Annotated in this window: 96 protein-coding genes (2 of these 96 running past the window's edge); 40 read left to right on the top strand and 56 right to left on the bottom strand. The window is 61.1% G+C overall.

Annotation, left to right across the window (positions count from 1 at the left end; translation table 11 throughout):
- From B348_RS0124575 to B348_RS0124555, 5 genes are all read right to left on the bottom strand, one after another.
- On the bottom strand, nucleotides 1-114 hold the 5' portion of the coding sequence (locus tag B348_RS0124575) for an OprD family porin (protein WP_017738688.1). 1209 nt of this gene lie to the left of the window's left edge; 114 of the gene's 1323 nt are visible here — the first part of the coding sequence; the start codon lies at nucleotides 112-114; the stop codon falls past the left edge of the window.
- Between the two features lie 394 nt (nucleotides 115-508).
- On the bottom strand, nucleotides 509-1873 hold the full coding sequence (locus tag B348_RS0124570; RefSeq protein ID WP_017738687.1) for a heavy metal sensor histidine kinase: 1365 nt from the start codon (nucleotides 1871-1873) through the stop codon (nucleotides 509-511).
- Nucleotides 1863-2540 (bottom strand): heavy metal response regulator transcription factor, encoded by a 678-nt coding sequence (locus B348_RS0124565; protein ID WP_017738686.1) that lies wholly within the window; start codon nucleotides 2538-2540, stop codon nucleotides 1863-1865. Before B348_RS0124565 ends, B348_RS0124570 begins: the two co-directional genes overlap by 11 nt.
- A 30-nt stretch (nucleotides 2541-2570) precedes the next feature.
- Entirely contained in the window at nucleotides 2571-5666 is a 3096-nt protein-coding gene (locus B348_RS0124560) for a multidrug efflux RND transporter permease subunit (RefSeq protein ID WP_017738685.1), read from the bottom strand.
- Entirely contained in the window at nucleotides 5663-6832 is a 1170-nt protein-coding gene (locus tag B348_RS0124555; RefSeq protein ID WP_032865169.1) for an efflux RND transporter periplasmic adaptor subunit, read from the bottom strand. The genes B348_RS0124560 and B348_RS0124555 overlap by 4 nt, the downstream gene beginning before the upstream one ends.
- 214 nt (nucleotides 6833-7046) lie before the next feature.
- Here B348_RS0124555 and B348_RS0124550 point away from each other — a divergent pair, with 214 nt between their 5' ends.
- The 3 genes from B348_RS0124550 (at nucleotide 7047) to B348_RS0124540 (ending at nucleotide 9924) form a co-directional block, all read left to right on the top strand.
- Complete coding sequence (locus B348_RS0124550) at nucleotides 7047-7280, top strand: hypothetical protein (RefSeq protein ID WP_017738683.1); 234 nt, start codon at nucleotides 7047-7049, stop codon at nucleotides 7278-7280.
- A 169-nt stretch (nucleotides 7281-7449) separates the two neighbouring features.
- Complete coding sequence (locus B348_RS0124545; protein ID WP_017738682.1) at nucleotides 7450-8241, top strand: transporter substrate-binding domain-containing protein; 792 nt, start codon at nucleotides 7450-7452, stop codon at nucleotides 8239-8241.
- Nucleotides 8242-8349: 108 nt separating this feature from the next.
- The gene (locus B348_RS0124540; protein WP_017738681.1) at nucleotides 8350-9924 is read left to right on the top strand and encodes a PAS domain-containing methyl-accepting chemotaxis protein; all 1575 of its coding nucleotides are present in this window, start codon (nucleotides 8350-8352) and stop codon (nucleotides 9922-9924) included.
- 108 nt (nucleotides 9925-10032) lie between these two features.
- Here B348_RS0124540 and B348_RS0124535 read toward each other — a convergent pair whose 3' ends face one another.
- From B348_RS0124535 to B348_RS0124515, 5 genes are all read right to left on the bottom strand, one after another.
- Nucleotides 10033-10776, bottom strand: a complete 744-nt coding sequence (locus tag B348_RS0124535; protein WP_017738680.1) for a YkgJ family cysteine cluster protein — start codon at nucleotides 10774-10776, stop codon at nucleotides 10033-10035.
- A gap of 108 nt (nucleotides 10777-10884) precedes the next feature.
- On the bottom strand, nucleotides 10885-11367 hold the full coding sequence (locus B348_RS0124530; protein ID WP_017738679.1) for an N-acetyltransferase: 483 nt from the start codon (nucleotides 11365-11367) through the stop codon (nucleotides 10885-10887).
- Complete coding sequence (locus tag B348_RS0124525; RefSeq protein WP_017738678.1) at nucleotides 11364-12266, bottom strand: chemotaxis protein CheV; 903 nt, start codon at nucleotides 12264-12266, stop codon at nucleotides 11364-11366. The genes B348_RS0124530 and B348_RS0124525 overlap by 4 nt, the downstream gene beginning before the upstream one ends.
- Before the next feature lie 208 nt (nucleotides 12267-12474).
- Complete coding sequence (locus B348_RS0124520; RefSeq protein ID WP_017738677.1) at nucleotides 12475-13449, bottom strand: D-glycerate dehydrogenase; 975 nt, start codon at nucleotides 13447-13449, stop codon at nucleotides 12475-12477.
- A gap of 195 nt (nucleotides 13450-13644) precedes the next feature.
- Nucleotides 13645-14613, bottom strand: coding sequence for a LysR family transcriptional regulator (locus tag B348_RS0124515; protein WP_017738676.1), 969 nt, complete (start codon nucleotides 14611-14613; stop codon nucleotides 13645-13647).
- 182 nt (nucleotides 14614-14795) lie between these two features.
- Between B348_RS0124515 and B348_RS0124510 the strand changes: the two genes are divergently transcribed.
- From B348_RS0124510 to B348_RS0124495, 4 genes are read left to right on the top strand one after another with little or no spacing between them, the layout of a single operon-like run.
- Nucleotides 14796-16307 (top strand): efflux transporter outer membrane subunit, encoded by a 1512-nt coding sequence (locus B348_RS0124510; RefSeq protein ID WP_017738675.1) that lies wholly within the window; start codon nucleotides 14796-14798, stop codon nucleotides 16305-16307.
- A 10-nt stretch (nucleotides 16308-16317) separates the two neighbouring features.
- On the top strand, nucleotides 16318-18495 hold the full coding sequence (locus B348_RS0124505) for an FUSC family protein (protein WP_026137036.1): 2178 nt from the start codon (nucleotides 16318-16320) through the stop codon (nucleotides 18493-18495).
- Entirely contained in the window at nucleotides 18485-18685 is a 201-nt protein-coding gene (locus B348_RS0124500) for a DUF1656 domain-containing protein (RefSeq protein ID WP_017738673.1), read from the top strand. Before B348_RS0124505 ends, B348_RS0124500 begins: the two co-directional genes overlap by 11 nt.
- A gap of 10 nt (nucleotides 18686-18695) precedes the next feature.
- Nucleotides 18696-19556, top strand: a complete 861-nt coding sequence (locus tag B348_RS0124495) for an HlyD family secretion protein (protein WP_017738672.1) — start codon at nucleotides 18696-18698, stop codon at nucleotides 19554-19556.
- 126 nt (nucleotides 19557-19682) lie between these two features.
- Here the strand turns inward: B348_RS0124495 and B348_RS0124490 are convergent, their stop codons facing one another.
- The 4 genes from B348_RS0124490 to B348_RS0124475 form a co-directional block, all read right to left on the bottom strand.
- On the bottom strand, nucleotides 19683-20144 hold the full coding sequence (locus B348_RS0124490) for a hypothetical protein (RefSeq protein WP_157356554.1): 462 nt from the start codon (nucleotides 20142-20144) through the stop codon (nucleotides 19683-19685).
- A complete protein-coding gene (locus B348_RS0124485; RefSeq protein WP_017738670.1) occupies nucleotides 20128-21060 on the bottom strand; it encodes a hypothetical protein in 933 nt (310 codons plus the stop codon). The genes B348_RS0124490 and B348_RS0124485 overlap by 17 nt, the downstream gene beginning before the upstream one ends.
- Before the next feature lie 220 nt (nucleotides 21061-21280).
- Nucleotides 21281-21682 (bottom strand): hypothetical protein, encoded by a 402-nt coding sequence (locus tag B348_RS0124480; RefSeq protein WP_017738669.1) that lies wholly within the window; start codon nucleotides 21680-21682, stop codon nucleotides 21281-21283.
- On the bottom strand, nucleotides 21682-22494 hold the full coding sequence (locus tag B348_RS0124475) for an SDR family oxidoreductase (protein ID WP_017738668.1): 813 nt from the start codon (nucleotides 22492-22494) through the stop codon (nucleotides 21682-21684). Before B348_RS0124475 ends, B348_RS0124480 begins: the two co-directional genes overlap by 1 nt.
- Nucleotides 22495-22756: 262 nt before the next feature.
- On the opposite strand from B348_RS0124475, the gene B348_RS01000000130290 reads away from it, so the two are divergent.
- Nucleotides 22757-25399, top strand: coding sequence for an RHS repeat domain-containing protein (locus B348_RS01000000130290; protein ID WP_017738667.1), 2643 nt, complete (start codon nucleotides 22757-22759; stop codon nucleotides 25397-25399).
- A 4-nt stretch (nucleotides 25400-25403) separates the two neighbouring features.
- Here B348_RS01000000130290 and B348_RS0124465 read toward each other — a convergent pair whose 3' ends face one another.
- The 14 genes from B348_RS0124465 to B348_RS0124400 all read right to left on the bottom strand — a co-directional run bounded on the left by B348_RS0124465 (nucleotide 25404) and on the right by B348_RS0124400 (nucleotide 44077).
- Nucleotides 25404-25868 carry a hypothetical protein gene (locus B348_RS0124465; protein ID WP_017738666.1) on the bottom strand — a complete coding sequence of 155 codons (465 nt, stop codon included), beginning with the start codon at nucleotides 25866-25868 and terminating at the stop codon, nucleotides 25404-25406.
- 274 nt (nucleotides 25869-26142) lie between these two features.
- Complete coding sequence (locus tag B348_RS0124460; RefSeq protein ID WP_017738665.1) at nucleotides 26143-27594, bottom strand: mannose-1-phosphate guanylyltransferase/mannose-6-phosphate isomerase; 1452 nt, start codon at nucleotides 27592-27594, stop codon at nucleotides 26143-26145.
- Between the two features lie 130 nt (nucleotides 27595-27724).
- A complete protein-coding gene (locus B348_RS0124455) occupies nucleotides 27725-28378 on the bottom strand; it encodes an alginate O-acetyltransferase AlgF (RefSeq protein ID WP_017738664.1) in 654 nt (217 codons plus the stop codon).
- Nucleotides 28379-28394: 16 nt separating this feature from the next.
- A complete protein-coding gene (locus tag B348_RS0124450) occupies nucleotides 28395-29564 on the bottom strand; it encodes an alginate O-acetyltransferase (RefSeq protein ID WP_017738663.1) in 1170 nt (389 codons plus the stop codon).
- Between the two features lie 10 nt (nucleotides 29565-29574).
- Nucleotides 29575-30999: an MBOAT family protein gene (locus B348_RS0124445; RefSeq protein ID WP_017738662.1), complete on the bottom strand. Its 1425-nt coding sequence runs from the start codon at nucleotides 30997-30999 to the stop codon at nucleotides 29575-29577.
- Nucleotides 31000-31204: 205 nt separating this feature from the next.
- A complete protein-coding gene (locus B348_RS0124440) occupies nucleotides 31205-32314 on the bottom strand; it encodes a mannuronate-specific alginate lyase (protein ID WP_017738661.1) in 1110 nt (369 codons plus the stop codon).
- Between the two features lie 8 nt (nucleotides 32315-32322).
- On the bottom strand, nucleotides 32323-33765 hold the full coding sequence (locus tag B348_RS0124435; protein WP_017738660.1) for an alginate O-acetyltransferase: 1443 nt from the start codon (nucleotides 33763-33765) through the stop codon (nucleotides 32323-32325).
- 11 nt (nucleotides 33766-33776) lie between these two features.
- Nucleotides 33777-35351, bottom strand: coding sequence for a mannuronan 5-epimerase AlgG (algG, locus tag B348_RS0124430; protein WP_017738659.1), 1575 nt, complete (start codon nucleotides 35349-35351; stop codon nucleotides 33777-33779).
- Nucleotides 35351-36835 (bottom strand): alginate export family protein, encoded by a 1485-nt coding sequence (locus B348_RS0124425; protein ID WP_017738658.1) that lies wholly within the window; start codon nucleotides 36833-36835, stop codon nucleotides 35351-35353. The genes algG and B348_RS0124425 overlap by 1 nt, the downstream gene beginning before the upstream one ends.
- Nucleotides 36832-38337, bottom strand: a complete 1506-nt coding sequence (algK, locus tag B348_RS0124420) for an alginate biosynthesis TPR repeat lipoprotein AlgK (RefSeq protein WP_371105910.1) — start codon at nucleotides 38335-38337, stop codon at nucleotides 36832-36834. Before algK ends, B348_RS0124425 begins: the two co-directional genes overlap by 4 nt.
- 9 nt (nucleotides 38338-38346) lie before the next feature.
- Nucleotides 38347-39513: an alginate biosynthesis protein Alg44 gene (locus tag B348_RS0124415; protein WP_017738656.1), complete on the bottom strand. Its 1167-nt coding sequence runs from the start codon at nucleotides 39511-39513 to the stop codon at nucleotides 38347-38349.
- Nucleotides 39514-39549: 36 nt separating this feature from the next.
- A complete protein-coding gene (gene alg8, locus B348_RS0124410; protein WP_017738655.1) occupies nucleotides 39550-41031 on the bottom strand; it encodes a mannuronan synthase in 1482 nt (493 codons plus the stop codon).
- An 83-nt stretch (nucleotides 41032-41114) separates the two neighbouring features.
- A complete protein-coding gene (locus B348_RS0124405) occupies nucleotides 41115-42431 on the bottom strand; it encodes a nucleotide sugar dehydrogenase (RefSeq protein ID WP_017738654.1) in 1317 nt (438 codons plus the stop codon).
- A gap of 860 nt (nucleotides 42432-43291) precedes the next feature.
- Complete coding sequence (locus B348_RS0124400; RefSeq protein WP_017738653.1) at nucleotides 43292-44077, bottom strand: sulfite exporter TauE/SafE family protein; 786 nt, start codon at nucleotides 44075-44077, stop codon at nucleotides 43292-43294.
- 194 nt (nucleotides 44078-44271) lie between these two features.
- Here B348_RS0124400 and B348_RS0124395 point away from each other — a divergent pair, with 194 nt between their 5' ends.
- The 3 genes from B348_RS0124395 to B348_RS0124385 all read left to right on the top strand — a co-directional run bounded on the left by B348_RS0124395 (nucleotide 44272) and on the right by B348_RS0124385 (nucleotide 46028).
- On the top strand, nucleotides 44272-44790 hold the full coding sequence (locus B348_RS0124395) for a DUF3455 domain-containing protein (RefSeq protein WP_017738652.1): 519 nt from the start codon (nucleotides 44272-44274) through the stop codon (nucleotides 44788-44790).
- 66 nt (nucleotides 44791-44856) lie between these two features.
- Complete coding sequence (locus B348_RS0124390) at nucleotides 44857-45363, top strand: sigma-70 family RNA polymerase sigma factor (RefSeq protein ID WP_017738651.1); 507 nt, start codon at nucleotides 44857-44859, stop codon at nucleotides 45361-45363.
- Entirely contained in the window at nucleotides 45360-46028 is a 669-nt protein-coding gene (locus tag B348_RS0124385) for an anti-sigma factor domain-containing protein (protein ID WP_017738650.1), read from the top strand. Before B348_RS0124390 ends, B348_RS0124385 begins: the two co-directional genes overlap by 4 nt.
- Here the strand turns inward: B348_RS0124385 and B348_RS0124380 are convergent, their stop codons facing one another.
- Nucleotides 46029-47330: an ATP-binding protein gene (locus B348_RS0124380; protein ID WP_017738649.1), complete on the bottom strand. Its 1302-nt coding sequence runs from the start codon at nucleotides 47328-47330 to the stop codon at nucleotides 46029-46031.
- A 3-nt stretch (nucleotides 47331-47333) separates the two neighbouring features.
- Nucleotides 47334-48035, bottom strand: coding sequence for a response regulator transcription factor (locus B348_RS0124375; protein WP_017738648.1), 702 nt, complete (start codon nucleotides 48033-48035; stop codon nucleotides 47334-47336).
- A gap of 290 nt (nucleotides 48036-48325) precedes the next feature.
- Here B348_RS0124375 and B348_RS0124370 point away from each other — a divergent pair, with 290 nt between their 5' ends.
- The 3 genes from B348_RS0124370 (at nucleotide 48326) to B348_RS0124360 (ending at nucleotide 53371) form a co-directional block, all read left to right on the top strand.
- Entirely contained in the window at nucleotides 48326-49480 is a 1155-nt protein-coding gene (locus tag B348_RS0124370) for an efflux RND transporter periplasmic adaptor subunit (RefSeq protein WP_017738647.1), read from the top strand.
- Between the two features lie 6 nt (nucleotides 49481-49486).
- On the top strand, nucleotides 49487-52579 hold the full coding sequence (locus B348_RS0124365; RefSeq protein WP_017738646.1) for an efflux RND transporter permease subunit: 3093 nt from the start codon (nucleotides 49487-49489) through the stop codon (nucleotides 52577-52579).
- Nucleotides 52580-52729: 150 nt separating this feature from the next.
- Nucleotides 52730-53371 carry a DUF1345 domain-containing protein gene (locus tag B348_RS0124360; protein WP_017738645.1) on the top strand — a complete coding sequence of 214 codons (642 nt, stop codon included), beginning with the start codon at nucleotides 52730-52732 and terminating at the stop codon, nucleotides 53369-53371.
- Nucleotides 53372-53420: 49 nt separating this feature from the next.
- Here B348_RS0124360 and B348_RS0124355 read toward each other — a convergent pair whose 3' ends face one another.
- The gene (locus B348_RS0124355; RefSeq protein WP_017738644.1) at nucleotides 53421-55055 is read right to left on the bottom strand and encodes an autotransporter outer membrane beta-barrel domain-containing protein; all 1635 of its coding nucleotides are present in this window, start codon (nucleotides 55053-55055) and stop codon (nucleotides 53421-53423) included.
- Between B348_RS0124355 and B348_RS1000000132070 the strand changes: the two genes are divergently transcribed.
- Nucleotides 55005-55409 (top strand): hypothetical protein, encoded by a 405-nt coding sequence (locus tag B348_RS1000000132070; protein WP_017738643.1) that lies wholly within the window; start codon nucleotides 55005-55007, stop codon nucleotides 55407-55409. The two genes, B348_RS0124355 and B348_RS1000000132070, sit on opposite strands and share 51 nt — an antisense overlap.
- A 525-nt stretch (nucleotides 55410-55934) precedes the next feature.
- Here B348_RS1000000132070 and B348_RS0124350 read toward each other — a convergent pair.
- Together B348_RS0124350 and B348_RS0124345 are read right to left on the bottom strand one after the other, a co-directional pair.
- Nucleotides 55935-58001, bottom strand: a complete 2067-nt coding sequence (locus B348_RS0124350; RefSeq protein WP_017738642.1) for a hypothetical protein — start codon at nucleotides 57999-58001, stop codon at nucleotides 55935-55937.
- A gap of 165 nt (nucleotides 58002-58166) precedes the next feature.
- Nucleotides 58167-60143: a hypothetical protein gene (locus tag B348_RS0124345; RefSeq protein ID WP_026137031.1), complete on the bottom strand. Its 1977-nt coding sequence runs from the start codon at nucleotides 60141-60143 to the stop codon at nucleotides 58167-58169.
- A gap of 245 nt (nucleotides 60144-60388) precedes the next feature.
- Here B348_RS0124345 and B348_RS0124340 point away from each other — a divergent pair, with 245 nt between their 5' ends.
- The 6 genes from B348_RS0124340 to B348_RS0124315 all read left to right on the top strand — a co-directional run bounded on the left by B348_RS0124340 (nucleotide 60389) and on the right by B348_RS0124315 (nucleotide 66186).
- Nucleotides 60389-61450 carry a LacI family DNA-binding transcriptional regulator gene (locus B348_RS0124340; RefSeq protein WP_026137030.1) on the top strand — a complete coding sequence of 354 codons (1062 nt, stop codon included), beginning with the start codon at nucleotides 60389-60391 and terminating at the stop codon, nucleotides 61448-61450.
- 84 nt (nucleotides 61451-61534) lie between these two features.
- Nucleotides 61535-62317 carry a sugar phosphate isomerase/epimerase gene (locus B348_RS0124335; protein ID WP_017738639.1) on the top strand — a complete coding sequence of 261 codons (783 nt, stop codon included), beginning with the start codon at nucleotides 61535-61537 and terminating at the stop codon, nucleotides 62315-62317.
- Entirely contained in the window at nucleotides 62310-63251 is a 942-nt protein-coding gene (locus B348_RS0124330) for a sugar kinase (protein WP_017738638.1), read from the top strand. Before B348_RS0124335 ends, B348_RS0124330 begins: the two co-directional genes overlap by 8 nt.
- Before the next feature lie 45 nt (nucleotides 63252-63296).
- Nucleotides 63297-64589, top strand: a complete 1293-nt coding sequence (locus B348_RS0124325; RefSeq protein ID WP_017738637.1) for an MFS transporter — start codon at nucleotides 63297-63299, stop codon at nucleotides 64587-64589.
- Entirely contained in the window at nucleotides 64586-65563 is a 978-nt protein-coding gene (locus B348_RS0124320) for a D-glycerate dehydrogenase (protein ID WP_017738636.1), read from the top strand. The genes B348_RS0124325 and B348_RS0124320 overlap by 4 nt, the downstream gene beginning before the upstream one ends.
- Nucleotides 65564-65811: 248 nt before the next feature.
- On the top strand, nucleotides 65812-66186 hold the full coding sequence (locus B348_RS0124315) for a hypothetical protein (RefSeq protein ID WP_017738635.1): 375 nt from the start codon (nucleotides 65812-65814) through the stop codon (nucleotides 66184-66186).
- A gap of 124 nt (nucleotides 66187-66310) precedes the next feature.
- Here the strand turns inward: B348_RS0124315 and B348_RS0124310 are convergent, their stop codons facing one another.
- Nucleotides 66311-67936, bottom strand: coding sequence for a methyl-accepting chemotaxis protein (locus B348_RS0124310; RefSeq protein WP_026137029.1), 1626 nt, complete (start codon nucleotides 67934-67936; stop codon nucleotides 66311-66313).
- Nucleotides 67937-68174: 238 nt separating this feature from the next.
- On the opposite strand from B348_RS0124310, the gene B348_RS0124305 reads away from it, so the two are divergent.
- From B348_RS0124305 to B348_RS0124295, 3 genes are read left to right on the top strand one after another with little or no spacing between them, the layout of a single operon-like run.
- Nucleotides 68175-69602, top strand: coding sequence for a nucleobase:cation symporter-2 family protein (locus tag B348_RS0124305; RefSeq protein ID WP_017738633.1), 1428 nt, complete (start codon nucleotides 68175-68177; stop codon nucleotides 69600-69602).
- A gap of 12 nt (nucleotides 69603-69614) precedes the next feature.
- Nucleotides 69615-70076, top strand: a complete 462-nt coding sequence (locus B348_RS0124300) for an LEA type 2 family protein (RefSeq protein ID WP_017738632.1) — start codon at nucleotides 69615-69617, stop codon at nucleotides 70074-70076.
- 5 nt (nucleotides 70077-70081) lie between these two features.
- Nucleotides 70082-70633, top strand: a complete 552-nt coding sequence (locus B348_RS0124295) for a GNAT family N-acetyltransferase (protein ID WP_017738631.1) — start codon at nucleotides 70082-70084, stop codon at nucleotides 70631-70633.
- A gap of 112 nt (nucleotides 70634-70745) precedes the next feature.
- Here the strand turns inward: B348_RS0124295 and B348_RS0124290 are convergent, their stop codons facing one another.
- Nucleotides 70746-71672, bottom strand: a complete 927-nt coding sequence (locus B348_RS0124290; RefSeq protein ID WP_017738630.1) for a carbon-nitrogen hydrolase family protein — start codon at nucleotides 71670-71672, stop codon at nucleotides 70746-70748.
- A gap of 91 nt (nucleotides 71673-71763) precedes the next feature.
- On the opposite strand from B348_RS0124290, the gene B348_RS0124285 reads away from it, so the two are divergent.
- Complete coding sequence (locus tag B348_RS0124285; protein WP_017738629.1) at nucleotides 71764-72669, top strand: LysR family transcriptional regulator; 906 nt, start codon at nucleotides 71764-71766, stop codon at nucleotides 72667-72669.
- On the opposite strand, the gene B348_RS0124280 is transcribed toward B348_RS0124285, so the two are convergent.
- Nucleotides 72641-72895 (bottom strand): hypothetical protein, encoded by a 255-nt coding sequence (locus tag B348_RS0124280; protein WP_003190904.1) that lies wholly within the window; start codon nucleotides 72893-72895, stop codon nucleotides 72641-72643. The genes B348_RS0124285 and B348_RS0124280 overlap by 29 nt on opposite strands.
- A 163-nt stretch (nucleotides 72896-73058) precedes the next feature.
- Between B348_RS0124280 and B348_RS0124275 the strand changes: the two genes are divergently transcribed.
- A complete protein-coding gene (locus B348_RS0124275; protein ID WP_017738628.1) occupies nucleotides 73059-73379 on the top strand; it encodes a YqjD family protein in 321 nt (106 codons plus the stop codon).
- 34 nt (nucleotides 73380-73413) lie between these two features.
- Here B348_RS0124275 and B348_RS0124270 read toward each other — a convergent pair whose 3' ends face one another.
- A complete protein-coding gene (locus B348_RS0124270) occupies nucleotides 73414-74451 on the bottom strand; it encodes an Ldh family oxidoreductase (protein ID WP_017738627.1) in 1038 nt (345 codons plus the stop codon).
- A gap of 204 nt (nucleotides 74452-74655) precedes the next feature.
- Here B348_RS0124270 and B348_RS0124265 point away from each other — a divergent pair, with 204 nt between their 5' ends.
- Nucleotides 74656-79833, top strand: coding sequence for a dermonecrotic toxin domain-containing protein (locus B348_RS0124265; protein WP_017738626.1), 5178 nt, complete (start codon nucleotides 74656-74658; stop codon nucleotides 79831-79833).
- Nucleotides 79834-79852: 19 nt separating this feature from the next.
- Here B348_RS0124265 and B348_RS0124260 read toward each other — a convergent pair whose 3' ends face one another.
- Nucleotides 79853-80122, bottom strand: coding sequence for a PepSY domain-containing protein (locus B348_RS0124260; protein WP_017738625.1), 270 nt, complete (start codon nucleotides 80120-80122; stop codon nucleotides 79853-79855).
- A gap of 140 nt (nucleotides 80123-80262) precedes the next feature.
- On the opposite strand from B348_RS0124260, the gene B348_RS0124255 reads away from it, so the two are divergent.
- From B348_RS0124255 to B348_RS0124225, 7 genes are all read left to right on the top strand, one after another.
- Entirely contained in the window at nucleotides 80263-81258 is a 996-nt protein-coding gene (locus B348_RS0124255) for a FecR family protein (protein WP_017738624.1), read from the top strand.
- Nucleotides 81259-81610: 352 nt separating this feature from the next.
- Nucleotides 81611-82048, top strand: a complete 438-nt coding sequence (locus B348_RS0124250; RefSeq protein ID WP_017738623.1) for a hypothetical protein — start codon at nucleotides 81611-81613, stop codon at nucleotides 82046-82048.
- Nucleotides 82045-82596, top strand: a complete 552-nt coding sequence (locus tag B348_RS0124245; protein WP_017738622.1) for a hypothetical protein — start codon at nucleotides 82045-82047, stop codon at nucleotides 82594-82596. The genes B348_RS0124250 and B348_RS0124245 overlap by 4 nt, the downstream gene beginning before the upstream one ends.
- A gap of 67 nt (nucleotides 82597-82663) precedes the next feature.
- Nucleotides 82664-83404, top strand: coding sequence for a hypothetical protein (locus B348_RS0124240; protein WP_026137028.1), 741 nt, complete (start codon nucleotides 82664-82666; stop codon nucleotides 83402-83404).
- Nucleotides 83405-83470: 66 nt separating this feature from the next.
- The gene (locus B348_RS0124235; protein ID WP_017738620.1) at nucleotides 83471-84151 is read left to right on the top strand and encodes a C39 family peptidase; all 681 of its coding nucleotides are present in this window, start codon (nucleotides 83471-83473) and stop codon (nucleotides 84149-84151) included.
- Nucleotides 84152-84189: 38 nt separating this feature from the next.
- Entirely contained in the window at nucleotides 84190-84936 is a 747-nt protein-coding gene (locus B348_RS0124230; RefSeq protein ID WP_017738619.1) for a hypothetical protein, read from the top strand.
- A gap of 49 nt (nucleotides 84937-84985) precedes the next feature.
- A complete protein-coding gene (locus tag B348_RS0124225) occupies nucleotides 84986-86293 on the top strand; it encodes a transporter (RefSeq protein WP_026137027.1) in 1308 nt (435 codons plus the stop codon).
- Nucleotides 86294-86357: 64 nt separating this feature from the next.
- On the opposite strand, the gene B348_RS0124220 is transcribed toward B348_RS0124225, so the two are convergent.
- Nucleotides 86358-87683 (bottom strand): sigma-54 dependent transcriptional regulator, encoded by a 1326-nt coding sequence (locus tag B348_RS0124220; protein ID WP_017738617.1) that lies wholly within the window; start codon nucleotides 87681-87683, stop codon nucleotides 86358-86360.
- A gap of 343 nt (nucleotides 87684-88026) precedes the next feature.
- Here B348_RS0124220 and B348_RS0124215 point away from each other — a divergent pair, with 343 nt between their 5' ends.
- Complete coding sequence (locus B348_RS0124215) at nucleotides 88027-88287, top strand: hypothetical protein (RefSeq protein WP_017738616.1); 261 nt, start codon at nucleotides 88027-88029, stop codon at nucleotides 88285-88287.
- A 76-nt stretch (nucleotides 88288-88363) separates the two neighbouring features.
- Here B348_RS0124215 and B348_RS0124210 read toward each other — a convergent pair whose 3' ends face one another.
- From B348_RS0124210 to gnd, 3 genes are read right to left on the bottom strand one after another with little or no spacing between them, the layout of a single operon-like run.
- Nucleotides 88364-89188 carry a Cof-type HAD-IIB family hydrolase gene (locus B348_RS0124210; RefSeq protein ID WP_017738615.1) on the bottom strand — a complete coding sequence of 275 codons (825 nt, stop codon included), beginning with the start codon at nucleotides 89186-89188 and terminating at the stop codon, nucleotides 88364-88366.
- The gene (zwf, locus tag B348_RS0124205; protein ID WP_017738614.1) at nucleotides 89185-90708 is read right to left on the bottom strand and encodes a glucose-6-phosphate dehydrogenase; all 1524 of its coding nucleotides are present in this window, start codon (nucleotides 90706-90708) and stop codon (nucleotides 89185-89187) included. Before zwf ends, B348_RS0124210 begins: the two co-directional genes overlap by 4 nt.
- Nucleotides 90705-91688, bottom strand: a complete 984-nt coding sequence (gnd, locus tag B348_RS0124200; RefSeq protein WP_017738613.1) for a phosphogluconate dehydrogenase (NAD(+)-dependent, decarboxylating) — start codon at nucleotides 91686-91688, stop codon at nucleotides 90705-90707. The genes zwf and gnd overlap by 4 nt, the downstream gene beginning before the upstream one ends.
- Before the next feature lie 269 nt (nucleotides 91689-91957).
- On the opposite strand from gnd, the gene B348_RS1000000131820 reads away from it, so the two are divergent.
- The 4 genes from B348_RS1000000131820 (at nucleotide 91958) to B348_RS0124180 (ending at nucleotide 96758) form a co-directional block, all read left to right on the top strand.
- A complete protein-coding gene (locus B348_RS1000000131820) occupies nucleotides 91958-92134 on the top strand; it encodes a DUF6026 family protein (RefSeq protein ID WP_256204497.1) in 177 nt (58 codons plus the stop codon).
- A gap of 140 nt (nucleotides 92135-92274) precedes the next feature.
- Nucleotides 92275-94017 carry a phosphoethanolamine transferase CptA gene (locus B348_RS0124190; protein WP_017738611.1) on the top strand — a complete coding sequence of 581 codons (1743 nt, stop codon included), beginning with the start codon at nucleotides 92275-92277 and terminating at the stop codon, nucleotides 94015-94017.
- Nucleotides 94018-94145: 128 nt separating this feature from the next.
- Nucleotides 94146-96383, top strand: a complete 2238-nt coding sequence (locus B348_RS0124185) for a TonB-dependent siderophore receptor (RefSeq protein WP_017738610.1) — start codon at nucleotides 94146-94148, stop codon at nucleotides 96381-96383.
- A gap of 153 nt (nucleotides 96384-96536) precedes the next feature.
- Complete coding sequence (locus B348_RS0124180; RefSeq protein WP_026137026.1) at nucleotides 96537-96758, top strand: hypothetical protein; 222 nt, start codon at nucleotides 96537-96539, stop codon at nucleotides 96756-96758.
- Between the two features lie 96 nt (nucleotides 96759-96854).
- Here the strand turns inward: B348_RS0124180 and B348_RS0124175 are convergent, their stop codons facing one another.
- From B348_RS0124175 to B348_RS0124140, 8 genes are all read right to left on the bottom strand, one after another.
- Entirely contained in the window at nucleotides 96855-97346 is a 492-nt protein-coding gene (locus B348_RS0124175; RefSeq protein WP_017738608.1) for a GNAT family N-acetyltransferase, read from the bottom strand.
- 165 nt (nucleotides 97347-97511) lie between these two features.
- On the bottom strand, nucleotides 97512-98618 hold the full coding sequence (gene zapE, locus B348_RS0124170) for a cell division protein ZapE (protein ID WP_017738607.1): 1107 nt from the start codon (nucleotides 98616-98618) through the stop codon (nucleotides 97512-97514).
- A 5-nt stretch (nucleotides 98619-98623) separates the two neighbouring features.
- Nucleotides 98624-101281: an aminopeptidase N gene (pepN, locus tag B348_RS0124165; protein WP_017738606.1), complete on the bottom strand. Its 2658-nt coding sequence runs from the start codon at nucleotides 101279-101281 to the stop codon at nucleotides 98624-98626.
- A gap of 13 nt (nucleotides 101282-101294) precedes the next feature.
- The gene (locus tag B348_RS0124160; protein ID WP_026137025.1) at nucleotides 101295-102125 is read right to left on the bottom strand and encodes a DUF2797 domain-containing protein; all 831 of its coding nucleotides are present in this window, start codon (nucleotides 102123-102125) and stop codon (nucleotides 101295-101297) included.
- The gene (locus tag B348_RS0124155) at nucleotides 102122-102382 is read right to left on the bottom strand and encodes a YeaC family protein (protein WP_017738604.1); all 261 of its coding nucleotides are present in this window, start codon (nucleotides 102380-102382) and stop codon (nucleotides 102122-102124) included. The genes B348_RS0124160 and B348_RS0124155 overlap by 4 nt, the downstream gene beginning before the upstream one ends.
- Nucleotides 102383-102395: 13 nt before the next feature.
- Entirely contained in the window at nucleotides 102396-103271 is an 876-nt protein-coding gene (locus tag B348_RS0124150; protein WP_017738603.1) for a rhomboid family intramembrane serine protease, read from the bottom strand.
- Nucleotides 103268-104242 carry a metallophosphoesterase gene (locus tag B348_RS0124145; protein ID WP_371105913.1) on the bottom strand — a complete coding sequence of 325 codons (975 nt, stop codon included), beginning with the start codon at nucleotides 104240-104242 and terminating at the stop codon, nucleotides 103268-103270. The genes B348_RS0124150 and B348_RS0124145 overlap by 4 nt, the downstream gene beginning before the upstream one ends.
- Nucleotides 104239-105129 (bottom strand): NAD(+) kinase, encoded by an 891-nt coding sequence (locus B348_RS0124140; RefSeq protein WP_003217892.1) that lies wholly within the window; start codon nucleotides 105127-105129, stop codon nucleotides 104239-104241. Before B348_RS0124140 ends, B348_RS0124145 begins: the two co-directional genes overlap by 4 nt.
- Before the next feature lie 145 nt (nucleotides 105130-105274).
- On the opposite strand from B348_RS0124140, the gene B348_RS0124135 reads away from it, so the two are divergent.
- On the top strand, nucleotides 105275-106222 hold the full coding sequence (locus B348_RS0124135; protein ID WP_017738601.1) for a DUF1853 family protein: 948 nt from the start codon (nucleotides 105275-105277) through the stop codon (nucleotides 106220-106222).
- 113 nt (nucleotides 106223-106335) lie between these two features.
- Here the strand turns inward: B348_RS0124135 and B348_RS0124130 are convergent, their stop codons facing one another.
- From B348_RS0124130 to cobW, 6 genes are all read right to left on the bottom strand, one after another.
- The gene (locus tag B348_RS0124130; protein ID WP_017738600.1) at nucleotides 106336-107394 is read right to left on the bottom strand and encodes a hypothetical protein; all 1059 of its coding nucleotides are present in this window, start codon (nucleotides 107392-107394) and stop codon (nucleotides 106336-106338) included.
- Entirely contained in the window at nucleotides 107387-109423 is a 2037-nt protein-coding gene (locus B348_RS0124125) for a lipase family protein (protein ID WP_017738599.1), read from the bottom strand. The genes B348_RS0124130 and B348_RS0124125 overlap by 8 nt, the downstream gene beginning before the upstream one ends.
- Before the next feature lie 227 nt (nucleotides 109424-109650).
- A complete protein-coding gene (locus B348_RS0124120; RefSeq protein WP_081609282.1) occupies nucleotides 109651-110382 on the bottom strand; it encodes a VWA domain-containing protein in 732 nt (243 codons plus the stop codon).
- Entirely contained in the window at nucleotides 110307-111305 is a 999-nt protein-coding gene (locus B348_RS0124115) for an ATP-binding protein (RefSeq protein ID WP_017738597.1), read from the bottom strand. The genes B348_RS0124120 and B348_RS0124115 overlap by 76 nt, the downstream gene beginning before the upstream one ends.
- Nucleotides 111305-115066, bottom strand: coding sequence for a cobaltochelatase subunit CobN (gene cobN, locus B348_RS0124110; protein ID WP_017738596.1), 3762 nt, complete (start codon nucleotides 115064-115066; stop codon nucleotides 111305-111307). The genes B348_RS0124115 and cobN overlap by 1 nt, the downstream gene beginning before the upstream one ends.
- A 3-nt stretch (nucleotides 115067-115069) precedes the next feature.
- Nucleotides 115070-115343, bottom strand: partial view of a cobalamin biosynthesis protein CobW gene (gene cobW / locus B348_RS0124105; protein WP_017738595.1) — the end only. The gene runs 788 nt beyond the window's last position; only the last 274 of its 1062 coding nucleotides appear in the window; the start codon falls outside the window, past its right edge — the gene reads right to left on this strand; it ends in the stop codon at nucleotides 115070-115072.

Below are 115343 nucleotides of genomic sequence, written 5' to 3'. Positions count from 1 at the left end.
GTGGGCGCCTTCGACGAAACCGTCGGCGGGGGTGGTGTCTGCCGCGTGGGCGAGCGGGGCGATCGTTGCTGCAATCGCCAGGAATAGCGGGGTGAACGTCAGCGAGTTCTTCACCGGTGGAGCTCCTTTGGTCAATCGAAAGCGGCCATGTCGTGGGGGTGTTCCTGGCCTTTTTTACGGCAAAAAAAAGCCGCTGAAATCAGCGGCTTTAAAACAGATTCCCAGTGTAGAGCCCTGGAAATAAGTCGAGGGAAATTCGGGTAAGCGGATAACTGTCTTTGCCGTCGCGCTCATCGGTGCGTCAAATTAACGCAGGCGAGCGGTGCGATACAGAGTGTAACAAGATAATGACTGTTGCCCAAATCGCAACAGTTAGCGCAACAGTCATCGCAATGGAGATCCAATGTGGGAGCTGGCTTGCCTGCGATGGCGGTGGGTCAGTGATAAATGGGTCAACTGACGCACCGCCATCGCAGGCAAGCCAGCTCCCACATGTTAACCGAGGTGTTCAGACGGGCAGGGTGATGCCAAAGGTATTGCCGCCGTCTTCGCTGCGCACGAACACATCACCGCCGTGCATCAACGCGATGGCCTTGACGATGGCCAGCCCCAGGCCGTGATTGCCGCCGCTGTTGCTGCGCGAGGCGTCCACTCGATAGAAGCGCTCGAACAGCCGTGGCAAGTGCTCGCTGGCGATCACCTCACCCGGGTTGGTCACCGCGATTGCTACCCGGTTCGCCTGCACGTCTATTTTCACGTCGATCACCTGCCCCGGCGCGGTGTGCTGCACCGCATTGCTCAGCAAGTTGATCAAGGCCCGGCGCAGGTGGGCCCGTTCGATGTGTACCGTGGCGTCACCGCGTACGCGCACCTGCACCTGGGCGTCTTCCAGGATGAAGTCCAGGTAGTCGAGGGTGGTTGCCACTTCATTGGCCAGTGAGCTTTCAATCAACGTGGTGGCCTTGCTGCCCTGGTCGGCGCTGGCGAGGAACAGCATGTCGTTGATGATCGAACGCAGGCGCTCCAGCTCTTCGAGGTTGGATTGCAGGACTTCGAAGTAATGCTCCGCCGAGCGCCCGCGCGTCAGCGCCACCTGGGTCTGGCCGATCAGGTTGGTCAGCGGCGAGCGCAGTTCATGGGCCACATCGGCGTTGAACGATTCCAGGCGCGAATAGGCGAGCTCCACACGATCCAGCGTGGCGTTGAACGAGTTGACGAACTGGCTCAGCTCCGGTGGCAGCGGTGACAACTGCAGGCGCCCGGAGAGTTTGGGCGGTGCCAGTTTTTGCGCTTCATCCGAGAGTTTGCCCAGTGGCTTGAGGCCGATTCGCGACACCCAGAACCCCAGCAGCGCGGCCAGCACCACGCCAACAAATGCCAGGCCGATCAGGGCCATCAGCAAATGATGCTGGGTGGCGTGGAAGTTCTCCGTGTCGATGGCAATGATGAAGCGCAAGGGTGGCCGCTGGTCCTTGGCCGGGAACTGGCTTAACAGGGCCTTGAAGGGATGGTCGTGCCCCGGCATCAGCAAATCGCGCTTTCCGCTACTGCCCTCGGCAAAGGCGCGGACCTGCGCATCCGGGTTGCCATATTCGTAAGCCGGATCGCTGCTCACCACCCAGAATCGGATGCGCTTGTCTTCTTCACTGAGCAGCTTGAGCTTGGTGGTGATCTTGGCCCAGTGGTCGGGCGTGCCGAAGCGGCCCACCGACGACTCCAGCACGCTGTAGCGCGCATCCAGTTCCGCCTCTGGCAACAGGCCCAGGCCTCGATCTACCTGTTGGTACAGCGCACCGCCGATCAACATGAAAATCAGCAGCGCCACCAGGGTGAACATGCCACTCAGGCGCAAGGCGATGGAGTTAGCCGACACTGCGACTCTCCAGCACATAACCCATGCCACGGATGGTGTGCAGCAGTTTTTGCTCGAACGGCCCGTCGAGCTTGGCACGCAGGCGCTTGATCGCGACCTCCACCACATTGGCGTCGCTGTCGAAATTGATGTCCCAGACCATCTCCGCAATCGCCGTCTTGGACAGGATCTCGCCCTGGCGCCGCGCGAGCACGCTGAGCAGCGAGAATTCCTTGGCAGTCAGGTCCAGGCGCAGGCCGTTGCGACTGGCCTTGCGGCTGATCAGGTCGATCCACAAGTCGGCGACCGTCACCTGCACCGGTTCATGGCCGCCGCTGCGGCGGGTCAGGGCTTGCAGGCGCGCCACCAGCTCCAGGAAGGAAAACGGCTTGCCCAGGTAATCATCGGCGCCTTCACGCAGGCCGCGAATGCGGTCTTCCACGCGTTCGCGGGCGGTGAGCATGATCACCGGCGTCTGCTTGCGGGCGCGCAACGCCCGCAAGACGCCAAAACCGTCCAGGCCTGGCAGCATCACATCGAGCACGATCACCGCGTAGTCGTTTTCCAGCGCCAGGTGCAGACCCTCGACGCCTTCGCGTGCCACATCGACGGTGTAGCCTTGCTCCGTCAGGCCGCGATGCAGGTAGTCCGCGGTTTTTTCTTCATCTTCAATAATCAGGACGCGCATGAGCCTTTGTTCCAGGACGGGGCCTAGGCCTTAATGTGTGGTCGCCAGCTCAAGCGCTGGTTTGGGCCTGTGGAAGAGCTTCTCGAGGTACAAGTATATGACCGGAGTGGTAAACAGCGTCAGCGCCTGGCTCACCAGCAGGCCGCCGACCACCGCGATACCCAGGGGCTGGCGCAGCTCGGCACCGGCGCCGTAGCCTAGCATCAGCGGCAAGGCGCCGAGCAGGGCGGCCAGGGTCGTCATGATGATGGGACGAAAGCGTGTAATGCAGGCTTCGAAGATCGCGTCCTGTGGCGATAACCCGCGCGTGCGCTGGGCCTCCAGGGCGAAGTCGATCAGCAGGATGCCGTTTTTCTTGACGATGCCGATCAGCAGCACCAGGCCGATCAGGGCCATGATCGAAAAGTCCTGGCCCAGCAGCCACAACATGACCAGCGCCCCCAGGCCCGCCGAGGGCAGCGTCGAGATAATGGTCAACGGGTGCACAAAGCTTTCGTACAGCACGCCGAGGATGATGTAGACCGCCACCAGCGCTGCTAGGATCAGCCACGGCTGGCTGGCCAGCGAGCTCTGGAACGCCTGTGCCGCACCCTGGAAGTTGCCGATGATCGAGGCGGGCATGCCGATCTCGTTCTTCGCCTGGTTGAGCAGGATCACCGCATCCCCCAATGCCACGCCGGGCGCCAGGTTGAACGACAGGTTGGCCGCCGGGAACATGCCGTCATGGCTGATGGACAGTGGCCCGACCGTCGGCGCATCCACCGTGGCCACAGCTGACAGCGGCACCATTTCATTGGTCAGCGGCGAGCGCAGATAGAAGTAGTTCAGGCTTTCGGCCCGGCCGCGTTGCTGGGTGTCCAGTTCCAGCACCACCTGGTACTGGTTGATCTCGGTCTGGAATTCATTGACCTGGCGTTGGCCGAAGGCGTCGTACAGTGCCTGGTCGATATCGGTGGCCGTCAGGCCGAAACGCGCGGCGGCGCGGCGGTCGATGCTGATGTGGGTGATGCTGCCGCCCAGTTGCAGGTCGTTGGAGACATCACGAAAGGCCGGGATGCCACGGAGTTTCTCGGTGAGGCGCTGGGTCCAGGTGTTCAACGTGGCCCCGTCGTTGCTTTTGAGCACGTACTGGTACTGGCTGCGGCTGGGGCCGGAACTGAGGTTGATGTCCTGGCCGGCGCGCAGGTACAGGACAATCCCCGGTACCCTGGCAAGCTTTGGCCGAATGCGGTCGATGAACTCGCTGGCGGAGACGTCGCGGTCACCACGATCCTTGAGGGAAATCCAGAAACGGCCATTGGCGATGGTCTGGTTGCTGCCGGTCACCCCCACCGCGTGGGAGAAGGCCTGGATCGCCGGATCGGCCTTGAGGATTTCCGCGAGGGCCTTGTGTTTGGCGACCATGTCCGGATACGACACGTCCGCAGCGGCTTCGCTGGTACCCAGGATAAAGCCGGTGTCCTGCAGTGGGAAAAAGCCCTTGGGGATCAATACGTACCCGGCGACAGCCATGCCCAGCGTCAGCCCGAAGATGCCAAGCATGGTGCGCTGATGGGCGAGGGCCTTGCGCAGGTACTTTTCATAGCCCGCCAGCAGGCGCTCGCCAAAACCGGGTTTTTCCTGGGGGCGATGGGCCGGCGCTTTCATGAACAGCGCCGCCAAGGTGGGGGCAAGTGTCAGGGAGACCACCACGGAAATGAGGATGGTCGAGGTGGCCGTCAACGCAAATTCCTTGAACAGCCGCCCGACGACGCCGCCCATGAACAACAGCGGAATGAACGCCGCCACCAGGGATACGCTGATGGACACCACGGTAAAGCCGATCTCGCTGGCACCCTTGATTGCCGCGTCGCGCTTGTCCAGTCCGGCCTCAAGGTGACGATGGATGTTCTCCACCACCACAATCGCATCGTCCACCACAAACCCCACGGCGATCACAATGGCCACCAGAGTGAGGTTGTTGAGGCTGAATCCCATCACGTACATCAGGGCGAAGCTGGCGATCAGCGACACCCCCAGCACGCTCGACACAATCAGCGTCGCCGACCACTGGCGCAGGAAAATCGCCATGACCCCGATCACCAGCAGTACGGCGATCAGCAGGGTCAGTTCAACTTCGTGCAGGGAGGCACGGATGGTGGTGGTACGGTCGATCAGGACGCTCAGCTCGACCGACGCCGGCAGCATCGCTTGCAGGCGAGGCAGTTCGGCCTGGATCCGTTCAACGGTCTCGACGATGTTCGCGCCGGGCTGGCGGGTAATCACCAGGTTGACACCAGGTACATCGCCAGCCCACGCCTGCACGTAGGCGTTTTCCGAGGCTTCGACCACCTTGGCCACGTCGCGCAATTGCACGGGGGCGCCGTTCTTGTAGGTGATGATCAGGTCACCGTATTCCTCGGCATGAAACAGCTGATCGTTGGTCGAAAGGGTGGACACGCTGTTTGCGCCGTACAGCGCGCCTTTGGCCAGGTTCAGGCTCGACTGCTGGATCGCCAGGCGGATATCGGCCAGGGTCAGGCCGATGGCGGCCAGCCTGTCCGGCGAGGCCTGCACACGGATCGCCGGGCGTTGCTGGCCGGTGATATTGATTTGGCCAACACCGTCGATCTGGCTGATTTGCCGGGCCAACAGGGTTTCGACCAGGTCGCTCAGCTGGGTGCCAGGCAAGTCGTGGGAATTGATACTGATGACCAGCACCGGGCTGTCGGCCGGGTTGACCTTTCTCCAGGTCGGCAGGCTTGGCATGTCACTGGGCAACTTGCCGGAGGCGGTGTTGATCGCCGCCTGTACTTCCTGCGCGGCGGTGTCGATGCTTTTGTCGAGGGTGAATTGCAGGGTCAACACGCTCGTGCCAAGGGCACTGCTGGACGTCATCTGGGACATGCCGGGGATGGCGCTGAATTGCACCTCCAGCGGGGTGGCCACCGATGACGCCATGGTGTCCGGGCTGGCGCCGGGCAATTGCGCGGAGACCTGGATCGTAGGGAATTCCGCTTGCGGCAGTGGGGCGATGGGCAGTTTCGGGAAGGCGATCAGCCCGAGCAGCACCATGGCGAAGGTCAGCAACAGGGTGGCGACCGGGCGATCGATGCACCAGGCGGAGATAGAGCCCCGCGACGTCATGGCAGCACCTTGGCGTCAGCGGTCTGGATCACGTGGGATGGCTCCTTGAGGATCTCGACCTGGACGCCAGCCTTGAGCCGCGACTGGCCATCGCTGACCAGCACATCACCGACCTGGATGCCCTTGAGGATCGTGCGGTCGCTGTCTTGGTACACCACCTGCACCGGCACGATTTCTACCTTGGCGTCGTTGACGCGGTACACGAAGTGCGAGTCCAGGCCGCGTTGCACCACGCTTGGCGGCACGGCGAGGGCATTGCGGTCGAGGGCGGTCTGGATCTTGACGGTCACCAATTGGCCTGGCCAGAGTGTTTGCGTGCTATTGCGGAACTCGGCCTTGGCGCGAATGGTGCCGGTGGTACTGTTGATCTGGTTGTCGATCAGGCTCAGTCGGCCCTGGCCGAGCAGTTCGCTGTTTTCACCGTCGGTATTGGCGCCCAGGTAGGCGCCGACGAAGGCCGGGTAGCTGGCGGCAATCAGGCCCTGCAGTGTCGGCAGCATCTGCTGCGGCAGGGAAAACTCGATGGCAATCGGGTCGATCTGGGTGACCGAGAACAGCCCTTGGGCATCGCTCATCCGCAGGAAATTACCTTCATCGACGGTGCGAATACCGACGCGACCCGTGACAGGTGAGCGTATCTGGGTGTAGGAGAGTTGTACCTGAGCCGAATCGATTGCGGCCTGATTGCCTTGCACCGTCGCCTTCAATTGGTTCACCAGCGCTTGCTGCTGGTCGTAGGTCTGCTTGGACACGCCGTCATCGACGCTCAGATCCTTGTAGCGCTTGAGATTGACCAGCGCCACTTGCAGCTGCGCCTGGCTTTGCCCCAGTTGCGCGCGCGCCTGGTCGAGGCTGGCGCGGATCGAGCGGTCGTCGATAGTCGCCAGCAGGTCGCCCACCTTCACCCATTGACCTTCCTTGACCAGCAATTGCGTGAGGATGCCGTCGATCTGCGGGCGGATCACCACACTGTGCAGCGACAGCACCGAACCCAGGCCCGTGACGTAGCGTGGCAAATCCTGTTCCACGACTTTCATCACCCGTACCGGCACGGCGACGGAGGCCACCAGCCTGGTCTTGGCCGGTCGGGTCAGTGCCCAGGCTGCGACAACCAGCACCACGAGGACTCCCACGATCACGACAGTTTTTCTTCTGATGATGTTCATGCTGTAAGGCGCCAGTACCGGGGATGGAGAGAAGGGAGGGTATTTATAGCCTGCAGACCCGGTCAGTAAAGTGACCGCTATCTGACAGCCACGACAGTTAGCTCCTGACCATTCGTACGACGCTGGTCAAAGATCAGAGGCGCGCAGGTATACTTCCTACCACTGTGGCTCGCAATTGGGGTCCGCAACATTTTCTGCATGCTTCGGAGCGCTCATGACTTCCCCGACACAATCCCCCGCCGAGACGGCTGACCTCGTCGATTCGACCAGCGCCGACGGCGTTGAAAAAGCCGAGATTCCGGCATTCAAGTTTCCGTTTAAACCGGGCGAACTCGCAGGGGCCAAGAATGCTGCCCAGCCTTGGTACAAAAACGGTGCGAAGAACGGCCATACCAAGTCCCCAGGCATGGCACCCCCTGGCACTCGCCGCTCCATGGGTAAACGCTAAGAGTAAAGATCACGTGCTGTGGTTGCTAATGCCTACAGCGAGCGCTGACTTTTCTGATTGTGGGTTCATGTCCTTTTTTTGAAAGCTTTCACGCCACTTGCTTCGCCCCACTGTTCCAGTGGGGGCTGGAGGCGGTTGACGCTGGTCTTTCTGGAAAAGGATATTCCGCATGGCACCCATCTCCCTACGCGTTTCCCTCGGCTTGCTGTTGTGGGTTGTGTCCGCCAGTGTTGCAGCATATGAACCGGCACGGCACGAAATCCGCTTCGCCGTCGTCGCGCAGTTCCCTCCTTTCCAAAGCCGTGACCCGCAAGGGCAGATGGTGGGGTTGAACATCGACTTGGGCAACGCGTTGTGCCAGCAGCTCAATGTGCGTTGCATCTGGGTCGATCAGGTCCTGATGGAGAATTTTCCGGCACTTGAAGCCCGGCAGTTCGACGCGATAATGGGCATGGCCGCTACGTCCAGACGGCGCCGCTGGGTCAGTTTTACCGAAGACCTCTATCCATTCACCACGCGTCTGGTGGCGCGCAAGGCATCCGGCTTGCTGCCGACCAAGCAGTCACTCAAAGGCAAGCGTGTCGGGGTGTTGCTGAAGAGTAATCGCGAGGCCTTTGCCCTGTCGAAGTGGGCGCCTGCGGGGGTGATCGTCAAGAGTTTCTGGCTCAACGACGAACTGGTGCGTAGCCTGGTGGCAGGCGAGATAGATGCAACGTTGCAAGGCACCGTGGAAATCCGCGAGGCCCTGCTCGACACCGCCGATGGCGAGGATTTCGACTTTCTCGGCCCCGAAGTCTCGGCGCAGCTGTTGGGCAACGGCGTGGCGATAGCGGTGCGCAAGTCCGATATGACGTTGCGTACCGACCTCAATCGCGCCCTCGAGCAACTGATGTACAACGGCGAGTACCAGCGGATCATCCAGCCCTATCGCCTGGATATCAGCCCTCCTGCCATACAATGATGGCGAACTAATTGCGCAGAACATGCGCTGGATCAGTATTTGCCCCCTCCGTGCGCTTAGAGTCGGTCGCCCTGCCGACTCCTTCAATAATCACGAGCGCGCTTATCCATGAAAATCAATCTGCCGGTCACCGGTCGAAGTGTGGACTTTGCCCCTGACGCCAATATCCTCTCGACCACCGACCTGACCAGCGCGATTACCTACGCCAACGAGGACTTTATCAACGTCAGCGGCTACGACCGTGAGGAGCTGATCGGCGCGTCGCACAACCTCCTGCGCCATCCCGACATGCCGGCCGCGGCGTTTGCGCACATGTGGAAAACCTTGAAAAGCGGGCGCTCGTGGATGGGCATGGTGAAAAACCGCTGCAAGAACGGTGACCACTATTGGGTCAGCGCCTACGCCACGCCGGTGACCCGTGATGGCGTGACGGTGGAGTATCAATCGGTGCGCACCAAGCCCGATGCGCGCAGGGTGGCAGCAGCAGAACGTGCCTACGCGCGGCTGCGGGCGGGCAAGCGCCGGCGCTTGCCGAGGCTCGGCCTGGGGGTAAAGTTAACGGCCTGGGTGGCCACCACCAGCAGCGTGACCTGGGCCCTGGGGCTGGGCTTGGCGACCTATTCGCTGGCCTGGCAACTGCTGGCGTTGGTGGCCGGCTGCGCGGTCGGCGCGGTGGGGGTCAAAGCCATCCTGCGGCCCTTGGCCCAATTGGATCAACGCGCGCGCGCTATCGCCGACAACCCCTTGAGCCAGGCGATCTACACCGGGCGCGAGGATGAATGCGGACAGATCGAGTTCGCCCTGCACATGCTCGAAGCCCAAGCGGGCGCAGTGGTCGGGCGGATCGGCGACGCGTCCCAACGTTTGTCTGGGCATGCGGCGCAACTGGTCGAGCATTTGGGCAGCAGCCACACCAGCAGCCTGGGCCAGCAGACCCAGACCGACCAGGTCGCGGCGGCGATCCACCAGATGGCGGCGAGTGTGGCCGAGGTGGCCAACCATGCCGTCGAGGCTTCAAAGGCGGCGGACCAGGCAGGTAATGAAACCCGTGAGGGCCACCTGCGGGTGGATGAAAGTCGCGACGCGGTATTGCGCCTGTCCCGGGAACTGGCCCGGGCGACCGAGGTGATTCATCAACTGGAAAGCCACAGCGGGGAAATCAGCGGTGTGCTGGAGGTGATCCGCACCATTGCCGAACAAACCAACCTGCTGGCCCTCAACGCCGCCATCGAAGCGGCGCGGGCGGGTGAGCAGGGCCGTGGTTTTGCCGTGGTCGCCGATGAAGTGCGCGGCCTGGCGCAACGCACCCAGCAATCGACCAACGAAATCCAGCGCATGATCAGCACCCTGCAAGGTGGCGCACGGGATGCGGTGCAGGCCATGGCGCAAAGCAGCGAGCATGTCGACGCCAGTGTCGAGCAGGCGCAGCGGGCGGCAGCGGCCCTGGACGGGATCAGCCAGCGTGTTGGCCAGATCACCGCCATGAGCCAGCAGATCGCGGCGGCGGTGGAGGAGCAAAGCGCGGTAAGTGAAGACATCAATCGCAACATCGTCGGCATTCGCAATGCCGGGGAGGCCACTGTCAGTGCGGGGCAGCAGAGCCAGCTCAGTTCCGGGGATGTGGCGGCGTTGGCGGAGGATTTGCGGCAGTTGGCGCAGGAGTTTTGGGGGAAGCGGCACTAGCTGGGATGTGTAGTGAATGGGCGGGCCTCATCGCGGGCAAGCCCGCTCCCACAGGGAATCGCATTCCAACTGTGGGAGCGGGCTTGCCCGCGATGAGGCCGGTATTGCCTACGCCGCCCTCAACGAAATAAACGCATAATTCGCCGGCACCTCAGTGGCAATCTGCGCCCCCGCGTCCAACAGCTGTCCGGCAATATCCACCCCAGACACATGAAACACCCACTCATTGGCTACCGACGGCCGCTCGACCGCCAATTCAATCGCCTGGGCAAATGCCCCCATGTCCGGCAGGTACGCGGTAAACCCGTCGCCCTTGAGCGCCGTGGTCCGGATACCCAGCAAGGCACACACGGTTTCCTTGGTCTGCACGTCGTCGCGGTCGGCCTGGCGTGAGCGGCTGATCAACGCCGCCAGCTGCGGGTCTGCCAGCTCGCCGCCGACGATCAACGCCGGGCCTTGTTCCCAGGACTCCGGCGGGCAGTCCTTGGCGCCAGGGTTCAAGGGAATGTGCGGGTTGATTTCCATCGGATAGATCCGGCACACCAACGGCCGCCGCTCGTAGATGCGACACAGGTTGTCTTCGTCAAGATTCCGGCAGCGCCCGGCGTTGTAGGCGGCAAAGGTGATTGCCACAAAGGCCTCGGTGTTGCCGCTGGGCACCACCACCGAACGGCGCTCGGCATGCTCGCGTTGTTGCACGGGCAGGCCCAGGCCGTTGGCCAGGAAACCTTCTACCAGAACGATGACATTGCCGCCGTCCGCCGCCCACATGCGGGCTTCGTCGAGGGTCAGGGGGACGTGGTGGTCGGTGCAGCACTTGCCGCAACCGACGCAGGAAAAGTGGGTGTTCATGGCGGATCTGTCACCAGGCTAGGTCAGAGGGCTCGCTTGAACGGTGACGGGTTTTTACCTCTGTTCACCGTATTGCCACTCTGGAAGCAAGTTGTGCGCCAGTGCCTGTCAGTCTTCTGCGACTGCATCACGTAATACAAACTTCATGTCTGCACTTTCGTAGAGCTTGCGCGCCCGCAGGTTGCTCTCCAGCACCTTGAGGTCCACATAGGGTTCGCCGCGCTGCTTGAACACCTGGAAGCTGTGCAGCAACAACGCGCGGCCCAGCCCCTGGCCCTGGGCGCATGGGTGTACGGAGAGGTTCTTGATAAAGGCGCTGGTCCAGCATTGCGCCACGCCAAGAATACCCTCGGCGTTGCTGGCGACCAGGCACAGCGTGGGGTCGAACTCGGCATCGCTGACGAACTGCTGGCGCCATTCCTCCAGGCTTGGCACGCGGCCGCCGCCCTGGTCCTGGGTCATGCGCAACACGGCATGAATGGCCGGGGCCAGCTCGTCGCGGTAATGATCCAACTGCGTGCCCGCCGGCCATTGCGGCGCGGGCAGGCTGGCGGTGAGATCGCGGCGCAGCAGTTGGAAGTATTCGCTCACAGGCCTTTTTGCGCCACCGTTTGCGCGGCCACCACCAGGCACTTGGTCAACTCGGGCGACGAGAATTTCGTCAGCACCGAATCGGCACCGGCCAGGCGGGCCTTTTCGCTGTTCATCGCGCTGTCCAGGGAGGTGTGCAGCAGCACGTAGAGGTCCTTGAAGTCCGGGGTTTCGCGCAGGGTGCGGGTGAGGGCATAGCCGTCCATCTCGGACATCTCGATATCCGACACCACCACGTTGATCTGCTCGGCCGTGCCTTGCAGCTCCAGCAGCACGTCGATGGCTTCCTTGGCGCTGCGCGCGGTGTGGCAGGTGAGGCCGAGGTTGCGCAAGGTATGCACCGATTGCTGCAACGCCACCTGGCTGTCGTCCACCACCAGAATGCGCGCATTGCCCAGCACTTCGGCTTCTTCCATGGTCAGGTCGGTCGGCGCGGCTTCGATCGGCGCCGGGGCGATGCCGTGGATGACTTTCTCGATATCCAGCACCTGCACCAGGGCGCCTTCCACCTCGGTCACCCCGGTGATAAACGCGCGGTTGCCGCCAGAGCCATAGGGCGGCGGGCGGATGTCGGTGGTCAGGCAATGCACGATCTTGCTCACCGCCTGCACATGCAGGCCCTGCTTGGAACGGCTCACATCGGTGACGATCAGGCAGCCACCGTTCGGGTCCTGCAGGGGCATTTCGCCGAGGGCACGGCTGAGGTCGATCACCGACAGCGAAGCACCGCGCAGAATGGCGATGCCTTTGACGTGGGGGTGCGACTCCGGCAGCTTGGTCAGCGGCGGGCAGGGGATGATTTCGCTGACTTTCAGCAGGTTGATCGCCATCAGCTTGCCACTGCGCAAGGTAAAGAGCAGAAGCGAGAGTGAATCTGCGCGGGCTTTGGTGGTGGACATAAAAACCTTCTGTGGATCAGGGATGACATCTATGGAAGGTTATCGACTTGAGGACGCCAGGCTTTAACCGGGTTTTGTGTCGGACTCGGTCTAATGTGGGAGCTGGCTTGCCTGCGATGGCATCACCTCGGTGCAACTGTAAGACCGAGTCGCCTGCATCGCAGGCAAGCCAGCTCCCACAGAAGCACCAGCCCACCTTGGTGAGATGTCAGCCCTTCCAGACTTGTGGGTTCACCAGATCCTGTGGACGCTGGCCCAGTAGGGCACTGCGCAAGTTTTCCAGGGCCCGATTGGCCATGGCTTCACGGGTTTCATGGGTCGCCGAGCCGATATGCGGCAAGGTCACCGCATTGCTCAGCTGGAACAACGGCGACTCCGCCAACGGCTCCTGCTCATACACATCCAACCCCGCCCCGCGAATCTTCTGGCTTTGCAGCGCTTCGATCAGCGCCGGTTCATCCACCACCGGGCCACGGGAGATGTTGATCAGGATCGCGCTAGGTTTCATCAGCCCCAGCTCGCGGGTGCTGATCAGGTGGCGGGTCTTGTCGCTCAATGGCACCACCAGGCACACAAAGTCTGCTTCGGCGAGCAATTGGTCGAGGCTGCGGAACTGTGCGCCCAGCTCCTGTTCCAGCGCCGGCTTGCGGCTGTTGCCGCTGTAGAGGATCGGCATGTTGAACCCCAGGCGGCCACGGCGGGCCACGGCCGCGCCGATATTGCCCATGCCGACGATGCCCAGGGTCTTGCCGTGTACGTCGCAGCCAAACAACGGCGCGCCGACGCTGGCTTTCCACTGGCCGGCCTTGGTCCAGGCGTCGAGTTCGGCGACGCGGCGGGCGCTGCTCATCAGCAGGGCGAACGCCAGGTCGGCGGTGCTTTCGGTGAGCACATCAGGGGTGTTGGTGAGCATGATCCCGCGCTCAGTGAAGTAGGGCACGTCGTAGTTGTCGTAGCCCACCGACACACTGGACACCACTTCCAGCTCTCTCGCGCCTTCGAGTTGCGCGCGGCCCAGCTTGCGACCCACGCCGATCAAACCGTGGGCGTGGGGCAGGGCTTCATTGAACTGCGCGTTGATGTCACCCAGCTTGGGGTTGGGCGCGATCACCTCGAAGTCCTGTTGCAGGCGTTCGATCATGGGCGGGGTGATGCGGCTGAAGGCGAGGACAGTCTTTTTCATTGCAGGCGGGCTCATCGACTACGGAAGAATGCCAAGCACGCTAACATTCCTGCCCAGACTTGTCAGGACACCACCCAGCTAAAGTGAGCAGCGGACCCCTGTGGGAGCTGGCTTGCCTGCGATAGCGGTTTGCCTGATACACCGCTATCGCAGGCAAGCCAACTCCCACAGTTGATCTCGGGTGTCTGGCAGGAATCAGTTCGCCAGGCGCACGCCGCCAACGCTTCCGCTCAATTCATACGCCGCCAACTCCGCCTGATGCGCCGCGAGAATCTCCGGCAACGACCCGCGCAGGTATTCCACCCACGTCTTGATCTTCGCATCCAGGTACTGGCGTGACGGGTAGATGGCGTACAGGTTCAGCTCCTGCGAGCGGTACGTCGGCATCACCCGCACCAGGGTGCCGTTGCGCAGGCCTTCAATCGCGGCATACACCGGCAACAGGCCGACACCCATGCCGCTGGTGATCGCGGTTTTCATCGCGTCGGCCGAGTTGACCAGGAACGGCGAACTGTTGATGGCCACGCTTTCCTGGCCTTCGGGGCCGTTGAAGGTCCACTTGTCCAGCTGGATCACCGGGCTGACCAGGCGCAGGCAGGCGTGGTTGAGCAAATCAGTGGGGCGTTGCGCGCAGCCCTTGGCCTTGACGTAATCCGGCGAGGCGCAGGCGATGCTGTAGGTGATGCCCAGGCGTTGGGAGACGAAACCCGAATCCGGCAGCTCGCTGGCCAGCACGATGGACACGTCGTAGCCCTCGTCGAGCAGGTCCGGCACGCGGTTGGCCAGGGTCAGGTCGAAGGTCACGTCCGGGTGGGTGCGGCGGTAGCGGGCGATGGCGTCAATCACGAAATGCTGGCCGATGCCGGTCATGGTGTGCACTTTCAACTGCCCGGCGGGGCGCGCGTGGGCGTCGCTGGCTTCGGCTTCGGCTTCTTCGACGTAGGCCAGGATCTGTTCGCAGCGCAGCAAATAGCGTTTACCGGCTTCGGTCAGCGCGATGCGGCGGGTGGTGCGGTTGAGCAAGCGGGTTTGCAGGTGGGCCTCAAGGTTCGAGACCGCGCGCGAGACGTTGGCTGTGGTGGTGTCCAGTTGCGCGGCGGCGGCGGTGAAGCTGCCGGCTTCGGCCACGCAACTGAACGCGCGCATGTTTTGCAAAGTGTCCATGGGGTGTTCTCAAGGGAGATGGCAAATTGTGACAGAAAGTTACGCCGTCCAGTGATCCCTACCAACGGATTATCGCTTGAACGGTAACAAAGATTCACAGGAATGCCAGCTTATCGTCCTTCATGCCGCCGCCTAGAATTGCGCCACCTACCCCGCAACACCACCTCAGGAATTCGTTCGCCGTGCCGCGTCGCATCAGCAGAGAGCTGAAGACTCTCAGTGTTTGGGCTTTATCGTTAGCAATCAGCGGCTGCATCGGAACCGGAGGAATTGCCCCCCAAGGCCAGGCCCTCAGCGCCAATACCCTGGCCACCGACGAAGCGATCCAGAGCGCCGCCCAGGACGCCCATTGGCCCACCGCCCAATGGTGGCAAGCCTACGGCGACCCGCAACTCAACCATTGGGTGGCCCTCGCCACGCAAAACAGCCCGAGCATGGCCATGGCCGCCGCGCGTGTGCGTGAAGCACGGGCCATGGCCGGGATTGCCGAATCGACCGAGTCGTTGCAGATCAACAGCGACACCACCCTCAAGCGCCACAACTGGCCGAAGGATCAGTTCTACGGCCCCGGCGAGTTGAGCGGTGCCAACACCTGGGACAACAATTCATCCCTGGGCCTGAGCTATGCCCTCGACCTGTGGGGCCGCGAAAGCAACACCAGCGAACGTGCCGTGGACCTGGCCCATATGAGCGCCGCCGAAGCCCGCCAGGCCCAGCTCGAACTGCAAAACAACGTGGTCCGCGCCTATATCCAGCTGTCGTTGCACTACGCCAACCGCGACATCGTTGCGGCCACCCTGGCCCAGCAACAGCAGATCCTGGACCTGGCCAACAAACGCCTGGATGCCGGGATCGGCACGCACTTCGACGTCAGCCAGGCCGAAACCCCGTTGCCGGAAACCCATCGCCAACTGGACGCCCTCGACGAAGAAATCGCCCTGAGCCGCAACCAGCTCGCGGCCTTGGCGGGCAAAGGCCCGGGGGAGGGCGCGCAGTTGCAACGGCCGAGCCTGGCGCTGGCCGCGCCGCTGAAGTTGCCGTCGAGCCTGCCCGCCCAATTGCTCGGCCAGCGCCCGGACGTGGTTGCCAGTCGCTGGCAGGTCGCGGCCCAGGCCCGTGGCATCGATGTGGCCCACGCCGGCTTTTACCCCAACGTCGACCTGGTCGGCAGCCTCGGCTACATGGCCACCGGCGGCGGCATGCTGGAGTTTCTCGCCGGCAAGAAATTCAACTACAACGTCGGCCCGGCGATCACCTTGCCGATCTTCGATGGCGGGCGTTTGCGTGCCGAGTTGGGCGAAGCCAGCGCGGGCTACGACATCGCCGTGGCCCGGTACAACCAGACCCTGGTCAATGCACTCAAGGGCATCAGCGACCAATTGATCCGCCGCGAGTCCATGGACAAGCAACAAGGCTTCGCCGCGCAATCGGTGGCCTCGGCGCAGAAAACCTACGACATCGCGATGATCGCCTACCAGCGCGGCCTCACCGATTACCTCAATGTGCTCAACGCGCAGACCTTGCTGTTTCACCAGCAGCAGATCGCGCAACAAGTCCAGGCCGCGCGCCTGACGGCCCATGCCGAACTGGTCACTGCCTTGGGTGGCGGCCTCGGTGCCGGCGACGATGTGCCCGAGGATGCCAAGACCCTCCCGAGCAAGACCCCGGCGGCCCTCGCCGTGTTTGATCACTGAGTAGGATTGAATGACTCCCTTGCCTGCACCGCTGCGCTGGTTGCACGCCCTTGAGTGGCGCCGCGGTTTCTTCGACTGGGCACGCAGCGACGGCGTGACCTGGGTGTATATCTTCAAGGTGCTGATCGCCGCGTTCCTCACGCTGTGGCTGGCCATGCGCCTGGAACTGCCGCAACCGCGCACCGCGATGATCACCGTGTTTATCGTGATGCAACCACAGAGCGGCCAGGTGTTTGCCAAGAGCTTCTATCGCTTCCTCGGCACCCTGGCAGGGTCGGCGGTGATGGTGTTGTTGATCGCCTTGTTTGCGCAGAACACCGAGTTGTTCCTCGGCGCCTTGGCGATCTGGGTGGGCGTCTGCACGGCGGGCGCGACCCGCAACCGCAACTTCCGCGCCTATGGTTTTGTGTTGGCCGGCTACACCGCGGCGATGGTGGGATTACCCGCGCTGGCACACCCGGACGGCGCCTTCATGGCGGCGGTCTGGCGGGTGCTGGAAATCTCCCTGGGGATTCTGTGCTCCACCTTGGTCAGCGCCGCGATCCTGCCGCAGACCTCCAGCGCCGCCATGCGCAACGCCTTGTACCAGCGCTTCGGCGTGTTCGCGCTGTTTGTCACCGATGGTTTGCGTGGGCGCAGCCAGCGGGACGGGTTCGAGGCCAGCAACGTGCGCTTTATCGCCGAAGCCGTGGGCCTGGAAGGGCTGCGCAGCCTCACCGTGTTCGAAGACCCGCACATGCGTCGGCGCAATGGCCGGCTCAGTCGCCTCAACAGCGAATTCATGAGCATCACCACGCGCTTCAATGCCCTGCACCAGTTGCTCGAACGGCTGCGTACGGATGCGGCCGATCACGTGGTCGCGGCGATCAAACCGGGCCTGGCCGACCTCGCCGAAGTGCTCGACGGTTTCTCCGGCCGCGCCCTCACCAGCCCGGACGCGGCACGCTTGGTGGCGCAACTCGCCGCCTACAAGGACGACTTGCCCGCCAAGGTGCGCAGCCTGCGGGCGGCATTCCAGGAAGGTGAACCCACCGAGGCCGAGCAGCTGGATTTCCACACCGCCTACGAGCTGCTCTACCGCTTCGTCGACGACCTGCACAACTACGCGCTCACCCATGCGTCCCTGGCCGACCACAGCCACGCCCGCGAAGACTGGGACGAGCCCTATACGCCGAAAACCAACTGGCTGGCCTGCGCCGCCTCGGGGATTCGTGCTTCATTCATCCTGATCGTGCTCGGCAGCTACTGGGTCGCCACCGCCTGGCCGAGCGGCGCGACCATGACCCTGATCGCTGCGGCCACGGTCGGCCTGTCCGCCGCCACGCCCAACCCCAAGCGCATGGCGTTCCAGATGGCCTGCGGCACCTTGATCGGTGCGCTGGTGGGCTTTGTCGAGATGTTCTTCGTGTTCCCGTGGATCGACGGCTTCCCGCTGCTGTGCGTGATGCTCGCACCGGTGATCATCCTTGGCGCCTTCCTCGCCTCACGTCCGCAATACGCCGGGGTGGGCGTCGGCCTGCTGATCTTCTTCAGCACCGGCTCGGTACCGGACAACCTCACGGTCTACAACCCCTACACCTTTATCAACGACTACATCGCGATGATCATCGGCATGCTCGTCTGCGCGGCGGCGGGGGCGATCATCCTGCCGCCCAATAGCCGCTGGTTGTGGCGCCGCCTGGAGCAGGACCTGCGCGAGCAAGTGGTGTATGCCATCAGCGGCAAGCTCAAGGGCCTGGCGTCGAGTTTCGAAAGCCGCACCCGCGACCTGCTGCACCAGGCCTATGGCCTCGCCGTCGGCCAGCCGCAAGTGCAGCGCGACCTGCTGCGCTGGATGTTCGTGGTGCTGGAAGTCGGCCACGCGATCATCGAGTTGCGCAAGGAACAGGCGATTTTGCCGGTGCACCCGGCCTACGCCGAATCACAGCCATGGCGCCAGGCGATCCGTGTGATGGGCCGCTCGCTGGTGCGCCTGTTTTTGCAACCGAGCGCGAGCAACCTGGAGCGCGGCCTGATCGCCGTGGACCATGCCATCAGCCGCGTACAGGCCACCGATGAACCCTTCGCCCCGCACTTCGATACCTCGGCTCTGCGCCGGGTGAAAAGCTACCTGCACTTTATCCGCACCTCGCTGCTGGACCCGCAATCGCCCCTCGCTGCCTTGAAAGGAGCCGCGCATGCCGCGTGAAATCGCGTTCCACGGTATCTACATGCCGACCATGACCCTGATGTTCCTGATCGCGGCCGTCCTGGCCTGGGCCCTGGACCGCTTCCTGGCCGGGTTCGACCTGTACCGTTTTTTCTGGCACCCGGCGTTGCTGCGCCTGAGCCTGTTCGTTTGCCTGTTCGGCGCCCTGGCGCTGACCGTCTACCGTTGAGAATGCCCTGATGAAAAAGTTTTTCAGCCTGCTTGCGACCTTGCTGGTACTGGCCTTGGCGATGTGGATTGGCCGCACGTTGTGGGTGCACTACATGCAAACCCCGTGGACCCGCGACGGCCGCGTGCGCGCCGACATCATCAACGTCGCCGCCGACGTCACCGGCGAAGTGGTGGACGTGCCGGTGCGCGACAACCAGTTGGTGAAGAAGGGCGACCTGCTGATGCAGATCGACCCCGAGCACTACCGCATCGCGGTCAAACAGGCGCAATCGCTGGTGGCGTCACGCAAAGCCACCTGGGAAATGCGCAAGGTCAACGCCCACCGCCGCGCCGACCTCGACGCCCTGGTGATCTCCAAGGAAAACCGCGACGACGCCAGCAACATCGCCGACTCCGCCCTGGCCGATTACCAGCACGCGCTGGCGCAACTGGAAGCGGCTGAACTGAACCTCAAGCGCACCCAGGTGCTGGCGGCGGTGGACGGCTACGTCACCAACCTCAACGTGCATCGCGGCGACTATGCGCGCATCGGCGAGGCGAAGATGGCCGTGGTGGATATGAATTCGTTCTGGGTCTACGGCTTCTTTGAAGAAACCAAGCTGCCCCATGTGAAGGTGGGCGATAAAGCTGACATGCAGCTCATGAGCGGCGAGACGTTAAAGGGCCATGTGGAAAGCATCTCGCGGGGCATCTACGACCGTGACAACCCCGAGAGCCGCGAGTTGGTGGCGGATGTGAACCCGACGTTCAACTGGGTGCGGCTGGCGCAGCGGGTGCCGGTGCGGATTCATATTGATGAAGTACCGGAGGGGGTGCTGTTGGCGGCCGGTATTACCTGCACCGTTATCGTGAACCAAACACAGTACTAACTGTGGCGCTTGTGTGGCGAGGGAGCTTGCTCCCGCTCGACTGCGTAGCAGTCGCCGGCTGTTGGGGTTGGGGGCGCTTCGCACCCCAGCGGGAGCAAGCTCCCTCGCCACACTGAGTCAATCATTTCAGTGAATGAGCGACTCGGCGGCTCTGGTTTTTCGTCGACGCTTGACCCTCAGCATGCTGGTGTAGCGACGGTGGTTTTTGGAGTTTAGAACCAAGATGTAGAGCAGGGATGTCAGCAACGCAGACAAGTTGAGCAGCGTCGGAGAGTAATTGCCAAGATAGGCTACCGAGAGCAGGAGGTTTGCGATTGCTACGAGGATGAGTATTCGAGGCGCATGCCGGAATCCTTCACATAGACCAATTTGGCCTACGTTATAAATCAGGCACAGCACCATTCCGGTTCCGAAAGCGGTTTCATCCGGCAGGCCTAAAATTTGTGCGTAATACGAAAGACTTGTCGACGTGTTGATTGCGATACTGCTTAGGCTAAGCAGCATCGCCCCTCCAAATGAGGGTAAAAAACGGTAGGCATAACGACGCCAAATTAGATATTCCCGAACGGGATCAATACCGAAATTCATGGTCGTCGAACTCCTCGTACAGTGCGATAACTAACGCGTTGATATTTCCGAAAAGTACGCTGCCTGTGATAGCTAAAGTCGCGCTAACTTGATCCCTTATTTGCGTGATTATGCGCAGTCGTAACTCGGGGTTGCTGTAGCGTCTGGGCAATTGTCCAGCCAACTGCTTCAGGCGAATTATTTCGCGGGGATGGCGGGGATTGCTCAGCCGAAGAACTTCGTCCGTTAATTTGGCGCGTTCTTGACGGCTCATGGGTCTCAATATGTCCGTCATCTCGCGCCCGGTCGAACGTTTGATAGCCATCACGGTTCTGACCGTTGCAACGGTGGAGGCCCCTGCGCCGACCAATGAAATACCATCCAGAGCAACGGTCATTGCTTGATACCAAGCCAGGGTGTCGTAGTAATCGTTCTTGGCAGGGTCAGTTAACTCGTTACGGGTCCTCCATACACCGTTAAAGCACTGTGCGCCGCTGGCGGCCAGGCCTGCGTATGACACATAGGTCAAGGCGAGGCTTGCGCCGCCACTAAACGGCGCTGCGGCTATGCCTGCCTTTGCGACAACGAAACTAATCACTGCCCCGCCGCAGGAAAGGGCCATTCCCGATGCCTCACGCCACAGCTGAGACTCACGAGGTGAACTTGCCACCTGCTGTGCATAGTCTTCAGTAGTAACTGCCTGCTCTACTGTTTCCCGCAAAATCACGCGCTTGGGCCTGACACTGCACAGCGGTACAAACTCCCTCAGCACCGTCACCTGATAATCACTGCCAATATGCACCACCCCAGCCCCGACGATGGCCGGGTCGGCGTCTATGGTTTGATAGAGTTTTGGCAGGTCCAGCAGACTGGTCAGGCGCTGGCGCGTGGTGGTGTGCGCGGTTGGCACGCCGCTTTGCAGGAAATCCCTTGGCATCCTTTCACCTGTGGGTAGACAGAGGTGAAAGAGCCTGAGGATTGGTTCCTTGAAATGATGTCAGGCCGTTCGCTGTTTCTTGTAGTACCTGGCCCTATGGACCAAACACAAAACTAACCTGTGGGAGCTGGCTTGCCTGCGATAGCGGACTATCAGTTGAAGCATTAGCAGCTGACCCACCGCTATCGCAGGCAAGCCAGCTCCCACATGTTTAACCGCATCAGGCCTTGATGAAGGTCTCGTGCAGATGGCGCCACAGCAGCGCGCCGCTGGCCTGTTTCTCGAACACCACGGTGGCGCGGCGATCAGTCTGCGTGCCGCTGTCATCCACCTGATGTTCACGGTAAGTCACCGTTGCCCCGCGTGCATGCCGGTCAATCCCGGCCATTTCACTCAAGGTGATCTTCAACCCCGGCCGCATCCCGCCCAGGCGCGTGAACAACGCGTTGACCCCTGCCGCATTGACCCGCGTGCCGGTGGCCGGGGCAACCATGCTGAACTCCGGGGAGAAGCGCGCGAGCAGGCTTTGCAAGGTGCCTTCCGGCGCGACGCCGGCGAACCATTGCTCGATCTCGACGTGGGTCTGGATCACTTCTTCAAAAAAATCGCTGTAGTCGATCATTACAAACTCCGTTCCAAGCCAAAGCGCTTCTTCAAGACACTCTCCAATAAACCTTTGGGCAACAACGCCGCCATCAACGGCAACGCGCGGCTGCCATTCCCTGCGCGCAACAGGCGCGGTGGCGTTGGTTGTTGCACGCCCTTGAGCACCTGCGCGGCAAACCGGCTGGCCGGCGTCGGGTTGTTTTGTGAAGCCTGGGAGCGCGCGCGGATGCCTTCGCGCAGCGGCCACCAGGGGGATTGTTCGTTGATCAACAGCTCGGCCTGGGCGCCGGCGTTTTTCGCGAAGCTTGTGTCGATGGCCCCCGGCTGTACTTCCATCACGCGAATGCCAAACGGTGCCAGTTCCATGCGCAGGGCATCGCTCAGGGCATGCACGGCGGCTTTCGACGCGCAGTAGGCACCGGCAAATGGCGTGACCAATACGCCAGAAACACTGCCGATGTTCACCACCAGGCCTTTGCTGCGGCGCAGGGCCGGGAACAGCGCCTGGGTCACGCCGACGATGGAAAACACATTGGTCTCGAACTGGCGCTGCATGGCCTCGGTGCCGCCATCGAGCAACGGGCCCATGGCGCCGTAACCGGCGTTGTTGACCAGCACATCCAGCTCGCCCAGCTGTTCAGCCAGGTGCTGCAGGGCGGCGCTGTCGTTGACGTCCAACTCCACCGCATTGAAGCCAGCGGCGGCTAGGGCAGCGACATCCTCCGGGCGGCGGGCGCTGGCCCACACGCTGTAGCCGGCGGCCTTGAACGCGTCAGCCAGGGCGCGGCCGATGCCGCTGGAGCAGCCGGTGATGAGTACGTTGGGCATTGCTCAGTCCTTGGGCGGTGTGGGTGTGGATAGGCACACTACAGCAGCAGCGTTGTAAATATAAACAGCCAGGGCCAAGCCGTGCATTTCGCAAGAAGCAGGCGCCAACCTGTCAAGGTTCACAGGTTCACTATCGCGTAAATAGGTTTAGGTTTTCTCAGGCGTACCCGGACAACCTTGGTGAATTGGACGTGAACGCCAAAAAAGTGAGTCCCATGTCCTTGAATTGAGTTAACAAAAGCAGCATAAGGGAGCAGATGCCATGCCCGTCTTACATGCGCACACGCCGACACTCTCCGTGCTGGACGCAAGAGCGTTGCCAGTGCGGACGGTTTCGTATTGGCGGGCCGATGCCGGCGAGACGGTGCGCGCCTGCATCAATCGCACCGTTCATGACGTGGCAGGTAGAGCGGTTGCTCAATGGGACCCCCGTCTGCATGACTTGCATACAGCCAACCCGACAGTACCGCCCAATCTGGCGACGGTTTACTCCCTGAGCGGGCAGATCTTAAGTACTCAAAGCGTCGATGCAGGTCTACGTGTCCAACTGTTTGGCGAGACCGGACTAGGTGTGCATGCCTGGGATGGCCGAGGTACGCACCGCGAGGTTCAGTTTGATTTGTTGCTGCGCCCCCTGGCAGTGTTCGAGCAAGACCTGTGCACGGAGCGATTCAGCTATGGGGGCTTCTCTGCTGGCCATAACCAGTGCGGGCAGATCATCCGTCACGACGACCCTGCGGGCACGCGTCATTTCGGTGAATACTCCATGGGCGGCGCAGTTCTGGATCAGGTGCAGCATTTTCTGCAAAGACTGGACATGCCGAACTGGCCAGCGTCGCCGGATCAGCGTGATGACCTGCTCGAACCTGGCGACGGGGCACGCACGTTGTTGCTGCTCAATGCGTTGGGTGAGGTGCTGCAACAGACCGATACGGCGGGCAATCAGCAAGGTACCCACTACACCGTTGACGGCCAACGGTCTGAAACATGGGTGCAACTCAACGGGTCTCCAGTGCGCAAGACTCTGTCAAGCGCGATTACCTACAGTGCGCAGGGGCGAATCGAGCGCAAGACCTTGGGCAACGGCGTGGTGACCCAGCTTGATTACGGCCCTCAAGACGGTCGCCTGCTAACGCTTTACAGCAGTCGCGGCAGCAGTAGGCCGTTGCAGGATCTGCAATTTGACTACGACCCGGTGGGGAATATTGTCAGTATCAAAGACAGGACTCTGCCGGTGCGGTTTTTTGCCAACCAGCAGATTGACCCGATCAGTCGATACACCTACGACAGTTTAGATCAACTGTCCGAAGCCAGCGGCTTTGAAGCTGGCAGTGCGCGCCAAGGGCCGAATCACTGGGCCGATTCCCATGCGGTTGCCAACTTCCGCCAGACCTATCGTTATGATTTGGGCGGCAATTTGCTTGAACTGATTCATCACGGCCCACAGAGCCACGGGCGGGTGTTGAGGGTGGCCCAATACAGCAATCGCTGTTTACCTGAGGGTGATGTACCGCCGACCGAGGCTGACATTGCTGCGGCGTTTGACGCCAATGGCAATCTGTTGCAACTGCGAATGGGCGGGGCTCTCTCTTGGAATCCACGCAATCAATTGGCTCAGACCCGGTCCGTGGAGCGTAAGGCAGCGCTCGACGACACTGAGCGCTACCTCTATGGAGCCGACGGTATGCGCCAGCGCAAGATTCGCACCGCGCATACCAACGTGCGCGCGGTGATGAGCGAAACACGCTATTTGCCTGGGCTGGAGATCCGCAATGTCGATGGTCATGTGCTGCATGTCATCAGCATCGGTGAGGTGCAGGTGCTGCATTGGGAAACACCACCGCCAAAGGGTATGGCGAATAATCAGTACCGCTACAACCTGGAAGATCACCTGGGTTCATGGTCGTTGGAGATGGACGGCCTGGGGAGGGTGGTCTGCTGGGAAAACTATCACCCGTTTGGCAGCACGGCGTTTTGGGCACGAGGGGAGTCGAGTGAAGAGAGCTATCGTACGTTGGGGTATTCGGGCAAGGAACGGGATGCGTCGGGGCTCTATTACCATGGGCACCGGTATTTCATACCGTGGTTGCAGCGCTGGTTGAGCCCGGACCCAGGATTGATGATTGATGGCCCCAATCTCTATGCCATGGTCAGGAATAATCCGACGAACTTGGTTGATGATGATGGGCTTGTTGGAAAACGTAAGTACGAAAGCACTCTGCTCGGGCCTTCGAGCAGCAAACAGTTCAGGTATACCGATAATGTTCAAGAGGCGCCCAAACCGAGAGTGACGTCTCCAAGAGTCAGGGCTAGGGACCCAGAGTCCGAAGGTGAGTCGGAAAGTGAAGACCCCAACGTCCTCTATCGGGCTTTGAGAGCTGATGAGACAAAGCTGGAAACCCGTGGGCTTCGTCCCCCTATCGGGCATGACCGTTTTACCAGCGCATATGACCATGTCCATAAAGGCTCCAGCAGCAAGGTCAAGTCCAGATGGATTTCAGCTTCGCGTTCAATCAAGGTGGCCGGCGTATGGGCGGCGGAGAAAGAGTTGAAAGTGGTGAAGTTCTCTAAGCCAAAGAACGCCGTCTCGTTTGACTTAACCACTGACGCGGGATGGAACGCTTTGCTGGATGAGCATCGGGCGTCAATCAATGCGAAGTCGATTGAAAAAACAGAGCAAATGGTCAGGAATTCCGCCAAAAGCTCACAAGAAGTGGTTACCGAATCTTATGTGCCACCGGAAGGTATTCTGGAAGTCTTTCAAGCGAGTGTTATCAATGCACAACAGCGTTTGGAGTTGATGAAGACAGATCCAACGGCCAAGGTTTTCAAAACCCGGTCACGTACAAATGAACGACCGAAGTTAGTCGCTTTGAAACGCCTTTCCTTCTCAGCATCTAGGTGAGTGATCAGTCCGAGAAACTGCCTTGCAGGTGCTCGGCACGAAATTCCAGGGTTTGCGGGCGATAACCGGGGCGCAGCGGTGGGGCGGGCAGGCAATCGTCCCAGGTCGCGCCGGCCTGCAACTCGCCGGGGCCGCGGTAGCGGGGGGCGGCGTAGACGTTGTCGGCCAGGTTGACGGTGTCGCCTGGCGCATAGGCGGCGACGCGCCAGCGCAGTTCGGTGAGGGGCACGTCGTTGCCGTTGTTGAGGATCAGTTTCAGTGGGCGGTCGGCCGGGCATTCCTCGGGCGCGTAGGTGATGCGCAGCTCCAGGCGTGCCAGTTGCGAGGCTTCGCGGTTGTCCAGCCAGACGACCCAGATGGCGACGAAACCCAGGCCCACGGCGGCGGCAAGGGACACCGGCAAGGCCTTGGCGGGGTAGCGCAGCAGCAGGATCAGCCAGGTGATGATCAGGAGAACGCCGAAGAACATGGAGACCACCTCGAATAGGGAACGAGCATCCTAACTTAAGCGTAGGTGGGATTGGGCGGCTTGAGACAAGTGTTGCTTGGGCGGGCGCCATCGCAGGCAAGCCAGCTCCCACATTCGACTGCATTCCAAAGGATGTACGCGGTTGACTGTGGGAGCTGGCTTGCCTGCGATGAGGCCTTTGGCATCACCACAACGCCCAAAGAAAAAGCCCCCACCCAACCCACTGCGGATAGGGGACGCAATGGGCTGGGCGAGGGCTTTTTGTACGGCGGTATTACTGCGCGATGGTTTTCACCGACACGCCACGCTCCACCGGCGTCGAACGCCCGTAGATATCCTCAAAGCGCTCGATATCGTCCTCGCCCAGGTAGCTGCCCGATTGCACTTCGATGATCTCCAACGGGATCTTGCCCGGGTTGCGCAGGCGGTGCACCGAGGCAATCGGGATGTAGGTCGACTGGTTCTCGCACAGCAGGAACACGTTCTCGTCGCAGGTCACTTCGGCCGTGCCGCTGACCACGATCCAGTGCTCGGCCCGGTGGTGGTGCATTTGCAGCGACAGGCACGCGCCCGGCTTGACCGAGATGTGCTTGACCTGGAACCGCCCGCCCATGTCCACCGAGTCGTAGGAGCCCCACGGACGATAGACTTCGCAGTGGTTCTGGGTCTCGCTGCGCCCCTGTTCGTTGAGGGTATTGACCATCTGCTTGACGCCCTGGACCTTGTCCTTGTGGGCAATCATCATCGCATCCTTGGTTTCCACCACCACGATGTTTTCCAGGCCGATCACCGACACCAGCTTGCCGTTGCCGTGGATCATGCAGTTCTTGCTGTCCTGGATCACCACGTCGCCCTTGGTCACGTTGCCGTTGGCGTCTTTATCGTTGACCGCCCACAGCGAGGCCCAGCAACCCACGTCGCTCCAACCGGCGCTCAGCGGTACCACGCAGGCGCGCTGGGTTTTTTCCATTACGGCGTAGTCGATGGAGTTGTCCGGGCAGCAGGCGAAGGTGGCTTCGTCGAAGGACACGGTGTCGGCGTCCTGCTCGCTGCGTTCAAGGGTCAGCAGGCAAGTGTCGTAGATGTCCGGGTCGTGCTTTTTCAGCTCTTCGAGGAAGCGGCTGGCGCGGAACAGGAACATGCCGCTGTTCCAGAAATAACCGCCGCTTTTGACGAACTCGACGGCGCGTTTTTCGTTCGGTTTTTCGACGAACTGCTCGACGCGGCTCACACCCTCGGGCAACAGGGAGTCAGCGGTGGACTTGATATAGCCATAGCCGGTTTCCGGACGGGTCGCCGGCACGCCGAACAGCACCATCTCACCGCGCTCGGCGGCCACGGTGGCCAGGGCCAGCGCGCGTTGCAGGGCTTTCTGGTCGTCGATCACGTGGTCGGCGGGCAGCACCAGCATCAGCTCATCGCGGCCTTCGTTGACCAGCATCATCGCGGTCAGGGCCACGGCCGGCGCGGTGTTGCGGCCGAACGGTTCCATCAGGATGCGCTGGCAGTCGAGTTTGCGGTTGCTCAGTTGTTCGTTGACGATGAAGCGGTGGTCCTTGTTGCAGACCACAATCGGCGAGTCCATGCCTTCGAACACCAGGCGCTCCAGGGTTTGCTGGAACAGCGTGTGCTCGCCGGTCAGGGCCAGGAATTGTTTAGGAAACTGTTTGCGGGAAAGCGGCCAAAGACGTGAGCCGCTACCACCGGAAAGGATTACTGGGATCATGTGTTTCTCCTTGAATCAATTTGGGTCAGAGCTACGAAGGTTTGTCGTTTCACTCTTGTTTTTGTCTCGGTTCGAACTGACCTGCTCGGTCCCTGTGGGAGCCGGGCTTGAGGTCAGTTCGAAAAATTGATTAGCGGGTCGATACCGGGCGTTTCACCCAGACTGGCGAGATGCTCGACCCAGAACCGGTGACGTAAAGCACTGCTGCTTCTCCGCGCTCAAGTGCAACCGGCTTCACATCACCGACTTTCTTGTCACCGTCATACAACGCCAGGCTCACTTTCACCGGGTTGATTTCACGCTCGCCACGGCCCTTGGCAGCCACCGACTTGACCACATCGGTCTTGCCATCGGCGGTCTTCAAGGTCAGGGCCTTGTCACTCAGGTTTTGCACACGCACCAGGGATTTCTGCTTGTTCTTGAACGGCGGCTCTTCGATCAGTTGTGGCTGGCCGCTGCCGCTGTTGACCAGGGTGTAGTAGTGGTCGGACGCGAGTTTGACCGGCACGGTCTGGCTGCCGATCTTGGCGCTGTAGTCACCGCCCGGCATGAAGCTGAAGTCGCTGCTGGCCAGCGGCGCGACTTCGCTCAGGTTGGTGCTGCCAACCGTCGCGCTGACTTCCTGGTTCGAGGCGTTGTAGACCCGCACGAAGCTGGAACCTTTTGGCGCGACAGGGCCGTACAAGGCCGCATCACCGGCCAAGGCCGACAGGGAAACCACGCTCAGGCCGGCGGCGAGCGCCAGGGTTTTAGCGAGACGACGAGGAGTTGTAGTGAAAGTCATGTGAGTTACCTCTCTTTCAGTTTTGCGCCCGGTCGGGCGTCTCGGATTTAGTGTTCAAAGCCATGTTCTGTTGGCGCGAACCGGCTTGTTTAAGCTGCGCAACCCACGACGGGTCGGCATCACCGATTTCGTTGTTCACAGGCAGATAACGTTCAGGAAATTCCCAGATCAGCACTTGCGGTGGGTTGTTCTTGAAGTCGTCGCTTTTCAGGTAGCTGAGCATCGGCAGGATCGGGCCGTGGCCGTCTTCCGAATAGTTGATGACGTCGCTGTGCAGGGCTTGCTTGAGTGCACCGACGAAGTTCCAGTTGGGGTTGGCGCTGTAGCTGGTACCGACCAGCGCCACCGGGGTTTCGCTGTTGCTGAACAGCGCGTCGTCGCCACCGGTTTCGGCCAGGTGGGTGACGCGTTTTTCCAGCGGTTCTTTGGGGGGCATCAGGTTTTCGAACAGCGGGTCCAGGGGCAGGAACAGACGCAGGTCGCCTTTATGCGGTGCGGTGTTCTCGGCCTCGGTGACAAAGCGCTGCGGCTCGCCGCTTAGCGGGGTTTTCTCGGCAATGCCCTTGGCCAACTGCTTGGCCGCGATCTCGGCACCGTCCGGCGTCCAGTGGGTGTCGGTGCGCAGGAACACTTGCTTGCCGGCCAGCTTGGCCTGTTGCAGCGGGCCGAGCAGGTCGGGTGCCGGGATCTTGTCGGCGGCGACGCGGGCGTGGAAGTCCTGGTACAGGTTGGCGTGGATGCTCGCCGGCTTCACGTCACCGACATGTTCCGGGTACAGGCGCACCTTGGCCGGCACGATGGCCATGACCAACTGGATGCCTTGGGCCTTGAGCTTCTGGCGCACGCCTTCGACCAGCGCGTAGTTGCCTTGCAGGTTCTGGTCTTCGTTGACGATGGGGTTGAACTCTTCGTCGCTGTACAACCAGTGATCGCGGCCCAGCACCACGCCGGGGCGGCCTTCGTTGAACAGCTTGTAGTCCAGCGCCGCCCAGAGGTTGGTGCCGATGCGCTTGATCGGGAACTCGTCGTCGTAGTGGGTCTCGACGGCCTTGGTCCAGCGACCGTTAAGCACCGTCGCGTCGGCGTTGGTGCTGAAGCCCAGGAAACTGCGGGTCGACCACAGCCCCAGCAGCAACAGCATGGCCAGGAACAGGGCGATATAGAGCACGCGGAATGAACGGGTCATGTCGGCTCCCTCAGAATTGGAAGTAAAGGAACGGCGAGAAACTCTGCGCCGACAGTTTCAGGATCGACGCCGCGAACAGCAGCAGCACACAGGCCCGCATGGCGTAGCCCGGAACGGTGCGCGCCGGGTTCGGCGTGGCCGGATGGTCGCGGTAGAAGTCCCGCAGGCCGAAGAACGCCAGGGTTGCGTACGCCACCACCAGGGTCGCCACTTGCAGGCCGGTGAGGCTGGCGCGGTTGAGTTCCGACAGCGACCACTCGTTGAAGCTGAACATCGCGCCATACATGCGGCCGGCGACGTGCAGGTTCTCGGCACGGAAGATCACCCAGCCGACCACCACCAGCAGGAAGGTGAACGCCCAACGCACCGGGTTGAAGCTGCGCGGCGAGGTGTTCAGGCCGATGGCTTTTTCAATCGCCAGCCACATGCCGTGCCAGGCACCCCAGAGGATGTAGGTGATGTTCGCGCCGTGCCACAGGCCACCGAGAAGCATGGTCAGGAACAGGTTGCGGTAGGTGGTCAGCGTGCCTTTACGGTTGCCGCCCAACGTGATGTACAGGTAGTCACGCAGCCAGGTGGACAGGCTGATGTGCCAGCGCCGCCAGAACTCGGTGATCGACTGGCTGATGTACGGCTGCTTGAAGTTTTCCATGAAGCGGAAACCCATCATCAGGCCCAGGCCGATGGCCATGTCGCTGTAGCCGGAGAAGTCGAAGTACAGCTGTGCGGTGTAGGCCAGCGCGCCGAGCCAGGCATCGCCCGTGGTCGGGTTTTGCAGGGCGAAGCAATGGTCGGCCACCACCGCGAGGGTGTCGGCAATGAAGACCTTCTTGATGAAACCCTGCATGAACCGCGTGCAGCCCTCGGAGAACTTGTCGAGGGTGTGGGTGCGGTTGTTGAACTGGTCGGCCAGGTCGCGAAAGCGCAGGACCGGGCCGGCAATCAGGTGCGGGAAGATCGCCACGAACGCCGCAAAGTCGATGAGGTTGCGTGTGGCCGGGGTGTCGCCGCGATACACGTCGATGATGTAGCTGATGGACTCGAAGATGTAGAACGAGATCCCGATCGGCAACAGCACGTGGGTGAGGATAAACGGCTCCAGGCCCGCCGACTTCATCATCAGGTTGATGCTGTCGACGCCGAAGTTGGCGTACTTGAAGTAGCCGAGGATGCACAGGTCGACGGCCACGCCGAGCAGCAGCCAGCGCTGGGCCGGCTTGGTGCGTACGCCTGCTGCACCGACCTTGAGGCCGATCCAGTAGTTCCACAGCGTGACGGCGGCGAACAGCGCCAGGAAGTCCACTCGCCACCAGGCGTAGAACACATAGCTGGCAATCAGCAGCAGCAGGTTGCGATAGCGTTGCCCGCTCAAGTAGTACAAGCCGAGGAAGATCGGCAAGAACAGAAACAGGAACACATTGGACGAGAAAACCATCCCGATCTCTCCATGTTTAACCAACAGTCAAGGGCAGAGCCCCCCCAAACCCCCCCGGCGAATCTGGAGGGGTGTACGCATTCAGTGTGGGAGCTGGCTTGCCTGCGATGACGGTGTGTCAGTCGACATCAATGCTGAATGTCAGACCGCTATCGCAGGCAAGCCAGCTCCCACATTGGACCGAGTCCAATCGGGAGCTGTGTAATCAGCTGCCTTTGTTGCCTTTTTCATGCGCCGGGTCGTAGACCTTGGTCAGGTCACCCCCCAGGCGGAAGGTCTTGAACGGCTGCATGCCGTGCTTGCGCTCGAGCACATCCGGGGCACAGGTGTAGAGGTTGCAGAAGGGTTCAAGCCAGGCATATTTCATGTCTTCCTTGAGGTCCTTCATGTCCTGTTCCTTGCCGTTCTTCTGCTCGAAGATGTCCGGGTCTTTCACCCCGGCCAGCACTTTTTCACCCAGGCGCTTGAGCGCACTGTTGTTTTCCTGGCGCAGGTCCACACCGTTGACCAGCGCGAAACTGGCGATCATCGACAGCGGCGGTAGGGCGTAGTTGTGGTACGACAATGCCCGTTGCTGACGCTTCAATTCGTTGGGCAAGAAGCCCTGGTCATCGACCTGGTTCACGCCGACCTTGTATTCCTTCACCGCCCAATCAAACAGGTCGCGACGGTTGGTGGCGATGGACGTTGCCATCACCGACCACGCGGCCCAGTAGGAATGGTTGTTGGTTTTTTCCAGCGGCAGGTTGTCCCAGTCGCTGACCACTTGGTCGGCGAGTTTGTTGAACCACGCCTCGATCAACTGCGATTCCTGCTGGTGGTTGGCCAGCGGGTGCGAGTCGGAAAACTTCAAGCGCACATAGGCCGAGGCCATGCTGCCCAGCGCCCATTTGCGCATGGACTTGCCGGTGTGGTTGAAGTCCTTGGACATCAGCGCGTCAGCCTTGGCCCAGCTGGTAAGCCAGTTGAGCGTGCATTCCAGCTGCTCCGGGCGCCCGTCGCGCATGAACTGCATCACGCGCTTGCTGGTGTCTTTTTCCAGCTTGGTGATATCGGCGGTGCTGTCGCGGAAGGCTTTTTCCGATTGCACGTTCAGCGTGGAACGGGCCTTGTCCGAGCCTTCGTACTTGCTGCGAAATTGCAGCGAGCCGGTGTACGGCGCCGGCATGGCGTCGCAGTCATTCTTGAAGTCGCCGGTCTTGAACGCTTCCACCGGGGCGAAATAACCCTGGGGCGGACGCAGTGGCGCGGCGGCGTTGACTGAGCCGGCGAAGATCGCCAGGCCCAGCAACGTGGGGATCAATAACTTCTGCATAGGTAACCTCATTGCCCGGCTGAGGCGGTCTGTTGACCACCGGCAGGGAATACGTTGCGTGTGCAAATTTTCGCTTCAACCTTCTGCGCGCCCTTTTCTGGACCCTGCACTTCCACGGCCAGCAGGTTCTGCGCGGCCCAGTCTTCATCGGTGCGCAGTTCGAAGGCGAAACGCCCGTCTGTGTCGGATGTCTCGGGTTTTTCGATCTTGATGTCCTCGTGGCGCCCGTTCATGTACCAGAGGGTGGCTTGCAGGGTTTTCACCGACGGGTCGGCGAAGCGGATATCAACCTGGTGATTGGCGTTACGCAGGTCTTTGTTCGAACTGTTGACCATCAATTCGTTCTTGCCGGGTTTCAACGACGTGCTGGCGCTCATCTGTGCCGGCTTGCCTTCGCAGCCGTTGTCCAGCAGCGACATCATCTGGCGGTAGATGGTCTCCTGGTCCAGGCGGTACAGCGGCGAGAATTCCCAGATAAGGATTTTCGGCGGGCTCTTCTGGAATTCATCGCTGCCCAGGTACTGGATCATCGAGCCTTCCAGGCCACCGCCGGGGAAGGCGACGTTGAGGATGTCGGCACCGATTTCCTGTTCGAGGAAGCCGGCAAAGTTGTAGTTCTTGCCGCTGTGGCTGGTGCCGACGAGGGTGATCTGCGGGTTGCCCGAATCGCCGAACAGGTCGCCGTCGCCCGCTTCGCCCTTGGGCTCGGTGGTGAACTGGTCCATGTACTGGATCGCGTAGCTGGTGCCGCACAGTTGCCCGGCCATGTTGTGCAGGGTGCCGGTCTTGCCCATGCGCCCGGAGCGGGTGGTTTCGAATTCGCGCTTGGGAATGTCGGCGAACTCGGGCATGGCGCGCACTTTCGCGCCGACGATTTTTGCCGTGCGTTGGGCGCCGTAGGGCGTCCAGTGTTGGTCGCCACGGAAGTAGAAATCGTGGGCCGGCAGTTCATCCGGCAGTTGCTCATTGGTCAACGGCGACAGGTCCGGCACCACGTAGCCCATCTTGGCGAAACGGCCGAGCATGGTCTTGTAGTTGCCCAGGGCCTTGTCGAAATCGAACTTGGCTTTCTCTTCGGGGTTGAGCTTGTTGCGGTTCACCAGGCCACGGGTCGGCTGGTAGACCACCACCAGTTCCACACCCTTGGCCTTGAACGCATCGTGCAGCTGTTGCATGCGCTTGTAGCCGGCGGGGGTGGTGTCGAATTCGGTGCGCAAATCTTCCTGGGTACGGAACAGCCAGTCGCCCTGGGCTTGCACCAGGGTGGTGAAGTTCTGCTGGTAGCGCGTGGTGTAGTTCTTCGCGTCATGGGCCGCCGGGCACAGGCTGCAGCACGGTTCGGCAGTAAAGCTCGGCGCCTGCACTTCATCGGCGCGCACGCCCTGGCTGGCCGCGAGCAGGCCGAGGGTCAGACCCGAGAGGCTCAGCAGTTTGATCATGTGTGGGTGCATAAGGGTCATCCTCAGTCCTGCATTTCGGTCTGGCGTTCGACAGGGTCGATCAGCACGGCTTTCTGCTGGCGTACCAGCAGGTCGAGAATCTCTTCCTGGCGATCACCCAGCACACCGTTGAAGCTGATGCCGCTGGATTTGGTCGGTGCCAGCATCGATACGCGGTACAGCTCCACGCTCAATGGCGAGTCGATGGACAGCGGCCCGCTACCGTTGCCCGCGAGTTCGCCGCCGACCACGATCAGCGAGACTTTCGCGTCAAACGGGTCGAGGGCGATGTCGCGGTCGGTGTCGGTCAGGTCCTTGATATGGCCGTAGAGGCCGGTCAGGCCGTTGGCCATCGAGGTGTTTTCGTACAGCTTGATGTTCACGCTGTTGCGCACGCGGATGCCGTGGCGACGGTTGGCGATCACCTTGTTGCCCCACAGCAGGTTGTCGCCGCTCTCATAGAGGGTGATGCCGTCGGTGTGGTTGCGGTAGAACTCGTTGTCGGCCACGAAGTTGTTGACGCTGTTACGGTCGAGCACCAGGCCCGAGAGCTTGTTGTCGTAGCTGCGGTTGTTGAAGATGAAGCTGTCGTTCACTTCCCGGGAAATGATGATGCCGTGCTTCTTCTTCGTGCCGTAGACCGTGTTGTCGGCGATGATCAGGCCGTGGGAACGGTCGTGGGGGTCGATGCCGTAGACGATGTTGTCTTTGTAGGTGTTGCCCTTGATCACAAAGCCTTCGGTCTCGTAGCAGTAGAAGCCGTACCACATGTCCGAGAACTCGGAGTCGATGATCCAGCCGGTCGGCTCGGAGCGCTTGAGCACCTTGGCCATGTTTGGCGTGTACTGGGAAATACTCACGCCGTAGGACTTGCTGTTGGCGTAGCCAAAGCTGGCCATCTCTGTCTTGGAGATATAGGTCTCGGTGCCGCCCCAGGCCAGCAGGAACGGGCGGAACTCCTTGGGCGACTTGAACAGCGCCGGGCCGTTGGCCTTCTCGCTCCAGCCGGTGACCTTGGTATCACGCACAAACAGTTGGCCGTCGTTGATCAGGAACGAACCGGCTTCCTGGGACAGGCGCAACTCCTGGGTCTTGCCGTCGATATCGAGGATGCCCTTGCGCCCCACCACAATCGGCAGCTTGGCGAGGAACACACCCGGCGAGGTCTCGCTGAAGTACTGCTTGGGCACCTTGCCCAGCAAGTCCTTGAGGTTCATGTAGCCGTCGTCGACAAAGATCGCCTGGGGAATGCCGTGTTGGCGCACCACCCATTCGGCCATCTTGTTGTCACCGCCGATAAAGTCCTTGAGGGCGTCTTCCTGCATCATGCGGCGGATGCTGGTCTTGCCCTGTTTGCTGCGCACGATCTTCTTTTCCATCGCCGCCGCGGTGTAGCCCGACAGGTCAGGCAAGGCCGGCTTGGCCATTTCCAGCGGCGCCGTCGGCGGGCTGGAGATGGTGTAGGTCTTGGCCTGTTGCAGCCCTTTGGCGATGGTCGGCGCCTTGGCCTGCTGCGTGGTGTCGGCGAAGGCTGTGGCGTTGGCCATCAGCATCGCAGCGACCAGCAACGTATGAGGTTTCATCGCGCAGGCTCCCATCAGAATTTCCACACAACGTCGACAAACGCACGGTGCATGTACGAGTCGACCTTGCTGCCGTAGGCGTCGCCCGGCTTGAACACGCCGGCACGGAAGCGCACCAGGGCCGAAGGCTCGTCAATGGACTGGCTCAGGGCTGCTGGCAGCAAGCCTTTCTTGAAGTACTTGGTGACCACCAGGTCCATTTCCTGGCCCAGGTCTTTCTTGCCATCGGCCAGTGGCAGCGAGGTGCTCGATACGATGTCGCCGGCAGCGTTGGTGGTGTTGTCCAGCGCCGCGATACCGCTGCTGCTGACCGGCTTGTTGCCGTCCACGCGCCAGAACTTGTGGTACACCAGGCTGGCGTCGTAGTCCTCGCGCAGCTGCCACGAACCAAACAGGCTCATGGACTGCATGTTGTTCATCTCGCCGCGAAACGCTTCGCCGAAGCGATGCACGCGGGACTGGGTGCCGGTCCAGTTCGAACGGTTGCTTTGCAGGCCGTTCTGCTCGTAGTCGGCGCTGGCGCGGGCATAGGCCGCACCCACTTGCCACTGCGGGTCGAGGCGCAGGCGCACGCCGATGTCGGTGGCCCAGCCACTGAGGTCGTCGCTGTTCTTGGCTTGCGCCGGACGTTCACCGTCGGCGGTCAGGGCGTTGACCTTGTCACGGTCGCCGCGCATGCCGGTGATGCTGGCCCAGTAGTTGACGGTGTTGGTGTTGCGCCAGTTATAGGCGTCACTGTTGGCTTCGATGCCGAGCCAGGTCAGGTCGCCGTTCTCGCGCTTGTCCAGCGAGTCGGTGGCCACACCGGGTTCTGGGTAGTCGAGCTTGCCGTTGTCATGGGTGTGGTGGCCGCGCAGGCCGATCCACTGGCCGGGCGTCCACTGGTAGGCGGCGTCGGCGTAGAGGTGCTGGCGGTCTTTGTCGACCGGGGACAGTTCCTTGAGGTCGGTGCGGTATTCGCTGAAGCGTTCGGCGACGCCCACATTGGCTTTGAGCAGGGTGGTGTCGAACGTCCAGTTCAGCGCTTCGATATTGGTGTCGCGCCATTGGCCGTCGTCATTGCGCAGGCGTTGGCGACCGAGCTTGAGGATCTCGCCAGGGTAGGGCGTGAAGCCGCTGTAGCCGACCCAGAACTCGCGCATGGCGAGGTAGTTTTTCTTGGCCTTGCGATCGTTGTTGGTGGTCTGCTGGTTTTGATCATCGGCGGACGCTTGCAGGGTGTCGGTTTCGATGATGTCGCTGGACACCACCGCCTGACCCATTGCATAGGCGCTCCACGCGCCGCTTTCACCGTAGATCCATGGGCGCACATCCAGGCCGATGCCGTTGACGTCGCCGCCTTTTTGCGTGCCCAGGTCGCGGTCGTCTTCGGATTGGGCGGTCGCTTTGACTTCCAGGCCGAAGTTCTTGGCTTCGGTCAGCGCCGCCAGGGTCGGACACGACCACAGCAGGGCGAAGGTCAGGCCAATACCGGCCTTGACGAATGGGTTGAGCTTCATAGGGATTCCTCGCCGTCGTCTTCTTCCAGGGCGTGCAGTTGCAACGTGCTCTGGGCCAGGGTGCCGCGGGTGGCCAGCTCTTGTTGCACCAGGCGTTGGCCCTGGGCGCGTTGCTCCGCTGTCAGCGGCGCTTCAAGTTGCGTGGCCAGGTCGTTGGCTTCCGGCGTGTCCTGGGCTTTGGCCAACTGGCTGAAGACATAGGCGTTCAATGGGTCGGGCTTGGTGCCCTTGCCTTGGGAAAACAATTGGGCGATGGCGAAGTCGGCGCTGTTCTGGCCGTTGCGCGCAGCGGTCAGCAGGTGGTCGAGGGCCTTTTGCGAGTAGACCTGGCCGAGGTAGCCACGGCGGTAGATCTGGCCGAGGTAGTAATCGGCGGCGACTTCCTTGCCCTGGGCTTTCTGGAAGTGCGCTTCGGCAGCCTTGGCGTCGGCCGGCACCCACTTGCCTTCGTAGTAGAGCTTGCCCAGCAACAGCTCAGCGCGCGGCTGGTCGGCGGCGCGGCCGTTGTCCAGGTACTTCATCATCTGGTCCACGTCGCCCAGTTCGGGGAAGTCGTAGAGCAGTTGCGCCAGGCTGACCCACGACGCCGGGTAGCCGGGGGCGATTTTTTCCAGCAGGGCCTGGGCGGTTTTTTCGTCCGGGGTGCCGAGGCTGGCGTCGCCGAGTACGCGGGCGACACTGTCGACACGCTGGGCGGTGACGGTGCCACGGCTGTAACCGGCTTCCATCTGCTTGAGCAGCTCGGTCTGTTTCTCGGGCGCGGCTTGTTTCTGGTAGACCGTGGCCAGCTCGACGTAGCAGATGTCGGTGGTGTTCAGCGCGGCTTTGCAGATGCGCTCCACATCATCCAAGTGCTGGTCGTAAGTGCCTTGGGTGCGATACAGCAGCACCTGGGCCAGACCGGCTTCCGGGTAACCGGAGGCTTGCCATTTACTGATCTGTTGCTGGGCGTTTACGTTCGGGAAACTATGCGGGTATTGCAGATAGAGCATCGCCAGCGGAATCAGGGTGTTGCCTTCGCCATTGGCAAAGGCTTTTTTCAACAGGCCTTCGGCTTCGTGGTGCTCGGCTTCGGTGCTGCCGGGCTTGGCCACCAGCAGGCGACCGAGACGGGCCTGGGCGCGCGGCGAGGTATCGGCGGCTGCGCGGTAGGTGGCTTCGGCCTGTTTGATCTGCGCCGGGTCGCGGGTGCCCACCTGGATATCGGCGAGGCCGACTTGGGCCTCGCTGTAGCCCAGGTCTGCCAGTTGCTGGTAGTTCTGCTGGGCGGTGACGGTGTCGCCGCGTTTCAGGGCTTCGTTGGCCAGGCGTTGGTCGGGCAGGCCGGCGCAGCCGGTCAAAGAGATTGCCAGTGCCAGCGCACAGTAGGCGGCTGCATGCGATCTGCCTTGTGTGGGAGCTGGCTTGCCTGCGATGGCGGTGTCGAATTCACCACCGCCATCGCGGGCAAGCCCGGCTCCCACATTGGCCGGTGTTGTTGTTGAAATAGGGTTCACAGGCATGTCCTCTGCTTACAGACCGTTGGCCATGGCTTTGTCGATCAGCCAGTTCAGCGACGGGCCACGGTCGCTGGTCACTTCCACCGGGCGGCCGGCGTAGGTGCTGTCCAGCGGCGCGTCAGGCTTGATCTGTACGCGGATGTCGGAGGACAGGTCGGCGCTGTTCAGGCTGGTGCTGCTGACGATGGTGCCGGTGCGGGTCTGTTCTTCGTCGGCGACCTGGAAGCTCACCTGGGTGCCTGGACGCACGTCGGCGAACTGGCGATAGGTGAAGCGCGCTTCCACATTGGCCTGGCTGCCACGTGGCACCAGTTGGAAGATCACGTCGCCTTTGTTGGCGTATTGGCCATCGGCGACCATTTGCTGGGCGACTACGCAGTCGCACGGCGAGGTCAGGGTGCCGGTCATTTGCTTGCCGAATAGCTCTTCAACCTTGGCCGGTTGCAGTTGGTCTTCGTCCAGGTGGCCCTTGAGCACATCCAGCATGCTGGTGCTGAAGGTCGCCAGCGGCGCGCCTTTGGCGGCAACCCCGTCACCTTTGAGCAGGCTTTGCACGGTGCCGTCGCGGGGCATGGTCACGTTCATGCCGGGCACGCTGACCAGGCCGGCCTGGGCGTGGCTGACGAAGTACATGCCGTACACCGACTTGAAGACGAAGCCGAAGGCGGCGAGGCCGACGATGAAGATGCCGGCGCTGAACACCACGGCACGCAGGCGACCGAAGGCGGTCATGCCGCTGCCGCTGTCCTTGACCTTGCGCGCCTTGGTGAAGTTGTCGCGTTGCAGGGTGGCGAGCACCTCGCCCATCGACACAATGTCACCGGACAAGTGCGAGGTGATCAGGTGGCGCAGGGTGGAAATATCCTGCTGCTCCAGGTTCTGGAACTGGCAACCGGTGCGGCCGCTCTGGCGGTCGTGGGAGCGGATCTGCAGCTCCACGTCCATCGCCAGGCCAAGGTTGTCGATCACGAATTGCAGGCGGCCCTTGTGCACTTCACCGACGTTCAGCGGCTGGGTGGCGGTGAACGCCAGGCCACCGGCAGACAGGTCGATCACCCGCGCTTCGGTGGGTTTGCCGTCATTGCCGAAGAAGCGCAGCTTGGCCGGGATTTTGACCCGCGCATGTTGGCGCTGGGCTTCGGATTCGTGGACAATGTTGACGTTTGCTTGGCTATTCATGGTGTGTAGTTCCTAGTTAATTCAGGCTTGGCTGGGTCAGACCATCATCAGCAACACGGCGACGAAAATGCTGCCGGCGGAGAAGGTCATGGTCCGAGACGACCAGGTGTTGAACCAACGTTGAAAGCTGGCCAAATCGCGGGTCAGTTTGGTGTCCTGGCGGGTCCAGGACTGTTGATCAAGGCGGAAGAACACGTAGATCTTCACCAGCGCGCCCATGATCTGGTTGTAATAGAGAATCACCGGGTACGCCGGGCCGATGGTGTGGCCGGAGCACGACAGCAACAGGGTGAGGATCAGGCGGGTGATGCCGATCCACAGCAGGTACGCGAGGATGAAGGCGCCGCCGTATTTGAAGGTGGCGATGATCGCCACGGTCAGGCCAAGCAGGGAGGTCCACATCGATACGCGCTGGTCGAACAAGACCACGCTGGTGAACAGGCCCAGGCGACGCACACCCAGACCGAGGGCGCGGGAGTTCTGGCGCAGGTTGTTGCCGTACCAGCGGAACATCAGTTTGCGGCTGGCCTTGATAAAGCTCTTTTCCGGCGGGTGTTCCACGGTGTTGATCGCGGCGTCGGGCACGTAGAAGGTGTCGTAACCGAGGCGCATCAGGCTGAACCAGCTGGACTTGTCGTCGCCGGTGAGGAACTTGAAGCGGCCCAGGCGCCAGTGTTGCAGCGAGTCGCTTTCGACGTCGGCGATGAAGTCCGGGTTGGTCACCACACTGGCGCGGAACACCGACATGCGCCCGGTCATGGTCAGCACGCGCTTGGACAGGGCCATGGAGCACATGTTGATGTGGCGTTGGGCGAAGCGCAGCTTGTGCCACTCGCTCATGATGTAGCCGCCGCGCACTTCGCAGAATTCGTTGGTGGTCAGGCCGCCGACATTGCCGAACAGCTGGAACCACGGCACGGTCTTGCGCACGACGCCTTCGGCGAGCACGGTGTCGCCATCGATCACGGCCACCACGGCGCGGTCATCCGGCAAGTGGCGGGAGATCGCACGGAAGCCGAAGGCCAGGCCGTCGCGCTTGCCGGTACCGGCGATGCGCACGAAGTCGAGCTTGACGTGCTCGGGCGGGTTCATGCGTTCCCAGAGGCTTTTCACCAGCAGCTCATCGGACATTTCCACCAGCGAGCAGACCACGGTGGTGGGGAAGCCGCATTCGATGGCTTCGCGGATCACCGAGCTGTAGACCTGCGCGGTGGTCAGCGCATCGATACGGAAACTGGTGACCATCAGGAACACGTGGGACGGGTCGGCGGCCTTGCCCAGCTTGCGCACTTTGCGGCGCAGGTGCGGGTAGACCACGTACAGGAACAGCATGCCGCGAAAGAAATGCGTAGCACCCATCGAGTAGCGCCAGATGCCGACGGCGCCAATCAGGAAAATAAAATTCTTCGACTCCGAGTCGAACGTACTCGCCGGCAACAGCAGGGCGAGTCCCATCAGCAGGCTGAGAAAGAACAGCCAGCCGGCAGATTGCAGCAGTACATGTTTTAACTTGGACATAAGCGTCATCCGAAGGTGATGAAGGCTCCAGGCGGCGCGCGCTGGGGATGGAAACGCGCGCCGCCGGGAACTTGCCGTTGCTGTTACCAGCAAATGCCTTCGGTGCGGCCGGTGGTGCAGGTGGCCTTGGACATGAAGCCCACCAGGTCGATCACTTGCTTGCCGTGCGGGGCGTTCTGCGCCAGGGCGCGGAATTTCTCGTCACGGTTGCCAAGGATGATCACGTCGGAGTTGTTGATCACATCATCGAAGTCCGAGTTGAGCAGGGACGACACATGGGGGATCTTGCCTTCGATGTAGTCCTTGTTCGCGCCGTGGACACGGGCGTACTCGACGTTGCTGTCGTAGATGCTCAGGTCGAAGCCCTTGCCGATCAGCATCTCTGCCAGTTCCACCAGCGGACTTTCGCGCAGGTCGTCGGTGCCGGCCTTGAAGCTCAGGCCCAGCAGGGCGACTTTGCGCTTGTCGTGGCTGTTGACGATGTCAAAGGCGTTTTGCACCTGGGACTCGTTGCTGCGCATCAGCGAGTTGAGCAGCGGCGCTTCCACGTCCAGGGAGCTGGCGCGGTAGGTGAGGGCGCGCACGTCTTTGGGCAGGCACGAACCGCCAAAGGCGAAGCCTGGGCGCATGTAGTACTGGGACAGGTTGAGGGTCTTGTCCTGGCACACCACTTCCATCACTTCACGGCCATCGACGCCGACGGCCTTGGCGATGTTGCCGATTTCGTTGGCGAAGGTGACCTTGGTGGCGTGCCACACGTTGCAGGTGTACTTGATCATTTCGGCGACGGCGATGTCCTTGCGGATGATCGGCGCGTCGAGTTCTTCGTACAGCGACTGCAGGACATCGCCGGAGGCCTTGTCGAATTCGCCGATGACGGTCATCGGTGGCAGGTCGTAGTCGGCGATGGCGGTGGATTCACGCAGGAATTCCGGGTTGACCGCGACGCCGAAGTCGACGCCGGCTTTCTTGCCGGAGCAGTCTTCGAGGATCGGGATCACCACGTTGGCCACGGTGCCGGGCAGCACGGTGCTGCGCACCACGACGGTGTGGCGGGTGGCCTTGTCACGCAGGACAAAACCGATCTCGCGGCACACGGCTTCGATGTAGTCGAGTTCCAGGTCGCCGTTTTTCTTGCTCGGCGTACCGACGCAGATCATCGACAGGTCGGTGTCGCGAATGGCGTCGGCGAAGTTGGTGGTGCCACGCAGTCGGCCGGTTGCAATACCCTGGCTCAACAGTTCACCCAGACCTGGTTCAACGATCGGCGATTTGCCTGCATTGATCAGGTCGATCTTGTCCTTGGAGATGTCTACGCCGACCACTTCGTGGCCGCGGGCAGACAGGCAACCGGCACAGACTGCGCCAACGTAACCGAGACCAAATATGCTGATGCGCATCGCATTTACCTCTTTAATATTCATGCCAATAATTGGCCGGAGTTCATGTTTGCAAGCGTCACTGATGCCACGAAAGTTGGGCGAATAGACGCCGACTTACCGTGTACAGGCATGTTGAATAACGAGTGACTAACTATTGCACTCAAGTTGTGCGCAACTTGGCCTTGTTATTGGGGCTTGCCCTCAAATGCAGCCGGCCTTCCTGGGGGAAGGGCCCGGCGCCAGTGCCGCAGGGTCTTGATAGAGGCGTTAAGACCTTTAATATCAATGCCTTGGGTGTCATCACCGACACATTTGGGTAAGCGCTGCCTTGGCCTATAGGGGTTAGCAATTGATCCTTATCGCTGCCCTCAACTCACTATCAGTTGATGATGTGACCCATGAGTCAAAGTTGTTGGGCAACTTTGCTACTTCCTTGGATCGCTGTGTAAGTTATCTCCTACAGAAACAGAGAATTTCGTTACCGGTGGTATGAGCCGCCCATTTTGACGAAGTTCCAGCCCGCTCATCCTGTTTCCAGAAATTTCTTGAAATATTAGTAAAGATGGCACTGGTACTATATTGATAGCACTTGCGATTTGGGCCAGTAGTTATAGGGAGTTGGTGCGCGGGGATAGTTTTGTGCCACTAGTGTTTGAAAAAAGTGGTGCCACTACGAAAAAAAATGACGAATGTCGAGTGAAAGAATTGTTAGGAGTACGTCAAAATGTTTTTTGACGTCAAATAAATAGCGATTCTGGCAGTGGAGTGCAATAAAAAATGTGGGAGCTGGCTTGCCTGCGATAGCGGTGGGTCAGTCAAAAGTATGTTTGCTGAACCACCGCTATCGCGGGCAAGCCCGCTCCCACAGTTGAATCGGGTTAAAACGCCAATTTATAACCAATGGCCATCAACATCACCGCCAGGCACGGCCGCAGCACGCCGTCCGGCAGCTTGCCGGTCATATGGCTGCCGATGTAGATCCCGGGCAGCGAGCCCATCAGCAGAAAGCCCAGCAAGTGCCAATCCATATTGCCCATGCTTGCATGACCCAGGCCTGCCACCAGGGTCAGCGGCACGGCGTGGGCGATCTCGGTGCCGACCAGGCGGCGCGTGGCGAGGAACGGATAGAGGATAAACAACGCCACGGTGCCCAGGGCGCCGGCGCCGATGGAGGTCAGCGCGACCATGGTGCCCAGGATGGCGCCGGTGACCACCGTCAGCACGTTCAAGTTGCGCGGGCTCATGTGGTAGTCGTCACCGGCATGGCGCTGGGCGAAGGCCAGGAGCTGTTTCTTGAACAGGATCGCCAGGGCGGTCAGCAACAGCACCACGCCGAGGGCTTGCTTGATCACCGCGTTCATCGCGCTGGGGTCGGTGTGCAGGCTGGCGAGGAACCACAGGGTCAACAGCACGGCGGGCACGCTGCCGAGGGTCAGCCAACCGGTGATGGTCCAGTCGATGTTCTTGTTCTTGCTGTGCACCAGCACGCCACCGGACTTGGTGATCGCCGCGTACAACAGGTCAGTGCCCACGGCGGTGGCCGGGTTGATACCGAACCACAACAGGATCGGCGTCATCAGCGACCCCCCGCCCACACCGGTCATGCCCACGATAAAACCAACAATCAGGCCAGCAACGACGAAACCAACATTACCCACATCCATTACAACTACCTGCGGCCTTATAAATTTCTGGCGGCAGGATAGCGATTTTTCTTATAACGACTTATATCAATATGATCTGACTTTAGATCGTTTTGTTTTTTCTTTGATTTATTTATCGATGCCTGCATCCATTTGCCGTGCCCATGGGTAGTACCTGCAGCAACCCTGCTGTTCTACTCAATGGAGAAACACCCATGAACGCCAAAGCATTGCTCTGCCTGACTGCCCTGCTCGCCGCCCCGGCCGCTTTCGCCCAGACCGGCTTGCCCGACAGCATCAAGGTGCCGGATGGCCATAAGGTCGCCATGGAAACCACCGGTGTCGGCGAAATCACCTACGAGTGCCGCGACAAAGCCAACGCCGCCGGCCAGACCGAATGGACCTTCGTCGGCCCTAAAGCGGTGCTCAATGATCGCAGCGGCAAGCAAGTGGGCACCTACTTTGGCCCACCGGCGACCTGGCAGGCCAAGGACGGTTCGAAGATCACCGGCACCCAGCTGGCCGTGGCCCCGTCGAGCCCGGGCAACCTGCCGTATCAACTGGTCAAGGCCAACCCGGCCGAAGGCAAGGGCGCGATGAGCGGCGTGAGTTACGTCCAGCGTGTGGCCCTCAAGGGTGGCGTGGCGCCGAGCAGCGAGTGCACCACGGCCAACAAAGGCAAGCAGGAAGTGGTGAAGTACCAGGCCGACTACATTTTCTGGGCGGCCAACTGAGCAAACTCGGCTACGCTGCCCCCGGTGCAGATGAATTCGTTGTTCTGCCATTGGGGGTAGCCATACGTGTTTGATTACGAAGCCTGTCTGCTGGCCTGTGCCCGTGGCGACCAGCGCGCGTTGCGCCAACTCTACGAACAGGACAGCAGCCACTTGCTCGGCGTGGCCTTGCGCATCACGCGGGACAAGGCCCTGGCCGAAGATGTCGTGCATGACGCGTTTATCAAGATCTGGCGCGGCGCCGGCAGTTTCGACCCGGCGCGCGGCGCCGCCCGTGGCTGGGTATTCAGTGTGACCCGCCACCTGGCCCTCAATGCCATGCGCAACAGCTACCGCGAAGTGCCGTTGAGCGACGAACACGAGCCCATCGCCAGCCCTGAATTCCCGACACACTCCGGGCAGATCCACACCTGCCTGGAACAGCTCGACCCGGCCCGTCGCTCGTGCATCCTGCACGCCTATGTCGACGGTTATTCCCACAGCGAAATCGCCCGGAAACTGGACACCCCGTTGGGAACCGTCAAAGCCTGGATCAAACGTAGCCTCGCCGCGCTGCGGGAGTGCATGGCATGAGCAACCCCCTGGACGAACTGGCCAGTGAATACGTGCTGGGCACCCTGCCCGGCGAACAGCGCGCCGAGGTGGAACAACGCCTCCCGCACGACCCCGAGCTGCGCGCGGCCGTCGACGCCTGGGAGCAGCGCCTGCTGCCCCTGACCGCCTTGGCCGCACCGGTAACGCCCCCACCGCAGCTGTGGCAGCGCATCGAGCGCAACCTCAGTGGCGTGCGCACCCCGTGGTGGGACCTGCTGGCCCTCTGGCGCGCCTTGGCCGGCGCCGGGCTGGTGGCGACGCTGGCCCTGGCCGCGCTATTGCTGACCCGCCCAACGAGCCTTGAACCGACCTTTGTGGTGGTGCTGGTCGCCCCGCAGAACCAGGCGCCGGGCTGGGTAATCCAGGCCAGCAACAACCAGCAGATTCAGCTGATCCCGCTGGGGGTGATGGAAGTGCCGGCGGACAAGGCCCTGCAGTTCTGGACCAAGGGCGATGGCTGGCAGGGCCCGGTGTCGCTGGGGCTGGTCAAGCCGGGGCAGACGCTGTCGGTGCCGCTGGACAAGCTGCCGCCGCTGTCGCCCAACCAGCTGTTCGAACTGACGCTGGAAGACCCGCGCGGCTCGCCGACCGGCAAACCGACGGGGCCGATCCAGGCGATTGGCCGCGCGGTCAAGGTGCTCTGATCAGGCCACGCTGGGCAACCACACGCGAAACCGCGCGCCGCCCAAGGGCGAGGCTTGGGCGACCAAGGTGCCGCCCTGGGCTTCCATGGCGCGCCGGCTGATCGCCAACCCCAGGCCGAATCCACCGGTGGCGCGGTCGCGACTGCGGTCGAGGCGGTAGAACGGTTCGAAGATGCGCTCCCGCTGGTCCAGCGGGATGCCGATGCCATCGTCATCCACCCAGATCTCGCAGCCGTCGGGGCCGACCCTGACGCCCACCTGAATGCGTTTATCGCAGTAACGCGTGGCGTTGCGCAGCAGGTTCTGCAACACGCGGGCAGTAAGACGCGGGTCGAGGTTGAAACGCTCGACGGCGCAGTCGAGGGCCACATCGATGACGATCTCGGGGTTTTCCAGCTCGTCATCGACGCTGCCCAGCACGCTGTCGATAAACTCATCGAGCACCACTTCGACCCGCTCAGGCAGTTGCGCCGGGTTTTGCAGGCGGCTGTAGGACAGCAGTTCCAACACCAGTTCATCCAGCTCGCGGATATGCGCAACAAGGCCTTGCAGGCGTTCGCGGCTGGCCTGGGGCAAGTCGTCGGACAGCGCCAGGGCCAGGCCGAAATCCAGGCGCGTGAGCGGCGTGCGCAGTTCATGGGACACGGCGTTGAGCAGGTCGCGCTGCTGGTTGAGCAGCTGTTCGACATCATCGGCCATGGTGTCGAACACCGCCGCCAGGCTGCCGATGTTGGAGCTGGGGGGGATGCGCGTGCGCTCCGCCAGGTTGCCCCGGCCCAATTGCGCGGCGGTGCTTTTCAGGCGTTCCAGGTCTCGCCAATGGGGGCGCAACCAGACCAGAAGGCAGGCCAGCAGCGCGGCGCCGATCAGCACGTTCATCGACCAGTACAGCAGGTTCATGTCCAACGGGTCCGGCGGAATGGTCAGCTTGACCACGAACTGTTCGTTGATCGGCGAGCTGATGTCTTCCATCCAGCCCCACTCGCCCAGGCGGATCACCGGCTTGCCCTCGGCCAGCCGTTGCGCCTCGGCGGGGGTATAGCTGGCGTCCTGGCGCAGCAACAGTTGCACCTTGAGCGGCGCAAAGTCGGCGCTCAGCTGTTCGGTCAACTGCGACCAACGCTCCACCGGCGCCCGCAGGTACTGCTTGACGATGAGCTTCTGCATGCCGCGGGACTGCTCGACGTTGTAGTCCATGTAGCGGTGTTCGAAGAGCTGGATCACCAGCTTGGGAATCAGGAAGATCGCCGCGCTGTAGGTGACGATGGTGATCAGGTACAGCCGCAGGAGTACGCGAAACATCGGTCAGCATTCCCACTCGGAACGGCTGAACAGGTAGCCCTTGCCCCACACGGTCTTGATCTTGCGCGCTTCGCCGGCGTGGTCGTCGAACTTGCGCCGCAGCTTGGAGATGGCCACGTCCACCGAGCGGTCGGTGCCGTTGAACTCGATGCCGCGCAGGCGTTGCAGGATCTGGTCGCGGCTGAGCACTTCGCCCGCGTGCCGGGCCAGCACCACCAGCAGGTTGTATTCGCCGCTGGACAGCTCCACCACCTGCTCGCGCCAGGTCACGGTGCGTTCCGACAGGTCGATGCACAGGTTGCCCATGAGGATCTGGTCGTTGGCCACCTGCGGTTCGGACAGGCTGCTGCGCCGCAGCAAGGTGCGCACCCGCGCCAGCAAGACGCGGGGTTCGCAGGGTTTGGTCACGTAGTCGTCAGCGCCCATTTCCAGGCCGAGCACCTGGTCGTGGCTGTCGTCGCGGGCAGTGAGCATCAGGATCGGCAGGCCCGCCGAATCGGCGCGCAGCAGGCGGCACACTTGCAGGCCGTCGAGGCCGGGCAGCATCAGGTCGAGGATCACCAGGTCCGGCGGGTTGAGGCGCGCGCGTTCACGTACGTGGTCGCCACGGCTGAGCACGCTGACGTGGTAGCCATTGCGCTCCAGGTAGCTGGCAATCAGCTCGGAGAGTGCGGCGTCGTCTTCCACCAGGAGGATGTTGGGCATGTAAGGTGTTTCCATCGAATACAGTTATGGGTCTTACACAAATCCAATGTGGGAGCGGGCTTGCCCGCGATAGCGGTGTATCAGCAGAAATATTCTAGGCTGACCCACCGCTATCGCGGGCAAGCCCGCTCCCACATTGGATCTTTGGTGTTTGCAGGATTGTGCAAGGATATACGCCCGCAGCCCAGCGTGGGCTTTGCCTTACATTTCTTCACAGACGACCTACACAGCTTCACAGCACCCTGGCCCCACTGGCCTTAGGATGCACCGGTCATTATTGGGATAAGAGCATGTCGAAGAATCTGTTTGCGCCGTTTTGCCTGCTGGCCCTGACCCTTGCCCTGAGCGCGTGTGATCAGTCCGCCGCCGAGGCACCGCAGATGCCCCTGGCCAAAGTGCGTATCGAAACCCTTGAGGCCAAGCCGCTGTCCATCAGCAGCGAGCTGAGCGGGCGGATCGCTGCGCCGCGCATCGCCGAAGTGCGGGCACGGGTGGCGGGCGTGGTGATGCAGCGGGTGTTCAAGGAGGGCCATGACGTCAAACAGGGCGACGTGCTGTTTCGCATCGACCCAGCGCCGTTCAAGGCCGACCTCGACAGTGCCCAGGCCAACCTGAGCAAGGCCGAGGCCAACGCGTTCCAGGCGCGCCTGCAAGAGCAGCGCTACAGCCAACTGGTGGCCGACAAGGCCATCAGCGGCCAGGACTACGACAACGCCCGCGCAGCACTGCGCCAGACCAACGCCGAAGTCGCCGCCAACAAGGCCGCCGTGGAGCGCGCCAAATTGAACCTGGGCTACGCCACCGTGACCGCGCCGATTTCCGGGCGTATCGGCCGTGCCCTGGTGACCGAAGGCGCGCTGGTGGGCCAGAACGAGGCGACGCCGCTGGCGATCATCCAGCAACTGGACCCGATCCACGCCGACCTGACCCAGTCCACCCGCGAGCTGAATGACCTGCGCCGCGCCTTTCGCGCCGGCAGCTTGAAGCAGGTCGGCCAGGACCAGGCCAAGGCCACGCTGATCGAGGACGACGGCAGCCTCTACCCGCTGCCGGGCAAGTTGCTGTTCGCCGAGATCAGCGTCGACCCGGGCACCGGGCAGATCATCCTGCGCAGCGAGTTCCCCAACCCGGACCTCGACCTGCTGCCCGGCAGTTTTGTGCGGGTGCGCCTGGAACAGGCCGTCGACAGGCAAGGCATCAGCGTGCCGCAACGCGCCATTACCCGTGACAGCGCGGGTATCCCGATGGTGTTGCTGCTGGACGCCGAGCAGACCGTCAGCCAGCAACCGGTGGAATTGGGCGCGGTGATCGACGACCGCTGGGTGGTCAGCCACGGCCTCAAGCCCGGCGACCGCATCATCGTCGAAGGCCTGCAACACGCCCGCCCCGGGGAAAAAGTCGAGGTGGACAACAGCCCCACCTCCGGCCAGCTCGCAAAGGAATAATCCGACATGCCGCAGTTCTTTATCGACCGCCCGATCTTCGCCTGGGTGGTGGCCCTGTTTATCCTGTTGGCCGGCCTGCTGGCCATCCCGCAGTTGCCGGTGGCGCAGTACCCCAACGTCGCACCGCCGAAAGTCGAAATCTATGCGGTGTACCCTGGCGCGTCGGCGCAGACCCTGGATGAAAGCGTGGTCAGCCTGATCGAGCAGGAGCTCAACGGTGCCGACCACCTGCTGTATTTCGAGTCCCAGAGCAGCCTCGGTTCGGCCACCATCACCGCCACCTTCCAGCCGGGCACCGACCCGGAGATGGCCCAGGTGGACGTGCAGAACCGCCTCAAGGCCGTCGAGCCACGCCTGCCGCAGGCGGTGACCCAGCAAGGTTTGCAGGTGGAGAAGGTCTCCGCCGGCTTCCTGTTGCTGGTCACGCTGACGTCCAACGACGGCAAGCTGGATGACGTCGCGCTCAGCGACTACCTGGCGCGCAACGTGATGAACGAGCTCAAGCGCCTGGACGGTGTGGGCAAGGCGCAGCTGTATGGCGCCGAGCGCGCGATGCGCATCTGGATCGACCCGCAGAAGCTGATCGGCTTCAACCTCACGCCCGCCGATGTGAACGCGGCGATCAGTGCGCAGAACGCCCAGGTCTCGGCCGGCAGCATCGGTGATTTGCCGGGCACCAAAACCCAGGAAATCACGGCGGCGATCCTGGTCAAAGGCCAGCTGTCGACGCCGGCGGAATTCGCCGACATCGTGCTCAAGGCCAACCCGGACGGCTCCACCGTGCGCGTCGGCGATGTGGCGCGGGTGGAAATCGGCAGCCAGGAATACCAGTTCTCCACGCGCCTGAATGGCAAGCCGTCCACCGCCGTCAGCGTGCAGTTGGCGCCCGGCGCCAACGCGCTGAACACCGCGACCCTGGTGCGGGCGAAGATGGACGAGCTGTCGCGCTACTTCCCGGCGAACGTGGACTACAAGATTCCGTACGACACCTCGCCCTTCGTCAAGGTCTCGATCACCAAGGTGGTCTACACCTTGCTGGAGGCCATGGCGCTGGTGTTTGCGGTGATGTTCCTGTTCCTGCAGAACGTGCGCTACACGCTGATCCCGACGCTGGTGGTGCCGATCGCGCTGATGGGCACCTTTGCCACCATGCTGTTGCTGGGCTTCTCGATCAACGTGCTGACCATGTTTGGCATGGTGCTGGCCATCGGCATCCTGGTGGACGACGCGATTGTGGTGGTGGAGAACGTCGAGCGCATCATGGTCACCGAGGGCCTGTCGCCCAAGGAAGCCACGCGCAAGGCCATGGGCCAGATCACTGGCGCCATCGTCGGCATCACCCTGGTGCTGGTGGCGGTGTTCCTGCCGATGGCGTTCATGGCCGGCTCCGTGGGGGTGATCTACCAGCAGTTCTCGCTGTCGATGGCCACTTCGATCCTGTTCTCGGCGTTCCTGGCCCTGACCTTGACTCCAGCGCTGTGCGCCACCTTGCTCAAGCCGATTGCCAAGGGCGAGCACCATGCCAAGGGCGGCTTCTTCGGCTGGTTCAACCGGCGTTTCGAGCAGCTCACCGACCGTTATGAAGGCTGGGTGGCCTACGCCCTCAAGCGCAGCGGCCGTTACCTGCTGATTTACCTGGTGCTGCTGGTGGGCCTGGGCTGGATGTTCACGCGCCTGCCCTCCTCGTTCCTGCCGGTGGAAGACCAGGGCTACACCATCACCGACATCCAGCTGCCGCCCGGCGCCAGCAAGAACCGCACGGTGCAGGTGGCCGAGCAGATCGAAGCGCACAACGCCGGCGAGCCGGGGGTGGGCGACACCACCATGATCATGGGCTTCAGCTTCTCCGGTTCGGGGCAGAACGCCGCGCTGGCGTTTACCACGCTCAAGGATTGGTCGGCGCGTGGCAGCGCGGATTCGGCGATGGCGATTGCCGACCGCGCCAACGCCGCGTTCAGCGAGCTCAAGGATGCGATTGCCTACGCCATCCTGCCGCCGCCGGTCGACGGCCTGGGCACCTCCAGCGGCTTTGAGTTCCGCTTGCAGGACCGTGGCGGCGTCGGCCATGCCGCACTGATGGCGGCGCGTACCGAGTTGCTCGCGGCGGCGGAAAAGAGCCCGATCCTCGCCAACGTGCGCGAAAGCGCCCTGGCCGAAGCGCCGCAGGTGCAGTTGGAGGTGGACCGCAAACAGGCCAACGCACTGGGGGTGTCCTTCGCGGATGTGGGCAACGTGCTGTCCTCGGCGATTGGTTCGGCCTATATCAACGACTTCCCCAACCAGGGCCGCATGCAGCGGGTGGTGGTGCAGGCAGAAGGCGACCAGCGCAGCCAGGTGGCCGATCTGATGAAGATCCATGTGCGCAACAACGCCGGGAAGATGGTGCCGCTGTCGGCGTTTGTCGAAGCCAAGTGGACCCAGGGCCCGGCGCAGTTGACGCGCTACAACGGCTACCCGGCCATCGCCATCAGCGGCGAAGCGGCACCGGGCCACAGCACCGGCGAGGCGATGGATGAAATCCAGCGCCTGGTCAACCAGTTGCCAGCGGGTTTGGGCCAGGAATGGACCGGGCTGTCGTTGCAGGAACGTTTGTCCGGTGCCCAGGCGCCGCTGCTGTTGGGCCTGTCGTTGCTGATCGTGTTCCTCTGCCTGGCCGCGTTGTATGAAAGCTGGTCGATCCCGACCTCGGTGTTACTGGTGGTGCCCCTGGGCGTGCTCGGCGCGGTGTTGGCGGTGAGCTTGCGCGGCATGCCCAACGATGTGTTCTTCAAGGTGGGCTTGATCACCATCATTGGCCTGTCGGCGAAGAACGCGATCCTGATCATCGAGTTTGCCAAGGACCTGTATGACCAGGGTGAAGACCTGATCAGCGCCACATTGAAAGCGGCACGCCTGCGCTTGCGGCCGATCATCATGACCTCGCTGGCGTTCATCCTTGGCGTGGTGCCGTTGGCGATTGCCACCGGGGCCAGCTCGGCGAGCCAGCAGGGGATTGGTACGGGGGTGATTGGCGGGATGATCACCGCGACGCTGGCGGTGGTGTTTGTGCCGGTGTTTTTCGTGGTGGTCATGAAACTGGTCAGGAAGAACACCCGATAACCTGTGGGAGCTGGCTTGTGTGGGAGCTGGCTTGCCTGCGATGCAGGCGACTCGGTACATCTGGGATAGCGAGTCGATGCTATCGCAGGCAAGCCAGCTCCCACAGGGATCGGGTACAGTCTGCTCACACACGGTTATTTGTGAGCCCTCATGCCCTTTCTCGTCCGCACGCATCCACGCCTTTCCACCGCCGCCGTGCTGGGCCTTGCTGTCGGCATCCTGGCACCCGCCGACGGTCTCATCAGCAAAACCCTCATCGGCTGGAACGCCGGGGTCTGGACCTACCTGGTACTGATGCTGTGGCTGACCATCCGCGCCAAGGCCCCCGACGTCAAACGCATCGCCGAAATCGAAGATGAAAACGCCGGGCTGGTGCTGTTCATGGTGTGCATCGCGGCCATCGCCAGCCTGGCGACGATCACCTTCGAACTGGTCGGCAGCAAGGACCTGCCCACCACCGCGCGCCTGCTGCACTACGGTTTTACCGGGTTGACGGTGATCGGTTCGTGGTTGCTGATCGGGGTGATTTTCAGCGTGCACTACGCGCGCCTTTATTACACCTGGGGCGGCAAGGAACCGGCGCTGCGTTTTGCCGAGGGCCTGACGACGCCCAATTACTGGGACTTCCTGTACTTCTCGTTCACCATCGGCGTGGCGGTGCAGACTTCGGATGTGGGTGTGGCCACGCGGGGCATGCGCAAGGTGGTGTTGGGGCAGTCGTTGATCGGGTTTCTGTTCAATACAGCGATTCTGGGGTTCTCGATCAATATCGCCGCCGGGTTGTTCGGCTGAAACAAAAAAAGGGCAAGCCGAAGCTTCCCCTTTCAAATGACCGCGCTTCTTAGAAATCGTAGCGCACGCCGAAGTTGACACCCCACGGCTGGTCGATCTGCTTGCCTTTGCTGGTTTCGACGTCGGCATGCAGCTTGACGTTCTTCGATACCGACATGGCGACACCGGCGGCCAGTTCGACACGCGAACCAAACACGTCGTTGTTGAAGGTCTGATCGTTGATCTTGACCTGGTTGCTGTGGTTGAACTCATGGGCAACCGCAGTGCGCAGGTACGGCTGCAACACGCCGCCGCTGTCCAGCTGGATGTCCTTGCCCACCGTCACGCCCACTTTGCCGACAACCGACGCCGAACGGTCACCCTTGGCGTGCAGACCGTTGTCCAGGTCGTAGCTCTGGGCCTGGATGATGGTCGCCGACAGCTGCGAGTACGGTTCGACAAAGAAGCCGTCATCCAGCTTGATATGACGACCCACTTCAACCGAGGCACCGACAGCGTTCTGCGCATAGTTGCCTTTGGCTTTCTTGCCATCGCTCATGGTCACGTCGACGTTGTTGTGCAAGCGGTTGAGCTTGGCGACACCATCGAAGTACAGACCGCTTTCATCATCCAACCAGGTGGCGTAGGCACCCAGGTAGTAGCTCTTGACGTCGGCTTTGCTGCCACGGTTCAGGTCCAGGTCCGAGGTGCTGTGACCGGCCATCACACCCGCCATCCACTGCCCGTCACCGCCGGACAACGGCGCATCGGCACCGATGGTGAAGCCCTTCTGGGTTTGTGCATAACCGGCGCCGTTCTTGTTGGCGGCCACTTCATACTTGTTGCCGTAGCTGCGCATCCACAGGCCGTTGTCCTTGTGTTCGCTGAAGCGCAGTTCACCCATGCGAGTACGCAGGATGGACGACTCACCGTACAACACGGTCGGCGCGCTGTTGAACAACGCCAGTACCGAACGGGCGCTGGTGCTGGCACCACGGCGCGTCGGGTCGAGCAGCCAGTCGGTGCCGTCCTTCTGCAAGCCGTAGGCAAAGGCGCCGATGTCCACGGTGTCGCCCAGCAGGGAGAAGTGCGCGTCGCCGCCTTCGGTGTGAACCACCTTGATCGGTTCGCCACGGGCCAGCTCCGAGCCGGTGGCAGCCAACAGCAGGCTGTGATTGCCCTCGGCCTTGCCTTCCACGTTGAGGAAGTCGGTCTGGTGCGTGGAGAAGTCGGTGTGCATGACGAAGGTGCCTTCGCCTTCCAGGCTCTTCACGTCCAGTTGGTAGAACTCGTCTGCACCACCAAAATGCACGGCACCACCGCCCATCTTCAAGGCTTCGACATTGCTGTCGCCCACCAATACCCAGTTGGATGCCTCGTTAACGCTCAACTCGGCGACGTTTTTCAACTGGCCAGTCAGCCAGGAGCCGTTGTTAAGTTGTACTTTGGCGGTGCTGCCCTCTTCGGCGACAATGTCGCCCTCCAGGAAACTCCGGTCGACGTTCATGTTGGCCGAGGAGCCGCCGGTGACTTCAAGGATATTGCCGTTACCGCCCTTGAGGGTCGAACCGTTGCGAATCTGAATATCGGCATCAACCAGCTCGCCGGCCTTTGAACTTTCGACCAGGATGGCAGCACCGGTTTTGCCCTCTACATGCGAACCATTGAGTACCAGCGTATTGGGCACATCGGTGCTGCGGTCCATATCCATCCGCACGCCATTCTGACCGCCTGTGATCAGGCTATTGTTCGCGACGGCCTGGCCAAACAGATACAAGCCAACGCCATTGACAGCAGTGCCTTCAAGTTCGGCTCCGTTGAGTTCCAGCGTGCTGTTGCCACTGACACTGGCGCCACGCGTAGTGCCTTTGATAAGGCTATTGAATACGGAGGCGGTTGCGCCTTCATCAACGCCGACTCCGCGGGAAACAACCAAGCCGATGCCATTACTGTGAGTGAGCGTGCTGTTTTGTATGGAAAGCGTACCGCCACTCATGAAGACCGCTGCGGGCTGCGTGGCGCGCGCGGTAACCTCGGCGCCACTGAGACTTACGTTTGAATCGAATGCAGTGATGTCTTGAGTCTTGCTGCCCGCGGTAACCGTCAACGTCGCAGACTGCGCGCGAATTTGCTTGGTGGTTGCCCCTTCTACCGTCAGGCCGGAGCCAGACCGCAGTTCGAAGCTGTCTGGCGGAGGGCCAGGGCGAACCGTTTCATTTGGGCCGGTTACCACACGGGCTTCAGCAACACCCGCCATAAGGACCAGCAAAGAGACTGCGTTTGCCTTCAAGGCAACACTTAAAGGGCTGAGTTTAAAATTGAAAATTGACGACATTGGACGAACCTCTGGGTTTGGCATTCCTTGAAGGAAGAAATTGGCCGGTACCGAAGAGCGTGGGACCTTGCCAATCAAGCGGCGCCAAGTTACCCAGAGTCGTTCCCTGTTTATGTAGGATTAATCTTAAGCACTAGTGCTAATAGTCGATGGAGAACGTGTGAGTGAGGATATTGATTCGACTTCGCCTGTCACACCACGAAACCAGGGAGCAGCGTGGCTGCTCCTTGGCCGTTTTTTCAAAACAACTCAGGGTGCCGGAGGTACCGGCGTGTTATCGCAGTAGGTGGGAGAAACACCGGCTTTGATCGCACGCATCACGTGGAAGGCTTCACTGGATGTCAAAGGCCCCGTCGGCAATTGAATCGTGTAGTTGATCCGTGCCGACCCCATCAACCGTACTCCATAGTTAGGCTGGACAACCTTCATGATGGTGGAGAACGGTCCCAGGTCCACCTCAAACCCCAGCGCAATCATGGACGCTGTCAGCGGAGGGGAATTCGTGAAGCTGGCGGCTGCCGTTACTTCAGTCGTGCCGGTGTTGTCGCTGTAGCCTTTCCAGTCCACCCGGACCACCATAAACGGCTCGAACAAGCTCGATGGCGGGATATACACCCTGATGTTACCGTCCGTATTCAACGGCCTCACCGTAGAGCAGAGGATGATGCCCGGTGGACCGCCAGCCAGCTCAAGGTTGCGCACCTCTGGCTGCGCGAGAGACTGAACATTGGCCTGTACATCCACCAGTGTGAAAACGGACTCCTGCCGATTCGTGCCGGTTGCCGCGCTGATGGTGTAATACACCTGCTTCAGAGGCGGCGCATTACCATGCTTGGCAATCAGTGCCCATTGAATCTGCAGCGCTGGCACGACAGGCTGGCCGGCCATTCCCCCCGTAATGGTACGCGTGGCTGCCAGTTCCCCCTCGTAGAAAAGTCGGATGACAAAATCTTCGGCGTCAGGGGTCGGCGTTGCGTCCCATAGCGTGATATGGGCATTCGCTGGCCGGTTGGCGTGGATTGGCAATAACTCATTGTCATCACCCTCGACCCCGCTCGCATCCACCCCTTTGATCACGACGGGGTACAGATCGGTGTTCACCAGGTCAGGTGGGTCCGTTGGGTCGGGGCCGACCACTTTCAGATTCAAATTGATCAGCGTCGGCGGCGCAGGCGGATACGTAACGGATCGACGTTTGATGACGTACGTAACCGTCAACGGCAGGTCCCCCGTCGAGGCACCATAGAGGCTGACCAATGTATGGAAGGGAACCGGAATAGGGACTGGAAAGCTGGTGCTTCCTAGTGGGGTGCTCTTGATGGTTTCAGTACCGACACTCGTCGAAAGCGTGATATCAAAGTAATCCCCGTCATCGCCCCGCTGAAAATCATCATAGGCCGGGATCCGCACAATCATCCCGAAGTCAATGGACGCGTCGACCCGGTCAAACAGGCCGTCACCCGGAAACGCCCTGTTGATCAATGGCGCTTTGAGGTTTCGTGGGCCCGGCATCAATGCCACGTCGAACGAGAGCGTTGAGGAGAGCCGACTCACGTTACGTGCTGCATCCAGCAGTTCATACCGGAGAGTATTGAAGCCGTCCGGCCCCGCCTCTACGACGCTTTTTGGCAATGGGAACCTCAAATCTGTAACCGGCCAATCCACATCGGTAGAGGGTGGATTAGGTGCATAAGGAGTATCAGAACCATTGTAATACAGCCTCAGGGTGTCCCCTGGTGCGCGCCCATGGGCAACATAGTCAGGAATCGAGAAAAACAGTCGATCATTGGGCGGGGCCGGGAAGTCAGCCAAGTCAATCGGCAGTGTCACACCGGCCGGTAGAATGGCCGCGGGAGGGTTACTCGGAGAAGATGCATAAGGCGCTTCGGTATCGACAATCAGCCGCGTCGGATCCGACTCACTCAAGTTCGGAATACGGACGATAAACACCTCGTACTTTATGTCCCAGAAGCCCGGGGGCCGCCTGCCTCGGACGATATTCGTGGTGGCAAAGGCTTGGGGAAGCGTCGCATCAAAACTAAATTGGAACGTGATGAACGGGTCACCGTATTCAGCATCATCCGCAGGTTTTATATACACACGTGCAGTATCAGGGTTGCTAGGATCGGTGCTGAAGTCTTCCCAGCGCGGCAAACGCAGCTCCATATTTTCGGCCAAGGCCTGCTCCCGGTAAATCAAACCCGGAAAACCTGGAACAAAATCAAACTCCGGCGCCTCCAATTCCGCCAACACCGCCGGCGGCGGATTTTTTGCCGCATTGAGTTTGGCAAAATAGTCTCGCGTTTTTTTGTTCATCATTAATCTCCATTGAGTGACCTATCTGGAATGACGAACAACAGCAATAATACTATTCGATTAGCCCAGATCATTTTTTACAACTGTTTACCCGACTAAAAACGGCACTTCCCGATTTCAGATCTCGTAAAGTCGCTTTATCCCAAGCACTTCATCGTCACGTTATTACTTATGTCCCATCAGCATCGGCACACCGTCACTCGAACAGTTGATGACATCGCCCGCCTGGCAAAAACCACCGGAGGGGTAAGCCAAATCAACCCTGAACCGTCGAATGACCGATTGACCAATCTTCGATGGGCCGCGCCACACCTCATACCAGGCTTGTGCAGTGCCTCTAAGGCGCAACGAATACACCACAGGGTCGTACGGGGAGACGATAAATTTCAGCCCATTCGCCAAGTCCATAGGGGTGCTAAAAGACTGACGCTCGGCGAACCGGCTTTCCTCCACAACCGGATCATTCCAACCGTTATTGTTATAGCCGTGGGTAAAAAACCGGATTTCATCGTTCAGTGCAAAATCTGTGTGAGGTACCACTTCCCAAGTGACGCCGAAAAAAATTTCCGGGGAGGAACAGCAGGTGAGGAAGGTCCCTGTCCCCCCGATAAGCGTGTGACGAATAACTGGTGCAGGAAAACTGGCCACAGCGCCCGTATTGACATTGACCAGGGTGTTTGCCGACTGCTGCTGGTTAACGCCATTATCGGTGGTGTAATACACGCGCAACGCGGGGTTGATGATGCCCTCCACGACCGCCCAAGGAATAACGCTGGAAAATACTAATTGGCCCCCCACTTCCCCCGGCTGCACCGTTTTGGTTGCAACGGGGCCGATATCATTCCAAAAGAACCGCAGCACTTGCCCTGGCTGTGGATCGTCATAAAGAAACACACGGGCACGGGCCCCCACGTCTTGGTCCCGATGATCGACTACATTGGGTTCGTTTAACACCAAGCCGCGCACTTCAGCCAACGGGAGGTCGGGGTTGAGCAGCGCGGGCGCTCCCGCATGATCCTGCCCGGCAACCGTGAAATCCTGCTGGATACGTCGTGTAAATGAAGGAAAGGTCGAGAGGCCACGAATGATCTCGTAACGAACTCGCACCTCCTCCGCTACCAGATCTGCCAACGGGCCACGCATGGTTAACCAGGGGATCAGCACCTCGGTCACCACGCCATTGAGCACCGGTACATCGGCGACCGGCCGATCATCCCAGAACACCCTGGCGCGATCATTTGAGGCCCAGTTCAGGTAAGGATCAATCAGCACCACAACCCCTGCCCTCGCATCATCACGCTTGATGAGGTTGTCATCGTAGGCAGGTGGCCGGATACGAGGCGCTGCAAGCGGTACTCCCGGACTCGCGATCAGGTTCAACACAAACGGCAAACCGGCACTGCGTGTACTAAAGTTACCGGCCCTATCGAACACCCGATAAAAGATAAAAGCTGGCCCATTGTTCAGCCTACGAAACGCGTCAGCTGCCAGCTCAACCACCAGCGGGTCTGAAATATTTTCAAGTATGTGAACGCCATCAGGCCCGTCCGCTGGCGGGTTTGGACTATTGGATAGGAACATTTCAACACGGTCTTCGCCACTTCGCCTCAGATAAGGCGGCACGTTGAACCTTACCGGGTCATTGCTCGCGAGATAGGGCTCATCGATACCTGTAACAGGTGGCGTCACGAAGCTCAGTTGATCATCTGGTCGAAGCAGTTCCGGCCCTTCCATATCGATGGTCAAGGTGAGCTTCGGGTCAAGCTCACTCATCTGCCCTTCCGAATCGACCACTCGATAAAACAAATCCACGGTGCCTGAACGCTCTCTCAGCATCAGCAACGGCACATGCACTTCAATAAAGGGCGGTAACGGAGGGGGGGGCGCATTGACGAGTTCAAAATCGGCCTGCCTTTCGATACCGTCCCGCAGCCAGATGAGGTACAGTCTGTGGGGGGTGTCTGCAGGCTCCGGCGCAGGTAGCCACATGGGCACCCTCACCAACAAGTCCGCCAGCAACAGGTGGACGGGCACCAAACCTTCGGGGTCGAGAGGATCAACACCCGGGATTTCCATCGGCCCAAGTGCCAGGACCGTTCCACTGTGTGTTAGTTGAGGCTGAGCAGGTGTGGATACAGACATTTTCTTTCTCCTGATGCGTGGCCGGTCGTAAACGCCTGGCAGCTATTCGCCTATGAGGAAAGTAAATGCCAAACCAGTCGACTCGACTACTGTCAGAACTAACAGGCTAACGACCCGTTCGTCGGCTTGGCGGGATAACTGCGACTATAAAAAACCGAAGATTAACTTGACGATTGCGTGTAGCTGATGTCTTCTGAAACCGGTTTCAGCGCAATCCCAGCGCATACAATAAGAAAGGCTCTGCCATGACTTCATTTTCCGCCGCCCAGCGTAGCCGCGTAACCATGCTTGATGTGGCAGAGCGAGCCGGCGTGTCGAAAGCCAGCGTCTCGCGTTTTATCGGCGACGACCGCGCCCTGCTCTCCGACGCCATCGCCCTGCGCATCGAGCAAGCCATCGAGCAACTTGGCTACCGCCCCAACCAAATGGCTCGTGGCCTGAAACGTGGGCGCACACGCCTGATCGGCATGCTCGTCGCCGATATCCGCAACCCCTATTCCATTGCCGTGATGCACGGCGTCGAAACCGCCTGCCGCCAGCACGGCTACAGCCTGGTGGTGTGCAACACCGACCGCGATGACGAACAGGAGCGCCAGCACCTCGCTGCGCTGCGTTCGTACAACATCGAAGGGCTGATCGTGAACACCCTCGGCCATCACCTCGACCAACTGCTGGAACTGCAACGGGAAATGCCCCTGGTGCTGGTGGACCGCAAGGTCGAGACACTGCACAGCGACCTGGTGGGCTTGGACAACCCGGCGGCGGTGCGCATGGCCGTTGAGCATCTTGAGCAACAGGGTTATCGCGACGTGCTGCTGGTGAGCGAAGCCACCGATGGCACCAGTTCGCGGTTGGAGCGCTTGGACAGCTTCAAGGCTGAGATTGCGGGCCGCCCGCAGCTGACCGGTGCGGTAGTGGAACTGGACGGCGAACTGGAACAGCACCTGCAAACCTTCCTCGTCAAACCCGGCCCCAAGGCGCTGTTCTGCGCCAACGGCGTCGCCGCGCTGGCCTGCACCCGCGCGCTCAAGAACCTGGGCTGCAACTTGTTCGACGATGTCGGCCTGATCGCCCTGGATGACCTGGACTGGTACCCGCTGGTAGGGAATGGCATTACCGCCCTCGCCCAACCCACCGAAGCCATCGGCGCCAGCGCATTCGAGTGCCTGCTCAAGCGCCTGCGCGGCGATACCGAACCGACGCGCACCCTGGATTTCCTGCCCGAACTCATCATCCGAGGCTCAACACAATCCGTTGTGGGAGCTGGCTTGCCTGCGATAGCGGTGGGTCAGCCAAGCATGGATTGACTGACCCACCGCTATCGCAGGCAAGCCAGCTCCCACCATTTGATTTTCGCTTAAAAATGAAACCGGTTTCAGAGGTAAACAACAATGCATAAATACCCCGTCTCCATCAGCCTTTCCAGCTACGGCGCCGACCTGGTCCGCCAGCAAGGCCAATTGAGTTTTGTCGAACTGCTCGCCGCTGCCGGTGCCCAGCGCATCGAATGGCGTGAAGAGCTGCTCACCCACGAACAGCCCGCCGAACTGGCCCAGGCCGCCGCGCAGCATGACTTGCAATCGGTCTTCTCTTCGCCTCTGGAACTGTGGGTCGCCGGCCGCGCCCAGCCCAGCGGCGAACTCGCTGCCACCCTCGACCGCGCCCAGGCGTTCGGCGCGCGCTGGCTGAAAGTCTCCCTCGGCTACTTCACCGACACCAACGACCTCGACAGCCTGCACGCCCTGCTCAACCGCCACCCGGTCCGGTTGCTGGTGGAAAATGACCAGACCCTGCACGGCGGGCGCATCGAGCCGATGCAGCGTTTCTTTACCGAAGTCGAACGCCTGGGCCTGCCGGTGAAGATGACCTTCGACATCGGCAACTGGCAGTGGCAGGACCAATCCGCCCTCACCGCCGCGCGCCTGCTCGGCCGGCATGTGGATTACCTGCACTGCAAGGCGGTGGCCCGCCGCGCCGACGGCAAACTCGTGGCCCAACCGCCCGGCGCCACCGACCTGCACCTGTGGGAACAATTGCTCAAGCACATGACTCAAGGGATTACCCGGGCGGTGGAATTCCCGCTGCAAGGCGCTGACCTGATCGCGGTCACCGCGCAGCAGGTCGCTGCCCTCGCCCACCTTGGCCAACCGTGTGCGGAGAACGCCCATGTCTGAGATCGATATTCTGTCGTTTGGTGAAACCATGGCGATGTTTGTCGCCGAGCAAACGGGCGATCTGGCCCAGGTCGCGCAGTTCCACAAGCGCATTGCCGGGGCCGACAGCAATGTCGCCATCGGCCTGTCACGCCTGGGTTTCAACGTGGCGTGGCTGAGCCGCGTGGGCAATGACTCACTCGGGCGCTTTGTGGTGGATACGTTGCAAAACGAAGGGCTGGATTGCACGCACGTCGCCGTTGATCCCCTGCATCCGACCGGCTTCCAGTTCAAGTCCCGCGAAGAAGCCGGTGCCGACCCGCAGGTGGAATACTTCCGCAAGGGCTCGGCGGCCAGTCACCTGTCGGTTGCGGCGATCAGTCCGACCTTGCTCAACGCTCGCCACTTGCATGCCACCGGGATTCCGCCGGCGTTGTCCGAGGCGACCCGCGAGCTGTCGGTGGAACTGATGACACAAATGCGCAGCGCCGGGCGCAGCGTGTCGTTCGACCCCAACCTGCGCCCGTCGCTGTGGGCCAGCCAGGCGCAGATGATCCGCGAGATCAACGCCCTCGCCAGCCTCGCCGACTGGGTCTTGCCGGGCCTGGGCGAAGGCCGCCTGCTCACCGGCTTCGATGACCCGGCGGATATCGCCGCGTTCTACCTCGACCGTGGCGCCGAAGCCGTGGCGATCAAGCTCGGTGCCGACGGCGCTTACTACCGCACGCACATGGACCAGGGTTTTATCGCCGCCGTGCCCGTGGCCAAGGTCGTCGACACCGTGGGCGCCGGCGACGGTTTTGCCGTGGGCATGGTCAGCGCCCTCCTGGAAAACCTCAGCTTCCCCGCGGCCGTGCAGCGCGGCAACTGGATCGGCAGCCGCGCCGTGCAAAGCCGCGGCGATATGGAAGGTTTGCCTACCCGCACAGAGTTACCCGTTCAAGCCGTTGCCTAACCCACTACCTGTTGCCACAACTACAACAAGCTCAGGAGCAACCCCATGGAAACCGTGAAACTCGCCACCCGCCGTTGGTGGTACATCATGCCCATCGTATTTATCACCTACAGCCTGGCCTACCTGGACCGCGCCAACTACGGCTTCGCCGCCGCCTCCGGGATGGCCGAAGACCTGATGATCACCCCCGGCATGTCGTCGTTGCTGGGGGCGCTGTTTTTTCTCGGTTACTTTTTCTTCCAGGTGCCGGGGGCGATCTACGCGCAAAAGCGCAGCGTGAAGAAGCTGATCTTTGTCAGCCTGATCCTCTGGGGCGGCTTGGCCACGCTGACTGGCGTGGTGTCCAACGCCTACATGCTGATCGTCATTCGCTTCATGCTCGGCGTGGTCGAAGCCGCCGTGATGCCGGCGATGCTGGTGTACCTGTGCCACTGGTTCACCCGTGCCGAACGCTCGCGGGCCAACACCTTCCTGATCCTCGGCAACCCGGTGACCATGCTGTGGATGTCGGTGGTGTCGGGCTACCTGGTGCAGCATTTCAGCTGGCGCTGGATGTTTATCATTGAAGGTCTGCCGGCCGTGCTGTGGGCGTTTATCTGGTGGAAGCTGGCCGATGAGCGTCCAAAGGATGCCAAGTGGCTGAGCGCCACTGAGAAACAGGACCTGGAAACCGCGCTGGCCGCCGAGCAAGTCGGGATCAAGGCGGTGAAGAACTACGCTGAAGCATTCCGCTCACCCAAAGTGATCATCCTGGCCCTGCAATTCTTCTGCTGGAGCATTGGCGTGTACGGCTTTGTGCTCTGGCTGCCGTCGATCCTCAAGCAAGGCTTGCAGATGGACATGGTCGAGGCCGGCTGGCTGTCGGCGCTGCCCTACCTGGCGGCGGTGATTGGCATGCTGGTGGTGTCGTGGGGCTCGGACAAGCTGCAAAAACGTAAACGTTTTGTATGGCCGCCGCTGCTGATCGCCTCCATCGCCTTCTACGGTTCCTACGCACTCGGCGCCGAACACTTCTGGTGGTCCTACACCCTGCTGGTGATCGCCGGGGCCTGCATGTATGCGCCCTACGGCCCATTTTTTGCCATTGTCCCGGAGATCCTGCCGGCCAACGTTGCCGGGGGCGCCATGGCGCTGATCAACAGCATGGGCGCCCTCGGCTCGTTCGGCGGTTCGTACCTGGTGGGTTACCTCAATAGCAGCACCGGCTCGCCCGGCGCCTCGTACCTGCTGATGAGCGGCGCACTGCTGCTGTCGGTGGTGTTGACGATTTTCCTCAAGCCCGGCGCCATCGACCGCGCTCCGGTGCAAACCCTCGAATTGAAGGCCAAGACCGCATGAAAAAGTCTGTCGTGTTGTACAAAAAACTCTCCGCGCCCTTGATGGCCCGCCTGCATGAACAGGTCGACGTCACGCTGATCGAAGCGCTGGACGCCAGCGGCCTGGCCAAGCTGCGCGACGCTCTGCCCGGTGCCCACGGCCTGCTCGGCGCCAGCCTGCGCCTGGACGCACAACTGCTGGATCTTGCGCCGCAGCTGGAAGCGGTGGCCAGCGTATCGGTAGGCGTCGATAACTACGACCTCGACTACCTGACCGCACGCGGCATCCTGCTCAGCAACACCCCCGACGTGCTCACCGAAACCACCGCCGACACCGGCTTCGCATTGATCCTCGCCACCGCCCGGCGTGTGGTCGAACTGGCCGACATGGTGCGCGCCGGCCAATGGAACAAAAACATCGGCCCCGCGCACTTTGGCAGCGATGTACACGGCAAGACCCTGGGCATCATCGGCATGGGCCGCATCGGCGAAGCCCTGGCCCAGCGCGGGCATTTTGGCTTTGGCATGCCGGTGATCTACCACAGCCACTCGCCCAAGCCGCTGGTGGAACAGCGCTTTGGCGCACAGTACCGCAGCCTCGCGGATTTGCTGCAACAAGCGGACTTTGTCTGCCTGACATTGCCGCTGACGGCAGAAACGGAAAAGCTCATCGGCACCAAAGAGTTCGCGCAGATGGGACCGGACACGATCTTCATCAACATCTCGCGGGGCAAGGTGGTCGACGAAGCCGCGCTGGTGGAAGCCCTGCAACAACGCACGATTCGTGCGGCGGGGCTGGATGTGTTCGAGCGTGAGCCGCTGAGTCACGACTCACCGTTGCTGCGCTTGAACAACGTGGTGGCAACGCCGCATATCGGCTCGGCGACGCATGAGACGCGGGAGGCGATGGCCAAGTGTGCGGTGGATAACCTGCTGCAAGCGTTGGCCGGGGAAAGGCCGAAAAACCTGGTGAACGGCGCAGCCTGGAAGCAATAACCACTGACACACTGCTGAAAAACTGTGGGAGCTGGCTTGCCTGCGATGGCGGTGGTTCAGTCAGCGATGTACTGACTGACAGATTGCTATCGCAGCGGTGCGGCGACCCGACAAGCCAGCTCCCACAAGATTATGCGGCGCTACACCTACTGTGCAGAGCTGACAAGCTGTGAGAACTGACAGTAGCGAGGCCTGGTAAACCTCGCTTCAATTGGCATTGACATCCCTTTGAACAGGAGCGAGATGACATGCCCACTTCAAAAAAGGCCGCAAAGGCACCCACGCTGGAAACACCGGTCAAGGTCATACTTCCCGAGGGTATTCCGCAGATTGGCGTGACCAATGAATACCTCAGACAGCATAAAAACACCTTGCCGGTGACCATCCCCGTTTATGCAGGGCAAACCCCCGGCGATACCATTGGCCTGTGCATCGGCGGCCCCGATGAAAAGCCGCTGATTGTGGTCACCGTCACCCACGCCGACCAAGAGACCGTGATTCCGGTTCCCGCAGCGCTATTGCACCTGTTCGCCGACACCGTGCACCTGATCTATTACAAAATCTGCACGCCGAACTCGAAAGGCGAATTTCTGCGGTTGCACCTGAACCCACGGATGCACTGACACACCCCTGTAAAAACTGTGGGAGCTGGCTTGCCTGCGATAGCGGTGGTTCAGTCAATGATGCATTGACTGACAGGTTGCTATCGCAGGCAAGCCAGCTCCCACAAGGGTTATGCAGTGGCGGTTAGATCACGAACCTGGCCACCATCCCATTCAGATCCACCGCCAGGCGCGACAGCTCATGGCTCGCCGCGCTGGTCTGGTTGGCACCCGCCGCCGACTGGGTCGCCAGGTCGCGGATGTTCACCAGGTTGCGGTCCACTTCGCGGGACACCTGGGCCTGTTCTTCCGAAGCGCTGGCGATCACCAGGTTGCGCTCGTTGATCAGGCTGATGGACTGGGTGATCTGCTCCAGCGCGACACCGGCGGCGCGGGCCATTTCCAGGGTGGTTTGCGTGCGCTGATTGCTTTGCTGCATCGATTGCACGGCCTCACCGGTGCCGTTCTGGATACCGGCGACCATCTTCTCGATCTCCTGGGTCGACTGCGCCGTGCGATGGGCCAGGGCCCGCACTTCGTCGGCCACCACCGCAAAACCGCGCCCGGCCTCACCGGCACGCGCCGCTTCGATGGCGGCGTTGAGCGCCAGCAGGTTGGTCTGTTCGGCAATCGCGCGGATCACGTCGAGCACCTTGCCGATATCACGGCCTTGGGTGGCCAGGCCTTCGATCAACACGGAGGTGTTTTGCACATCCTGGGTCATGGTCTGGATCGCGCCGACGGTTTCCACCACACGGTCGCGGCCTTCACGCGCCGCCTGGTTGGACTGGCTGGAGGCCTCGGAGGTGGACACCGCATTGCGCGCCACTTCTTCCACCGCCGCCGTCATCTCGTTGACCGCCGTGGCGGCCTGGTCGATTTCGTTGTTCTGTTGTTGCAGGCCTTTGGACGCCTCTTCGGTGACCGCGCTCAGTTCTTCTGCCGCAGAGGCCAGCTGGGTGGCCGAGCCGGCGATGTGCTGGATGGTCTGGCGCAGGTTGGCCTGCATGGTGCCCAGGGCGCTGAGCAGGCGCGCCGGCTCGTCCTTGCCATCGTCTTCGATGACTTTGCTCAGGTTGCCACTGGCGATGGTTTCGGCCACTTCCACGGCTTTGCGCAAGGGCGTGACGATGCTGCGGGTCAGCAGCCAGGCCAGCAACACCGTGAGCACGGCGGCAACCACCGACACGGCAATCACCCCGGTGATAGCGCCCTGATAACTGTGCTCGGCTTCAGCGTCAGCCTCCTTGGCGTCGGCCGCGTTGATAGCGATCAGTTTGTTCAACTGCTCGCCCATCAGGTCAGTGCCGTCCTTGATCCGCGTATTGATCAACAGGCGCACGTCCTCGACCTTGCCTTGCTTGGACAAAACCAGCATTTCGGCCTGGGCCTTGAAGTAGTTGTCCAGGGTGGTGACGAAGGTTTTGTACAGCGCGGCTTCCTCGGGGCCGGCGGGCAGCGCCGCGTAGCTGGCCTGGGCCGCCTTGACCTTGTCGCCCAGCGCGCTCATGCGGGTTTCAGCTTCTTGCAAAGCGGCCGGCTCGCGGTTGACCAGCACGCGAAACGACAGGATGCGCAGGCGCAGCACGTTTTCCGTGATGATGCCCAGGGACGTGACGCTGGGTAGCTGCGTGGCGCTCATGTCCACCGAAGACTGGCGTATCTGCGTCATGCGGTTGACCGCAAACACCCCTAATAAAATCACTAGCAACGCAATGAAGGCGAAACCGAGAAACGCGCGTGGGGCGATATTCAGCTGACGAAGTGACATAGGGGGGGGTGCTCTCAGAAGTAGTGTTTGCGAGCGTCCCTGCCGCGAAACGATCAGCCAGCGTCAACGCGCCGTACGGACCTTTGGTCACCACTGTTATGGTTGGAATGTGGGCCTATACGAGGTATCGGCAGGCTCGGCAGATTTATGCAGGGTGTTTATAAATATTTTTTTACACTTCTGACGCTAGGCAGTTTCTGGCATCCTGCGCCTCCATTTTCTGACCCGAGCCCGCATTTTGTCTGACGCTCAAGCCCCCCGCCCCCGTTATAAATCCGACCTGATCTACGGCCTGGAAGACCGCCCGCACTTTGCCGCCGCGATTTTTGCCGCGTTGCAGCACGTGCTGGCCAGTTTTGTCGGCATCATCACGCCCACCCTGATCGTCGGCGGTGTGCTGGGCCTGGAAAGCGAAGTGCCCTACCTGGTGAGCATGGCGCTGTTTGTGTCGGGGCTGGGCACCTTTGTGCAGGCGCGCAAGTTCGGGCCGATTGGTTCGGGGCTGTTGTGCCTGCAAGGCACCAGTTTTTCGTTTATCAGCGTGATCCTCAGCGCCGGGTTCATGGTCAAGGCCCGGGGCGGGGGCACCGATGAGATCCTGTCGACGATCTTTGGCATCTGCTTTTTCGCCGCGTTTATCGAAGTGGTGCTGAGCCAGTTCATCGGCAAGCTGCGCATGCTGATCACCCCGGTGGTCACCGGCACCATCATTACCCTGATGGGCTTGTCACTGATCAAGGTCGCGGTCACCGACATGGCCGGCGGCTATGGCGCCAGCGACCTGGGTGCGGCCGGCAACATGGGCCTCGCGGCCCTGGTGCTGCTGACCATCGTGGTCCTCAACCGCTTCAGCAACCCGTTCCTGCGCCTGGGCTCCATCGTCATCGGCCTGACCCTGGGCTTTGTGGTGGCCTGGATGATGGGCCGCGTGGACATGGCGGCATTGCCGCACGTGCCGTTGATCAGCGTGCCGGTGCCGTTCAAGTACGGGTTTTCGTTCGACTGGGTAGCGTTTATCCCGGTGGCAGTGATCTTCCTGATTTCGCCGTTGGAAGCGGCCGGTGACCTGACGGCCAACTCGATGATTTCCCAGCAGCCGGTCAAGGGCCCGCTGTATATCAAGCGCATCAAGTCGGGCCTGTTGGCCGACGGTCTGAACTCGGCGATGGCCGCCACCTTCAACAGTTTGCCGATGGTGACCTTCGCGCAGAACAACGGCGTGATCCAGCTGACCGGCGTGGCCAGCCGCTACGTCGCCTACTTTATCGCCGGCCTGCTGGTGCTGCTGGGGCTGTTCCCGGTGATTGGTGCCGTGCTGCAATTGATGCCCAAGCCGGTACTCGGTGGCGCCACCCTGATCATGTTCGGCACCGTCGCGGTGGCCGGGATCAAGATCCTCGCCGAAGCCGGCCTGCACCGGCGCAACGTGCTGATCGTGGCGATCTCCCTGGGCATGGGCCTGGGCGTCGCCGCCGTGCCGGAAGTGCTGCGCGACCTGCCCAAGGCGCTGCACAACATCTTCGAATCGCCGATCACCGTGGGCGCATTCTGTGCAATCCTGCTGAACATTTTCCTGCCGGAAGAGTTCATAGAACTGCACGAAGATGAATTTGATCCAGAGTCCTCTACCCTCAAAGTGATGCAGGACCCGGACGCCACGAAATAAGGAACAGGTTTTATGCGCAAGCTCATGGTTCTATCGTTACTGCTGCTGACCCTGAGCGCCTGCGCGCTGTTCCCCAACCGTGACCCGGTGAATATCAATGTGGTGGGCATCGAGCCCCTGCAAAGCCAGGACCTGGAAGTGCGCTTTGCCGTGAAATTGCGGGTACAGAACCCCAATGAAACGGCAATCGACTACAACGGCGTGGCCCTGGACCTGGAGGTCAACGGGCGCCCGCTGGCGTCGGGCGTGAGTGACCAGACCGGGAGCATCGCGCGTTTTTCCGAAACCGTCCTGCTGGTTCCTGTCAGCGTTTCCGCATTTTCCGTGTTGCGCCAGACCCTGGGCCTGAGCCAGACCCAAAGCCTGAACAACCTGCCCTACGTGCTGCGGGGCAAACTGGCGGGCGGCCTGTTTGGCACCCTGCGCTTTGTCGACCGTGGCACCCTGGACCTGCCGAACACCGCCACCTGGTAACTGCCATGCAACCCACCTTGTTCACCGAACGCCTGATCCTGCGCCCGCTGACCCTGGACGACGCCGCGGGCATCCAGCAGCAGTTCCCCCACTGGGAAGTGGTGCGTTACCTCAACGCCCTGGTGCCCTGGCCCTACCCGGCCGACGGCGCCCTCGACTACCTGCAACACGTCGCCCTGCCCGCCATGGCCCGGGGCGAGGAATGGCACTGGTCGATCCGCCTGAAAAGCGCGCCGGAGCAGTTGATCGGCAATGTCAGCCTGATGGATGAAGTGGATAACCATCGCGGCTTCTGGCTTGGCCCGCAGTGGCAGGGGCAAGGCCTGATGAGCGAAGCCAGTGCGGCGGTGACCGACTATTGGTTTGGCGTGCTGGAGCGGCCGCTGTTGCGGGTGCCGAAGGCGGCGCCGAACCTGGGATCGCGGCGGATTTCCGAGCGTGAGGGAATGCGATTGATCAGGACCGATGAAGGCGAGTTTGTGGAAGGAACATTCCCACGGGACATTTGGGAAATGACCCGCGAGCAATGGCTGAAATCCCAATCCCCCAGCCAATAAAAATCCAATGTGGGAGCTGGCTTGCCTGCGATAGCGGTGTGTCAGCTTGCACATCCTTGGCTGATACACCGCTATCGCAGGCAAGCCAGCTCCCACTTTTTTAATCTCTGTTTCAGTCAGTGATATAGCGCACGCCCGGTTTGGCGCGTTCATCTACAACCAACTCGAACACATCCGGCCGGGCGTAGTGCCCCACCACGTCATAGTCATACCGCGCGCGCACCAACTCGTCGGTGTCGATCTGTGCCGTCAACAACCCCGCCTCGCCCACCAATGGCCCCGCCAGAATATCGCCCATCGGCCCGACAATCACGCTGCCACCGGCAATCAACGGACGCTGCGCCGGCCAGTTGGCGATCTCCACTCCCAACGCCGCAGGAGACGCCTGCACCTGGCACGCGCTCACCACAAAACAGCGCCCTTCATGGGCCACATGGCGCATGCTCACCTGCCACATCTCGCGCTCGTCCACCGTGGGTGCACACCACACCTCGACGCCCTTGGCGTACATCGCCGTGCGCAGCAGCGGCATCATGTTTTCCCAGCACACCGCGCCGCCGATGCGCCCAACTGCGCTGTCGAGCACGGGCAAGGTCGAGCCGTCGCCCTTGCCCCAGATCAGACGTTCGGTGCCGGTGGGCATGAGTTTGCGGTGCTTGGCCACCAGGCCGCCCGTGGGCTCGAAATACAACACGGTGCAATACAGCGTGCTGCCACTGCGCTCGATCACGCCAATCACCAGGCTGGCACCGGTGCGCGCCGCCAGGCCGGCCAAGGCCTCAGTCTCGGCGCCCGGCACATCGATGGCGTTGGCGAAATACCGCGCAAAGGCTTCACGACCTTCCGGCAGGCGATAACCCAGTTGTGTGCCAAACCCTTCGCCTTTGGGATAACCACCGAGCAACGCCTCGGGCATCACCACCAGTTGCGCGCCGCTGCGCAGGATCTCGTCTTCATAGCCGAGGATTTGCGCCAGGGTTTCAGCCTTGCCGCCGGGCAAGGCTCCGATTTGCAGGGCCGCTACTGTGGAAACAGGCATCTCGATCACTCCGGATAGTGGGGGTTGCCCATTCTCCCGCTCACCGCGATCATGAATAAAGCCCACTTCAGTGCTGAATGATATGAGCCAAATGAATATCGACAAGATCGATCTCAACCTGCTGAAAACCTTCGAAGCCCTGCACGATGAATCCAGCGCCAGCCGCGCGGCGTTGCGCCTGGGGGTGACGCAATCGGCCATCAGCGCAGGGCTGCGGCGCTTGCGCGTGGTATATGGCGACCCGTTGTTCGTGCGCACCGGGCGCGGCTTGGCGCCCACCGTGCGGGCCAACCAGTTGAGACCGGTGATCAGTGAGGCGCTGGCCCGTTGCCGGCAGAGCCTGGCCATGGTCAATCCGGATAACCAGCAATACGAGGGACGGTCGGTGGTGCTGGGCCTGTCCGATGACTTCGAGATCGCCTACGGGCGCCGGCTGATGGCGGCCATCGCACAGCGGGCCCCCAAGCTGCGGGTGATCTTCCGCCAGACCCACAGCCAGATCGTCGCTGCCGCCCTGCTCGACCGCAGCCTGGACCTGGCAATTACGGCGGGCGGTTTTGCCCAGGGTCGGTTAAGCCGCCAGGTGCTGGGTGAAGGGGATTATCGTTGCCTGCTGGACTCGGACCAGGCAAGCATTGACCTGGACGAGTTCGTCACGCGCGAGCATGTGCTGGTGTCGTCCGGCGGCTTTATCGGGATTACCGATGAGGGGCTGGCAGCGCAAGGGTTGAGCCGGCACGTCTGCGCCTCCACCAGCCACTTCGCCGCGTTGCCGTTTCTGCTCAAGGGCAGCCAGGCCGTGGCGACCATTCCCGGGCATGCGGCCCAGGCCATCGCCGAAATGACCGGCCTGCGGGTATTGCCCTGCCCGCTGGCGCTGCCGCGTTACCCGGTGGAGTTGGGCTGGCGCACCCAGGCGCAGTTGGACCCGCTGTTGCGCAAGGTGCGTGAGGCGATCGTGGCGAGCTTTACTTGGCCGCCGCCATCAACTTGTTGACTTCACTGCGCACCATGTTGGAGAACTCCGGCGGCGACATGCCGTCGAGTTCCGCGCGCACCCACTCGGCCCACTTGCCCTTGCGCTTGGCGCGCTCGCCGAACAACCGCGCCGCTTCGCCCTTGGCCTTGCCCAGGTTGGTTTGCCACAGGTCATAGAGGCGGGACTTTTCATCTTCCAGCTCGGCGCGTTCGGCGAGGGTCTTGTTGGCCAGATTGAAGCTCATGTTGAATTACCTGCTGCACAAATAGGCGACATCTTACACTGTAGGTCGAATTTTCCTGATTCGGATTTAGCGCAAAAGCGCCGGCCGGGAAAAAAACTGCAACTTTTGCCGACGCCCGACACTCCATTGTTCACTGTCACATTCACTTGCAAGGAGTCACCCCATGGCCCGCAAAACTGCCGCCCAAGCTGTCGAGGAACAAATCAAGGATCAAGCCTTCAGTGAACTGACGGCGTTGATCGAAGAGTCGGACAAACTGCTGAAAAGCAGCGCCGCGCTGGTGGGTGAAGAAGGTGAAACCCTGCGCGAACAGGTCGCCATCAAGCTCAAGCAAGCCCTGGACTCGGTGTCCAGCGTGCGCGAGCGCAGCAAGCCGGTGGTGGATGCCACCGAAACCTACATCGGTGGCCACCCTTGGCAGACCGTGGCGATTTCCGCAGGCTTCGGCCTGGTGGTCGGCCTGCTGCTGGGCCGTCGCAACTGAGTACAACCGGCTGTGCCCTGGGCGCAGCCTTTTTTTAGCCGCTTGCCAGCGCCCGCAGGCGGTGCAAGTCGTCGGCATCCACCACAATCCCCTCTTGCTCGGACTTCGCCCGCGTGCGATGACGCCGATCCCCCGGCAGCCTCCGCAACCCCGCCGCATGCATCTGCCGCACCAGTTCCTGGCTGCGCTCGGCGAACACCTGGCCACTGGTCTTGCTGGGGTCGATCACGATCAGCAATTGCCCGGTCCAGGGCGTACGCGCGCCGGGATGATCCGACCAATCGAATTCGAACGAGAAATTGCCCCCCGTCAACGCCGCCGCCAGCAACTCGACCATCATCGACAGCGCCGAGCCCTTGTGCCCGCCAAACGGTAACAAGGCACCGCCTTCGAGGATCGCCTTAGGGTCTTGCGTCGGTTGGCCCAGGCCATCGACGCCCATGCCCGGTGGCAGGCGCTCGCCTTTGCGCGCGGCGATTTGCACATCCCCGTGGGCGATGGCACTGGTCGCCAGGTCAAATACGATCGGCAAGCCATCGGCACGGGGCGCGGCGAAAGCAATCGGGTTGGTGCCGAATAGCGGCCGGTCGGCGCCATGGGGCACCACGCACGTCATGCTGTTGACCACGCTCAATGCCACCAGGCCTTGTTCGGCGAAGGGTTCGACATCCGGCCACAAGGCGGCGAAATGATGGGAGTTGTGGATCGCCAACAGCGCGATACCGGCGCTGCGGGCCTTTTCCACCAATAACGGGCGGGCAGCCTCAAGCGCCACCTGGGCAAAACCGTTGCCGGCATCTACCCGCACAAATCCTGAGGCCACATCCGTGACCTGGGGCACTGCCCGACCATTCACCCAGCCGCTGGCCAGGGTGCTGATATAGCCGGGAATACGAAAAATGCCATGGCTGTGGGCGCCGTCGCGCTCGGCGCTGGCGCAGTTGTGGGCGAGGATTGCGGCCACCTCGGGCGAAGTGCCGTGGTGCACAAACACCTGTTGCAGCAACTGCGCCAACTCAGTGAACGCGATGGACAGACGAGAACCCTCGATTATCTTGGACGGCGTAGACATCTGAAGCTCCGATTTTATGATTGGAAGGCGCGACAAGACGAGAAACCCAGGCCCGTGATTAAACAACGCGCCCGCCGCCTGCTGTCAATCGACGTTTGCCAGCCCGGTGGTTTTGGCAGCAGTTATCTACCCCCGCACCGCCATCCCTCCCGCCTAACCTGCCGCTCAACCCAGTGCCACTTTGGCCCAGACGGAGAGCAGCCCATGACCAGCCTGAACCCCCCGTATTTTTTTGATGAGTACCAACGCCCGATTACCAGAAAGCAACCGACCGAACGGGAGCGCGCACTGGGGTTGGCCCTCGAAGATATCAACTGGCTGGACACGGTCTATACCGCAAGCCATGAAGGACGCAGCGACCGCACCGTACCGATGGTCGTCGAGACACTGAATATAAGTCGGCCGGGCACGCCGGAAATACCCTTGGCCGGCGCTTTCATGATGAGCCCTACCCCTGGCGACAAGAAGGCGGTCCTCTATACGCCTTACGCCGGTCTGGAGGTTTTCCTCAACCGGGCCGAATGCCTTTCAAACATTACAGAACGCTTGAAAATACCATCGCAAAATACTGAATTAATTAGATTTTTATCAATAGAACAGCGCAACACGTTTGACCACGGCAGCCCCTTCACCCTGACCACAGCAACCATCAAAGGCGGGGTATTCGAAGACCAGGAAACCACCCTTGAGGCCAACCAGGCGGACAACGTGCAACGCATGCTAGACGAGTTGCGCACGATCCCGACACTGCCGGAAATGATGGAGGGAGTGCTTGATGTGTTCAGGCTCGCCGACTTCCCCGACCTTGACCATCGAGACACCCGGGTCAACAGTTTCATACCGACGACGAATCACAATGGTAACGGTGTCATGCGCTGGGTTGAGTCGGCAAGCCTGGGGGAAACCGTGCTGCAGTACTACGTGAACCAGGCATGGCCGGCCAACCGCACGCGCACCTTCAGCAACCCGAAACATGACAAAAGCCGGTTTACCGAGGCCCAGCATAAAACAGACGTGGCGCGCTGGGAGGGCCTGGTCCAGCAAACCGCCGGAATCCTCTCCAAACTGCTCAACGCCTTGTTGCAGACCTGGTGGAACGAACCCCTCGGCCGAAACAAGTCGCCTTCGGGGCAGTCGCGCATGGACCTGTTTACCCAAGTCATGAGCGATAAGTTTCGCAAGGATCTGCTGCTCAAGCGTCAGAGCCGCGAAGGGATTGTCTCGGCCACGGAAGCCCGCAACCTGCTGGCCATCTTCCTCCCCAGCCAGGCTGAGCGCAGCGCGTGGCATGACACCTTGCGTATCGAAAAAGTCAGTCTTTCCGCGCCTTATCAGCACTCTGTGGAACTGGCCGCAACCCTCTTGATCAGCGACCAGCACGCGTACCTCTACACCCAATCGCGGGGGTTGCAGGTACTCAAAGACGTCGACGACCTGAACAAAACCTTGTTGAGCATGCTTGACGCTGCCCACTACCAGGACGAGTTGCTCAATTACCTGTCATTGGACGAGCGCAGCCTGTACCTCGCCATGAAAAACCTGCATATCCGCGGGCTGCCGTTTGAGGGCAGTGTGTTTGGCGAGATGGTCAGCGACATTCACGCCAAGCAACTGAGCAACCTGGAGCACGCACTCGCGCTCTATCGCCGCAGCAATGGCACGGTGGACCTGACGGCGTTGCTCGACTGTTCGCTGGACATCCGCCACATGCTCGACAGCCGCCTGCTCAAGCTTGACACCGCCGGGCGCTGGAGCCTGCACCCGGTCACCAGCGGCAATGGCCGGCCATCCACCGTGCAGGCCGAGCGCGCCAAACTGCACCTGGCCGCACTGCACCCGCACGAAGAGCGCATGGTCGCGCAACGGGCCGGGCACCCGACCCTGCGCAGCATGGCCACAAAAGCCTTGAACGAAGAAATAAAGGCGCAGTTCTTGTACCAGGATGCCAGTGACGTCCACGTCAACACCTACGCTACCGAGGCGCGAGACCTTGAGGATCGTGCTCCGCAGTCGTCGCTGAACATGGTCGAGTATTTCATCCAGCACCTGGCCGACGCCGACGGGGCGATCCGCAAAACGCCGCACATCGGCTATTACCGCGCCCCCCAAAAAGGCGTTTCCGTGCGCTGGCACAATCTGGACGACCGCGTCTTCGAAGCCATCATCGGCAAGGTCCGCCGCGACTTCTTGAAACACGATGTGCGTGCGCTGCCCCGTCGGTTTCTGGACAGTCATGGCGCGGACATGATCAACGCCCTGATGCAAGGACTGCGCAGCGAAGCCGAACTGCGCCTGCTCAACCACACCCTGAGCCCGCACCACTTTGCGATTCTGGACACCGTGCTGCGCCCCGACAGCATGACGCGCGACAAGCGCCACGGTTATCAAGGCTTCCTGCCGGACGCCTTCGAGTTGACACTGACCGTCAACGCGGACCCAACCCCCGAGCCCCTGGCCAACTGTTTTGTACTAACTGAACGCGGCGGCCTCGATCCCCAGCTCTCGGGCGCGGTCGTGCTGTGGACCCCTCAATCCGGCTATGAACCGTTCGCCTCGTTGACCGACCTGCTTGAATCGCTCAAGCAGCGCCTGAACCACGGTGAACGGCGCATGGCCCTGTTGCAGAACTTGCCCATCAGCCTCGGCGCCCCCCATCAGACCTACCACCTGGGGCCGCTGCAACGCATCGACGGGCATTTCCTCGAACACTGCCTGCACAGCAACTTCCGGCGTGACCTGGATGCCATCGACCACTGGCTCTCGATGTCGCTGGCGCCGACGCAACTGCAGGAGCGCCTGGATGACGTGTTGCGGCGAATGGCACCGTCAAATATCGGCAGGGCAAAAGCCATCGCCAGCGCCATTGTCCAGCAACATACGCTACCGGTGTGGCTGGGGATGGCCTCGATCGGGGACCAGTTGCTGCACGCCGAACTGCTTGAGCAGTACCGCCTCAGCGCGCCGGACAACCAGGACTACCTGCATGGCCTGCCAAACTTGCGCGAACACGTGGCAGGCACGCTGACGGCGCTGCTCAAGGCGCGCTACCCGGATGATGCGCTGGACCCGGAAGACATCCTGATCCCTGCACGGGTGGTCCTCAATGGGCACCCGCAAAGCCTGACCGATTTCGCCATGCGCCACCTGCCAGACCTGCGGCCCGCTGACCTCACCCCCAAAGCGCGCGGCAGCAGGCCCTTACCCACATCATTGGATGGCAGTGCGGTGGTGCAACTGGTGCGTCAGTTGGATATCAGCACAACCTTCAGTGCGCTGCTCACCACCCACTTGACCGCCGACACCGACGACGCCCGCAAGCGCCGCGATCTGTTTTGCCAGCAATTGCCCTGGCAGGTGCTACGCCACGCCCATGAAGAAAAACTCGAAGAACGCCTGAGCGTGTCGGCCTGGGGGTTTATCCAGCAGATCTTCGACATGCCCGACGCCGTTGCCCGGGACGCCGTCAGCGGTGCCACGGCGATGATCCGCCCCCTGGAACTGATGATCACGGCCGGAGCGACGCCCTCGAAGGTGCTCGGCGTCTACTTAATAGGCCCGAAGGACGGTGCGACGGGCCCGTTGGTACTCTACGCGCCGTACTCCCCGATGAACGTTCTAAAGGAGTACGGCACGCCGGAAAAACTCCTGGAAGACATCAGCAGCGACGGCCCGTTGCAGGACTGGGTCATCAGCCAGATGGGCGATCCCGATCAGGCAACCTTCCGCCATTTTTTCCAGGCATCGGCAAGCGGCGCTGCAGACAAAGAGGATGCCGCCGAACGCATCGGCCTGGCCTCGAATCCGATCAGGGGCCACCTCTTGCGACAGGTGTTCCACGACAATGCCGAGCAGTTGATCAGGATGCTTGCCTGCCAGTTCGAAAAAGCCGGCAAGCACCAGTGGCATGGCATCATCAGCCTGTTTCGCGAAGGCATTCCCGTGTCGCTGCAGTTCATTGCAGGCAAGCTCATGTACCCGTTGGTGGTGTGGCGCAGCTACAAACTGTTCCAAACCTCTGCCGAGCAATTGCAAGAGCAGCACTTTGGCGAAGGCCTGCGCCTGTTTATCCAGGGTGTCGCGTCGCTGGCGTCACTGCGAAAGCAGCTCGATGAGTCGATGTCCCCTGATCCTGTGCCCGACACACCCGCCGCTGCGGAAGGCCCCGCACCGGCCATCACGGCTGACCGCCTGGACATGACAGATCCCCTGCGCACGCAGCTGCGCCGGTTTGAGGATGTGGCAGTGGCGCTCACAGACCTGCCGTTGGACCCGCACACCCAGGTGTACACCCAACCGGTCAACCACCGTACTTATGTGCCCGTGGCGGGCAGGGTCTACCCGGTCGCAAGAAGCGGCAGGTACTGGCGGGTGAGCCTTGCCCGGGAGTTGGGGCCCTATGTCGAACGCAACGCACAGGGCCAATGGGTGCTGGACCTGTCCCTGCGTGAGCCGCGTTTCGGGCCGACGCTGTCGCGCTTGCACCAGCAGGCCGTTACCCGGCGAGTCCTGGGGGCGTCCATCAATATCGAAGCGCAAGGGCTGCCGGCCATTCGCGGGTTGGACCTGGACAAAGGGCTGCACATCGACCGGGCACTCAACATCGCGCTGTATTACACCATTACCTGCGGGCGCAACCTCGCCGCTTTTGCACCCCGACGCGACCCCAATTCGAGGGTTGGGCGCATTCTGAACGAGATGTTCGGGATTCTCATGTTCAGCCCTGATCAAGTGGAAAAAATACGTGCACGTGTCAGGGAAATCGAGAACGGGCTGAGTGCCGACGATCTGCTGAGGATGGATTCGGGCCGATTCGTGTGTGGCGAAGCCCGCTGGAGCGCCAATAAAACCCTGGCTTTTGTAATACCTGATGATGCCGAGCGGAATATCTATTTGCTGAACCTGTTCTTCGATCCGGGCATGAACCGCTACTACGCGGGAAACCTGAACGCCCCTTTCGACATCGATGACCACGTACGAGCCACCACCCTGATTCATGAGATGAGCCATCTGGTCTCGCAGACCGAAGACATTGCCTACATGGACGCTCCGCACCCCTTTCTGGATCTGATCAGCCGCGGCACTCCAGACAGCCTGAAAAAGTACACGACCCTCAGCAACGTCCAGAGCACAGCGCTGTCCGTACTGACACCTGCAACCATGCTGTTCAAGTCCTGGGATGATTTATCCCAGCGCTGGGAGGACCTTGGCCAGACCGGCTCGGCCAAAGTCCGTGACAAGGTACTGCACCTCACAGGCGCAAGGACACTCGACGATGCCCGGCAAACGTTCATGAGCGATCCGGACCGCCGGCTGGACATCATCCTGGCGAATGCGGACTCGGTGACATACCTGATTACCCACGTGGGCAGGCAGTTGGACTGACCCTGCCCCGTGGGGTCTATCAGTCTTTCTGGTCGCGCAGGATATTGCCGGAGGCACCATCGATACGGGCTTCGTACACGGTGCCATCGGCTTTGCGCCCTTTGACTTCCCAATAGCCATTGTCGTCCGCTTCGGCCGCATAGACCTCAACGTAACCGGCCTTGGTCTTGGCCACTTCAATGGCTTTTTCGATGGTGATCCAGCCCGCCCCCGGCTTATCGGCCAGGGCCGCACCAGCGCTGAGCAGCGCGGAAGTTGCACACAGGGCGACTAAGGTTTTCTTCAGCATTTTCGTACTCCATTGTGGGAATGTCCTAAACGCTTAGGTGCATTCAAACGAGAATAAGTTCCAATTGTCGTGCAATCACGGTGATGGCAGTTCTCGCCCCCTCCTCGGGAGGTTAGAATGTGGGAAATCAGGACGTTTAAATGACAGAAAAGTCTCTTTCAGAAGCCGAATATGACGCCATCACCGACGCCGCCGCGCATTGGTGTATGCGCTTGCATGCGCACGACTGTACACCCGTCGAGCGTCAGGCTTTTGAACAGTGGCATGATTCCCATCCACTGCACGCCTTTGAATACGCGGCGATGCTGGAGATCTGGGACGTTGCCGACCACCTGCCACGCCACGAACCCGCGTCGGTCGTCGTGCCCTTCGCTCCCCGCCACCGCCTGCGCAATTACGCGGTAGCGGCGGCAATCTGCCTGGCGGCCTTGCCACTGGCGGCGTTTACCGGCTGGGAAGCGGGTTGGTTGCCGAGCTCCTATGAGCGCTTCGAGGCACCCGCCGGGTTGCGCCAAGTGACCTTGGACGACGGCAGCCAAGTGGAACTGAACCTCGGCACCGAGCTGGTCTACAGTAACTACAAGGACCAGCGTCGGGTCACCCTGAAAAAAGGCGAGGCCTTCTTCAAGGTCAGCCATGACAGCGCCCATCCGTTTATCGTGCAGGCCGGCGACGGTCAGGTACGGGTGACGGGCACGCAGTTCAACGTCTGGAAGTATGAAGACCAGGTCCGCGTGATGTTGCTTGAAGGTTCGGTACAGATCGCCAGCGACCGGGTGCACGGCAGCGTGCCGCTGACTCCGGGAATGCAGGCCAGTTACCGCCAGGGCGATGCGACCCCGCGGATCAACGCGTTCAACCCCAATGACACGGCCCTGGCCTGGCGCCAGGGCAAGCTGGTGCTCGACAACCTGGCGCTCGCCGACGCACTGCCATTAATCAACCGCTACCTGAAAAAAGCGGTGATGCTGGCCGATGCCAATACCGGCACGATCCGTATTGGCGGTATCTACAACATCAATGAGGTCAACAACCTCGTCCCCTCGCTGCCCAAGGTTTTGCCGGTGTACCTGACGCAGAACCAGGATGGCAATCCTGTGCTGAATTCCATTCCGCGTAAAACGCCGAAAGGCTGAAGCCCTGCCGGCAGGCCAGGGCTTTTTTGTGCCTGCGGTGTCCATTTTTGAAACACACCCCTCCTCTGTGCCGCCCACGCTGGGCGGATTCATCATTTTGTCATCGGCAGTGTTACGCCACTGATACAGCCAGGTGAAGCGCTTCAGTCATGGCCGGGTATGCCCGGCTGAACGGCGACTGTCTCAGCGCTGAAACAGCACGGCCGCGATTTTTTCGCGCACCAACTACAACTCATTGAATAAAAACAATAATTAAAAAGCGGCACGGCTTCTGCTCTATCCCTTACAGCGCTGTTTAGGGTCAGCGCGAAGAATAAGGAATGCCGCCGTGATCACATTCACTCAAGGTTCGATGAACGTACTGCTGATCAGCTGTGTACTCAGCGTTGGCATCAGTGCTCCGACCCTGGCAGGCGACGGCATTATCGTGACCGGGCGCAATGTGCAAGCGCACATGGCGGGTCGCGCATCGTTCGGTCCTGATCCTTATCCCCAAACCGCCAACGTCAATCCCAGCCGCGAAATCCATGACGCCCTTTCCGGCGAACTGAGCGACCGCGACTTCGGCAACGTCAGCAGCGGCTTGAGCATCACCCGCTCCCTCCAGCCCAACGGCAACCTCTCCGGCTTGAGTGCCACGCAAAACAGCATGTCCACGCTCGGCGCTGGCGCAGCCGCCAGCCGCAGTGGCGCCAGCAGTGGCGGCATGGGTGGGCAGATCAGCGACTCGATCCAGCGTGGCTTGGCGCCCCTGAACAACCTTGGCGGCATGATGGGGGGCAAACAATGAAACGCTCCCTGCTCATCCTAGCCCTGCTGGGCAGCGCCTCGGCGATGGCCGACAACACCGCCGTCATCAACAACAGCGGCAAAGACTATAGCGGCAACGTAATGATCAACCAGGCCGCGGGCAACCAGCAGCAAACGGCCAACAACCGCGCCGTTGCGCTCGGTGGCCAGGCCACCACGAGCAATATCCAGAACATGGACGGCAAGGTCGATCCCTCTCTGAACGCCAAGGCAACGATCGAGGGCAACTCTTTTACCAATGGCAACGGCATGTTGGGTATCAACCAGTCCGCCGGGGCCAATAACCAATCAGTCAATGCGGTGCGGATCAGCGTCAACCCTGGCCCGCAAAGCATCGACGACAGCGTCCTGTTGCAACAGAACACGACGACGCTGGCAACCGACTCAGGGCTCACCCCCACCACTGGCAGCCGCCAGGTCGTGACAAGCGACCAGGCCTTCACAGGCAGCCGAGGAGTGATTCAGGTGAACCAGAGTGCAGGGGTGGGGAACCGAGTGGCTAACACCCTGGGCATCACTATCAAGTAACTGCTTGGTAGCACTAGTTAGACCGTACCAACACTTAACCAACTAATTAGAAGCAAGGAGAAACACCATGAAACCTCAAATGGCTCTGAAACCAATGGTTTTCGCTCTCGCCGCACTCATGGCTGCTGCTGCTCAAGCAGGTGGTGGCTGGCACCCTGCGCCTCAACCAACCGGTGTAGTTGCCTCGGTGGTGACCGATGTGCAAAACAGTGGTGGCAACAAATTCGACGACACCAACACCGAAAATAACGCCTCTGCCGATGGCTCGGTGAGCGGCAACAGCGGTAACGTCGGGGTCAACAACCAAGCCGGCACTGGCCTCCAAGCAGACAACTCTGCCGCCATCTCCAGCGCCAAAGGTGACTTTGCAACTGTGTTCGCCGTGGTCGACGTCAATCAAAACAGCGCGCTGAACAACTTCGTCAACAAAGGCACCCAAAACAACGCATCGCTGGATAACTCCCTCAACGGCAACTCCGGCAACTTGGGTTACAACGGTCAGGCCGGTCAAGGCAGCCAGGGTAAAAACAACCTGGCAATCACCACGGCTGATGGCAAAAACATCGCAGCGGCCGCCAACACCGAGCAAAACTCGCTTGGCAACAGCTACCTCAACACCGCAGTCAGCGGGTATGGCCATCACGGCAAACCTCAGTACGTGTCGAACAACTCCAGCCTCGACAACGCGGTTAACCGCAACTCCGGTAACGTAGGTGTGAACCTGCAATCCGGTGCCGGCAACCAAGGCAGCAACAGCCTGTCTGTAGGCCAAGGTTGCAGCGTTTGCCAAAGCGGCGTTCGCTTCTGATGCAACAAGGGGCCTTGGCAACAAGGCCCCTTTTTCTTATTCAAGTGTCCAACAGGTCATACGATCATGCGCCTCGCGACCCTCACCCTCTTGATGCTGCTCACCGGCCCGACCTGGGCAGGCACCATGGCGATCTCCGCCATGCCTGGCGGTGCAGTCATCTACAAGAAGGTCGAGAGTATCCGGGAACGCAAGTTCGCCAACCTGGTGGAACAGAAAACCGATTTCAGCTGCGGTGCTGCGGCACTCGCCACCATCCTGCGCCAGGGCTATTGGCTCGACGTAGACGAAGAACACGTGATCAAAGGCATGCTGGTCAACGCCGACCAGGACCTGGTGCGTACCCAGGGTTTTTCCATGCTGGACATGAAGCGCTACCTCGAAAGCATCAACATGCGCGCCCGGGGCTACAAGATCGGGCCAGATACCCTGGCGACCTTGAAGATCCCTGTGGTGGTGCTGCTGGAGATTCGTGGCTACAAGCACTTCGTGGTACTGCAGCGTTCTGACAAGGACTGGGTCTATATCGGCGACCCGGTGCTGGGCCATAAACGCTACTCACACGATGATTTCGTCAAAGGTTGGAATGGCATCGTCTTCGCCGTGCTGGGTGAGGGTTACGACAAGGCCAACGCTCTGCTCGACCCGCCCCTGCCGTTGACCGCCAAGAACCAGTTGAATGAGTTCAGGCCCATAGGCGATGCCGAGCTGATGGACTTCGGTTTCATCCAAAGCGACTTCTTCTAAGAAGCGCAATAAGGGGCAGGACGCTCCAGGAGCAAAAGATGAACACTTACCGTTGGCTGACGGTCATGTGCCTGGCAGCCTCAATGCCCGCTTATGCTTCATCGGCGTTCAAACCGATTGAACTCAAGGATTCGGAAATGGCCGAGCTGCGCGGCCGTTATGTGATGCCGGGGCGAATCATCAGCTTTGGCATTGTCATGAGCAGCACCTTCAAAGATGCCGCCGGAAACATCATCACCGGCACGGCCAACATGCAGGTCGACTCCTCCACTGTCACCCCGCAATTTTATGTACACACCTACGGCTCTTCGGGTACGGGCACTGGCCAAGGCCCCGGCACCGGCACGGTGACCGGGGGCGCTGGTTTGGGCAGCGGCCAGGGCGTGACGCAAAGCGTACGCGCCGCCGGCGATGGCAACACGGCCTACAACAATGTCGGTATCAGCGTGACTGAAAATGGCTTCGCTCCCGCCAATGTCGTGCAATCCGGGGAAGTCCTCCTCGCAGGCGGAGTCGTCAGGAGCACAAGCGCGGCAGGTGATATCGCCGTTTCGGCGAAAAACGGCGGCCTGCAAATGGCGATTCAAGCCAAGAACAACCAAGGCAACAGCCTCCAGCAGATTGGCGGCGGCAATGTGGGCCAGGCGATTCTGCTGACCGGCAACGGCAACTTGGTCAACAACATGACCCAGCTCAGTGTGGTGATGGGCAATAACGCACTGAACAACCCAGCGCTGAACTGCAACCTGGATCAACTCAAAGGCCTACGCGCACTCGGTTATTGAACTACGCTGACCCTCGACACTTTCGCATTAGAAAAGGACGGCTTATTTCATGCATCGATCGTTATCGCTACGTGCGGTGGTCTGTTTAAGTACGCTCTTGCCCGCATCCATGTTGTATGCCGCGCCAGACGCTGATATCGAGACCCTCAAACAGGAACTTTTGCAACTCAAGCAGCGGTACGAAGTGCAGCAAAAAGCCTTGGCCGTGTTGGAGCAGCGAGTGCGCCAGGTTGAGGATCAGCCGGCAACGCCGGCGCCGAAACGCCTGGCCAAATCCCCGGCAGACTTCCAGAAGGCCAGCGGCGCCACCGTTGCCGGTACGGGGGCGGCAGCAGCATCCGGCGGTGCGGGGGGCGGCGGCAGTTCCTACGGCCAGGCGCTCAAGGACGATTCGGCGCCCGCGCAAAGTGTGAGCAACCTCTATAACGAAGCCAGCGGCTTTTTCGGCAACGGCAACTTCAGCTTTGAAACCGGCATCACCTACGCGCGTTATGACGCGCGCCAATTGACCCTCAACGGTTTCCTGGCGCTAGACTCGATCTTCCTCGGCAATATCAACCTGGACCGCATCAAGTCCGACAACTGGACCCTGGACCTGACCGGCCGCTACAACGTCGACAACCGTTGGCAGTTCGACGTCAACGTGCCGGTGGTGTACCGCGAATCGACCTACCAGTCCGGCGGCGCCAACGGCGGCAGCGGCACCTCGACGTCCGAGGAGTCGGTGTCTCGCGACCCGACCATTGGTGATGTCAACTTTGGTGTGTCCTACAAGTTCCTCGACGAAACCCCTTCGCTGCCGGATGCGGTAGTGTCGGTGCGGGTCAAGGCGCCGACGGGCAAGGAGCCGTTCGGGATCAAGCTGGTGCAATCGGCAAACAACACCAACCTTTATGTACCCGAGAATTTGCCTACGGGTAACGGCGTCTGGTCGATTACACCGGGCATCTCCCTGGTCAAGACCTTCGATCCGGCCGTCCTGTTTGGTTCGCTTTCCTACACCCACAACTTTGAAGGTTCGTTCGACGACATCAGCAGCGACGTCAACCAGAAAGTCGGCGGCAAGGTCGCCCTCGGCGACAGCTTCCAACTCGGCGTCGGCGTGGCGTTTGCACTGAACGAGAAGATGAGTATGTCGTTCTCGGTCTCCGACCTGATCCAGCGCAAGAGCAAACTCAAGCCTGACGGCGGCGACTGGCAATCGGTGGTCTCCAGCGATGCCAACGCCGGCTACTTCAACGTCGGCATGACCATTGCCGCCACGCCGAACCTGACGATCGTGCCCAACCTGGCCATCGGCATGACCGACGATGCGCCGGACTTTACCTTCAGCCTTAAATTCCCTTACTACTTCTGATCGCCACACAGGGAAAAGCCCCGCAACGATAAGGGTCGTTGCGGGGCTTTTCGGTTTACCCGCCCTAGCGGATCTGGTGTTTGTGCAGCAACCGGTAGAACGTCGGCCGGGAAACTCCCAGTACACGGGCAGCAACACTCAGGTTGTCGCTGTGTCGGTTGAGCACATCGCACAGCGCCTGGTGTTCGGCGCGGTGCTTGTAATCCTCCAGTGTAGCCATCGGCGTAACAATTGCCTGCTCGCCCTGCAAGCCCAGATCAACGGCTTCGATCTGTCGTCCTTCGGCCAGTACCAGGCCACGGCGCACGCGGTTGGCCAGCTCACGGACGTTGCCCGGCCAAGGGTGTTTGCCCATCGCGACCAGTGCGCTTTCGCTGAAACTGCGCGGGCGTCGCCCGGTTTCCTGGCTGTAGAAGCGCGAGAAATGGTTGGCCAGCATGGCGACGTCGCCGTGACGCTCGCGCAGGGGCGCGGTGATCACTTGCAGGACATTGAGGCGGTAATACAGGTCTTCGCGAAAAGTGCCCTTTTCGACCGCCGCTTCCAGGTCGACGTGGGTCGCCGCCAACACCCGCACATCCACGGGAATCGGCTGGCTGCCGCCGACGCGCTCGATCTGTTTTTCCTGGAGGAAGCGCAGCAGGTTGGCTTGCAGCTCCATGGGCAAATCACCGATTTCATCGAGAAACAGCGTGCCACCGTGGGCCGCTTCGATCCGCCCGACCTTGCGCTGATGCGCGCCGGTGAACGCGCCTTTTTCATGGCCGAACAATTCGGACTGGATCAGGTGCTCCGGGATCGCGCCACAGTTGATTGCGACAAACGGCCTGGCATGGCGTTGGGATTGGCGGTGCAGGGTCTTGGCCACCAGTTCTTTACCGGTGCCGCTGTCGCCACGAATCAGTACGGGGGATTCCGTCGGTGCCAGCTTGGCCAGCAACTTGCGCAGTTCACGGATGGGACGGCTGTCCCCCAGCAATTCATGCTCGGGCTCGTCTACCGGGGGATTGGCCTGGCCACGCAGGCGCGCCATGCCAAAGGCACGGCCCAGGGTAACCTGTACCCGGGAGACGTCGAACGGCAAGGTGTGGAAGTCGAAGAACCATTCACAGACAAAATCGCCGACGTTTTGCAGGCGCAATACGTCGTGGCTGAGCACGGCAATCCATTCGGTGCCACTGCGGCCAATCAACTCCTTGACCGCCTCGGGGCGCTCCAGGTGATAAGGCTGCAACCGCAGCAAGCCGACATCGCACGAGCGGTCTCCGACCGCTTCCAGGGCGCAACTGTCTACCTCCCAGCCGGCCGTACGTAAACCCGGCAACAACCCATGACAGTCGTCACAGGGGTCAACCACCAGCAAGCGGCGCTGCACAGGTGTAACAACCATGACTATTCCTTGGCGTCAAAATTGTTAAATTTATTTAGAAACAACGGTTTGTGATGCCTGATCGTTACAGTAGCAAGGTATTGACGCGTGTCTTGTACCGTTTCGCTATAAGTGTTGGCAAAAAGCCACGTCCTCCGCCGGCGATCAAAAAGTTGCGGCGCAGGGAAACTTTCATTCAGCTTTCAAAACAGCCGCTTACATGACGCCCATCACGAAAGTTTGATTTTTCTTGTTCTAACATGTGACCCGTACCCCGCCATCGTGCATCAGTACAAGTAACTCACCGTACGGCCCGCCCAACCGACGGTACTCACTTGATTGGGCATTTAGAGAGAAGACCCACATGAACGCCCCGCTCCGCATCAACGAAGCTCTTTTGATCGCAGACCGTGCCTTCCAGCCCTTTCAGTGCGTGGCCTGGCATGACGGCAATGGCGCCCTCAGCCTGAGCGTCATCGACCGCACCAATAACCGTATCGGCCGCAAACAACTGTCTTCGAGCGCCTACACCGACCCGGCGCAACTGGAAGACTTGCTGTTGCAGGCGCGCGCCGAACTCGATAAAGGTGGCTACCAGTTGCAGTCCTGGGCAATGCCGAAGTAACTCGGCAGAGTAACTTGCGCGCAGTGCTTGATTGCCAAGCGATGCGCGCAAGTTGCCGTGTTAGAACCTGGGACGGTTATCGCGCAGTCAGAATAAACCGCTCGATTGCTTCTGCCGCCCCATCCTCGATATGACTCCCCGTAACAACACTGGCGTGGCGCTTGACCGCCTCTTCAGCCTGCCCCATGGCAATCGACAACCCCGCCACCGCAAACATCGCCGGGTCGTTGCCCCCATCGCCAATCACCGCCGTTTGCTCCAACGGCACGCCAAGGTGCTGGGCCAGCGTCTTCAACGCCTCGCCCTTGTTGGCCAGCATCGCCGTCACATCCAGGTAAACCGGCTGCGAACGCGAGACTTGCGCCAAGCCTTGCACCTTGGGCTGCAACAGCGCTTCCAGCTCAATCAGCCGTTGCGTGTCGAGGCTGGCGGCAACGATTTTGTCGATGCGGTCCAGGTAGGGTTCGAAGCTCTCCACGACCACCGGCCCGTAGCCCAAGCCATCGGCTTCGCGCTGCACCATCGGCCCGGGCGGGTCGCGGCGCAACCAGTCACCGTCGGCAAACACCCAGACCTCGACGTCAGGCTCGGGTGAAAACAGCGCCAACGTAACCAGCGCCGCTTCGGCGGGCAGGTGATGGGCCACCAGCACGCTGCCGTCGGGATTGATCAGCGTGCCGCCATTGAACCCCGCCACCGGGATATCGATGCCAAAGGCCTCGACCAAGTGCAACATGGCCCTGGGCGGACGCCCGCTGGCCAGGCTGAAAAACACCCCGGCCGCACGCAAGGCGTGAACCGTGTCCAGCGTGCGCTGGCTGAACCGGTGATCGGGATGCAGCAACGTACCGTCCACATCACTGAGGACAAATCGGATGGGATGAATCGCCGCATCACTCATCCGAGGGTGTGCCAAGTGCGGCCATCACGGGCCAGCAACGCGTCCGCCGCCGCCGGGCCATCTTCACCGGCCTTGTAGGCCTCGATCCCGTCATCCTGCTGCCACGCATCGAGAAACGGCTGCACTGCGCGCCAGCCGTTTTCGATGTTGTCGGCACGCTGGAACAAGGTCTGGTCGCCGGTCATGCAGTCGTAGATCAGGGTTTCATACCCCGTCGATGGCTGCATTTCGAAGAAGTCCTTGTAGGCAAAACCCAGCTGGATGTTGGCCATGTCCAGGGTCGGCCCAGGCTTTTTCGCCAGCAGGTCGAACCACATGCCTTCGTTGGGCTGGATCTGGATTTTCAAGTAGGTGGGCTTGAGTTCATCGACGTCGGTATCGCGGAACTGCGCATAGGGCGCCGGCTTGAAGCAGATGACGATTTCGGTGTCACGCACGCTCATGCGCTTGCCGGTGCGCAGATAAAACGGCACGCCGACCCAGCGCCAGTTGTCGATCATCACCTTGAGGGCGACGAACGTTTCGGTGCTGCTGTCCGGCGCGACATTCGCCTCTTCGCGGTAACCCGGCACTGGCTTGCCGCCCATCTCACCGGCGGTGTATTGCCCACGTACCGAGTTGGCCCGCGCATCCTCCAACGACCAGGGACGCACCGCGCCAATTACCTTGGCCTTCTCACCGCGTACGGCGTCGGCACCAAAGGCCGCCGGCGGCTCCATGGCCACCATCGCCAGCAACTGGAACAGGTGGTTGGGCACCATGTCCCGCAGGGTGCCGGTCTTTTCGAAAAAATTGCCCCGTGTCTCGACGCCGACGGTTTCGGCGGCGGTGATCTGCACGTGGTCAATGTAGTGATTGTTCCAGAACGCTTCGAACAGCACGTTGGAAAAACGGCTGATCAGGATGTTCTGCACGGTTTCCTTGCCCAGGTAATGGTCGATGCGATAGATCTGCTTCTCGCTCATCACCTTGAGCAGGCTGGCGTTCAACGCTTCGGCGGTGACCAGGTCGGAGCCGAAGGGTTTTTCGATCACCACGCGACGGAAACCCTCATCGGTTTCCGTCAACAAACCGGCACTGCCCAGGCGCTGCACCACTTCACTGAAGAAGCGCGGCGCAGTGGCCAGGTAGAACACCGCGTTGCCGGTGCCGCTGTCGGCGATCTTCTGGCCGATGGCGGCATAGGTGCCGTCGTCGAGGAAGTCGCCCTCGACGTAGCTGATGCCTTTGGCCAGCTGGGCCCACAAGTGTGGGTCCAGCGCATTGTCGGCATTGCCCTTGACCTTGCTCGCGGCCTCGGTGCGGATGAAGTCCTCGAGCTTCTTGGCAAAGTCCGCGTCACTGATGGCGTTGTGATCAACGCCGACAATACGCAGGCCATCCCCCAGCAACCCATCGCGACTGAGGTTGTACAGCGCCGGCATCAGCAGGCGCTTGACCAGGTCGCCATGGGCGCCAAACAGAAACAGCGTGGTGGCTGGAGCGGGTTCGGCCTTGGACTTCTTGCCGTTGGCGGTCATTTTTTGGAAGTCTCCACGTGGCCACCAAAGCCGAAACGCATGGCGGACAGCATTTTGTCACCGTAGGTGCTCTGCTGGCGCGAGCGGAAACGGGCGAACAGCGAAGTGGACAGCACAGGCACCGGCACGGCTTGTTCCATGGCGGCTTCGATGGTCCAGCGGCCTTCGCCACTGTCGGCCACGGAGCCGGAGTAACCGTCGAGTTTCGGGTCGGTGGCCAACGCATCGGCGGTCAGGTCCAGCAGCCAGGAGGACACCACGCTGCCACGGCGCCAGACTTCGGCGATGTCGGCAACGTTGAGGTCAAAGCGCTGGTCTTCAGGCAGGTTGTCCGAGTTCTTGGTCTTGAGGATGTCAAACCCTTCGGCAAACGCCTGCATCATTCCGTACTCGATGCCGTTGTGGATCATCTTGACGAAGTGCCCGGAACCCGCAGGGCCGGCGTGGATGTAGCCCTGTTCGGCGCGCGGGTCAGCGCTGTCTTTGCGGTCCTTGGTGCGCGGGATATTGCCCAGGCCTGGGGCCAGGGTCTTGAAGATCGGGTCAAGGCGCTGCACGGTGGCGGTGTCGCCGCCGATCATCATGCAATAGCCACGCTCCAGGCCCCAGACGCCGCCGGACGTGCCGACATCGACATAGTGCAGGCCTTTTTCCGCCAGCGCCTTGCCGCGACGTACGTCGTCCTTGTAGTTGGTGTTGCCGCCGTCGATGATCACATCACCGGCTTCCAGCAGCTCGCTCAGTTCATTGATGGTGTCTTCGGTGGGCGCGCCAGCTGGCAGCATCACCCACACGGCGCGGGGCGTTTGCAGCCCGGCGACCAGGGCCTTGAGATCGGCAACGCCAGTGGCGCCCTCTTCGCTCAAGGTTTTGACAAATGCTTCGTTACGGTCGAAAACAACGGTGGTATGCCCATTGAGCATCAGGCGCCGTGCAATATTCCCGCCCATGCGGCCTAGTCCGATAATCCCCAGTTGCATGTGCTGATGCTCCTAACTACTAAAAAATGTGTGACATAGTTTATAGCGCAATGAGGCTAATGAGGATGAGAACTGTGCAGATCCATTCAGTTTCATGACAAAAAAGTGGCCATCGTTTCACCATCACGGCGGCGAAAGTCACACGACCATCAAAAATAAAAAAGTTCCCTTGCTGCAAAAAAGAATTCAGACTTGCTCCCGACTGATGCCGAGAACCTCGAATCAAGCGTTCTGGCACCGCGATCTACCGGCTATTTGCGAGGCAAGCAATGAGCACAGCACAGATGACCCGCCCTCCACAGACCCTCTACGTCACTGTCCGTCGCGATGAGTTGCGCCAGCTGAAGAATGAGCGTGAGCAATTGCAGCAGGAAGTCCTGCGCCTGCGCTCGCACCTGCAAGCCCAGCTCGATCAGGCTTCAACTCCGGCGTTAAGCGCCCTGTAAGGCAATCCTTACAAAAAACTCACGAAGTTTTCACACCCCCTTCCCGATACTCCAGCCCCCAAGGGCCACCCCATGCAAGGGTGGCCTCTGTTGCGTGCATTCCTGCACGCGACTGAAAAATCACCGGGTTGGAGCGCTGGATGGCGATGTTCAAACGCAGCACTAAGTCTGCGAAAGGCTTTGATTGGGCCGGCCTTGGCTGGCTGTTCCTGTTTTTCTGGTACTTCTCGGGTATTACCCAGCTTCTGATCCTGGCGACCGGCACTTCCGGTTTCGCGGGCTTTCGCCAGGCATTCTTCATGAGTGCGCTGTGGCTGGCGCCCCTGTTGATATTCCCACGCTACACCCGTTCGCTCGCCGCCTTGATCGGCGTGGTGCTGTGGGCCTGTTCCATGGCCAGCCTCGGTTATTTCTTCATCTACCAGCAGGAATTTTCCCAAAGCGTCATCTTCATCATGTTCGAATCGAACATCTCTGAAGCCGGGGAATATGCCACCCAATACTTCGCCTGGTGGATCGTGCTGGCGTTCATTGCCCACACCGCCCTGGCCGTTTTCCTCTGGTCCCGTGTACGCCCGGTCTACCTGCCACGTGGCCAGGCGCTGGTGGCGGCTACCGCCATCGTGATTGCAATTGTCGGCTACCCGCTGGTCAAGCAGATTGCCCGCAGTGACACCATGGAAGACGCCATTGACCGCTTCGAAGCACGTATCGAGCCGGCCGTGCCATGGCAGATGATCGTCGCCTACCACCGCTACACCCAGCAGCTGGACAACATGCAGGGCATGCTCGACAGTGCCAGCCAGATCCCGCCACTGCGTAACCTCAAAGACACCATGGCCGGCCAACCCTCGACCCTGGTCCTGGTGATCGGTGAGTCCACCAACCGCCAACGCATGAGCCTCTACGGCTACCCGCGCAACACCACGCCGGAACTGGACAAACTACGCGACCAGCTGGCGGTGTTCGACAACGTCATCACCCCACGGCCCTACACCATTGAAGCGCTGCAACAGGTGCTCACCTTCGCCGACGAAGAGAACCCGGACCTGTACCTCAAGACCCCGTCCATTGTCAGCGTGATGAAACAAGCCGGCTACAAGACCTACTGGATCACCAACCAGCAGACCATGACCAAGCGCAACACCATGCTCACCACGTTCTCGGAACAGGCCGACGAGCAGGTCTACCTGAACAACAACCGCAACCAGAATGCCCGCCAGTACGACGGCGATGTGTTGCCGCCCTTCGCCAAGGCCCTGGCCGACCCGGCCGAGCGCAAATTCATCGTGATTCACCTGCTGGGCACGCACATGAGCTACCAGTACCGTTACCCGCCGACCTTCGACAAGTTCACCGACCGCCAGGGCGTGCCGGCCGGGGTCAGCGACGATCAGTTGCCGACCTACAACAGCTACGACAATGCGGTGCTGTACAACGATTTCGTGGTGTCGAGCCTGATCAAGGATTACGCCAAGACCGACCCCAACGGCTTCCTGCTGTACTTGTCAGACCACGGTGAAGACGTATTCGACTCTGCCGGCCACACCACCCTGGGACGCAACGAAGGCAAGCCGACGGCGCCGATGTACACCATTCCCTTCATGGCCTACGCCTCGCCGAAATGGCGCGAGAGCCACGACTGGAGCTTTGCCGGCGACTTGCAGCGCCCTTACAGCAGCTCGCAGCTGATCCACACCTGGGCGGACCTCGCCGGTCTGAGCTTCGACGAACTGGACCGCAGCAAAAGCCTGGTCAGCGACAGCTTCAAGGCGCGCCCGCAGATGATCGGCAACCCGTACCTGCGCCAGCAGAAGCCGTTGATTGATTTCAGCTTGATCAAGCCGAAGAAGGCCGAACCCACTGATGTGGTGGTCAAGTAATCGCAGGCTTGTAACAAAAAGATAACAATCATTCTCATCCAGCTCTAAAGTTTCCCCGCTCCTTTCGTCTTTGAGCCATGGCCTTTTCTTACCGAGAAGGCCACAAAGACGACAAGGAGTCTTCCGCGATGTTCGCGCCTTTCACCCGTTCCATGACCTTCACCCTTGGCCTGTTCAGCGTCGTGCTGAGCCCTGACCTGCTGGCTGAAACCGAGCCCGAACCCGCACCGGCCAAGGCCCTGGAGCTGGGCAGCACCCGCATCACCGCCGAAGGCCTGGGCGCCACTACCGAGCACACCGGCGCCTATACCACCGGCTCGATGAGCACCGCCACGCGCCTGAACCTGTCCATCAAGGAAACGCCGCAATCCATCTCGGTGGTGACGCGCCAGCAGATGGATGATTTCAATCTCAATACATTGACTGACGTACTGCGCCAGACCACCGGCGTCACCGTGCAGCATCTGGATTCGGATCGCGCGGGCTACTCGTCCCGCGGCTACGGGATCGATAACTTCCAGATCGACGGCATGCTCAACACCTTCGGGCGCATGAAGTCAGACGCCGACACCATCATCTACGACCGCATTGAAGTGGTCCGTGGCGCCACCGGCCTGACCACCGGCGCCGGCAACCCTTCGGCCACGGTCAACATGATTCGCAAGCGCCCCACCGCCCAGTGGCAAGCCCAGACCGGCGTCAGCGGCGCCAGCCATGACAATTACTACAGCTACCTGGATGTGGGTGGCCCGCTGGCATTGGACGGCCGGCTGCGCGGGCGCACGGTGCTGGCCTACCGTGACAGCAAGTCCTTCCGCGACAACTACGCGCTGCAACGAGAAGTTGGCTACGGCATTCTCGAAGGCGACCTGACGGACGACACCGTGGTCGCCGTAGGCTTTGATTACCAGAACAAGCACGTGCAGGGCAGCTCCTGGGGCACCCTGCCCTATTGGAACAGCGATGGCAGCAAGGCGCGGCTCTCACGCTCCGCCAACCTGGCAGCCGATTGGAGCTCCTGGCCGCTCAAGGACAAGACCACCTTCGCCTCCATCGACCACAAACTGTCTGAGGATTGGCGCGTGAAGGCCGCCTACACCCACCGGCAAAGTGACACCGACGGTAAGGTGTATTACGGCGGCTCGGGCTTTCCCAACCCCGATGGCAGCGGCATGACCGCGTGGACCAACCAGATGGTGGGCACGTCGAAGATGGATGTGGTCGATCTGAATCTCAATGGCACCTATGCACTGCTGGGTCGTGAACATGAGTTGATGGTGGGTTACGGCGAGTCCGAGCAGCGCGACTCGTCGCCTTACCAGCGTTTTGAAACACCGGATGGGTACGAGAACATCGCCGACTGGAAACACATGGGCGGCATCGCCAAGTTCCCCGACCGCACCACCAACCTGCAAGGCGAACACTCGCGCAAGAAACAAAAAGCCGGCTACCTGGCCACGCGCTTGAGCCTCACCGAAAAACTGCATGCGGTTCTGGGCAGCCGATATGGCAGTTGGGACATCGAAAGCGTTTCGCCGGAGTATGACGCCAACTTCCAGTTGACCCGCGCGCCGAAAACCCGCCAGACCCACAACGACATGTGGACCCCCTACGCCGGCCTGCTGTACGACATCACGCCGGAGTACACCGTGTATGCCAGCTACACCGACATCTTCAACCCGCAAAGCGTGCGTGACGTCAGCAGGAAGTACCTGGAACCCGTGGTCGGCAGCAACTATGAATTCGGCCTCAAAGGCAGCCTGTTGAACGAGCGCCTGAACCTGGCGGCCGCGTATTTCTGGAGCACCCAGGACAACGTCGCCGAACTGGATAACGCCGCCAAACCGGACCCCGTCACTCGCGAGCAGTTCTACACCTCCGGGGGCAAAGGCAGCAAAGTACAGGGGTTTGAAGCCGAAGTGTCAGGTGAGGTCATGCAGGACTGGAACCTCACGGCGGGGTACAGCTACACCCACTCGCTGAACGGTGATAAACAGCGCAGCAATACCAACGTGCCGTTGAACATGCTCAAGGTGTCGACATCCTACCGGCTGCCCGGCGAATGGCGCGGATTGACCGTGGGTGGCGCGGTGAACTGGCAGAGCGACTTCTACCAGTTCGCCGATCGCCCAAGCGGCGGTCGTGACACGGAAGGCTACCTGAACACCGAGCGCGCCAAGATCACCCAACAGGCCTACACCGTGGTCAACCTGATGTCGCGCTACCAGTTCGACGAGCACGTTTCGGCATCCCTTAACGTAAACAATCTATTTGATAAAAAATATTACGAACGCGTCGGCTTCTACAACGGCGTGTATTGGGGCGACCCGCGCTCTATTACGCTGGCTCTGGACTGGAAACTCTAAACCCTGCACCTGAGGGCGCCGCGAAACTTAACAACCGCGTTAAGTTTCGCGGCCAATCAGTTAAGCCTGACTTAATAAAGCCTGCACATAATCGCCCCCACGAGTCTGATCAAGCGAACAGACGCCGATCAAAAACTTATGGGAATACCGACGATGAAACTCTCTACTTTGATGCTTGCCGGCCTGATGACCCTGACCTCTGCCGCTGCCTTTGCTGAAGGTGGCGCCGAGCGTTCGCGGGAGTTCTATGCCAATTTCAAATTCATGCAAGAACAATCGAATGATAAGGCCGAACAAACGGCTGCTGCGAATGTGAAAAATCCAAAAGCCGTGCGTGCTGCCCAGAACGGCGACGAGCAACAACCTAAAAGTTGATTAACGCATAACCCCCTTGTCATTCCGCTCCTTTGACCAGGGTAACTTGGCGCCATATTCTGGCGCCTTTTTTTTGCACTTTCGGCAACTAATTACCTACAGCGTCTTATGCCAAAACAACATGCGCCCGTGTGCCGGGTCAAACTTTGAATCATCGAATCCAAACTTACGGTATGCCGACTGAGCCACTGCATTCCCTTCGAGCACTTCCAGGGTGATTTTGCAGCAACCGCGCTGACGGGCGATCTCTTCGACCTTCTGCAGCATTTTCTGGCTCAAGCCCAAGCCACGAAACGCATTCATCACCGCCACATCGTGGACGTTGACCAACGGACGACAAGCAAAGGTCGAGAACCCTTCGAAGCAATTGACCAGCCCCGCCGGCTCGCCGCCGACAAACGCCAGAACGCTGAACGCATGCGGGCGCTTGGCCAGCTCGCCTGGCAGTTGCTGCAACAGGTCGGCAGGCAGGCTGTGACCACCACCCATCGGGTCTTCGGCGTAATGGTTGAGTACCAGGCTGATTGCCTCGGCGTGCACGGGATTGGTATAGCTGGCTTGCAGCACCAGGATGTCTGGGGTGTCCATTTCCTTCCTCGATAGCGGCTACACGGGAATCATCTCCCTATGAGGCGGACGATTGTAAGCGCGGTGCAGGCGATAGATGAAGGAGATTAACTACAAATGCCCGCCTGAAAATACGGTGCTTCTGCGCATGTACACGGGTGAACAGCGTAGGGTCGAGGATTTTTCCTACACCCCAAAACGCTGCAATTGCATCTCCTGCAAGCGACTCAGCGTGCGGCGAAACGCAAACTCCAGGTAACCCTCGGTGTACAGGTGCTCCAATGGCACCTCGGCCTCGATGAATAACGGCACTTTGCGGTCGTAGCATTCATCCACGAGGGCAATGAAGCGCCGCACACTGTCATCGTGTACCGATAACTCGGGCAACTCGCGATCCCCCGCCTCGACACGCTGGGCACCATCTTCGGTGCCGCGCGCAATGCGCCCGGGGCGTTTTTGCGCGCTCAGGTTAGGGACTTCACCGAGTAGAATCGCGCTGAAACGATCGCACACCTGCATGAAATCCATCGCAGCCAGAGGTTGTTCACACAGATCGGCGTAGCGGCACCAGAGCACGCTATCACTGGACTGCACGGCAGCAATCGAGCGGTAGCCGACACTGACCGGCCCACTGCGCACGGCCTGCCCCTCAGTCAATTGCTTGAACACCTCGCCCAACGCATCGGGCTGCTTCACCCAGTAACGCTGCACGCCCAGGCCCGGGTGCAAACGATGATCCTCAGCGCCGTCCACCGCCACCACCTGCATGTGCTGCTTGATGGCTTCGATCCCCGGCAGGAAACGCTCGCGGTTGAAGCCGTCCGCATACAACTGGTCGGGCGGCTGGTTCGACGTGCACACCATCACCACGCCTTCCTCGAACATCACCTGGAACAGGCGCCCCAGGATGATCGCATCACCGATGTCATTGACGAACAACTCGTCAAAGCACAGCACGCGCACGTCCTGGGCCAGCTCGCGGGCCAGCGCCTGCAAGGGGTCCTGGGTGCCGGTGAGCTGAAAGGAACGCTGGTGTACCCAGCCCATGAAGTGATGAAAGTGCTGGCGCCGCGCAGGCACCCGCAGGCTTTGGTAAAACTGGTCCATCAGCCAGGTTTTGCCACGGCCCACCGGCCCCCACAGGTAAACCCCGGTGATCGGCGAGCGGCCTTGATGCAGGGCTTCATGGCAGGCTTGCAGCGCATCCACCGCCCGACGCTGGGCTTCGTCGGCGACGAAACCCTGCTGGGCGATGGCGTGTTGGTAGGCCGCGCGGGGTGAGTCAAACGCCATGGGTGTTACGCAAGGCTCTTGCTGACCACCTCGAACACATCACTGGACAGCTCACCGGAGGCACGGATGCGCTCCAGCTCTGCCTTCATCAGCGCCTGGCGCGCGCTGTCGTATTTGCGCCAGCGGGTCAGCGGCGCCAATTGACGCGAGGCGATCTGCGGGTTGAAGCCATTCAGCTGGATCACCAGGTCCGCCAGGAAGCGATAACCCGAGCCATCCGCCGCATGGAAGTTGATCAGGTTCTGCCCGGCAAATGCGCCGATCAGGGCGCGCACCTTGTTCGGGTTCTTGAGCGTGAACGCCGGGTGCTCCATCAGCGCCTTGACCCGCTCCAGCCCGCCCGGCAACGTGCTGCCGGCCTGGACGCTGAACCACTGGTCCATGACCAATGGGTTGTCCTTGAAGTTCTCGGCAAACACCGCCAGCGCCTGAGCCTTCTCAGCTTCAAACGGCGAATTCACCAGGACCGCCAGCGCGGTAAGGCGCTCGGTCATGTTGTCGCTGGCATCGAACTGCTCCAGCGCCGCCGCCAACACCTGCGGCTTGCCGCTGAGCATCAGGTACGACAGCGCAATATTCTGCAAGGCGCGACGGGCAAAGTGCTCGGCGGCTGCCACGTAAGGGGTTTTCTTCGACAGCTCGCGATTGGCCTGGTAACGCGACCACAAGTCGTCAAACAACTGCTCAGCCAGTTGCTGACGGGCAAACTCACGGGCCGCATGGATGGCATCGACATCCGCCACTTCGCTGATTTCAGTCAGGTAGGCTTCGCCCGGCAACGACAGCATTTCGGCAACCATCGCCTGATCCAGCGTCTCGTCGCGCAGCACGGTACGCAACGCGTCGACAAGGCGTTGATCCAGCGCCAGCGGCTGGCCCGCCTGGTGCTGGCCGATCAACTCCTGCAACACCTGCACCGCCAGTTGCTGGCCCGCATCCCAGCGGTTGAAACCGTCGCTGTCGTGTTGCATCAGGAACATCAGTTGGTCACGGCTGTACGGGAAGCTCAGCTTCACCGGCGCCGAGAAACCGCGCAGCAGCGACGGCAATGGCTGCTCGGCGATATCAACGAAGGTGAAGGTTTGCTCGGCTTCGGTCACCGAGATCACGCGGGAGGTGTCGCCCGCAGTGGCTTCACCGGCCAGGCGCAAGGCGATGCCGGCGCCCTTCCCGTCCAGCAGGCCCAAGGCCACTGGGATCACGAACGGCAGTTTTTCAACTTTATCCGGGGTGGCCGGGCAGCTTTGGCGGAAGGTCAGGCTGTAGGTTTTTGCCACAGCATCGTAGGACTCACTCACCGCCAGGCGTGGTGTGCCAGCCTGGCTGTACCAACGCTTGAACTGAGTCAGGTCGGCGCCGTTGGCGTCTTCCATGGCCTTGATAAAGTCGTCGCAGGTCACGGCCTGGCCGTCATGGCGTTCGAAGTACAGGTCGCTGCCTTTGCGGAAACCTTCGGCGCCGAGCAAAGTGTGGATCATGCCGACCACTTCCGAGCCCTTTTCGTACACGGTCAGGGTGTAGAAGTTGGAGATCTCGATAAAGCTGTCCGGGCGCACCGCGTGGGCCATCGGGCCGGCGTCCTCGGCGAACTGGTGAGTGCGCAGGTAAGCCACGTCCTGGATGCGCTTGACCGTGGCCGAGTTCATGTCGGCAGAGAATTGCGAATCGCGGTAGACGGTGAAGCCTTCCTTGAGCGACAGCTGGAACCAGTCGCGGCAGGTCACGCGGTTGCCCGACCAGTTGTGGAAGTATTCGTGGGCGACAATGGCTTCGACGCGCTGGTGCGCGGCGTCGGTGGCGGTTTCGGCGCGGGCCAGCACGGCGCTGGAGTTGAAGATATTGAGGCCCTTGTTTTCCATGGCGCCCATGTTGAAGTCGTTCACGGCAACGATCATGAAGATGTCGAGATCGTACTCACGGCCGTAGGTTTCTTCGTCCCAGCGCATGGATTTTTTCAGGCTGGTCATGGCGTGCTGGCACTTGTCGATGTTTTCCGGCTCGACATAGATGCGCAGCGCGACTTCACGGTTGGTCATGGTGGTGAAGCTGTCTTCCACGCACCACAAGTCACCGGCCACCAGCGCGAACAGGTACGCCGGCTTCTTGAACGGGTCTTCCCAGGTCGCCCAGTGGCGGCCGTCTTCGCCAGGCCCGCTGGCAATCGGGTTGCCGTTGGACAGGAGCACCGGGTAGCTGTGCTGCTCGGCGATCACCGTGGTGGTGAAGGTGCTCATCACGTCCGGGCGGTCGAGGTAGTAGGTGATCTTGCGGAAACCTTCGGCTTCGCACTGGGTGCAGAACATGCCGCTGGACTTGTACAGGCCTTCCAGGGCGGTGTTGGTTTCCGGGTGGATCTTGACCGTGGTGTCGAGGGTAAAGGTTGCACTCTTGGGCTGCAGGGTCAGGTGGCTGTCGGTCAACTGGTAATCAGCGGCCGTCAATTCCTGGTCAGCCAGGTTCACGCTCAACAGCTCAAGCTGCTGGCCATCCAGCACCAACGGCGGCAAACCGGCGCCGCGCTCAGGGTTGCGGCGCATCACCAGCTGCGCGTGGACCAGGCTGTGGTCCTCGAACAACTCGAAGGTCAGGTGGGTCTCGTCGATCAGGTAGTCCGGCGCCTGATAGTCCTTGAGGTAAATCATCTTCGGTTGTTCGGTGCGCATGCTTGCAATCCTTCTACTGATGCACGGCGAGCTGGTAGGCCGTGTATTTGCGAATATTGATAACGCCGGTGTCGAAGATCAGGTATTGGCCCTTGATCCCCAGCAGCGTGCCTTCGGCAATCGGGTTCTTGTCCAGATTAAAGCTGACAATCTTGGCGGGATATTGCTCCACCGGGTAGCGGATTTCTATCGGCTCGATGTCGGTCACGGGTTGGATGGCTTGTAGGCCAAAGCGCTCCTGCAACGCGCTGATGCCTTCGGCGCAGGACGCGAACAGCTCATCGCGCACGTGCTTGAGGTCCACCGCTGCGGCATCGCCCTTGAGCAGCGCGCGCCAGTTGGTCTTGTCGGCCACCTGGCTGCGAAACACATCTTCGACGAAACCGGACTGTTGGCGCGTGGCCACGCGCATGATTGGCAACGCCTGGCTGGCGCCTTGGTCCAGCCAGCGGGTCGGCAGTTGGGTGGCACGGGTGATGCCGACCTTGATCCCCGACGAATTGGCCAGGTAGACCACGTGGTCGGTCATGCAGAACTTCTCGCCCCAGCTCGGCTCACGGCAGGTGCCGGCGTCGTAATGGCAACGTTCGGGGCTCATGATGCACAGGTCGCACTGGGCCAGCTTGGTCATGCAGGGGTAGCAATAGCCCTGGCTGAAGCTGGTCTTGGTCTTGCGGCCGCAATGGCTGCAATGGATGGCGCCAAGGTATTCCAGGCGGATATGGCTGCCGATCAACGGGTTGACCGGCACCTCGATATCGCCCAGGCGAAACGCGTATTGAACGGTCGGCTCACCGAGTTGCGCCGACATTTTGCTGACTGCACCGCGACCAATTTCAATCAATGGATCGCATCCGACTTGAACAGGATGTTCGGCACGGTGGTCGATTTCGACTGGCATTCCTGTGGGCCCATGTAACCGGTGCGCTGGTCTTCCGGCAGGTTCTGGATTTCCCAGGCGATCATCGCCTGCAACGACAGTTCACGCTGCTCGGCGCTGAGCTTGCGGCCGTCGGACCATTTGCCGATTTCCACGGCGAGCTTGAGGCTCTCGTAGATGTCCGGGGTGATGTTTTCGATCATTTCAGCAAAAGAGGACATAAGCTCTTCCTTATCAAATAGAAGCTTTGCGACGGTTGTACAAACCGCCGAGCAAACCGGTGAGGCAACCGATAGCCAGGCCGCCGACATGGGCCGCGTTGGCGATTTCACCGAAGCCGATCATCGAGACCAGGCCCGACAGGCACAGCACCAGCCACACCAGCATCATCACCAGCACCCCACGGGGCAGGCGGTAGGCCGGGTTTGGCGAGAGCAATTGAAAGATCCAGCAATGCCCGAGCAAGCCATACAACACGCCGGACAAACCGCCGAACAGGCCGGGGCCGCCGTAAGCGTACTGAGCGTAGTTGGAGACCAGGCTGAACAACAGGGTCAGGCCCAGCAGGTTGATACTGCCCTGGCGCACTTCGATGCGCCGGCCCAGCTCCCAGTACCACATGCCGTTCATGGCCAGGTGCAGGATGCCGAAGTGGATCAGCATCGGCGTGACCAGCCGCCACCACTGCCCGGACGCCAGGGTGTCGGCCAGCGGCGTGAACTGGATGTACTCGCCCATGATGCGAAACGGCAGGAAGGTCAGCCAGGCCATGGCTTGCAGGTTGTCGCCGAGCAAGGTCACGGCGCCGACGATGATGCTCGCCAGCAACACCAGCGCCGTCACCGGGTTGTGGCGCACCTGCTGCACAAAGCTTGGGCGGGTCGCCGGCGCTTGCGGCTGCGCGGGAATGTCCAGCTGCTGGTCCGGGTCGCCGGCGGGAAAGCGCTGGTACAACACGCGCACGTCGTCGCTGATGGTTTCGGGCACCCACAGCACTTGCTCGCCCGCTTCCTCGCTGACGCGATGGGGCACTTGCATGCGTTGCAACAGTTGGACGAAACCGCCCAGGTCGACGCTCAGGGGCAAGCGCAATACAGCCACGGTAGTCATTGGATAACCTCGGGGCGTTCAACGTCGACCCAGACAAATTTGTGCGGATCCAGGCGGGTTTCCTGATCCAGGCGATAAGCCACCAGCTTGCCGTACAGCACGGCGCTGTAGTCCAGGCAGGCCAGGTTCTCGCGGATCGGGGCCGGTTTGCCGCTGCGCCAGTAATGGCCGACGAACAACAAGGGTTCATCGACGCCGTAGCGCAACAAGGAATTCTTTTCAGTGGATGACAGCGGCGTACGTGCCACCGGATCAGGCAGCGCGTCGGGCTGGAACACGATGTCGCCGTAGGTTTTCGGGTCGTCTTCCCAGAATTTGGTGCGGAAGAACGAACGCGTCAGCCCATCGCCGCCGGTCAGCGTCAAGCCATCCGGCAGGCGCATATCGGTACCGCGCAGCAGGCGGTCAAAGGCGTTGCAGGCAAAACTGCCGGGCACGGCGGCGGCCTGCAGGAAATGCGGGTCAATACAGCCGTCCGGGAACGTCGCGCGCAGCGGCGCGATAAAGCCGTCATCCCAGCACGCATGCACCACGCGGAAACGTCCGGCATCGACAAACAATGGCATGTCGTAGAACCAGCCGAGGAAGTCGTGCCAGTCGGCCGGGTGGTGCTCGAACTGGGTCAGGGTTTCGTGGATCAACCGCGCATGCCGTGGGTTGTGCTCACGCACAAATTGCTTGCCACTGCCGGGGGGCGCGAGGGTAGTCCAGCCGAGGGCGTTGAACTCGTGGTTGCCCATGATGCACAGCGCCTGCCCGGCCTCGGTCATGTCGTGGACGATATGCAGCGCCTCACGGATGCGTGGGCCACGGTCGATGATATCGCCGAGGAACACCGCCATCCGCGACTTATGCCGCCAGACACCGCCGATCTTCTGGTAGCCCAACTGGTCGAGCAAGTGCTCAAGGGTATGAGCGCAACCGTGCACGTCACCAATCAGGTCGTAGCTACGCGCGGGATCGAGCATCAGTCGCCTCCACCCCCCAAGCGGCTGCCCCAGCCCAGCTTGGTGCGGCACACTTCGTAGTAGTTGTGGTCCAGCGGATGGATCAGCCGCAGTTTCTGCGCCTTTTTGCTCACGGTGATGGTGTCACCGGGGGCGCAGGTGAAATGGTTCTGCCCGTCACAGGACACCTGCGGGTAGATCTGCATGTCTTTGGACACCACGATTTTCAGCTCACTGTTGCCATCGACCACGATAGGCCGGCTGGACAACATATGGGGGTACATCGGCACGATCACAATGGCATCCAGCTTGGGATGCATGATCGGCCCGCCGGCCGACAGCGCATAGGCGGTGGAGCCGGTCGGCGTGGCGACGATCAGGCCGTCGGCCTTCTGGCTGCACACGAACTGGCCGTCGATATACAGCTCGAACTCGATCATCCGCGTGGACTTGCCAGGGTGCAGCACCACATCATTGAGGGCGTCGCCCTGGCCGATGGCTTCACCGTGGCGGCGCACTTCGGCTTGCAGCAGGAAGCGGTTTTCCACCAGGTAATGGCCGTCGAGCACCTTGGCCACTTCGACTTCCAGCTCATCGGGGCGGATATCGGTGAGGAAACCCAGGCTGCCACGGTTGATCCCCAGCACCGGCACGTTATGCCGCGCCAACGCACGGGCGGCGCCGAGCAAGCTGCCGTCGCCGCCGACCACGATGACCATGTCGCAGACTTCGCCGAGCATCTTGCGCGACGAGGTTTGCAGGCCATGGCCCGGGAGGATTTCGGCGATGGTGTCTTCGAGGATCACATGCAGGTGGCGTTCCAGCAGGAATTTTTTCAGCCGGCGGACGGTGTCCAACACCTGGGTACTGCCCAGGCGACCGATAATGCCGATATTGCGAAATTGCTCCATGGGGCTCCTGCGGGATGTGCGGTGTGGCGGAAAACCGCGATTATGGGCGAAAGGCCGCCCCAGGCAAAACCCTTTGTCGCCGCGAAGCCTTGATGACAATGGTTCTCAGCCACCCGTGCGACACTTAAGCGGCTATGCTCGGACCATGACTGTGTTCCCGGATCTGCACAACCTGCCCCGCCAGTTGCGCCACCCTGAGGTGCGCGATCTCGCGTGGGTGATGCTCGCCCCGCCGATGCTCGCGCAGACACCGTGGCCGCAACGCCATCCGTTGGCCGGTAGCGATTGGGTACAAGCGCCCGATTTGCTTGAGCGCTGGCTGCGTAACCTCGATCAAGACAGCCACGCCTTGCAACACTGGCTGAGCCTGTCCCGCTCCCGGCGCCTAGGCCTGTATTACGAGCGATTATGGCAATTCGCCGTACAACATGCGCCGGGCGTGGAACTGCTGGCCGCCAACCTGCCCATCCGCCGTGCCGGCCACACCCTCGGCGAACTGGATATGCTCCTGCGCGATCGCGATGGCGTGCATCACCTGGAACTGGCCATCAAACTCTACCTCGGGCCGCAGGACGGGAACGGCCAGGACAGCGCCTTGTGGCTGGGGCCTGGGTGCCACGACCGGCTGGACCGAAAATTGGCCCACTTGGCCCAGCATCAACTGCCCATCTCCGCACGCCCGGAAAGCCGCGAAGTGCTCGCGGCACTGGATATCCAGCAATTCGACGCGCATCTATGGCTGGGCGGGTACTTGCTCTATCCCTGGCCCGGCCAGGCCCAAGCCCCGGTTGGCGCCAATCCGCAGCACCTGCGCGGCCGCTGGCTGCATCAACGGGATTGGCCAGACTTTGTCAGCACCAGCGCGCCAGGCCGCTGGCAACCCCTACCCCGCCATGCATGGCTGGCGCCGGCGCACTATGGTGCGAGTGATGTGTGGAGTGAAGCGCAGATGCAAGGCTGGCTGGCAGCACTTGATCCGATGGCGCCGGCGCAGTTGTTGGTGCGGATGGTGCAGGTGGGTGAGGATTGGGAAGAGGCGGAGCGGTTGTTTTTGGTGGCGGATCTTTGGCCGGATGTGCCGGGGGGTGGCTGACAACTCCGTGACGAGCTTTTTGGCCCCATCGCAGGCAAGCCAGCTCCCACCGTGGATCGGCGGCGTGGCCAAGGGTGGAAACCGGCTTGGCTGGGGCGGCGTCATCCTATCCATTAGGGAAACTCCACTTCGCGCAACGGGTGCATGCTTTCCGGGACCGGAAGGGTTAGTCCTTTGGCATCCGTCTTCCACTTGTTTATTCGGCCATCTTTACCGACCAATCGATAGTCATAGGTCGGCAACTTGTTCCCCCATTCGTCCACAATGAGGTACTGCCCGAAACCGGGTTTGTCCGGGACGGGGAGCCATTCGGGCAATAACTGTGGGCGGCGGTCTGGGCACTTGTGGTAGGTCCAGGGGGAAAGGCAATCGCCGGCGCGGCCGGTGCGTAGGCTTTGGAGTTTTAGGAAGTCGGGTTTGGAGCGGCCATCGGCTACGACACTGCCGTCGGGATAGGTGAACGCTGTGTAGTTACCTTCCTTTATCTCCTTTGGTTGTGCAGATAAAACGCGAAAGTCCGAATGCAGTATGGGCTCGAAATAGATATGGCGAGCCTGCAACGCTTGGTACTTCAGATATATACGGCCCTCCCCCGCCAGACTGATGTGTTTTTTATAACCGCCTATAAATGCTTCACTCAACCAAGGGTAATAATCCTTCCGGATTCTCAGATCCCCATCGACGATGAAGTCCGCCCCACCCCGTGGTGAATTATTGTGGTCGAATATCACAACGACACCGCCGCCGCCCCCCCAAATCACGTTCTCACCAAAACGGGTCAGGTCGGCATACTCCACGCCAAAGGTCACATTCGCCAGGTGCCAGCGGCACGCACCGCCCCCATCCTTTGGTAGCTCTACTTGGTAGAGATCGCTCTGTCCTTGACGTTCCAACTCCTTGTAAACCGAGTGATAGCCATCCCGCTCGGTGCGTTGGCCGCTGGCTCCAGTGCCGATGTGTTTACAGGTGGCCGAACGATACATGACCCACATGGTTTTATTTTTCAGTCCCTCAGGCAGCTTTACCGTCACGCTTATCTTTTCACTGTCGGCAGGCGGTGACAGGCTGTAGTCCTGACGGCAACCACCAAGGAATAAAAAAAATGCACATAACAAAACAGTCAACCGAGCGGTTCTGACTAGGCACTTAAGCGAGTTGATTTGCTTAACCATAGGTTTTCTCGTAATAGGCCCGTGGATCGGCGATGGCATCAAAACGCTCTAGTGCTTCGTTGCCTCCATCGGCTTGCTTTGTGACACGCAGGGCTTTATCCACCAGGCGTTGCAAGTCGAGAAACACACGATTGCGCGCCAACTCCTCTTCAGGAACACGCCCGTAGTAATCCTTGATCTGTTGTTCGAATTTGCGTCGTTGTATCTGGCGTTCCAGCAAGGGTTCACGCGCGGGGTTGATGGACTCCAGCAGTTGGTTGTGGATATAGGGTTGGTACTGCGACATGAAGTGGTCACCAATCCGCAACATGCGACCCACTGGGGTGTTGCTGTAGTGTGGAAAGTACCGGGCACGGTTTTCAGGACTCAGCGAAGCGTTAAAAAGCTGCGTGGCCTCCTCGGCCTCATGCTCATCGGTTTCACTGAGACTGGGCACCAGATACAGCTTGGCTTTTTCAGGTAATGCAGCAGTGATCGTGCCGCGAATGGGTGCGCCATCCGGCCTACGATAGGCAGGGTATGCCACGATCTCTTGGTAGTGGTGTTGTTCCGCCCTGAAGAACATGGCGATCTTGCCGTGATGGCTAAACGCATTTTCATGTTTGACCACCATCCCTTGTGCGGCTTTTTGTAGCGACCGGCCGAACCCTAGTGTCGTGCCAATTGGTCCGAAGGCGTTATAGAGATCGTTGTCCAGATCGGCTTCGGGGGGTACGCGTGGGATCAAATCAGTGTCGTTGACATGGCGGAAGTGCCAAAGGTCGCCCAGGTATTGCACGGCGAGAAGGGTGAAGGTGCGGGGCATGCCGTAGGTGTAAAGGAGGGGGTTGTGTTTCAGCAGCGAGGCCGCGTGGATTAGGCCGAGAGCACCGCCGAGGCTGTGGCCGCAGATGAATAGTTTTTTCTTACCAATCCCCTCAAGAATCGTCTTACCTAACTCCACAGTATAAATTCTTCTCGCCACTTCAAAGGCATCACGAAAACCAAGGTGTACACTGCCCAACGAAGTCAGGTCCGGACAAGGAACCTTGGGTTCACAAAGTGCTGAAATCTCCGGCCTTACTGGACGAAAAGTCGCATCGGTAATTAGGTCTGCGAGCCCCTCCATTTCAGTACCGCGCCAGGCCACCAAGACCTGCGATGCACTGACAGCATAAAACAGCTGAGTATGCCCTTCAGGCGGGACCGCCTTAGCAGTGTCCAGAGGTTCGACTTCTAAATAACGATCACGGAACGGAACATCCTCCACGACACAGGGCCACGCCTGACCACTATCCCAAACACGCGGCGTACGCGATAAATCCAGACATTGGCGTTCGAAAAGCTCCTTCACCGAACCCAGGTCGCCTTCACCCCGATTGCTATACGCCAAAATACTCATCAACCCCAGGTTGTAAGCATTCACCAGGCTGTACTCCTCCTGATGATGCAAAACCAGCGACCAAGCACGAAACGGGCAGACTTCCAGCACATGCCGACGGTCCAACTGATCCCCGCTCACAGTGAAACCACTGAACGTCTCATCAGGAAAGTGAAACGCAGGAAGCTGACTCGGATCAGCCAACGGTGGCTGGAAGATGGGCCGCCGATCGCATAACTGCCCGATTCTCAAATATTGGTAGTCGTGACCTTTCGCAAGCGCCGCCTTTTCAACCGGCGAAAAACCCGCGCGCTGTGGCCCATACAACGGCGTACGGTCACCTACTCCCGGACGGCGTGGCTCTGCACGTACAGCACGTAGGCGCCGGGTCTGCAGTTGCTCGGCCAGCAGGTCTGCTCCCACCCACAACGTAATGGGCAGGGGATGCAGACCCTCGAGACGAATCACGCCCTCGGCATCGGTATAGCCCGCGAATTCAGGCACATAGCCCCCACGCGAAGCCTCATTCGCCGCGCGATAAGGCAGACTCGCCAAAGGTTGGCCTAGTTCGTCCACCAACTGGAACTCGGCCCAATGCTGTATCTGCTTGCCGCAAATAACGTCCTTGAAGGGATTGAGCGTATCCGTGTAATGCAATGAGTCGTTCATACCAGTCCTTGATCGGAGAGTGGTACGCGCGAGGCAGTCGAGTTGCGAGTTGAACAGAGCGTCGTGCCTGCCAAGACGTGGCGAGAACAAACACCCTGTATTACGCAGGAAGTCATCCCTTTACCCCTGAGCGCGTGAAAGCCCAAAGAGTAAAGAGTCGCTATCAACGATGAATGTCAGAAGATTCGACTTTAAAAGACCGACCCTTCCCAATCACCCCTCAAAACCTACAAACCATCGATATGCCGGTAATCAATCCTCAACCCCGCAGCCAGCGCTTGCGCCCGCCCCAACCTGACCGGCCCGCGCTCGATATCCACCAGCAACCCAGGGCAGTCCAACAGCGGCAATCCGTCGATAGCCTTGAGTCGCCCATCGGTAATCACCAGCAACCGCTGCTGCTCCGCCGGATAGCGCTTGCGCCGTGCCACCAGCCAATGCCCGGCTTCGGTCAGCGCTGCGAGCAGCGGTGTGCCGCCGCCTGCCCCCAGTTGTTCCAGCCAGCCGGTCAGGCCTTTGGCCGCCTTGAGGCCTTGCACCTGCCATTTTGGCGATTGCCCACTGGCCGTCAGCAACGCCATGCGTGCGCGCTGGCGGTAGGCGTCGTCAAACAATTGGGCCAACAAGCCCTTCGCCTCGGTCAATGCGTGATAGCGGCGGGTGGAGGCCGAGGCGTCGACGATCACCAGCCACAATTCGTGGGCCGAGCGGCTGCGTAGGTGAAACAGCAAGTCGTCCCGCGTTTGCGGACGGCCGCCGAGCAAGGTGCCCGGCCAATTGATCGACCCCTGTTGCGCGCTGCGAGCCTTGCCGTGCCGGCCTTTCTCGACGCGTCCTGCCTTGGGTCGGGCATCCGCCCCCGCGTCAGGTCGAGGGCGAATGCCTAGGGCTTTTTTGGCCAGGCAGGGACTTCCCGGCGTGCGCCCGTGGGCAAGGCCGGTGCGGGCATGTCGCCCCATTGGCCTTGGCCGGGCGAAGTATCGGAGGGTTTGGGCGATTGCCCCTGGTTCGGTGGACTGGCCGGTGGAGAGTGCTCCTGGCGACGATGGCGCAAGGCAAACTCCGCGACGGCTTCGATATCTTCCTCGCTGATCGCGTCAGCACCGCGCCAAGCCGCGTGGGCCCGGGCGCCACGCAGCCAGACCAGGTCCGCGCGCAAGCCGTCGACACCGGCGGCAAAACAGCGCTCGGTGATCTGCGCCAAGGCCTGGTCATCCAACTCGATTACATCGAGCCGCGCCCGTGCCTCAGTGCAACGCGCCTGTAGAGCGGCTTGCTGCTCGGCCCACTGTGCGCAGAACGCCACCGGATCGCTGTCGAAGTCCAGGCGGCGACGGATGATCTGCCCCCGCTCCGCTGGCAAGGTCTGCCCGCTCAAGGCCACGTTGAATCCGAAGCGGTCGAGCAGTTGCGGACGCAACTCGCCCTCCTCCGGGTTCATCGTGCCAATCAGTACGAAACGTGCCGAATGGCGATGGGAAATACCGTCACGCTCAATCAGATTGGTGCCGCTGGCGGCCACGTCCAGCAGCAAGTCCACCAAGTGGTCGGCCAGTAGATTGACTTCATCGACATACAGCACGCCACCATCGGCCTTGGCCAGTACGCCCGGCGAAAACTGCGCCCGGCCCTCGCCCAGCGCAGCATCCAGATCCAAGGTGCCGACCAGGCGCTCTTCGGTCGCGCCCAGCGGCAAGGTGACAAACTGGCCGCTGGCCAACAGGTCAGCCAGGCCCCGCGCCAAGGTGGACTTGGCCATGCCGCGCGGGCCTTCGATCAGCACGCCGCCGATCTTCGGGTCGATGGCGGTCAGGCAAAGCGCCAGTTTCAATTCGTCGGCGCCGACCACGGCGGACAGCGGGAAATGGGGGATCTCAGTCATCAGCTGTCTTCTTCTATATCCAGCAACAGGTTTTCCAACGCTTCGCGGTAGGCCCCAGGCTCTTGCCACATGCCGCGTTGCTGGGCTTCAAGCATGCGTTCGGTCATGTCGCGCAGGGCATCGGGGTTGTGCTGTTGCACAAAGGCGCGGGTGGCGGGGTCGAGCAAATAGGCATCGGCGAGCAAGGCGTATTGGTGATCGTCGATCAGCGCGGTGGTGGCGTCGAAGGCGAACAGGTTGTCCACGGTCGCGGCCATTTCAAACGCACCCTTATAGCCGTGGCGCTTCACGCCTTCGATCCACTTGGGGTTGGCGGCGCGGGAACGGATCACCCGGTTCAGCTCTTCCTTCAAGGTGCGGATTCTCGGCAAGTCGGGCTGGCTATGGTCGCCATGGTAACTGGCGGCCTTTTCACCGCTCAGGGTTTCCACGGCGGCGAGCATGCCACCCTGGAACTGGTAATAGTCGTTGGAGTCGAGCAGGTCGTGCTCGCGGTTGTCCTGGTTCTGCAATACGGCCTGCACCTGGCTCAAGCGCTGGGCGAATTGTTCGCGGGCGGCGGTGCCTTCGTCGGTGCCGCCGTAGGCATAACCGCCCCAGTTCAGGTACACCTCGGCCAGGTCCTCGCGGCTTTGCCACAGGCGACCATCGACCGCGCCCTGCACGCCCGCGCCATAGGCACCGGGCTTGGCACCAAAGATGCGCCAGCCGGCCTGTTTCGCGGCGGCCTCTTCGTCCAGGCCGGACTGGATCAACGCTGCCCGCTCGCTGCGCACCTTGGCGGCCAGTGGATTCATGTCGTCCGGCTCATCCAACGCCGCCACCGCCTGCACCGCCGCATCAAACAGGCGGATCAGGTTGGCAAAGGCATCACGGAAGAACCCGGACACCCGCAGCGTCACGTCAACCCGTGGGCGATCCAGCAGGCTGATCGGCAGGATTTCAAAGTCATCCACCCGCTGGCTGCCGGTCGCCCACACCGGGCGCACGCCCATCAGCGCCATGGCCTGGGCAATATCGTCGCCACCGGTGCGCATGGTGGCCGTGCCCCATACCGACAAGCCGAGTTGGCGCAGATGGTCGCCGTGGTCCTGCAAGTGCCGCTCAAGAATCAGGTTGGCGGATTGAAAACCGATGCGCCAGGCCGTGGTGGTCGGCAGGTTGCGCACGTCCACGGTGAAGAAGTTACGCCCGGTGGGCAGCACATCCAGACGCCCGCGACTCGGCGCACCGCTTGGCCCCGCCGGCACGAAACGGCCGCCCAGGGCATCCAGCAAACCGCGCATTTCTGCGGGGCCGCAGGCATCCAGGCGTGGCGCGACGACGATGCGCAGGCTCTCAATGACGGCCTTCACGTCCTCCCAACCGGGCTCTTCAAGCTGTTCAAGCGGGCCTTCCAGTGCCTGCTCGATCAACCGCGCCGCATACAATTCCAGACGCTCACGGGTGTCCCCGGCTGTACGCCACAACTGCGGATCGATGTTTTGCAACACCTGCGGACGGCGGCCGGTCCAGGGTTCGGCGAGGGCACAATCCAACGGATCGAAACCCAGCTCGAACGCCTTGGCCAATACCCGCAGCACACTCGATTGCGCGCCACGCCCATCGCCACGGGGGATGCGCAACAACGCCAGTAATGTGTCGATGCGCAAACGGCCCTCGGGCGACTCGCCGAAGATATGCAGGCCGTCGCGGATCTGCGACTCCTTCAAGTCACACAGGTAGGTGTCGAGGCGCGGCAGCCAGATGGCGGCGTCGGCATCGTTGTCCAGCTCAAGCTCCTGGTCGATACGGGTTTCGCGCACCAGCTTGAGAATGTCTTTTTGCAGCTCAAGGGCGCGGCGCGGGTCCAGTAACTGCGCTTCGTAATATTCGTCGGCCAACAACTCCAGGTCGCGCAATGGGCCGTAGGTTTCGGCACGGGTCAGCGGCGGCATCAGGTGGTCGATGATCACCGCCTGGGTGCGCCGCTTGGCCTGGGCGCCCTCGCCGGGGTCGTTGACGATAAACGGGTAGATATTCGGCAATGGCCCCAGCAGCGCGTCGGGCCAGCAGTGCTGCGACAGGCCGACGCCCTTGCCCGGCAGCCATTCCAGGTTGCCGTGCTTGCCGACGTGGATCACGCCGTGGGCGCCGTAGGTGTGACGCAGCCAGAAATAGAACGCCAGGTAGGCGTGGGGCGGCACCAGGTCCGGGTCGTGATACACCGCGCTGGCGTCCACCTGGTAACCCCGCGCCGGCTGGATGCCGACGAAGGTCAGGCCCAGGCGCAGGCCGGCGATCATCATGCGGCCGTCGCGGCACATCGGGTCGTTATGGGGCGTGCCCCAGCGCGCCAATACCGCCTGCTGGTTGGCTTCAGGCAACCTTTTGAACATCGCCTCATAGTCGTCAAGCCCCAGGCTTTGGTGGCACGGGCGCAGATCGAGGCTGTCGAGGTCGTTGGTCACGCCGCCGAGCAAGTCATGGACCAGTGCCGTGCCGCTCGGTGGCAAGTCGGCAGGCAGCGGATACCCTTCGGCTTGCAAGGCGCGCAGGATATTCAACGCCGCTGCCGGTGTGTCCAGGCCCACGCCGTTGCCGATCCGGCCATCGCGGGTCGGGTAGTTGGCGAGGATCAGCGCGACGCGTTTTTCACTGTTGGGCACCCGCGCCAATTCGACCCAACGCCGCGCCAGCTCGGCGACAAAATCCATGCGTTCGGGCGCCGCGCGATAACACACAACGTCCGACTGGCTGCGCTCGCTGCGCCAGGCCAGGTCCTTGAAGCTGATCGGCCGGCTGATGATGCGTCCGTCCAGCTCCGGCAAGGCAATATGCATCGCCAAATCCCGCGGGCCGAGGCCTTGTTCGCTGGCCTGCCAGCCCGGTTCGTTGTCTTGGGCGCAAATCGCCTGGATCACCGGGATATTGCGGCGAAACGGCCGCAAGTGTGGGGCTTCAGGGCTGGACTGGGCAAAGCCGGTGGTGTTCAGGATCACCGTCGCGCCCACCTCATCCAGCAGGTCCTCGACCACCGTCAGGCAGCCAGGCTCTTTCAAACTGGCCACCGCCATCGGCAGCGGATTTAGGCCCGCCGCCTGCAAGCGCTGGCAGAACACATCGATAAAACCGGTATTGGCCGCCTGCAAATGGGAGCGGTAGAACAGCACCGCCGCCACTGGCCATTCGGCGTGCCAGTCCGCCTGCCAGTCATTCAGGCGGGCGTTGGCTTTGTGCGGGTGATAAATCGCCGTGCGCGGCAAGGTTTGCGGCTCGGCCCAGGCGTAGTCGCGGCCCAGGTAGGTACTGGCCAGGCAGCGATAGAAATCCAGCGCATTGTCCAAGCCACCCTGGCGCAGGAAGTGCCACAGGCGGTCGCGTTCTGGCACACCGACGGTGCTCAGGCTGCTGAGTTCCGGGTCCGGGCGATCATCCCCCGGCACCAGGATCAGTTGCACGCCGCGCTCGGCCAATTCCACCAGACGCTCGATGCCGTAACGCCAATAGCCGATGCCGCCATGCAACGAGATGAGGATGACCTTGGCATGGCGCAGCACTTCATCGACGTACAGGTCGACCGACGCGTGGTTCTGCACCTGCATCGGGTTGGCCAGGCGCAGGCTCGGGTAGTCGTCGGGCAACTGCTGGGCCGCTTCGGCCAGCAGTGCCAGGCTGGAATCACCGCTGCACAGGATCACCAGTTCAGCGGGGGTTTGGCCAAGGTCGGCAATATTGTCGTCCGAGACGAAACCACCGGGCTGGGTCCTGAGCAGGTGCATGGGTTAAACGCTGAGGGCAGCGCGCAATTGCGCTTCGAGGCCCGCCGCGTCGAGGTCTTGGCCGATCAACACCAGGCGGGTAATGCGTGCTTCGTCGGCTGCCCAGGCGCGGTCGAAATGTTTGTCGAAACGCGTGCCCACGCCCTGGATCAGCAGGCGCATAGGTTTGTTCGGGATCGCGGCGAAACCTTTGACACGCAGGATGCCGTGTTGCACCACCAGTTGGGTCAAGGCGTCGAGCAGCAGCGCTTCGTCGGCTTGTGGCAGGTCGATGGAG

It is taken from the genome of Pseudomonas sp. CBZ-4, assembly GCF_000346755.1.
GTDB lineage: Bacteria > Pseudomonadota > Gammaproteobacteria > Pseudomonadales > Pseudomonadaceae > Aquipseudomonas.
The sequence above is the reverse complement of the archived record's forward strand: the minus strand, read 5'-3'. Positions and strand labels throughout refer to the sequence as shown.

Excerpts from the sequence above, each read along its gene's own strand:
- B348_RS0124500 (WP_017738673.1), top strand. The coding sequence starts at position 18,485 with ATGCCGCGTGAAATCGCGTTCCACGGTATCTACATGCCGACCATGACC.
- B348_RS1000000131820 (WP_256204497.1), top strand. The coding sequence starts at position 91,958 with ATGAGCACAGCACAGATGACCCGCCCTCCACAGACCCTCTACGTCACT.
- B348_RS0124520 (WP_017738677.1), bottom strand. The coding sequence starts at position 13,449 with ATGAAAAAGACTGTCCTCGCCTTCAGCCGCATCACCCCGCCCATGATC.
- B348_RS0124565 (WP_017738686.1), bottom strand. The coding sequence starts at position 2,540 with ATGCGCGTCCTGATTATTGAAGATGAAGAAAAAACCGCGGACTACCTG.
- B348_RS0124285 (WP_017738629.1), top strand. The coding sequence starts at position 71,764 with ATGAATATCGACAAGATCGATCTCAACCTGCTGAAAACCTTCGAAGCC.
- gnd (WP_017738613.1), bottom strand. The coding sequence starts at position 91,688 with ATGCAACTGGGGATTATCGGACTAGGCCGCATGGGCGGGAATATTGCA.
- B348_RS1000000132070 (WP_017738643.1), top strand. The coding sequence starts at position 55,005 with ATGCGAACCATTGAGTACCAGCGTATTGGGCACATCGGTGCTGCGGTC.
- B348_RS0124515 (WP_017738676.1), bottom strand. The coding sequence starts at position 14,613 with ATGGACACTTTGCAAAACATGCGCGCGTTCAGTTGCGTGGCCGAAGCC.
- B348_RS0124120 (WP_081609282.1), bottom strand. The coding sequence starts at position 110,382 with ATGGGGCGACATGCCCGCACCGGCCTTGCCCACGGGCGCACGCCGGGA.
- B348_RS0124175 (WP_017738608.1), bottom strand. The coding sequence starts at position 97,346 with ATGGACACCCCAGACATCCTGGTGCTGCAAGCCAGCTATACCAATCCC.
- B348_RS0124155 (WP_017738604.1), bottom strand. The coding sequence starts at position 102,382 with ATGTCCTCTTTTGCTGAAATGATCGAAAACATCACCCCGGACATCTAC.
- B348_RS0124325 (WP_017738637.1), top strand. The coding sequence starts at position 63,297 with ATGGAAACCGTGAAACTCGCCACCCGCCGTTGGTGGTACATCATGCCC.
- B348_RS0124490 (WP_157356554.1), bottom strand. The coding sequence starts at position 20,144 with ATGAATTTCGGTATTGATCCCGTTCGGGAATATCTAATTTGGCGTCGT.
- algG (WP_017738659.1), bottom strand. The coding sequence starts at position 35,351 with ATGGGAGCCTGCGCGATGAAACCTCATACGTTGCTGGTCGCTGCGATG.
- B348_RS0124220 (WP_017738617.1), bottom strand. The coding sequence starts at position 87,683 with ATGGTTGTTACACCTGTGCAGCGCCGCTTGCTGGTGGTTGACCCCTGT.
- B348_RS0124190 (WP_017738611.1), top strand. The coding sequence starts at position 92,275 with ATGGCGATGTTCAAACGCAGCACTAAGTCTGCGAAAGGCTTTGATTGG.
- B348_RS0124185 (WP_017738610.1), top strand. The coding sequence starts at position 94,146 with ATGTTCGCGCCTTTCACCCGTTCCATGACCTTCACCCTTGGCCTGTTC.
- B348_RS0124370 (WP_017738647.1), top strand. The coding sequence starts at position 48,326 with ATGTCGAAGAATCTGTTTGCGCCGTTTTGCCTGCTGGCCCTGACCCTT.
- B348_RS0124180 (WP_026137026.1), top strand. The coding sequence starts at position 96,537 with ATGAAACTCTCTACTTTGATGCTTGCCGGCCTGATGACCCTGACCTCT.
- pepN (WP_017738606.1), bottom strand. The coding sequence starts at position 101,281 with ATGCGCACCGAACAACCGAAGATGATTTACCTCAAGGACTATCAGGCG.
- B348_RS0124360 (WP_017738645.1), top strand. The coding sequence starts at position 52,730 with ATGCCCTTTCTCGTCCGCACGCATCCACGCCTTTCCACCGCCGCCGTG.
- B348_RS0124525 (WP_017738678.1), bottom strand. The coding sequence starts at position 12,266 with ATGTCCACCACCAAAGCCCGCGCAGATTCACTCTCGCTTCTGCTCTTT.
- B348_RS0124210 (WP_017738615.1), bottom strand. The coding sequence starts at position 89,188 with ATGAGTGATGCGGCGATTCATCCCATCCGATTTGTCCTCAGTGATGTG.
- B348_RS0124355 (WP_017738644.1), bottom strand. The coding sequence starts at position 55,055 with ATGGACCGCAGCACCGATGTGCCCAATACGCTGGTACTCAATGGTTCG.
- B348_RS0124350 (WP_017738642.1), bottom strand. The coding sequence starts at position 58,001 with ATGAACAAAAAAACGCGAGACTATTTTGCCAAACTCAATGCGGCAAAA.
- zwf (WP_017738614.1), bottom strand. The coding sequence starts at position 90,708 with ATGACCGCCAACGGCAAGAAGTCCAAGGCCGAACCCGCTCCAGCCACC.
- B348_RS0124550 (WP_017738683.1), top strand. The coding sequence starts at position 7,047 with ATGACTTCCCCGACACAATCCCCCGCCGAGACGGCTGACCTCGTCGAT.
- B348_RS0124555 (WP_032865169.1), bottom strand. The coding sequence starts at position 6,832 with ATGAACATCATCAGAAGAAAAACTGTCGTGATCGTGGGAGTCCTCGTG.
- B348_RS0124400 (WP_017738653.1), bottom strand. The coding sequence starts at position 44,077 with ATGGATGTGGGTAATGTTGGTTTCGTCGTTGCTGGCCTGATTGTTGGT.
- B348_RS0124260 (WP_017738625.1), bottom strand. The coding sequence starts at position 80,122 with ATGCTGAAGAAAACCTTAGTCGCCCTGTGTGCAACTTCCGCGCTGCTC.
- B348_RS01000000130290 (WP_017738667.1), top strand. The coding sequence starts at position 22,757 with ATGCCCGTCTTACATGCGCACACGCCGACACTCTCCGTGCTGGACGCA.
- B348_RS0124340 (WP_026137030.1), top strand. The coding sequence starts at position 60,389 with ATGACTTCATTTTCCGCCGCCCAGCGTAGCCGCGTAACCATGCTTGAT.
- B348_RS0124115 (WP_017738597.1), bottom strand. The coding sequence starts at position 111,305 with ATGACTGAGATCCCCCATTTCCCGCTGTCCGCCGTGGTCGGCGCCGAC.
- B348_RS0124425 (WP_017738658.1), bottom strand. The coding sequence starts at position 36,835 with ATGAAGCTCAACCCATTCGTCAAGGCCGGTATTGGCCTGACCTTCGCC.
- B348_RS0124320 (WP_017738636.1), top strand. The coding sequence starts at position 64,586 with ATGAAAAAGTCTGTCGTGTTGTACAAAAAACTCTCCGCGCCCTTGATG.
- B348_RS0124560 (WP_017738685.1), bottom strand. The coding sequence starts at position 5,666 with ATGACGTCGCGGGGCTCTATCTCCGCCTGGTGCATCGATCGCCCGGTC.
- B348_RS0124270 (WP_017738627.1), bottom strand. The coding sequence starts at position 74,451 with ATGTCTACGCCGTCCAAGATAATCGAGGGTTCTCGTCTGTCCATCGCG.
- algK (WP_371105910.1), bottom strand. The coding sequence starts at position 38,337 with ATGCCTGTGAACCCTATTTCAACAACAACACCGGCCAATGTGGGAGCC.
- B348_RS0124405 (WP_017738654.1), bottom strand. The coding sequence starts at position 42,431 with ATGCGCATCAGCATATTTGGTCTCGGTTACGTTGGCGCAGTCTGTGCC.
- B348_RS0124315 (WP_017738635.1), top strand. The coding sequence starts at position 65,812 with ATGCCCACTTCAAAAAAGGCCGCAAAGGCACCCACGCTGGAAACACCG.
- B348_RS0124130 (WP_017738600.1), bottom strand. The coding sequence starts at position 107,394 with ATGGTTAAGCAAATCAACTCGCTTAAGTGCCTAGTCAGAACCGCTCGG.
- B348_RS0124540 (WP_017738681.1), top strand. The coding sequence starts at position 8,350 with ATGAAAATCAATCTGCCGGTCACCGGTCGAAGTGTGGACTTTGCCCCT.
- B348_RS0124395 (WP_017738652.1), top strand. The coding sequence starts at position 44,272 with ATGAACGCCAAAGCATTGCTCTGCCTGACTGCCCTGCTCGCCGCCCCG.
- B348_RS0124140 (WP_003217892.1), bottom strand. The coding sequence starts at position 105,129 with ATGGAGCAATTTCGCAATATCGGCATTATCGGTCGCCTGGGCAGTACC.
- B348_RS0124535 (WP_017738680.1), bottom strand. The coding sequence starts at position 10,776 with ATGAACACCCACTTTTCCTGCGTCGGTTGCGGCAAGTGCTGCACCGAC.
- alg8 (WP_017738655.1), bottom strand. The coding sequence starts at position 41,031 with ATGTCCAAGTTAAAACATGTACTGCTGCAATCTGCCGGCTGGCTGTTC.
- B348_RS0124230 (WP_017738619.1), top strand. The coding sequence starts at position 84,190 with ATGAACACTTACCGTTGGCTGACGGTCATGTGCCTGGCAGCCTCAATG.
- B348_RS0124295 (WP_017738631.1), top strand. The coding sequence starts at position 70,082 with ATGCAACCCACCTTGTTCACCGAACGCCTGATCCTGCGCCCGCTGACC.
- B348_RS0124275 (WP_017738628.1), top strand. The coding sequence starts at position 73,059 with ATGGCCCGCAAAACTGCCGCCCAAGCTGTCGAGGAACAAATCAAGGAT.
- B348_RS0124445 (WP_017738662.1), bottom strand. The coding sequence starts at position 30,999 with ATGGTTTTCTCGTCCAATGTGTTCCTGTTTCTGTTCTTGCCGATCTTC.
- B348_RS0124480 (WP_017738669.1), bottom strand. The coding sequence starts at position 21,682 with ATGATCGACTACAGCGATTTTTTTGAAGAAGTGATCCAGACCCACGTC.
- B348_RS0124290 (WP_017738630.1), bottom strand. The coding sequence starts at position 71,672 with ATGCCTGTTTCCACAGTAGCGGCCCTGCAAATCGGAGCCTTGCCCGGC.
- B348_RS0124310 (WP_026137029.1), bottom strand. The coding sequence starts at position 67,936 with ATGTCACTTCGTCAGCTGAATATCGCCCCACGCGCGTTTCTCGGTTTC.
- B348_RS0124440 (WP_017738661.1), bottom strand. The coding sequence starts at position 32,314 with ATGCAGAAGTTATTGATCCCCACGTTGCTGGGCCTGGCGATCTTCGCC.
- B348_RS0124375 (WP_017738648.1), bottom strand. The coding sequence starts at position 48,035 with ATGCCCAACATCCTCCTGGTGGAAGACGACGCCGCACTCTCCGAGCTG.
- B348_RS0124330 (WP_017738638.1), top strand. The coding sequence starts at position 62,310 with ATGTCTGAGATCGATATTCTGTCGTTTGGTGAAACCATGGCGATGTTT.
- B348_RS0124460 (WP_017738665.1), bottom strand. The coding sequence starts at position 27,594 with ATGATCCCAGTAATCCTTTCCGGTGGTAGCGGCTCACGTCTTTGGCCG.
- B348_RS0124125 (WP_017738599.1), bottom strand. The coding sequence starts at position 109,423 with ATGAACGACTCATTGCATTACACGGATACGCTCAATCCCTTCAAGGAC.
- B348_RS0124365 (WP_017738646.1), top strand. The coding sequence starts at position 49,487 with ATGCCGCAGTTCTTTATCGACCGCCCGATCTTCGCCTGGGTGGTGGCC.
- B348_RS0124150 (WP_017738603.1), bottom strand. The coding sequence starts at position 103,271 with ATGACTACCGTGGCTGTATTGCGCTTGCCCCTGAGCGTCGACCTGGGC.
- B348_RS0124215 (WP_017738616.1), top strand. The coding sequence starts at position 88,027 with ATGAACGCCCCGCTCCGCATCAACGAAGCTCTTTTGATCGCAGACCGT.
- B348_RS0124345 (WP_026137031.1), bottom strand. The coding sequence starts at position 60,143 with ATGTCTGTATCCACACCTGCTCAGCCTCAACTAACACACAGTGGAACG.
- B348_RS0124475 (WP_017738668.1), bottom strand. The coding sequence starts at position 22,494 with ATGCCCAACGTACTCATCACCGGCTGCTCCAGCGGCATCGGCCGCGCC.
- B348_RS0124265 (WP_017738626.1), top strand. The coding sequence starts at position 74,656 with ATGACCAGCCTGAACCCCCCGTATTTTTTTGATGAGTACCAACGCCCG.
- B348_RS0124545 (WP_017738682.1), top strand. The coding sequence starts at position 7,450 with ATGGCACCCATCTCCCTACGCGTTTCCCTCGGCTTGCTGTTGTGGGTT.
- B348_RS0124415 (WP_017738656.1), bottom strand. The coding sequence starts at position 39,513 with ATGAATAGCCAAGCAAACGTCAACATTGTCCACGAATCCGAAGCCCAG.
- B348_RS0124335 (WP_017738639.1), top strand. The coding sequence starts at position 61,535 with ATGCATAAATACCCCGTCTCCATCAGCCTTTCCAGCTACGGCGCCGAC.
- B348_RS0124505 (WP_026137036.1), top strand. The coding sequence starts at position 16,318 with ATGACTCCCTTGCCTGCACCGCTGCGCTGGTTGCACGCCCTTGAGTGG.
- B348_RS0124455 (WP_017738664.1), bottom strand. The coding sequence starts at position 28,378 with ATGACTTTCACTACAACTCCTCGTCGTCTCGCTAAAACCCTGGCGCTC.
- zapE (WP_017738607.1), bottom strand. The coding sequence starts at position 98,618 with ATGGCGTTTGACTCACCCCGCGCGGCCTACCAACACGCCATCGCCCAG.
- B348_RS0124255 (WP_017738624.1), top strand. The coding sequence starts at position 80,263 with ATGACAGAAAAGTCTCTTTCAGAAGCCGAATATGACGCCATCACCGAC.
- B348_RS0124300 (WP_017738632.1), top strand. The coding sequence starts at position 69,615 with ATGCGCAAGCTCATGGTTCTATCGTTACTGCTGCTGACCCTGAGCGCC.
- B348_RS0124465 (WP_017738666.1), bottom strand. The coding sequence starts at position 25,868 with ATGTTCTTCGGCGTTCTCCTGATCATCACCTGGCTGATCCTGCTGCTG.
- B348_RS0124435 (WP_017738660.1), bottom strand. The coding sequence starts at position 33,765 with ATGCACCCACACATGATCAAACTGCTGAGCCTCTCGGGTCTGACCCTC.
- B348_RS0124245 (WP_017738622.1), top strand. The coding sequence starts at position 82,045 with ATGAAACGCTCCCTGCTCATCCTAGCCCTGCTGGGCAGCGCCTCGGCG.
- B348_RS0124235 (WP_017738620.1), top strand. The coding sequence starts at position 83,471 with ATGCGCCTCGCGACCCTCACCCTCTTGATGCTGCTCACCGGCCCGACC.
- B348_RS0124485 (WP_017738670.1), bottom strand. The coding sequence starts at position 21,060 with ATGCCAAGGGATTTCCTGCAAAGCGGCGTGCCAACCGCGCACACCACC.
- B348_RS0124225 (WP_026137027.1), top strand. The coding sequence starts at position 84,986 with ATGCATCGATCGTTATCGCTACGTGCGGTGGTCTGTTTAAGTACGCTC.
- B348_RS0124135 (WP_017738601.1), top strand. The coding sequence starts at position 105,275 with ATGACTGTGTTCCCGGATCTGCACAACCTGCCCCGCCAGTTGCGCCAC.
- B348_RS0124240 (WP_026137028.1), top strand. The coding sequence starts at position 82,664 with ATGAAACCTCAAATGGCTCTGAAACCAATGGTTTTCGCTCTCGCCGCA.
- B348_RS0124280 (WP_003190904.1), bottom strand. The coding sequence starts at position 72,895 with ATGAGCTTCAATCTGGCCAACAAGACCCTCGCCGAACGCGCCGAGCTG.
- B348_RS0124495 (WP_017738672.1), top strand. The coding sequence starts at position 18,696 with ATGAAAAAGTTTTTCAGCCTGCTTGCGACCTTGCTGGTACTGGCCTTG.
- cobN (WP_017738596.1), bottom strand. The coding sequence starts at position 115,066 with ATGCACCTGCTCAGGACCCAGCCCGGTGGTTTCGTCTCGGACGACAAT.
- B348_RS0124385 (WP_017738650.1), top strand. The coding sequence starts at position 45,360 with ATGAGCAACCCCCTGGACGAACTGGCCAGTGAATACGTGCTGGGCACC.
- B348_RS0124380 (WP_017738649.1), bottom strand. The coding sequence starts at position 47,330 with ATGTTTCGCGTACTCCTGCGGCTGTACCTGATCACCATCGTCACCTAC.
- B348_RS0124250 (WP_017738623.1), top strand. The coding sequence starts at position 81,611 with ATGAACGTACTGCTGATCAGCTGTGTACTCAGCGTTGGCATCAGTGCT.
- B348_RS0124450 (WP_017738663.1), bottom strand. The coding sequence starts at position 29,564 with ATGACCCGTTCATTCCGCGTGCTCTATATCGCCCTGTTCCTGGCCATG.